100 protein-coding genes and 1 tRNA gene (2 of these 101 cut by a window edge) are annotated in these 115,343 nt (G+C 53.3%); 64 read left to right on the top strand and 37 right to left on the bottom strand.

Annotated elements, in window-relative coordinates; all coding sequences use genetic code 11:
* From nuoH to nuoN, 7 genes are all read left to right on the top strand, one after another.
* On the top strand, window positions 1-585 hold the 3' portion of the coding sequence (gene nuoH / locus RT644_RS08530; RefSeq protein ID WP_017458594.1) for an NADH-quinone oxidoreductase subunit NuoH. The gene continues 393 nt to the left of window position 1, outside the view; the window shows 585 of its 978 coding nt (coding positions 394-978); its start codon lies beyond the left edge, outside the window; it ends in the stop codon at window positions 583-585.
* A 14-nt stretch (window positions 586-599) separates the two neighbouring features.
* On the top strand, window positions 600-1,142 hold the full coding sequence (gene nuoI / locus RT644_RS08525; RefSeq protein ID WP_017458593.1) for an NADH-quinone oxidoreductase subunit NuoI: 543 nt from the start codon (window positions 600-602) through the stop codon (window positions 1,140-1,142).
* An 11-nt stretch (window positions 1,143-1,153) separates the two neighbouring features.
* Window positions 1,154-1,708, top strand: coding sequence for an NADH-quinone oxidoreductase subunit J (gene nuoJ / locus RT644_RS08520; protein WP_017458592.1), 555 nt, complete (start codon window positions 1,154-1,156; stop codon window positions 1,706-1,708).
* Window positions 1,705-2,007, top strand: coding sequence for an NADH-quinone oxidoreductase subunit NuoK (gene nuoK / locus RT644_RS08515; RefSeq protein ID WP_002463445.1), 303 nt, complete (start codon window positions 1,705-1,707; stop codon window positions 2,005-2,007). Before nuoJ ends, nuoK begins: the two co-directional genes overlap by 4 nt.
* Window positions 2,004-3,845 carry an NADH-quinone oxidoreductase subunit L gene (gene nuoL, locus RT644_RS08510; RefSeq protein WP_313626374.1) on the top strand — a complete coding sequence of 614 codons (1,842 nt, stop codon included), beginning with the start codon at window positions 2,004-2,006 and terminating at the stop codon, window positions 3,843-3,845. Before nuoK ends, nuoL begins: the two co-directional genes overlap by 4 nt.
* 234 nt (window positions 3,846-4,079) lie before the next feature.
* Window positions 4,080-5,609: an NADH-quinone oxidoreductase subunit M gene (nuoM, locus tag RT644_RS08505; protein ID WP_020454522.1), complete on the top strand. Its 1,530-nt coding sequence runs from the start codon at window positions 4,080-4,082 to the stop codon at window positions 5,607-5,609.
* Between the two features lie 6 nt (window positions 5,610-5,615).
* Window positions 5,616-7,073: an NADH-quinone oxidoreductase subunit NuoN gene (gene nuoN, locus RT644_RS08500; RefSeq protein WP_020454521.1), complete on the top strand. Its 1,458-nt coding sequence runs from the start codon at window positions 5,616-5,618 to the stop codon at window positions 7,071-7,073.
* Window positions 7,074-7,147: 74 nt separating this feature from the next.
* Here the strand turns inward: nuoN and RT644_RS08495 are convergent, their stop codons facing one another.
* Entirely contained in the window at window positions 7,148-8,173 is a 1,026-nt protein-coding gene (locus RT644_RS08495) for a chemotaxis protein (RefSeq protein WP_044489694.1), read from the bottom strand.
* Window positions 8,174-8,250: 77 nt separating this feature from the next.
* On the bottom strand, window positions 8,251-9,168 hold the full coding sequence (rnz, locus tag RT644_RS08490; RefSeq protein WP_045514220.1) for a ribonuclease Z: 918 nt from the start codon (window positions 9,166-9,168) through the stop codon (window positions 8,251-8,253).
* Window positions 9,169-9,230: 62 nt separating this feature from the next.
* Between rnz and RT644_RS08485 the strand changes: the two genes are divergently transcribed.
* The 8 genes from RT644_RS08485 (at window position 9,231) to menE (ending at window position 17,126) form a co-directional block, all read left to right on the top strand.
* Window positions 9,231-9,692, top strand: coding sequence for a GNAT family N-acetyltransferase (locus RT644_RS08485; RefSeq protein WP_020454518.1), 462 nt, complete (start codon window positions 9,231-9,233; stop codon window positions 9,690-9,692).
* A gap of 53 nt (window positions 9,693-9,745) precedes the next feature.
* On the top strand, window positions 9,746-10,051 hold the full coding sequence (elaB, locus tag RT644_RS08480) for a stress response protein ElaB (RefSeq protein WP_020454517.1): 306 nt from the start codon (window positions 9,746-9,748) through the stop codon (window positions 10,049-10,051).
* An 87-nt stretch (window positions 10,052-10,138) separates the two neighbouring features.
* Window positions 10,139-11,434 carry an isochorismate synthase MenF gene (menF, locus tag RT644_RS08475; RefSeq protein ID WP_313626373.1) on the top strand — a complete coding sequence of 432 codons (1,296 nt, stop codon included), beginning with the start codon at window positions 10,139-10,141 and terminating at the stop codon, window positions 11,432-11,434.
* A 71-nt stretch (window positions 11,435-11,505) separates the two neighbouring features.
* Entirely contained in the window at window positions 11,506-13,176 is a 1,671-nt protein-coding gene (menD, locus tag RT644_RS08470) for a 2-succinyl-5-enolpyruvyl-6-hydroxy-3-cyclohexene-1-carboxylic-acid synthase (RefSeq protein WP_313626372.1), read from the top strand.
* The gene (menH, locus tag RT644_RS08465) at window positions 13,173-13,949 is read left to right on the top strand and encodes a 2-succinyl-6-hydroxy-2,4-cyclohexadiene-1-carboxylate synthase (protein WP_313626371.1); all 777 of its coding nucleotides are present in this window, start codon (window positions 13,173-13,175) and stop codon (window positions 13,947-13,949) included. The genes menD and menH overlap by 4 nt, the downstream gene beginning before the upstream one ends.
* Window positions 13,946-14,803: a 1,4-dihydroxy-2-naphthoyl-CoA synthase gene (menB, locus tag RT644_RS08460; protein WP_313626370.1), complete on the top strand. Its 858-nt coding sequence runs from the start codon at window positions 13,946-13,948 to the stop codon at window positions 14,801-14,803. The genes menH and menB overlap by 4 nt, the downstream gene beginning before the upstream one ends.
* Window positions 14,803-15,768, top strand: coding sequence for an o-succinylbenzoate synthase (gene menC, locus RT644_RS08455; RefSeq protein ID WP_313626369.1), 966 nt, complete (start codon window positions 14,803-14,805; stop codon window positions 15,766-15,768). The genes menB and menC overlap by 1 nt, the downstream gene beginning before the upstream one ends.
* Window positions 15,765-17,126: an o-succinylbenzoate--CoA ligase gene (gene menE / locus RT644_RS08450; protein WP_313626368.1), complete on the top strand. Its 1,362-nt coding sequence runs from the start codon at window positions 15,765-15,767 to the stop codon at window positions 17,124-17,126. Before menC ends, menE begins: the two co-directional genes overlap by 4 nt.
* Here menE and nudI read toward each other — a convergent pair.
* Window positions 17,123-17,548: a nucleoside triphosphatase NudI gene (nudI, locus tag RT644_RS08445; protein ID WP_313626367.1), complete on the bottom strand. Its 426-nt coding sequence runs from the start codon at window positions 17,546-17,548 to the stop codon at window positions 17,123-17,125. The genes menE and nudI overlap by 4 nt on opposite strands.
* Window positions 17,549-17,720: 172 nt before the next feature.
* Between nudI and RT644_RS08440 the strand changes: the two genes are divergently transcribed.
* Together RT644_RS08440 and RT644_RS08435 are read left to right on the top strand one after the other, a co-directional pair.
* Entirely contained in the window at window positions 17,721-18,263 is a 543-nt protein-coding gene (locus RT644_RS08440) for a YfaZ family outer membrane protein (protein WP_097407112.1), read from the top strand.
* 93 nt (window positions 18,264-18,356) lie between these two features.
* Window positions 18,357-19,556 (top strand): nicotinamide mononucleotide deamidase-related protein YfaY, encoded by a 1,200-nt coding sequence (locus RT644_RS08435; RefSeq protein WP_313626366.1) that lies wholly within the window; start codon window positions 18,357-18,359, stop codon window positions 19,554-19,556.
* A gap of 23 nt (window positions 19,557-19,579) precedes the next feature.
* On the opposite strand, the gene glpC is transcribed toward RT644_RS08435, so the two are convergent.
* Genes glpC through glpA form a run of 3 tightly spaced genes read right to left on the bottom strand, consistent with a single transcriptional unit; the run spans window position 19,580 to window position 23,635 of the window.
* Complete coding sequence (gene glpC / locus RT644_RS08430; protein ID WP_313626365.1) at window positions 19,580-20,770, bottom strand: anaerobic glycerol-3-phosphate dehydrogenase subunit GlpC; 1,191 nt, start codon at window positions 20,768-20,770, stop codon at window positions 19,580-19,582.
* The gene (gene glpB / locus RT644_RS08425; protein WP_313626364.1) at window positions 20,767-22,023 is read right to left on the bottom strand and encodes a glycerol-3-phosphate dehydrogenase subunit GlpB; all 1,257 of its coding nucleotides are present in this window, start codon (window positions 22,021-22,023) and stop codon (window positions 20,767-20,769) included. The genes glpC and glpB overlap by 4 nt, the downstream gene beginning before the upstream one ends.
* On the bottom strand, window positions 22,013-23,635 hold the full coding sequence (gene glpA / locus RT644_RS08420) for an anaerobic glycerol-3-phosphate dehydrogenase subunit A (protein ID WP_020454505.1): 1,623 nt from the start codon (window positions 23,633-23,635) through the stop codon (window positions 22,013-22,015). Before glpA ends, glpB begins: the two co-directional genes overlap by 11 nt.
* Window positions 23,636-23,907: 272 nt before the next feature.
* Between glpA and glpT the strand changes: the two genes are divergently transcribed.
* Window positions 23,908-25,260 carry a glycerol-3-phosphate transporter gene (gene glpT / locus RT644_RS08415; RefSeq protein WP_045514192.1) on the top strand — a complete coding sequence of 451 codons (1,353 nt, stop codon included), beginning with the start codon at window positions 23,908-23,910 and terminating at the stop codon, window positions 25,258-25,260.
* A gap of 12 nt (window positions 25,261-25,272) precedes the next feature.
* Window positions 25,273-26,337 (top strand): glycerophosphodiester phosphodiesterase, encoded by a 1,065-nt coding sequence (glpQ, locus tag RT644_RS08410; protein WP_097407115.1) that lies wholly within the window; start codon window positions 25,273-25,275, stop codon window positions 26,335-26,337.
* 27 nt (window positions 26,338-26,364) lie between these two features.
* Here glpQ and yfaE read toward each other — a convergent pair whose 3' ends face one another.
* The 4 genes from yfaE to ubiG all read right to left on the bottom strand — a co-directional run bounded on the left by yfaE (window position 26,365) and on the right by ubiG (window position 31,162).
* Window positions 26,365-26,619 carry a class I ribonucleotide reductase maintenance protein YfaE gene (gene yfaE / locus RT644_RS08405; protein ID WP_017458569.1) on the bottom strand — a complete coding sequence of 85 codons (255 nt, stop codon included), beginning with the start codon at window positions 26,617-26,619 and terminating at the stop codon, window positions 26,365-26,367.
* Window positions 26,619-27,749: a class Ia ribonucleoside-diphosphate reductase subunit beta gene (gene nrdB / locus RT644_RS08400; RefSeq protein ID WP_017458568.1), complete on the bottom strand. Its 1,131-nt coding sequence runs from the start codon at window positions 27,747-27,749 to the stop codon at window positions 26,619-26,621. Before nrdB ends, yfaE begins: the two co-directional genes overlap by 1 nt.
* 53 nt (window positions 27,750-27,802) lie before the next feature.
* Entirely contained in the window at window positions 27,803-30,088 is a 2,286-nt protein-coding gene (gene nrdA / locus RT644_RS08395) for a class 1a ribonucleoside-diphosphate reductase subunit alpha (RefSeq protein ID WP_020454502.1), read from the bottom strand.
* Between the two features lie 345 nt (window positions 30,089-30,433).
* Window positions 30,434-31,162 (bottom strand): bifunctional 2-polyprenyl-6-hydroxyphenol methylase/3-demethylubiquinol 3-O-methyltransferase UbiG, encoded by a 729-nt coding sequence (ubiG, locus tag RT644_RS08390; protein ID WP_313626363.1) that lies wholly within the window; start codon window positions 31,160-31,162, stop codon window positions 30,434-30,436.
* Window positions 31,163-31,320: 158 nt separating this feature from the next.
* On the opposite strand from ubiG, the gene gyrA reads away from it, so the two are divergent.
* Window positions 31,321-33,963, top strand: a complete 2,643-nt coding sequence (gene gyrA / locus RT644_RS08385) for a DNA topoisomerase (ATP-hydrolyzing) subunit A (protein ID WP_020454500.1) — start codon at window positions 31,321-31,323, stop codon at window positions 33,961-33,963.
* 113 nt (window positions 33,964-34,076) lie between these two features.
* On the top strand, window positions 34,077-36,923 hold the full coding sequence (rcsC, locus tag RT644_RS08380; protein WP_097407117.1) for a two-component system sensor histidine kinase RcsC: 2,847 nt from the start codon (window positions 34,077-34,079) through the stop codon (window positions 36,921-36,923).
* A gap of 33 nt (window positions 36,924-36,956) precedes the next feature.
* Here rcsC and rcsB read toward each other — a convergent pair whose 3' ends face one another.
* Both rcsB and rcsD read right to left on the bottom strand, forming a co-directional pair.
* A complete protein-coding gene (rcsB, locus tag RT644_RS08375; RefSeq protein WP_017458563.1) occupies window positions 36,957-37,607 on the bottom strand; it encodes a response regulator transcription factor RcsB in 651 nt (216 codons plus the stop codon).
* Between the two features lie 16 nt (window positions 37,608-37,623).
* A complete protein-coding gene (gene rcsD / locus RT644_RS08370) occupies window positions 37,624-40,293 on the bottom strand; it encodes a phosphotransferase RcsD (RefSeq protein ID WP_313626362.1) in 2,670 nt (889 codons plus the stop codon).
* An 838-nt stretch (window positions 40,294-41,131) separates the two neighbouring features.
* Here rcsD and RT644_RS08365 point away from each other — a divergent pair.
* The 6 genes from RT644_RS08365 to mgtE all read left to right on the top strand — a co-directional run bounded on the left by RT644_RS08365 (window position 41,132) and on the right by mgtE (window position 48,533).
* A complete protein-coding gene (locus tag RT644_RS08365) occupies window positions 41,132-42,298 on the top strand; it encodes a porin OmpC (RefSeq protein ID WP_313626361.1) in 1,167 nt (388 codons plus the stop codon).
* Between the two features lie 115 nt (window positions 42,299-42,413).
* Window positions 42,414-43,445 carry an FAD:protein FMN transferase ApbE gene (gene apbE, locus RT644_RS08360; protein ID WP_313626360.1) on the top strand — a complete coding sequence of 344 codons (1,032 nt, stop codon included), beginning with the start codon at window positions 42,414-42,416 and terminating at the stop codon, window positions 43,443-43,445.
* 72 nt (window positions 43,446-43,517) lie between these two features.
* Window positions 43,518-44,579, top strand: a complete 1,062-nt coding sequence (gene ada, locus RT644_RS08355; RefSeq protein ID WP_313626359.1) for a bifunctional DNA-binding transcriptional regulator/O6-methylguanine-DNA methyltransferase Ada — start codon at window positions 43,518-43,520, stop codon at window positions 44,577-44,579.
* On the top strand, window positions 44,579-45,229 hold the full coding sequence (gene alkB, locus RT644_RS08350) for a DNA oxidative demethylase AlkB (protein WP_097407122.1): 651 nt from the start codon (window positions 44,579-44,581) through the stop codon (window positions 45,227-45,229). The genes ada and alkB overlap by 1 nt, the downstream gene beginning before the upstream one ends.
* 73 nt (window positions 45,230-45,302) lie before the next feature.
* The gene (locus RT644_RS08345) at window positions 45,303-46,946 is read left to right on the top strand and encodes a multidrug ABC transporter permease/ATP-binding protein (RefSeq protein WP_313626358.1); all 1,644 of its coding nucleotides are present in this window, start codon (window positions 45,303-45,305) and stop codon (window positions 46,944-46,946) included.
* Between the two features lie 150 nt (window positions 46,947-47,096).
* Entirely contained in the window at window positions 47,097-48,533 is a 1,437-nt protein-coding gene (gene mgtE, locus RT644_RS08340) for a magnesium transporter (protein ID WP_160269402.1), read from the top strand.
* Here mgtE and RT644_RS08335 read toward each other — a convergent pair.
* On the bottom strand, window positions 48,496-49,731 hold the full coding sequence (locus tag RT644_RS08335; RefSeq protein WP_313626357.1) for a SulP family inorganic anion transporter: 1,236 nt from the start codon (window positions 49,729-49,731) through the stop codon (window positions 48,496-48,498). The genes mgtE and RT644_RS08335 overlap by 38 nt on opposite strands.
* 274 nt (window positions 49,732-50,005) lie before the next feature.
* Here RT644_RS08335 and mqo point away from each other — a divergent pair, with 274 nt between their 5' ends.
* Window positions 50,006-51,661 (top strand): malate dehydrogenase (quinone), encoded by a 1,656-nt coding sequence (mqo, locus tag RT644_RS08330; protein ID WP_313626356.1) that lies wholly within the window; start codon window positions 50,006-50,008, stop codon window positions 51,659-51,661.
* Window positions 51,662-52,317: 656 nt separating this feature from the next.
* Here the strand turns inward: mqo and RT644_RS08325 are convergent.
* A complete protein-coding gene (locus RT644_RS08325; protein WP_313626355.1) occupies window positions 52,318-52,563 on the bottom strand; it encodes a hypothetical protein in 246 nt (81 codons plus the stop codon).
* A 189-nt stretch (window positions 52,564-52,752) separates the two neighbouring features.
* Here RT644_RS08325 and RT644_RS08320 point away from each other — a divergent pair, with 189 nt between their 5' ends.
* From RT644_RS08320 to RT644_RS08275, 10 genes are read left to right on the top strand one after another with little or no spacing between them, the layout of a single operon-like run.
* A complete protein-coding gene (locus RT644_RS08320) occupies window positions 52,753-52,923 on the top strand; it encodes a hypothetical protein (protein WP_020454487.1) in 171 nt (56 codons plus the stop codon).
* Between the two features lie 58 nt (window positions 52,924-52,981).
* Window positions 52,982-54,139, top strand: coding sequence for an efflux RND transporter periplasmic adaptor subunit (locus tag RT644_RS08315; protein WP_020454486.1), 1,158 nt, complete (start codon window positions 52,982-52,984; stop codon window positions 54,137-54,139).
* Entirely contained in the window at window positions 54,140-56,080 is a 1,941-nt protein-coding gene (locus tag RT644_RS08310) for an ATP-binding cassette domain-containing protein (protein WP_313626354.1), read from the top strand. It begins immediately after the preceding gene.
* The gene (locus RT644_RS08305; RefSeq protein ID WP_313626353.1) at window positions 56,077-57,465 is read left to right on the top strand and encodes an efflux transporter outer membrane subunit; all 1,389 of its coding nucleotides are present in this window, start codon (window positions 56,077-56,079) and stop codon (window positions 57,463-57,465) included. Before RT644_RS08310 ends, RT644_RS08305 begins: the two co-directional genes overlap by 4 nt.
* Before the next feature lies 1 nt (window position 57,466).
* A complete protein-coding gene (locus RT644_RS08300; RefSeq protein ID WP_313626352.1) occupies window positions 57,467-58,708 on the top strand; it encodes a beta-ketoacyl-[acyl-carrier-protein] synthase family protein in 1,242 nt (413 codons plus the stop codon).
* Complete coding sequence (locus RT644_RS08295; protein ID WP_313626351.1) at window positions 58,705-59,502, top strand: MaoC/PaaZ C-terminal domain-containing protein; 798 nt, start codon at window positions 58,705-58,707, stop codon at window positions 59,500-59,502. Before RT644_RS08300 ends, RT644_RS08295 begins: the two co-directional genes overlap by 4 nt.
* Before the next feature lie 2 nt (window positions 59,503-59,504).
* Window positions 59,505-59,741, top strand: a complete 237-nt coding sequence (locus tag RT644_RS08290; protein WP_313626350.1) for an acyl carrier protein — start codon at window positions 59,505-59,507, stop codon at window positions 59,739-59,741.
* Window positions 59,742-59,759: 18 nt separating this feature from the next.
* Complete coding sequence (locus tag RT644_RS08285; protein WP_020454480.1) at window positions 59,760-60,485, top strand: SDR family oxidoreductase; 726 nt, start codon at window positions 59,760-59,762, stop codon at window positions 60,483-60,485.
* 42 nt (window positions 60,486-60,527) lie between these two features.
* Window positions 60,528-61,469, top strand: a complete 942-nt coding sequence (locus tag RT644_RS08280; RefSeq protein ID WP_313626349.1) for a hypothetical protein — start codon at window positions 60,528-60,530, stop codon at window positions 61,467-61,469.
* A gap of 15 nt (window positions 61,470-61,484) precedes the next feature.
* Entirely contained in the window at window positions 61,485-63,530 is a 2,046-nt protein-coding gene (locus RT644_RS08275; protein WP_313626348.1) for an ATP-binding cassette domain-containing protein, read from the top strand.
* A 543-nt stretch (window positions 63,531-64,073) separates the two neighbouring features.
* On the opposite strand, the gene RT644_RS08270 is transcribed toward RT644_RS08275, so the two are convergent.
* From RT644_RS08270 to RT644_RS08260, 3 genes are all read right to left on the bottom strand, one after another.
* Window positions 64,074-64,150: transfer RNA gene (locus RT644_RS08270), tRNA-Pro, on the bottom strand.
* Between the two features lie 76 nt (window positions 64,151-64,226).
* Window positions 64,227-65,987, bottom strand: coding sequence for an LPS biosynthesis-modulating metalloenzyme YejM (yejM, locus tag RT644_RS08265; RefSeq protein ID WP_313626347.1), 1,761 nt, complete (start codon window positions 65,985-65,987; stop codon window positions 64,227-64,229).
* Window positions 65,988-66,005: 18 nt separating this feature from the next.
* Window positions 66,006-66,233 (bottom strand): YejL family protein, encoded by a 228-nt coding sequence (locus RT644_RS08260; RefSeq protein ID WP_017458551.1) that lies wholly within the window; start codon window positions 66,231-66,233, stop codon window positions 66,006-66,008.
* A gap of 133 nt (window positions 66,234-66,366) precedes the next feature.
* Between RT644_RS08260 and yejK the strand changes: the two genes are divergently transcribed.
* Entirely contained in the window at window positions 66,367-67,374 is a 1,008-nt protein-coding gene (gene yejK, locus RT644_RS08255) for a nucleoid-associated protein YejK (protein WP_020454417.1), read from the top strand.
* Between the two features lie 226 nt (window positions 67,375-67,600).
* Here the strand turns inward: yejK and rplY are convergent, their stop codons facing one another.
* Together rplY and RT644_RS08245 are read right to left on the bottom strand one after the other, a co-directional pair.
* Entirely contained in the window at window positions 67,601-67,885 is a 285-nt protein-coding gene (gene rplY / locus RT644_RS08250) for a 50S ribosomal protein L25 (RefSeq protein ID WP_017458549.1), read from the bottom strand.
* Between the two features lie 123 nt (window positions 67,886-68,008).
* Window positions 68,009-69,769: a DEAD/DEAH box helicase gene (locus RT644_RS08245; RefSeq protein WP_097407137.1), complete on the bottom strand. Its 1,761-nt coding sequence runs from the start codon at window positions 69,767-69,769 to the stop codon at window positions 68,009-68,011.
* Between the two features lie 149 nt (window positions 69,770-69,918).
* Between RT644_RS08245 and rsuA the strand changes: the two genes are divergently transcribed.
* The 3 genes from rsuA to RT644_RS08230 all read left to right on the top strand — a co-directional run bounded on the left by rsuA (window position 69,919) and on the right by RT644_RS08230 (window position 72,514).
* Window positions 69,919-70,626, top strand: coding sequence for a 16S rRNA pseudouridine(516) synthase RsuA (rsuA, locus tag RT644_RS08240; RefSeq protein WP_160269436.1), 708 nt, complete (start codon window positions 69,919-69,921; stop codon window positions 70,624-70,626).
* A gap of 14 nt (window positions 70,627-70,640) precedes the next feature.
* Window positions 70,641-71,834: a Bcr/CflA family multidrug efflux MFS transporter gene (locus RT644_RS08235; RefSeq protein ID WP_313626346.1), complete on the top strand. Its 1,194-nt coding sequence runs from the start codon at window positions 70,641-70,643 to the stop codon at window positions 71,832-71,834.
* Window positions 71,835-72,169: 335 nt separating this feature from the next.
* Window positions 72,170-72,514, top strand: a complete 345-nt coding sequence (locus RT644_RS08230; RefSeq protein WP_020454413.1) for a YejG family protein — start codon at window positions 72,170-72,172, stop codon at window positions 72,512-72,514.
* A gap of 1 nt (window position 72,515) precedes the next feature.
* Here the strand turns inward: RT644_RS08230 and yejF are convergent, their stop codons facing one another.
* From yejF to RT644_RS08185, 9 genes are all read right to left on the bottom strand, one after another.
* Window positions 72,516-74,105 (bottom strand): microcin C ABC transporter ATP-binding protein YejF, encoded by a 1,590-nt coding sequence (gene yejF / locus RT644_RS08225; protein ID WP_313626345.1) that lies wholly within the window; start codon window positions 74,103-74,105, stop codon window positions 72,516-72,518.
* A gap of 1 nt (window position 74,106) precedes the next feature.
* Window positions 74,107-75,132, bottom strand: a complete 1,026-nt coding sequence (locus RT644_RS08220) for an ABC transporter permease (protein WP_097407140.1) — start codon at window positions 75,130-75,132, stop codon at window positions 74,107-74,109.
* Window positions 75,132-76,232, bottom strand: a complete 1,101-nt coding sequence (locus RT644_RS08215) for a microcin C ABC transporter permease YejB (protein ID WP_017458542.1) — start codon at window positions 76,230-76,232, stop codon at window positions 75,132-75,134. Before RT644_RS08215 ends, RT644_RS08220 begins: the two co-directional genes overlap by 1 nt.
* 9 nt (window positions 76,233-76,241) lie before the next feature.
* On the bottom strand, window positions 76,242-78,050 hold the full coding sequence (locus tag RT644_RS08210) for an extracellular solute-binding protein (protein WP_313626344.1): 1,809 nt from the start codon (window positions 78,048-78,050) through the stop codon (window positions 76,242-76,244).
* 94 nt (window positions 78,051-78,144) lie between these two features.
* Window positions 78,145-79,701: a cyclic di-GMP phosphodiesterase gene (locus RT644_RS08205; protein ID WP_097407143.1), complete on the bottom strand. Its 1,557-nt coding sequence runs from the start codon at window positions 79,699-79,701 to the stop codon at window positions 78,145-78,147.
* A gap of 158 nt (window positions 79,702-79,859) precedes the next feature.
* Window positions 79,860-80,423, bottom strand: a complete 564-nt coding sequence (gene mepS / locus RT644_RS08200) for a bifunctional murein DD-endopeptidase/murein LD-carboxypeptidase (protein ID WP_017458539.1) — start codon at window positions 80,421-80,423, stop codon at window positions 79,860-79,862.
* 423 nt (window positions 80,424-80,846) lie between these two features.
* The gene (locus RT644_RS08195) at window positions 80,847-81,548 is read right to left on the bottom strand and encodes a phosphatase PAP2 family protein (RefSeq protein ID WP_045514109.1); all 702 of its coding nucleotides are present in this window, start codon (window positions 81,546-81,548) and stop codon (window positions 80,847-80,849) included.
* 40 nt (window positions 81,549-81,588) lie between these two features.
* On the bottom strand, window positions 81,589-82,569 hold the full coding sequence (locus RT644_RS08190; RefSeq protein ID WP_020454405.1) for a CobW family GTP-binding protein: 981 nt from the start codon (window positions 82,567-82,569) through the stop codon (window positions 81,589-81,591).
* A 120-nt stretch (window positions 82,570-82,689) separates the two neighbouring features.
* Complete coding sequence (locus tag RT644_RS08185) at window positions 82,690-84,156, bottom strand: fructuronate reductase (protein WP_313626343.1); 1,467 nt, start codon at window positions 84,154-84,156, stop codon at window positions 82,690-82,692.
* Window positions 84,157-84,362: 206 nt separating this feature from the next.
* Between RT644_RS08185 and uxuA the strand changes: the two genes are divergently transcribed.
* The gene (uxuA, locus tag RT644_RS08180) at window positions 84,363-85,553 is read left to right on the top strand and encodes a mannonate dehydratase (protein WP_020454403.1); all 1,191 of its coding nucleotides are present in this window, start codon (window positions 84,363-84,365) and stop codon (window positions 85,551-85,553) included.
* A 66-nt stretch (window positions 85,554-85,619) separates the two neighbouring features.
* Here the strand turns inward: uxuA and yeiP are convergent, their stop codons facing one another.
* The gene (gene yeiP, locus RT644_RS08175; RefSeq protein ID WP_017458534.1) at window positions 85,620-86,192 is read right to left on the bottom strand and encodes an elongation factor P-like protein YeiP; all 573 of its coding nucleotides are present in this window, start codon (window positions 86,190-86,192) and stop codon (window positions 85,620-85,622) included.
* Window positions 86,193-86,355: 163 nt separating this feature from the next.
* Here yeiP and RT644_RS08170 point away from each other — a divergent pair, with 163 nt between their 5' ends.
* Window positions 86,356-86,610, top strand: coding sequence for a YkgJ family cysteine cluster protein (locus tag RT644_RS08170; protein ID WP_017458533.1), 255 nt, complete (start codon window positions 86,356-86,358; stop codon window positions 86,608-86,610).
* On the opposite strand, the gene setB is transcribed toward RT644_RS08170, so the two are convergent.
* Window positions 86,607-87,788 (bottom strand): sugar efflux transporter SetB, encoded by a 1,182-nt coding sequence (gene setB, locus RT644_RS08165; protein ID WP_313626342.1) that lies wholly within the window; start codon window positions 87,786-87,788, stop codon window positions 86,607-86,609. The two genes, RT644_RS08170 and setB, sit on opposite strands and share 4 nt — an antisense overlap.
* 364 nt (window positions 87,789-88,152) lie before the next feature.
* Between setB and fruB the strand changes: the two genes are divergently transcribed.
* Genes fruB through fruA form a run of 3 tightly spaced genes read left to right on the top strand, consistent with a single transcriptional unit; the run spans window position 88,153 to window position 91,930 of the window.
* Window positions 88,153-89,283, top strand: coding sequence for a fused PTS fructose transporter subunit IIA/HPr protein (gene fruB / locus RT644_RS08160; RefSeq protein WP_020454400.1), 1,131 nt, complete (start codon window positions 88,153-88,155; stop codon window positions 89,281-89,283).
* Window positions 89,284-90,222 carry a 1-phosphofructokinase gene (gene fruK / locus RT644_RS08155; RefSeq protein ID WP_045514123.1) on the top strand — a complete coding sequence of 313 codons (939 nt, stop codon included), beginning with the start codon at window positions 89,284-89,286 and terminating at the stop codon, window positions 90,220-90,222.
* Between the two features lie 16 nt (window positions 90,223-90,238).
* Complete coding sequence (gene fruA, locus RT644_RS08150; protein WP_017458529.1) at window positions 90,239-91,930, top strand: PTS fructose transporter subunit IIBC; 1,692 nt, start codon at window positions 90,239-90,241, stop codon at window positions 91,928-91,930.
* A gap of 50 nt (window positions 91,931-91,980) precedes the next feature.
* On the opposite strand, the gene nfo is transcribed toward fruA, so the two are convergent.
* A complete protein-coding gene (gene nfo, locus RT644_RS08145) occupies window positions 91,981-92,838 on the bottom strand; it encodes a deoxyribonuclease IV (protein ID WP_160269452.1) in 858 nt (285 codons plus the stop codon).
* Between the two features lie 71 nt (window positions 92,839-92,909).
* Window positions 92,910-93,959 (bottom strand): YeiH family putative sulfate export transporter, encoded by a 1,050-nt coding sequence (locus RT644_RS08140; protein WP_020454396.1) that lies wholly within the window; start codon window positions 93,957-93,959, stop codon window positions 92,910-92,912.
* 101 nt (window positions 93,960-94,060) lie between these two features.
* Here RT644_RS08140 and yieE point away from each other — a divergent pair, with 101 nt between their 5' ends.
* The 7 genes from yieE to cirA all read left to right on the top strand — a co-directional run bounded on the left by yieE (window position 94,061) and on the right by cirA (window position 101,839).
* Entirely contained in the window at window positions 94,061-94,927 is an 867-nt protein-coding gene (gene yieE / locus RT644_RS08135; protein ID WP_097407151.1) for a DNA-binding transcriptional regulator YeiE, read from the top strand.
* 176 nt (window positions 94,928-95,103) lie between these two features.
* The gene (locus RT644_RS08130; protein ID WP_044489688.1) at window positions 95,104-95,889 is read left to right on the top strand and encodes a transporter substrate-binding domain-containing protein; all 786 of its coding nucleotides are present in this window, start codon (window positions 95,104-95,106) and stop codon (window positions 95,887-95,889) included.
* A 3-nt stretch (window positions 95,890-95,892) separates the two neighbouring features.
* Window positions 95,893-96,558 (top strand): amino acid ABC transporter permease, encoded by a 666-nt coding sequence (locus RT644_RS08125; protein ID WP_313626341.1) that lies wholly within the window; start codon window positions 95,893-95,895, stop codon window positions 96,556-96,558.
* Window positions 96,558-97,214, top strand: a complete 657-nt coding sequence (locus RT644_RS08120; RefSeq protein WP_045514135.1) for an amino acid ABC transporter permease — start codon at window positions 96,558-96,560, stop codon at window positions 97,212-97,214. The genes RT644_RS08125 and RT644_RS08120 overlap by 1 nt, the downstream gene beginning before the upstream one ends.
* Window positions 97,195-97,932 carry an amino acid ABC transporter ATP-binding protein gene (locus RT644_RS08115; protein ID WP_313626340.1) on the top strand — a complete coding sequence of 246 codons (738 nt, stop codon included), beginning with the start codon at window positions 97,195-97,197 and terminating at the stop codon, window positions 97,930-97,932. Before RT644_RS08120 ends, RT644_RS08115 begins: the two co-directional genes overlap by 20 nt.
* Window positions 97,933-98,114: 182 nt before the next feature.
* Window positions 98,115-99,584 carry an amino acid permease gene (locus RT644_RS08110; RefSeq protein WP_020454390.1) on the top strand — a complete coding sequence of 490 codons (1,470 nt, stop codon included), beginning with the start codon at window positions 98,115-98,117 and terminating at the stop codon, window positions 99,582-99,584.
* A gap of 275 nt (window positions 99,585-99,859) precedes the next feature.
* Window positions 99,860-101,839 (top strand): catecholate siderophore receptor CirA, encoded by a 1,980-nt coding sequence (cirA, locus tag RT644_RS08105; RefSeq protein ID WP_313626339.1) that lies wholly within the window; start codon window positions 99,860-99,862, stop codon window positions 101,837-101,839.
* 39 nt (window positions 101,840-101,878) lie between these two features.
* Here cirA and fghA read toward each other — a convergent pair whose 3' ends face one another.
* Window positions 101,879-102,715 carry an S-formylglutathione hydrolase gene (fghA, locus tag RT644_RS08100; protein WP_160269460.1) on the bottom strand — a complete coding sequence of 279 codons (837 nt, stop codon included), beginning with the start codon at window positions 102,713-102,715 and terminating at the stop codon, window positions 101,879-101,881.
* A gap of 152 nt (window positions 102,716-102,867) precedes the next feature.
* Here fghA and RT644_RS08095 point away from each other — a divergent pair, with 152 nt between their 5' ends.
* The 9 genes from RT644_RS08095 (at window position 102,868) to RT644_RS08055 (ending at window position 112,035) form a co-directional block, all read left to right on the top strand.
* Window positions 102,868-103,995 carry a YbfB/YjiJ family MFS transporter gene (locus RT644_RS08095; RefSeq protein WP_045514143.1) on the top strand — a complete coding sequence of 376 codons (1,128 nt, stop codon included), beginning with the start codon at window positions 102,868-102,870 and terminating at the stop codon, window positions 103,993-103,995.
* A gap of 126 nt (window positions 103,996-104,121) precedes the next feature.
* Window positions 104,122-104,787 (top strand): GTP cyclohydrolase I FolE, encoded by a 666-nt coding sequence (gene folE / locus RT644_RS08090; RefSeq protein ID WP_017459784.1) that lies wholly within the window; start codon window positions 104,122-104,124, stop codon window positions 104,785-104,787.
* Between the two features lie 18 nt (window positions 104,788-104,805).
* Window positions 104,806-105,966, top strand: coding sequence for a DUF418 domain-containing protein YeiB (gene yeiB / locus RT644_RS08085; protein WP_020454386.1), 1,161 nt, complete (start codon window positions 104,806-104,808; stop codon window positions 105,964-105,966).
* Between the two features lie 155 nt (window positions 105,967-106,121).
* Window positions 106,122-107,147 carry an HTH-type transcriptional regulator GalS gene (gene galS, locus RT644_RS08080; protein WP_313626338.1) on the top strand — a complete coding sequence of 342 codons (1,026 nt, stop codon included), beginning with the start codon at window positions 106,122-106,124 and terminating at the stop codon, window positions 107,145-107,147.
* A gap of 294 nt (window positions 107,148-107,441) precedes the next feature.
* Window positions 107,442-108,440 carry a galactose/glucose ABC transporter substrate-binding protein MglB gene (mglB, locus tag RT644_RS08075; protein WP_020454384.1) on the top strand — a complete coding sequence of 333 codons (999 nt, stop codon included), beginning with the start codon at window positions 107,442-107,444 and terminating at the stop codon, window positions 108,438-108,440.
* Between the two features lie 81 nt (window positions 108,441-108,521).
* The gene (mglA, locus tag RT644_RS08070) at window positions 108,522-110,042 is read left to right on the top strand and encodes a galactose/methyl galactoside ABC transporter ATP-binding protein MglA (protein WP_020454383.1); all 1,521 of its coding nucleotides are present in this window, start codon (window positions 108,522-108,524) and stop codon (window positions 110,040-110,042) included.
* Between the two features lie 15 nt (window positions 110,043-110,057).
* Window positions 110,058-111,068 carry a galactose/methyl galactoside ABC transporter permease MglC gene (gene mglC, locus RT644_RS08065; RefSeq protein ID WP_020454382.1) on the top strand — a complete coding sequence of 337 codons (1,011 nt, stop codon included), beginning with the start codon at window positions 110,058-110,060 and terminating at the stop codon, window positions 111,066-111,068.
* Window positions 111,069-111,246: 178 nt separating this feature from the next.
* The gene (locus tag RT644_RS08060) at window positions 111,247-111,474 is read left to right on the top strand and encodes a hypothetical protein (protein ID WP_020454381.1); all 228 of its coding nucleotides are present in this window, start codon (window positions 111,247-111,249) and stop codon (window positions 111,472-111,474) included.
* A 135-nt stretch (window positions 111,475-111,609) separates the two neighbouring features.
* Window positions 111,610-112,035 (top strand): hypothetical protein, encoded by a 426-nt coding sequence (locus RT644_RS08055; RefSeq protein ID WP_269230683.1) that lies wholly within the window; start codon window positions 111,610-111,612, stop codon window positions 112,033-112,035.
* Between the two features lie 4 nt (window positions 112,036-112,039).
* Here the strand turns inward: RT644_RS08055 and sanA are convergent, their stop codons facing one another.
* The 4 genes from sanA to RT644_RS08035 all read right to left on the bottom strand — a co-directional run bounded on the left by sanA (window position 112,040) and on the right by RT644_RS08035 (window position 114,988).
* Window positions 112,040-112,759 (bottom strand): outer membrane permeability protein SanA, encoded by a 720-nt coding sequence (gene sanA / locus RT644_RS08050; protein WP_313626337.1) that lies wholly within the window; start codon window positions 112,757-112,759, stop codon window positions 112,040-112,042.
* Between the two features lie 121 nt (window positions 112,760-112,880).
* The gene (gene cdd / locus RT644_RS08045; RefSeq protein ID WP_313626336.1) at window positions 112,881-113,768 is read right to left on the bottom strand and encodes a cytidine deaminase; all 888 of its coding nucleotides are present in this window, start codon (window positions 113,766-113,768) and stop codon (window positions 112,881-112,883) included.
* A 129-nt stretch (window positions 113,769-113,897) separates the two neighbouring features.
* Window positions 113,898-114,593, bottom strand: a complete 696-nt coding sequence (locus RT644_RS08040; protein ID WP_020454377.1) for a CidB/LrgB family autolysis modulator — start codon at window positions 114,591-114,593, stop codon at window positions 113,898-113,900.
* A complete protein-coding gene (locus tag RT644_RS08035) occupies window positions 114,590-114,988 on the bottom strand; it encodes a CidA/LrgA family protein (protein ID WP_045510813.1) in 399 nt (132 codons plus the stop codon). The genes RT644_RS08040 and RT644_RS08035 overlap by 4 nt, the downstream gene beginning before the upstream one ends.
* A 220-nt stretch (window positions 114,989-115,208) precedes the next feature.
* On the opposite strand from RT644_RS08035, the gene dusC reads away from it, so the two are divergent.
* Window positions 115,209-115,343, top strand: partial view of a tRNA dihydrouridine(16) synthase DusC gene (gene dusC, locus RT644_RS08030; RefSeq protein WP_313626335.1) — the beginning only. Its footprint extends 816 nt past the window's final position; 135 of the gene's 951 nt are visible here — the first part of the coding sequence; the start codon lies at window positions 115,209-115,211; its stop codon lies off the right edge, out of view.

Below are 115,343 nucleotides of genomic sequence, written 5' to 3'. Positions count from 1 at the left end.
TTCGCTGGCTGGTCGAGTAACAACAAATACTCGTTGCTCGGTGCGATGCGTGCCTCCGCGCAGACTCTGAGCTATGAAGTGTTCCTCGGGCTTTCCCTGATGGGTGTGGTTGCGCAGGCCGGTTCATTCAACATGACCGACATCGTTAACAACCAGGCCGGTTTGTGGAACGTTATCCCGCAGTTCTTCGGTTTTGTGACTTTCGCGATCGCGGGCGTTGCGGTGTGTCACCGTCACCCGTTTGACCAGCCGGAAGCGGAGCAGGAGCTGGCGGATGGTTACCACATCGAATATTCCGGTATGAAGTTCGGCCTGTTCTTTGTCGGGGAGTACATCGGTATCGTCACCATTTCCGCGCTGATGGTCACGCTGTTCTTCGGTGGCTGGCAAGGACCGTTGTTACCGCCATTCATCTGGTTCGCGCTGAAAACCGCGTTCTTTATGATGATGTTCATTTTGATCCGCGCCGCGCTGCCGCGTCCGCGTTATGACCAGGTGATGTCCTTCGGCTGGAAAGTCTGCCTGCCATTGACGCTGATTAACTTGCTGGGAACGGCGGCTGTCATTCTCTGGCAAGCGCAATAAGGGGTGAAAAGACCATGACTTTAAAAGAATTACTCGTGGGCTTCGGCACCCAGGTTCGTAGTATCTGGATGATTGGCCTGCATGCGTTCGCCAAACGCGAAACGCGTATGTACCCGGAAGAGCCGGTCTATCTGCCACCGCGCTACCGTGGCCGTATCGTGCTGACGCGCGACCCGGACGGTTCCGAGCGCTGCGTTGCCTGTAACCTGTGTGCGGTAGCCTGCCCTGTCGGCTGTATCTCGCTGCAAAAAGCGGAGATGCAGGACGGCCGCTGGTATCCGGAATTTTTCCGTATCAACTTCTCGCGCTGCATTTTCTGCGGTCTGTGCGAAGAAGCGTGCCCGACAACGGCGATTCAGCTCACCCCGGATTTCGAGATGGGCGAATACAAACGTCAGGATCTGGTGTACGAAAAAGAGGATCTGCTGATCTCCGGTCCGGGCAAATACCCGGAATATAACTTCTACCGGATGGCAGGTATGGCAATCGACGGCAAAGATAAAGGCGAAGCGGAAAATGAAGCCAAGCCTATCGACGTCAAGGGCCTGTTACCGTAAGGAGAGGGGCAATGGAGTTCGCTTTTTATATCTGTGGCCTGGTCGCCATCCTGACGACGGTACGCGTGATTACGCATACCAACCCGGTACACGCGTTGCTGTATCTGATTGTGTCTCTGCTGGCGATTGCCGGGGTCTTCTTTTCACTCGGCGCATACTTCGCCGGGGCGCTGGAGATCATCGTCTACGCCGGGGCCATCATGGTGCTGTTTGTGTTTGTGGTGATGATGCTGAACCTCGGCAATACCGTGGTCGAGCAGGAGCGCAACTGGCTGTCGCCGCAAATCTGGATTGGCCCGGCGCTGCTCTCCGCAGTGCTGCTGGTGGTAATGATTTACGCCATCCTCGGCGTTAACGATCAGGGTATCGAGGGGACGGCGATTGGCGCGAAAGCGGTTGGCATTACGCTGTTTGGTCCTTACGTACTGGCGGTAGAACTGGCTTCGATGCTGCTGCTGGCGGGGCTGGTTGTTGCTTTCCATCTGGGACGCGAAGACCGCCCGGGCGAAGTGCTGAGCAATCGCACGGAAGACCGCGCGAAAAGAAAAACGGAGGAGCACGCATGATCCCGTTGCAACATGGATTGATCCTCGCTGCGATTTTGTTTGTTTTGGGGCTGACCGGTCTGGTTATCCGCCGCAACCTGCTGTTTATGCTGATTGGGCTGGAAATCATGATTAACGCCGCTGCGCTGGCCTTTGTGGTCGCGGGCAGCTACTGGGGTCAGACCGACGGACAGGTGATGTACATTCTCGCCATTAGCCTCGCGGCTGCCGAAGCGAGCATTGGCCTGGCGTTGCTGCTGCAACTCCATCGTCGCCGCCAGAATCTGAATATCGATTCAGTAAGTGAGATGCGTGGATGAACATGCTCGCCTTAACCATTATTTTTCCTTTTATTGGCTTTGTGCTGCTGGCGTTTTCCCGTGGCCGCTGGTCGGAAAATGTTTCCGCAACCGTAGGTGTCGGGTCGATTGGTCTGGCTGCGCTGGTTACCGCGTATGCGGGCGTTGATTTCTTCAATCACGGCCAGCAACCTTTCGCAAAACCGCTGTGGACGTGGATGGCGGTCGGTGATTTCAACATCGGCTTCAATCTGGTGCTGGATGGCCTCTCTCTGACCATGCTTTCCGTGGTTACCGGTGTTGGCTTCCTGATCCACATGTACGCCTCCTGGTATATGCGTGGTGAAGAGGGTTACTCCCGCTTCTTCGCCTACACCAACCTGTTTATCGCCAGCATGGTCGTTCTGGTGCTGGGTGATAACCTGCTGTTGATGTACCTCGGCTGGGAAGGTGTGGGTCTGTGCTCCTATCTGCTGATTGGTTTCTACTACACCGATCCGAAGAATGGCGCCGCGGCGATGAAAGCGTTCGTCGTTACCCGCGTGGGTGACGTGTTCCTCGCTTTCGCACTGTTCATTCTTTACAACGAACTGGGCACGCTGAACTTCCGCGAAATGGTTGAACTGGCACCGCAGCACTTCGCCAACGGCAATAACATGCTGATGTGGGCGACGCTGATGCTGCTGGGTGGTGCGGTGGGTAAATCCGCGCAGCTGCCGTTGCAGACCTGGCTTGCGGATGCGATGGCTGGCCCGACCCCGGTTTCTGCGCTGATCCACGCGGCGACGATGGTTACCGCCGGTGTCTACCTGATTGCACGTACGCACGGCTTGTTCCTGTTGACGCCGGAAGTGCTGCATCTGGTGGGTATTGTGGGTGCCGTAACGCTGCTGATGGCGGGTTTCGCCGCGCTGGTGCAGACCGATATCAAACGTGTGCTCGCATACTCCACCATGAGCCAGATTGGTTACATGTTCCTGGCGCTGGGCGTACAGGCGTGGGATGCGGCGATTTTCCACCTGATGACGCACGCGTTCTTTAAAGCGCTGCTGTTCCTCTCCTCCGGTTCGGTGATCCTCGCGTGTCATCACGAGCAGAACATCTTCAAAATGGGTGGCCTGCGTAAGTCGATTCCGCTGGTGTATGTTTGCTTCCTGGTCGGTGGTGCGGCGCTGTCCGCGTTGCCGATGATCACCGCAGGCTTCTTCAGTAAGGACGAAATCCTTGCTGGTGCGGTAGCAAATGGTCATATCAATCTGATGATTGCAGGCCTGGTCGGTGCCTTTATGACATCGCTCTACACCTTCCGTCTGATTTTCATTGTTTTCCACGGAAAAGAACAAATCCACGCGCATGCAGGGAAGGGGATTACCCATCATCTGCCGCTGATCGTGTTGCTGGTGCTGTCTACCTTTGTTGGCGCGATGATCGTGCCGCCGCTGAAAGGCGTGTTGCCGGAAACCACCGAGCTTGCGCACAGCAGTGTCGTGATGCTGGAAGTGGCATCCGGTGCGGTAGCGATTATCGGTATCCTGCTGGCAGCCTGGCTGTGGCTGGGTAACCGCACACTGGTGCATTCGATTGCCAACAGCGCAACGGGGCGTTTCTTCGGTACCTGGTGGTTCAATGCCTGGGGCTTCGACTGGCTTTACGATCGCGTCTTTGTGAAGCCATACCTCGGTATCGCATGGTTGCTGAAGAGCGATCCGCTCAATGCGCTGATGAACATCCCGGCGATCCTTTCCCGCTTCGCAGGCAAAGGTCTGCTGTTTAGCGAGAACGGCTACCTGCGCTGGTATGTGGCATCCATGAGCATTGGCGCGGTTGTCGTGCTGGCGCTGTTGATGGTATTGCGCTGAGTTTGTTGGCCGGCTGAGTGCGCTTAGCCGGCCTGCAAACGGAAAGAGAATTTTTAGAAATTCGTTGAAAATCTGGTCCGAATGGACAGGCGTTATCGGTGAAGTCAGAGTGGACACCGCCTGCGCAGAGCAACCGGAGCGTACAGATGTACGTGAGGATTGCGAGCACAGCCGGGGTTCGCTATGACGAGCAAGATAGCCTGAGACGGACTTAAACAAGGAACAAAAATCGCCATGTTACTACCCTGGCTAATTCTGATTCCCTTTATCGGCGGCTTCCTCTGCTGGCAGACCGAGCGCTTCGGCGTGAAGGTGCCGCGCTGGATCGCGCTGATCACCATGGGACTGACGCTGGCGCTTTCTCTGCAACTCTGGTTGCAGGGCGGCTATTCTCTGACGCAAGTCACCGGCCTTCCGCAGTGGCAGGAAACGTTCAAGCATGACTGGATCCCGCGCTTTGGCATTAGCATTCATCTGGCGATGGATGGTTTGTCGCTGCTGATGGTGGTGCTGACCGGCTTCCTCGGCGTGCTGGCGGTGCTCTGCTCCTGGCGTGAAATCGAGAAATATCAGGGCTTCTTCCACCTGAACCTGATGTGGATCCTCGGCGGCGTTATCGGCGTGTTCCTTGCCATCGACATGTTCCTGTTCTTCTTCTTCTGGGAAATGATGCTGGTGCCGATGTACTTCCTGATCGCGCTGTGGGGCCATAAAGCCTCCGACGGGAAGACGCGTATTACCGCGGCGACCAAGTTCTTCATTTATACCCAGGCGAGCGGCCTGGTCATGCTGATTGCCATCCTGGCGCTGGTGCTGGTGCACTACAACGCGACCGGCGTATGGACTTTCGCTTACGAAGATTTGCTGAAGACGCCGATGTCCGGCAATGTCGAATATCTGCTGATGCTCGGTTTCTTTATCGCCTTTGCGGTAAAAATGCCGGTGGTGCCGCTGCACGGCTGGCTGCCAGACGCGCACTCGCAGGCACCGACCGCCGGTTCCGTTGACCTCGCGGGCATCTTGCTGAAAACCGCCGCTTACGGTCTGCTGCGCTTCTCGCTGCCGCTGTTCCCGAACGCGTCGGCAGAGTTTGCGCCTATCGCCATGTGGCTTGGCGTGATCGGTATCTTCTACGGCGCGTGGATGGCCTTCACCCAGACCGATATCAAACGTCTGATCGCGTATACCTCTGTGTCTCACATGGGCTTTGTACTGATTGCTATCTACACCGGCAGCCAGCTTGCTTACCAGGGCGCGGTGATTCAGATGATTGCCCACGGTCTTTCCGCTGCGGGTCTGTTTATTCTGTGCGGCCAGTTGTACGAACGTCTGCATACGCGCGATATGCGTATGATGGGCGGCTTGTGGAGCAAAATTAAGTGGCTGCCGGCGCTGTCAATGTTCTTTGCCGTCGCAACGCTTGGGATGCCGGGTACCGGTAACTTCGTGGGTGAATTCATGATCCTGTTCGGCAGCTACCAGGTTGTGCCGACGATCACGGTGATTTCCACCTTCGGCCTGGTGTTCGCGTCGGTGTACTCGCTGGCGATGCTGCATCGTGCTTACTTCGGCAAGGCGAAAAGCGAACTCGCCAGCCAGGAACTGCGGGGTCTGTCGCTGCGCGAGCTGTTTATGATTCTGATCCTGGTTGTGCTTCTGGTACTGCTTGGCTTCTATCCGCAGCCGATTCTGGATACATCGCATGCCGCGATGGGCAATATCCAGCAGTGGTTTGTTAATTCTGTTACTACTACAAGGCCGTAAATCGCCATGACGATAACTCCACAACACCTGATTGCGCTGCTGCCGCTGCTAATCGTCGGATTGACGGTGGTGGTTGTGATGCTCTCCATTGCGTGGCGACGCAACCATTTTCTCAATGCCACGCTGTCGGTCATTGGCCTGAACGTCGCGCTGCTCTCTTTGTGGTTCGTCGGCCAGGCGGGGGCGATGGATGTCACCCCGCTGATGCGCGTCGATGGCTACGCCATGCTTTACACCGGCCTGGTGCTGCTGGCGAGCCTCGCCACTTGCACTTTTGCCTATCCGTGGCTGGAAGGGTATAGCGATAACAAAGAAGAGTTTTATCTGCTGGTACTGATTGCCGCGCTCGGCGGTATTCTGCTGGCGAACGCGAATCACATGGCGGCGCTGTTCCTCGGTATTGAGCTGATCTCTCTGCCGCTGTTCGGGCTGGTGGGCTACGCCTTCCGCCAGAAACGTTCGCTGGAAGCCAGTATCAAATACACCATTTTGTCCGCAGCCGCCTCCTCGTTCTTGCTGTTCGGTATCGCGCTGGTTTATGCGCAAACTGGCAACCTGTCGTTTGTCGCGATCGGTAAAAGCCTGGGCGAAGGGATGCTGCATGAACCGCTGCTGCTGGCGGGTCTGGGCATGATGATTGTCGGACTTGGCTTTAAACTCTCGCTGGTGCCGTTCCATCTGTGGACGCCAGATGTTTACCAGGGCGCGCCTGCGCCGGTGTCCACCTTCCTGGCCACCGCCAGCAAAATCGCCATTTTTGGCGTGGTGATGCGTCTGTTCCTTTACGCACCGGTGGGCGAAAGCGAAGCGGTTCGCGTGGTTCTGGGGATCATCGCCTTCGTCTCCATCATCTTCGGTAACCTGATGGCGCTGAGCCAGACCAACATTAAACGTCTACTGGGCTTCTCCTCTATTTCGCATCTGGGTTACCTGCTGGTGGCGCTGATTGCGCTGCAAGGCGGCCAGATGTCGATGGAAACCGTTGGTGTTTACCTGGCCGGTTATCTGTTCAGCAGCCTTGGCGCGTTCGGTGTGGTAAGCCTGATGTCCAGCCCGTATCGCGGCCCGGATGCAGAGTCGCTTTACTCCTACCGTGGCCTGTTCTGGCACCGCCCGATCCTGTCTGCGGTAATGACGGTAATGATGCTGTCGCTGGCGGGTATTCCGATGACGCTGGGCTTTATCGGTAAGTTCTACATTCTGGCGGTCGGTGTTGAAGCGCATCTGTGGTGGCTGACTGCCGCGGTGGTGCTTGGCTCGGCGATTGGTTTGTATTACTACCTGCGCGTGGCGGTGAGTCTCTACCTGAACGCACCGCAACAGTTGAACCGCGATGCACCGTCTAACTGGGCTTACAGCGCAGGCGGGATTGTGGTACTTATCTCCGCGTTACTGGTGCTGCTGTTAGGTATCTATCCGCAGCCGCTGATCAGCATCGTTCAACTGGCGATGCCGATGATGTAAGCCTGGAAACAGGTAAAGAAAAACCGCCGATATCGGCGGTTTTTTTATGGGCTAACCAGATAAATGCGGAACGATTACTTCGCCAGCAGCGGGGTAGACGTTACCTGGTGGTGGCTAATCAGCGGGCCGCGAATATTATTCGCAGCGCGATCCAGCACTTCCTGAATCACGGACGAGAGTTCGTTAATCTCGAACTTCGCCACGTAACCGTCTGCCTGCACTTTACGCACGTGATCTTCGTTAGCACTACCGGAGAGCGATGAGTGGATCACCACCGGGATGTTTTTCAGACGCGGATCGGTTTTGATAAGACGCGTTAAGGTAAACCCATCCATCTCCGGCATCTCAAGGTCGGTCAGGACCATGGAGATCTTATCGCTAACTGCAACACCTTCCGCATCGGCCTGCTGCGCCAGCAACTGGATTTTCTCCCACGCGTCTTTACCGGTGATATGCATCGCACTCGGGATCTGCATCGCGTTGAGGCCTTTTTCCAGCATGGCGCGCGCCACTTTGGAATCTTCGGCCACAATGGCAACAGAACCCGGTTTCAGGTTGAATTTCTTGTCCGGCACATGATCGCCATGTACGTCATGATCCGCAGGCACGATGTCATACAGGATCTGCTCAACGTCCAGCACCATCGCCAGGTTGTTGGTATCCTTATCGTCATCCAGGCAGGCAATACTGGTGATATAGCGACCATTGATCGCTTTTTCGGCCGTGTGCACCTGTTTCCAGTCCAGGCGAATAATATTTTCCACGGACTCAACGGCAAATGCCTGCACGCTACGGGCATATTCCGTAATCAGTAAGATGTTCAGACCGCTTGCAGGTTTACAACCCGCTACGGCGGCAAGGTCAATCACCGGGATCACCTGATCGCGAATGTTGACCATCCCCATCAGTGGAGCTTTCATCCCTGCGGGACGGGTAAAGGTGGGCATCGGTACGATTTCGCGTAGCTTAAATACGTTGATGCCAAATAACTCGGATTTGGTGGCATCTAACGATGTGCCAAGGCGAAACAGCAACAGCTCAAACCGGTTCGACAGAGTAAGATTCGCCCTGTCATCGATGTCTTTCTGGAAATTGTCCATCATGCCCTCAAATAGGAAATGCCTGCGTATATCTATTATCGGCATGGTGGAGAAAAAATAGAGTGCCTAAATTAAAATCAAATGTGAACTACCGCAAAATCTTCAGCCAATGTCGTTTGCGAAAAGTACGTTTTACACTCGGCGAGCATCGCCAGGCTGCCTTGTTCGTCATAACGTGAACTGAGATGGGTAATCACCAACTTTTTTGCACCGGCATCGGCAGCGAGTTGCGCCGCCTGGCGGGTTGAGCTGTGTCCCCGGCTGTTCGCTTTTTCCTCCATCGCCTGCTCAAGTGTGGCTTCATGTACCAGTAAATCCACGCCTTGCGCCAGTTCCAGCGCGGCCGGGCAGGGGGCAGTGTCGCCAAAAATCGCCAGTTTTTTTCCGCTTTCTGCCGGGGCGAGATAATCCGCGCCATTGATGATGCGCCCGTCAGGCAGCGTGACGGTTTTCCCCTCTTTTAATTGCTGGAACAGCGGCCCTGCCGGGATGCCTTGCGCTTTTAACGCCGCCGCATTCAGCGCGCCGGGTTTATCATGCTCTTCAATCCGGTAGCCGTAGCACTCCACCGGGTGCGACAGCGGGTAAGCGGTCACTTTGCGCAAACCATCATCAACCACCAGCCCAGGCGTCACTTCTTCAATCGTCAGCGGGTAATCGGTCCATGAACCGCTAAGCCGCAGCGTGGTTTCCACAAACTCATGAATCCCTTTCGGACCGTAAATCTGTAGCGGCTGAACATTGCCAGCCATTGAGCGGCTGCATAACAACCCAGGCAGCCCGAAAAGATGATCGCCATGCAGGTGAGTAATAAAAATTTTATCGAGTTTGCCAGGGTGAAAGGCGGTGCGCAGCATCTGGTGCTGGGTTCCTTCGCCGCAATCAAACAGCCAAAGCCCGGCGCGGGTTGGGTGTTGTAAATTGAGCAGCATCGCCGTGACATTACGCGCCCGTGTAGGTACGCCCGCAGAGGTGCCTAAGAAAATCAGTTCCACAATCTTTGCCCGAATGAAAAAGAATCTAGTATAACGAGGTCACTATAAATGAGGAGAACAACATGATCCGCTGGCAGGATGTGCACCATTCCGAACTGACCGTTCCTGAGCTGTACGCGTTACTGAAATTGCGCTGCGAAGTGTTTGTGGTTGAGCAGGCCTGCGCTTATCTGGATGTGGATGGTGATGACCTGGTGGGCGAGAACCGCCATATTCTCGGCTGGAAAGACGACGAACTGGTGGCGTATGCGAGGATTCTGAAAAGTGACGATGATCTCTCGCCGGTGGCTATCGGTCGGGTGATTGTCAGTGCGCAGGTTCGCGGCGAAAAACTGGGCTATCAGTTAATGGAACGCGCGGTGCTTTCCTGCGAGCAACACTGGCCGCAGCACGCGCTATATCTGGGCGCGCAGGCACATCTCCAATCTTTCTATGCCCATTTTGGTTTCCAGGCGGTGACGGATGTGTATGACGAAGATGGTATCGCGCATATCGGGATGGCGCGCGAGATCCGCCAGGCGTAACCGGCAGCCTTTGTCTATAGTTAGCGGACAGGTGCATAACATGGAGACAACAGATGGCATATCATTCTTATGAATCACATATTGATGACGACCTGACCCTGCTGAGCGAAACGCTGGAAGAAATTCTCCGCTCATCGGGCGATCCTGCCGATCAAAAGTACATTGAGTTGAAGGCCCGTGCCGAACAGGCGCTGCATGACGTGAAAAACCGCGTCAGCAGCGCATCGGATACGTATTACTACCGTGCGAAAAAAGCCGTCTATCGCGCAGACGACTACGTGCATGAAAAACCGTGGCAGGGCATTGGTGCCGGTGCCGCAGTGGGTCTGGTGCTCGGTCTGCTGTTAGCCCGCCGCTAACGTTTCACTTCCCCTCCCTGGAAGGGGGTACTGTTATTACGCTAAGTACCCCGTATACTATGTGGTTTTTAACAGGGAGGGGCTCGCGTGTACTCCATTTCCTCGGCGCTTTCACACTTACACCGCTGCCTGACCGGCGCCATTCCCCGGTCGTCAGGATTGTGCTTTTTTGATGCACCTTTCCCGTTAAACGACGCTTTTGATCCCCTGACGTGGCTCGCCAGCCAACACGTGTGGCCGCAATTTTACTGGCAGCAACGTAGCGGCGATGACGAAGCCGCCGCGCTTGGCGCATTGCGCCGTTTCTCTTCTTTATCCCTGGCGCAAGATTTTATGCAGCAATGCGCTGAAGATGTCCGCATCTGGGGGCTTAACGCCTTTGATCCCACGCAGGGCGAACTGTTTTTACCGCGCCTGGAGTGGCGTCGGGAAGGCGGTCACGCCTTTCTGCGCGTGTACATTTTCAGCGAGACTTCCCTCTGTGATGACGCACAGCGCGCAATCGCATTTCTTTCGGCGCTGGTGGAATCGACACCGCTGCAAAACGTGCAGCAAACGTGCCTTGAGCAGCATCACATCCCCGAGCGCGATGGCTGGCGAACGCTGATTGCGCAGGCGTTGCAAACGCTGGAAAGCGGCGAACTGGATAAAGTCGTGCTCGCCCGCGCAACGGATTACCATTTTGCCAGCGCGGTGGATGCCGCCGCATTGATGGCCGCCAGCCGTCGCCTCAATCATCACTGCTTTCATTTCATGATGGCGTTCGACGCGCAAACGGCATTTTTAGGCTCCTCGCCCGAGCGGCTCTGGCGGCGTCGCGGCACGGCTTTGCGCACCGAAGCGCTGGCCGGAACGGTGACCAATCATGAAGATGACCAGCAGGCGCAACAGCTTGCCGACTGGCTAATGGCCGATGATAAAAACCAGCGTGAAAATATGCTGGTAGTGGAGGATATCTGCCAGCGTTTACAACAGCAGACCGGTGCGCTGGAGGTGCTGCCGCCGAAGGTGGTCCGGCTGCGTAAAGTACAGCATCTTCGCCGCTGTATCTGGACCGATCTGCAAACGCCGGATGACGCGCTCTGCCTGCAAATGCTCCAGCCGACAGCGGCAGTTGCGGGATTACCCCGCCGTGAAGCGCGGGCATTTATTGCGCGTCATGAGCCTTTTCAGCGCGCGTGGTATGCCGGTTCGGCGGGCTATCTTTCGCGGCAACAGAGCGAGTTCTGCGTTGCCCTGCGTTCGGCAAAAATTGACGGCAATACCGTGCGTCTTTACGCCGGTGCGGGCATTGTTTCCGGTTCAGACCCGGAGCAAGAGTGGCAGGAAATTGAGAACAAAGCGGCGGGATTACGATCATTATTACAACTTAGTCACGCATAACCGACTCATATCAAAAATACATAGTTCCTGATTATTTATACTAAGCCGTAATATTGATACCGGACAAATTCATGTCGATAAGCTCATTTAACCGACGCTGGGCGGCGGTGATCCTCGAAGCTCTTACCCGTCACGGCGTCAGGCATGTATGCATTGCCCCGGGATCGCGTTCCACCCCATTAACGCTCGCCGCAGCGGAAAATCACGCCTTTATTCACCATACCCATTTTGATGAGCGTGGCTTAGGCCATCTTGCGCTGGGGCTGGCAAAGGCCAGCAATGAGCCGGTGGCGGTGATCGTGACATCCGGCACGGCGGTGGCGAACCTTTATCCCGCGCTGATTGAAGCAGGGCTGACCGGTGAAAAACTGGTGCTGCTGACGGCAGATCGACCGCCGGAGTTGATTGATTGCGGTGCCAACCAGGCAATTCGCCAGCCGGGCATGTTTGCCACGCATCCCGCTGAATCTCTCGCGCTGCCGCGACCCTCACAGGACATTCCTGCGCGCTGGCTGGTTTCCACCCTTGATAACCTGCTGGGTTCATTACAGGGCGGCGCGGTACACATTAACTGTCCGTTTGCCGAGCCGCTGTACGGTGAAATGGATGATACCGGCCTTGCCTGGCAGCAGGCGCTGGGTGACTGGTGGCAGTCAGACACGCCATGGCTGCGCGCACCGAACAGGGTGAACAGCGAAACGCAGCGCGACTGGTTTTTCTGGCGACAAAAACGCGGCGTGATCGTAGCTGGTCGCATGAGCGCGGCTGAAGGCCGTTTGCTTGCTGAATGGGCGAAAACGCTCGGCTGGCCGCTGATTGGCGATGCGCTTTCGCAGACCGGGCAACCGCTGCCATGTGCCGATCTCTGGCTCGGCAATGGCCAGGCAGTGGCGGAGCTGAATCAGGCGCAGATTGTGTTGCAGTTTGGCAGCAGTCTGACCGGCAAACGTCTGTTGCAGTGGCAGGCGACCTGCGAACCGGAAGAGTACTGGCTGATTGATCGCCTGCAAGGGCGGCTCGATCCGGCCCACCATCGCGGGCGTCGGCTGGTTTCCAGCGTTGCTGGCTGGCTGGAGCAGCATCCGGCTGAACCGCGCGCCCCCTGGTGCGAGGCGATCCCACGCCTTTCGGCGCAGGCCTGGGAAACCGTTTGTGCGAAGCGTGATATTTTTGGCGAGGCACAGCTGGCGCACCGCATCGCGGATTATTTGCCAGCCCAGGGCCAGCTTTTTCTTGGCAACAGCCTGGTCGTGCGGCTGGTCGATGCGCTGGGGCAACTCCCGGCGGGATATCCGGTTTACAGCAATCGCGGCGCCAGTGGTATTGACGGCTTGCTTTCAACGGCGGCGGGCGTTCAGCGCGCTACAGCGCGGCCTACGCTGGCGATTGTGGGCGATCTCTCCGCGCTTTACGACCTCAATGCGCTGGCGCTGCTGCGGCAGGCTTCTGCGCCATTCGTCCTGCTGGTGGTGAATAACAATGGCGGGCAAATTTTTTCGTTACTGCCCACGCCGCCCGCCGAGCGCGAGCAGTTTTATTTGATGCCACAGAATGTCCATTTTGCGCATGCGGCGGCGATGTTTAGCCTTGCTTACCATCAACCGGAGAATTGGGCTGAGCTTGAGCAGGCGCTGGAAGGCGCCTGGTGCAAGCCTGGTGCGACGGTGATTGAACTGGTGGTAAATGCAACTGACGGCGCGCAGACGTTACAAACGCTGCTGGCGCAGGTAAGCCATCTGTGATCCTGCACGGCCAGGCCATTAGTGGACACCAGCCGCAACCGTGGCTGGTGTTTCTGCATGGTTTTTCCGGCGATAACCGCGAATGGCAGCACGTTGGCGACGCGCTGAGTGATTTCCCGCGCTTGTACCTCGATCTGCCCGGACATGGTGGTTCAGCCCATACTGGCGTTGCTTCCTTTGATGCGCTGGACGCGCTGCTGCGCACCACCCTTGAGCACTACAACATACGCAACTACTGGCTGGTGGGGTATTCGCTTGGTGGGCGCGTGGCGATGTACCACGCCTGCCAGCATCCTGTCGGGCTGTGTGGCCTGGTGGTTGAAGGTGGTCATCCCGGGCTGACATCCGTGGATGATCGCGCACAGCGGCTGCGTAATGATCAGCAATGGGCTGCGCGTTTTCGCCAGCAGCCATTGAGTGAGGTATTTGACGCCTGGTACCGGCAGCCTGTTTTTGCCACGCTGAGTGAATCGCAACGGGCGGCGCTGGTGGCGACACGCTGCGAGAATAACGGTGCGACGCTGGCGGCGATGCTGGAGGCAACCTCGCTTGCCTGCCAGCCCGATTTACGCGCCGTACTTCAGACACTTTCTGTGCCAGTACATTATTTATACGGTGAACATGACAGCAAATTTCAGGCGCTGGCGACGCAAGTCTCGCGCCACTGTCACGCCATTCCTGCCGCCGGGCACAACGCGCACCGGGAAAATCCCGCTGCCGTTATTGCCGCCCTGGCGCGTATTCTGCGTCTTGAGACAAAGGACACACTATGATCCACCCAGATGAAAACATGCTTTATGCGCCGGTTGAATGGCGTGACTGTTCTGAAGGTTACACCGACATCCGTTATCAGAAATCGGCCGATGGTATTGCCAAAATCACCATTAACCGCCCGCAGGTGCGCAATGCGTTCCGTCCGCTGACGGTCAAAGAGATGATTCAGGCCATGGCTGACGCGCGCTATGACGACAGCGTGGGCGTGATTATTCTCACCGGCGAAGGGGAAAAAGCCTTCTGTTCCGGCGGTGATCAAAAAGTGCGCGGCGATTACGGCGGCTACCAGGATGACTCCGGTGTGCATCATCTCAACGTGCTGGATTTCCAGCGCCAGATCCGCACCTGCCCGAAACCGGTGGTGGCGATGGTGGCGGGTTACTCCATCGGCGGCGGCCACGTGCTGCACATGATGTGCGATCTGACTATCGCAGCGGAAAACGCCATTTTCGGCCAGACCGGCCCGAAAGTCGGCTCCTTCGATGGCGGCTGGGGCGCGTCTTACATGGCGCGCATCGTGGGGCAGAAAAAAGCCCGCGAAATCTGGTTCCTGTGCCGTCAGTACAACGCTCAGGAAGCGTTGGATATGGGCCTGGTCAACACCGTCGTGCCGGTTGCCGATCTTGAAAAAGAGACCGTGCGCTGGTGTCGCGAAATGCTGCAAAACAGCCCGATGGCGCTGCGCTGCCTGAAAGCCGCGCTGAACGCCGACTGCGATGGTCAGGCGGGGCTGCAGGAGCTGGCGGGTAACGCCACCATGCTGTTCTACATGACCGAAGAAGGGCAGGAAGGCCGCAATGCGTTTAACGAAAAACGCCAGCCTGATTTCAGCAAATTCAAACGGAATCCATAATGCGACAGGCGCAGGTTTATCGCTGGCAAATCCCGCTTGATGGGGGTGTGGTGCTGCGTGAGCGGCGCCTGAAAACACGTGACGGATTGTTCGTTCATCTCACCGAAGGCGAGCGCGAAGGCTGGGGGGAGATTTCCCCTCTGCCGGGGTTTAGCCTGGAAACGCTGGATGACGTTCAACCGGTTGTGATGGCGTGGGCGCGTAGCTGGTGCGATGGCGAACAGCCACCGTTGCCTGACGTACCTTCTGCGGCATTTGGTTTGAGTTGCGCGCTGGCAGAGCTTGGTGATGCGCTGCCGCAGGCGGCGGATTACCGCGCCGCGATGCTGTGTAGCGGTGATCCGGACGAGCTGTTCGCCGCGCTTGCTGCTTTGCCGGGTGAAAAGCTGGCGAAAGTGAAAGTGGGGCTGTATGAAGCGGTGCGTGACGGCATGGTGGTCAACTTGCTGCTGGAATCCATTCCCGATCTCCGGTTGAGGCTGGATGCTAACCGTGCCTGGACGCCGCTGAAAGCGCAACAGTTTGCGAAGTATGTCAACCCGGCTTACCGCTCGCGCATTGCGTTTCTCGAAGAGCCCTGCAAGACGCGCGAGGAGTCACTGGCGTTTGCCCGCGAGACCGGCATTACTCTCGCCTGGGATGAGAGCCTGCGTGACGCAGACTTTCGTTTTGAGCAGCAGCCAGGCGTCGGCGCCGTGGTGATTAAACCGATGTTGACCGGCAGCTTGCAGAAAGTCCAACAGCAGGTTGCAGCGGCGAAAGCGCTGGGGCTGACGACCGTTATCAGTTCGTCAATCGAATCGAGCCTTGGTCTGACGCAACTGGCGCGTATCGCCGCCTGGCTGACGCCGGGAACGGTGCCGGGTCTGGATACGCTGCAATTAATGCAAACGCAGTTGATCCGCCGCTGGCCTGAGAGTGATTTACCCTGCTTGCAGGTTGATGCGCTGGAACCATTGCTATGATTTTTCCCGACTGGCCCTGGCGTCACTGGCGCACGCTACAAGGCGCGCAGGTGGCGATTCGCCTTGAGCAGCAAAGCCTTAACTGGCATGAGCTCTGTGTGCGTATTGACAAGCTGGCCAGCGGGTTTGCCCGCCAGGGCGTGCAGTCGGGCGACGGCGTTATGCTGCGCGCGCGCAATCAGCCGGAAACGCTGCTGGCGTGGCTGGCGCTGTTGCAATGCGGCGCGCGGGTTTTGCCGCTGAACCCGCAGTTACCCGCCACGCAACTGGAGGCGCTGTTAGGGCAGTTGACGCTGCGTTTCGCGCTCGATCTGGAGTCGCATGCGGCGTATGCCGGTTTAACATCGCTGGCGTTAAGCGAGGTTGACGGCAATTATGCCGTTGACTGGCAGCCTCAACGGCTGGCCTCAATGACTCTGACTTCCGGCTCTACCGGCCTGCCGAAAGCCGCCGTGCATACCTGCGCGGCGCATCTTGCCAGTGCGCAGGGCGTACTGGCGCTGATCCCGTTTACCGCGCAAGACGACTGGTTTCTCTCGCTGCCGCTGTTTCATGTTTCCGGGCAGGGAATTTTGTGGCGCTGGCTGCTGGCCGGGGCGCGGATCACCGTGCGGCAAAAAGCACCGCTGGAGCAGGCGCTGGCCGGGTGCAGCCACGCCTCGCTGGTTCCAACGCAGCTGTGGCGCTTGTTAAATGACAACGTTCCGGTCTCGCTGAAAGCGGTGTTACTGGGCGGTGCCGCGATCCCTGTTGAACTCACGCAGCAGGCACGTGAGCGCGGTGTCCGCAGCTGGTGCGGCTACGGCTTAACCGAATTCGCTTCGACGGTGTGTGCGAAAGAGGCCGATGGCAAGCCTGATGTCGGCTACGCGCTGCCAGGGCGTGAAGTGAAAATTGTCGGCGAGGAAGTCTGGTTGCGTGCGGCCAGCATGGCGTCGGGTTACTGGTGCAACGGAGAGCTCCTCCCGCTGGTAAACAGTGAAGGCTGGTTTGCCACGCGCGATCGCGGCGAGCTGAGCGATGGTCGCCTGACCATTCACGGGCGTCTGGACAATCTTTTTTTCAGCGGCGGGGAAGGCATTCAGCCAGAAGAAGTTGAACGCGTTATTGCCCGCCACCCGCAGGTGCAGCAGGTGCTGGTGGTGCCTGTCGATGACGCCGAATTTGGTCAACGCCCGGTGGCGGTAGTGGAGTGCGCAGGCGATGTTGATGCCGATGCGCTGAGCCAGTGGGTCGCCGATAAACTGGCCCGTTTCCAGCAGCCGGTACGCTGGCTTATGATGCCCGCAGCGCTTAAAAATGGCGGCATTAAAATCTCCCGTAGTGCAGTGTCACAATGGGTCGCCAGCCACTCTTAGAGCAAGCCTTTCATCTTTAACGTAGTGCGGGTCGCGTCGTTCAGATCGTAGCGGTACAGATCCGCAGGTTTTACCCATGCGTAATCCTGGAATTCGTTATTAATACTGACGTCGCGATTGGCGCTGATGCAGTCAAAAATTAAGTAAATCATGTAGATCTGCTCTTTAATGCCGTCAGCATAGGTTTTCACCCGAATATCGTCGCGAAATGTCCATGGGGTGATTTCTCTCAGCTCCAGCTTGTCGCCCAGTTCCTCACGGATCTCCCGGCGCAGCGCCTCTTCAATCCGCTCGCCAGGCTCCACACCGCCGCCGGATAATGCCCATTGACCGGGGAAAACACCGCGATTGTCGGCCATCTTACACAGCAAATAGGCGCCGTCGTTTTGAATCAATGGGCACACAATCGTCCGTTGTCGCATGGTTAACTCCTTTAGCATGGTGAACATAACGCGCCATGTTAACGCAAGCGCTGGTGCAGAAAAATTGACCCCGTCTATAGTTACTGGCCTTTTTATTCATTCTGCTGACAGAAAAATAGGCGTACAATCAGAGGCTTTTGGGCATCAGGCCCGTTATGTGCGGAAATCAAAAATGAAGAAGGTTGCTTTATTAGGTTTAGCCAGCGTGTTGCTGGTCTCTGCTGGGGCGCAGGCCGTGAGTCTGAACGGCCAGATTGGGAAAGATTACACCAACTTTGGTTTCGGTTTGGGAACTGAAACCAGCGGGATCGCCGTGAGCGGTAACTGGGCACACAGTGAAGATGACGGCGATATCGCCGGCCTGGGGCTCGGTTACAACATCCCGCTTGGTCCGTTCCTTGCGACTGTCGGCGGTAAAGGCATTTATCTGAATCCGGATGTGGGCAGCGAAGGTTATGCCGTTGCTGTCGGAGGCGGGTTGCAGTGGAAAATTGCCAGCAGCTTCAGTATTTTCGGTGAATACTACTACTCGCCGGATTCACTCTCCAGCGGCGTGAAAGAGTATCAGGAAGCGAACGCCGGGGCGCGTTACACCATTATGCGCCCGCTGACGGTTGAGGCTGGTTACCGCTACATCGACATGACCGGTAAAGAAGGGCGTCGCGACAACGCGGTTGCCGATGGCCCGTATGTTGGCGTTAGCGCCAGTTTCTAATCCCCTGGCGCGGCATCTGTCCGCGCCCGTTTGTCTCCGTTTTTCCTCTGCGCATGCGCTATAGTGTTTCAACCTCGATTGCAGGAGCTAACGATGTTAAATGTGGAGATGTTATCGACCGGCGATGAAGTGCTGCATGGCCAGATTGTGGATACCAATGCGGCCTGGCTGGCTGACTTTTTCTTTAACCAGGGGTTGCCTCTCACGCGCCGTAACACCGTGGGCGATAACCTTGATGATTTGGTCGCTATCCTGCGTGAACGTAGTGAGCACGCGGATGTGCTGATTGTGAATGGCGGCCTGGGGCCGACCAGTGACGATCTCAGCGCGCTGGCGGCGGCGACCGCCAAAGGCGAAGCACTGGTGTTACACGAAGCGTGGCTGGCACAAATGGAACGCTTCTTTACCGAACGTGGCCGCGTGATGGCCCCGAGTAACCGCAAACAGGCCGAGATCCCGGCCAGCGCCGAACTGGTGGATAACCCGGTCGGTACCGCCTGTGGTTTTGCTCTGCAGCTCAACCGTTGCCTGATGTTCTTCACGCCGGGCGTACCATCGGAATTTAAAGTGATGGTGGAACAAGAAATTCTGCCGCGCCTGCGCGCACGCTTTACCTTGCCAGAGCCGCCGGTTTGCCTGCGTTTAACCACTTTCGGTCGCTCAGAGAGCGATCTGGCGCAGAGCCTGCAACACCTTCAACTGCCGCCAGGCGTAGTGATGGGCTACCGCTCTTCGATGCCGATTATCGAATTAAAACTGACCGGCCCGGCAGAGCATCGCGCCGCGATGGAAGCGCTGTGGCCGGAAGTAAAACGCGTCGCCGGTGAAAGTTTGATTTTTGAAGGCACCGAGGGTTTACCGGCAGCACTTGCCGCAACCCTGCGGGAACGTCAGCTCAGCCTGACACTGAGCGAACAGTTCACCGGCGGTCTGGTGGCCTTACAGCTTTCCCGCGCCGGTGCGCCGCTGCTGGCCAGCGAAGTGTTACCGTCGCAGGCGGAAGCGCTGGCGCAAAGCGCTCGCTGGACCACTGAGCTGCGCAATCGCCATCTCGCCGGACTGGCGCTGACGGTGACCGGTCTTGAAGAGGAGCATCTCAACTTCGCGCTGGCGACGCCGGAAGGCACCCGCGCGCTGCGGGTGAAATTCAACACCAACCGCCACGGGCTGGTGGTGCGCCAGGAAGTATGCGCCATGATGGCGCTGAACATTCTGCGCCGCTGGCTGGCGGGCAAAGACATTGCCAGCGATCACGGCTGGATCAACGTGGTGGAAACGCTGTCGGTAGAGTGATCGCTGAGGGTAACGGCATGCCGTTACCCCAATGCATTTGCCAGTAGCGTAATGGGATGTTCACAGCGTTTGCTGGTGGACATCTCAATTTGCCATTTGCAGGTTTCACAATCCGTCACCACCAGATCCGCGCCGCTGGCTTCAATTTGCTCGAACAACGGCGCGCCAATCGCCTGCGATGTCGGGTAGTTTTCGCTTTTAAAGCCGTAGGTGCCGGCAATCCCGCAGCAGCGCGAATCCAGCACCGTCAATTCAAGCCCGGGGATGCGACGCAGCAGCTCCAGCGTGTAGTGCGTCCAGCCCATTTTTTCCATATGACACGGTGTGTGGTAGACCACTTTCAGCGGCGTTTCTTTCAACGGCAACGTGCGACCTTCGTCGAGCATGCGCCAGATCCAGCGCGTGGCTAAATCGATATGCGAGCGCAAATGGCTGTTATCCACATCCAGCAGGTGAGGATATTCATCGCGCAGGGTGAAAGCGCAGGTGGACGAGGTGGCGATAACTGGCAGTCCCTCGGTTCCGATAGCCTGCTCCAGCGAGCGCACATTAAACTGCGCCTGTTTTTTCGCTTTATCGAAAAAACCATTCGCAATCAGTGGTACGCCACAGCACTTTTCCCGCTGCAATAACTGTACGCCGATGCCCATATGGTTCAGCACACGGATCAGATCTTTACCCAACTGGGGATGGTTGTAATTCACATAGCAACCATGGAAAAACGCCACCTGCTGCGCAAATGCCTGTTGCTGTGCGGCAATGCTGCGATACCAGCGGCGAAATGTACCGCTGGAATATTTTGGCAGCGTGCGGTGGTGATCGATTTTTAATGCGGTATCCAGCAACTGGCGCACGGGTTTTAGTGATGTTGCCGCATTCACCAGCGGTGCCATCGGTGTTGATAGCGTCCCCATCAGGTCGGTGTGGCTGAGAATGGCATTACGTATGGATAGCTTTTTCGGCGCGTACTGGGCGCGGGCGCGCTGAATAATATCGCCAATTTTCACCCCGGACGGGCAGGCAGTTTCGCAGCGTTTGCAGTTGGTGCAGTACTTCAGCGCATCATCATACAGCGCGGCGTCTTTTAACCGCAGACGCTCGCCATCAGGGCCTGCCTGCTTCGGGCCAGGGTAAGCGGGGTTGACGCGGCTGACCGGGCAGGCGGTGGTGCAAACGGTGCATTTAATGCAGCTTTCAAATTGCGTATTGTTCATTGTTCGCCTCCCTGTGCGCTAATTTGCTGTGCGGCATGCAGCGCGGTAACGACGCAAACGCCGCCGCCGCACCCCTGGGCGATGGCATCAAAACCGCCCAGCACGGAACCAACCACATAGAGATTGTTCACGGCGTCGCCCTCGCGCAGGCCGTGTAGTTGCGCGTCGGTCTGCACGCCAAACTGCTGCCACGGTTGGCTGTCAAACACATTATCGCGATACCACTCCTGACGCTGCGCGCTTTGCAGCACGTCGAGATCAAACACCGTTTCCCGCACGCGATCGCGCCCGGCAACCAGCCCGTTACTGAAAAAACTGCCGCTGGCGAGCACCACATTGCGCGCACGCAGCGGGATATCTTCATGTTTACGCGTCCACACTTGCGTTACGCGCTGATCGGCGATATCGGCACGCAGCACCTCGTCACCGGGCATCCAGTTACCGCCGCTGCGTATAAACGCCTGTTGCAGGAGTTGTTGCATGCGCATACCCGGTACAGATGGCGGCAGCGTAGGCAGCAGGCGCAGCGGGCAGGCCAGTTGCTGGTTAAGGCGCATAAAGACGCTGTTGTCCGTCAGACCAAAGCAGGCGGGCAGATAGAGCATCGCGTAGTGCTGGCTTAGCGGCAGCAGCGCTTCGTACAGGGCGTTGTAGTGCTCGGGTGCGTCCAGCAGGCGGGCGATATTCACCGCGCGAAATTCGCTGGGGTTATCACGCAGCCGATCCAGTAGCGGCAGATCTATCTCTTCTGCCTGCGCGTCAATACCGCGTTTACGCAGGGCACCAGCGGCAAGCTGCGGCTGGAAATCAAGAAAACCACTGATACCAACCACGCCAGTGTGCTGGTGGGTTTCTGTTTTTACCGGCACTTCCTGCGGGCTAAGCCAGGCGGTGCGGAATGTGCCAAGCGGTGTTACGCGCTGGTGCGGCGTATCAACATCGCCCTGTAATGCCAGCCCGCAATCTGCCAGCAGCGTTTGCGCCTGGTGTGCATAGTGGCGAACCTGGTCTGCGCCGAGTCGGGCATAAGGGTGACTGGCATGGTGCTGTTGGAGGTGCTCGATGGCGCTATCAAGCGTATCAATGGGCTGGCCGTCGGGTAAGTGTGAAAGCAAATCCAGCGAGCCGGAAGAGAAGCTCAGAGCACTCTGTCCGCGGCTGACAATGGCGCAGCGCTGGCCGCTCTGCGCAAGACGGATCCCGCAGACTAAACCGGCCAGCCCGCCCCCGATAATGACCGTATCAAATCTCATCTTCCGCCTCCTTTTCCAGACCGCACAACCCCTGATAAACCCAGCGCGTGAATTCGCTTTCACGCAGCGCATCGCCCCAGGCAACGGGTTTAACGCCTTTCCAGCGTTCATTAAGAAAACCGGCCAGTTGATGCAGAGATTCACTTTCTGTCGTGACATGCATGCGGTTAAGCAACCCGGCAGCGCGACAGGCGCATAGCTCGCCCTGGCAGGTGCCCATCCCGACGCGTGTGCGGCGGCGCAAATCCAGCAGCGAGTGGACATTGAGGTTTTCGACGGCGTACTGCACTTCCCCGGCGGTGACGGCTTCACATTCGCAAACCAGGCTGCGGTTATGTCTGTCACTACCAAGCCAGGCTGGCGTGCGATCGCCATGGCGATAGACCGCCGAACCGCGGAGCGGCGTCGGCAGAGAAATGATTTTTTTGAGCGCCTGTTCTGTCGGCTCACGTGAGCCAGGCAGCGGCGCGGTGGCGGTGGTGCAAGGAGCATGATGATTGAGCTTGCGACACACGGCATCCGTTGCCCATTCGGCCATCAGCCGGTAAGTCATCAGTTTGCCGCCGGTAATAGTGATAAACCCTTCCAGTCCGTCGCGCTGCGCGTGGTCCAGCAACACAATTCCCCGGCTGACGTTGCGCCCGCTCGGATCATCATCGCTGGCGACCAGCGGTCGCACACCGGCATAAGCACGCAGAATGCGCGTTTTCGCCATCACCGGTGCCAGTTTTTCCCCTTCACGCAGCAGAATATCCACTTCGTCAGGCGTGACGCGCAGGTTATCGATATCGGCGTAATCAATATGCGTAGAGGTGGTGCCAATCAGTGAAATCGTGTCGCCAGGCACCAGAATATCGGCGTCGGCGGGTTTGCGGCAGCGGTTGATGACGTGCTGGTTAATACGGTGATCGAGGATCAGCAGCGCGCCTTTCGCCGGAAACATGCGGATGCTCAGATCGGCATACTCAGCGATACGCTGGCCCCAAATCCCGGCGGCGTTGACCACTACAGGCGCATGTAACTCCTGTGTTTCGCCGCTGGCGGGATGATAAAGCCGCACACCGCTCACCGTATCGCCATGGCGGATCAGGCCACACACTTCATGTCCGGTGAGGATTTTGGCGCCGTGCTCGCGCGCGTCCAGCATATTGCTGGCGGTGAGGCGGAAAGGATCAACCGTGCCGTCCGGTACGCGCACCGCGCCGATCAGCGCCGGGTTGACGCTTGGCTCCATGCGCAGCGCTTCCTGCGGTGAGATGGCCTGCGCCGGGATCCCCGCTTGCAGACAGGCGTCAATAAACTGGCTTTGATAGACCAGATCATCTTCCGGCAGGGTGATAAACAGGCCGTCTGTCGGTTCGATACAGTGGCGGGCGATGCGTTTGAGGATCTGGTTTTCGGCAATACATTCACGCGCTGATTCGTTATCGGTCACCGCGTAACGCGCACCGCTGTGCAGTAAGCCATGGTTACGGCCGGTCGCGCCGGTGGCGATATCGTGGCGTTCAAGCAGCACCACGCGCAAGCCGCGCAGGGCGCAGTCGCGGGCGATGCCTGCGCCGGTCGCGCCGCCGCCGATAATAATCACATCGTAGTCACTGGAGTTGCGCATGTTCGCGTCCTTCTGTCGACGTTCCTTAGCAACCATTTAGCCATACTATGATTGTGGTTTGTTTGATATCGCGCATATTCGAGCAAAAAACGAAAGTGAAACGCGCTTTCTTGCGTGAAGTTAGATGTTTGTCATATTTCTGTAACAATATCTGCGACAACTCATTCTCTCTGGTTAAAACTTTCACTACAATCCGCCGCGAATAACTCTGGTTATGTTCGTTTTCACTCATTAATGAAAGATATGAGTCTTACCGCGCCACGGAGGCCGCTATGTTGAGTATTTTTAGACCTGCCCCCCATCAATCGCGTCTGCCCGATGCGCAAATCGACCCGCTGTACCGGCGGTTGCGCTGGCAGATTTTCCTCGGGATCTTCTTCGGTTATGCCGCCTACTATCTGGTGCGTAAGAACTTTGCGCTGGCGATGCCGTATTTAGTCGAACAGGGCTTTTCCCGTGGCGATCTGGGGTTTGCGCTGTCCGGGATCTCCATTGCCTACGGTTTTTCGAAATTTATTATGGGTTCGGTGTCGGATCGCTCGAATCCGCGCGTTTTCCTGCCCGCCGGGTTAATTCTGGCGGCAGCGGTGATGCTGGTTATGGGCTTCGTGCCGTGGGCCACATCCAGCATCATGGTCATGTTTGTGCTGCTGTTCCTGTGCGGCTGGTTCCAGGGGATGGGCTGGCCGCCGTGTGGGCGCACCATGGTGCACTGGTGGTCGCAAAAAGAGCGCGGCGGCATTGTGTCGGTGTGGAACTGTGCGCATAACGTCGGTGGTGGCATTCCTCCGCTGCTGTTCCTGTTGGGGATGGCGTGGTTTAACGACTGGCATGCGGCGTTATATATGCCCGCGTTTGGCGCGATTCTGGTGGCGATTCTTGCTTTCGCACTGATGCGCGATACGCCACAATCCTGCGGCTTACCGCCGATTGAAGAGTACAAAAACGACTACCCGGATGATTACAGCGACAAGCACGAAGAAGAGTTGTCCGCCAAACAGATTTTCATGCAGTACATCCTGCCGAACAAACTGTTGTGGTATATCGCGGTCGCGAACGTTTTTGTTTACCTGCTGCGCTACGGTATTCTCGACTGGTCGCCGACTTACCTGAAAGAGGTGAAACACTTCGCGCTGGATAAATCCTCGTGGGCCTATTTCTTCTATGAATATGCGGGTATTCCCGGCACGCTGCTGTGTGGCTGGATGTCGGATAAAGTCTTCCGCGGTAATCGCGGTGCAACGGGCGTGTTCTTTATGACGCTGGTGACCATTGCGACTATCGTTTACTGGTTGAACCCGGCGGGTAACCCGACCGTGGATATGGCTTGTATGATCATCATCGGCTTCCTGATTTATGGCCCGGTGATGTTGATTGGTCTGCATGCGCTGGAGCTGGCGCCGAAAAAAGCGGCGGGTACGGCGGCGGGCTTTACCGGCTTGTTTGGCTATCTTGGCGGTTCTGTCGCCGCCAGCGCCATTGTTGGCTATACCGTTGATTTCTTCGGCTGGGATGGCGGCTTTATGGTGATGATTGGCGGCAGCATTCTGGCGGTTTTACTGCTGGTTATCGTGATGATTGGCGAGAAACGTCACCATGCCGACGTGCTGGCGCGTCGCAGCTAACAGGGAGCACTGATGAAAACCACTTTCACCCGTATGACGTCAAGCCTGCTGCTGGCAGGCGCGTTAACCAGCCAGGCGCTGGCCGCCGATAAAATCGTTATCGCCCATCGTGGCGCCAGCGGTTATCTGCCGGAACATACCTTACCGGCGAAAGCGATGGCCTATGCGCAGGGCGCGGATTTCCTGGAACAGGATCTGGTGATGACCAAAGACGACCAGTTGGTCGTTCTGCATGATCACTATCTCGACCGCGTGACGGATGTCGCGGAGCGCTTCCCGCAGCGCGCGCGTAAAGACGGGCGTTACTACGCCATCGACTTTACGCTCGACGAGATCCGCTCGCTGAAGTTTACCGAAGGGTTCGAGCTGGAAAAGGGCAAAAAAGTGCAGGTCTATCCGGGGCGTTTCCCGATGGGCAAATCCGATTTCCGCATTCACACGTTTGAAGAGGAGATCGAGTTTGTGCAGGGGTTAAACCACTCCACTGGCAAAAACATCGGTATTTATCCGGAGATCAAAGCGCCCTGGTTCCACCATCAGGAGGGGAAAGACATTGCCGCAAAAACGCTGGAAGTGCTGAAAAAGTACGGTTACACCAGCAAGCAGGACAACGTGTACCTGCAATGTTTTGACGTCAATGAGCTCAAGCGCATTAAGAATGAGCTGGAACCGAAGATGGGGATGGATCTGAAACTGGTACAGCTGATTGCGTATACCAAATGGAATGAAACGCAGGAGCAGCAGCCGGATGGCAAATGGGTGAATTACAGTTACGACTGGATGTTCGAACCCGGCGCGATGAAGCAGATCGCCCGGTATGCCGACGGTATCGGCCCGGACTATCACATGCTGGTGGCGGACGGTTCAAAACCGGGTAACGTCAAGCTTACGGCAATGGTGAAAGAGGCGCATGCCAGCCATTTGCAGGTCCATCCGTTTACCGTACGCGCGGATCAGCTTCCGCCGTACGCCAGCGATGTGAATCAGCTCTATAAGGTGTTGTATCAGCAGGCGGGTGTCGATGGTTTGTTCACCGATTTCCCGGATAAAGCGGTGCAGTTTTTAAAGCACAAGTAAAACAAAAGGGCCTGTGAAGGCCCTTTTTTACATCTCGATTTCGATATCGCCTTTCGCCCGGCAGCAGCAGGGCAAAATTTCCCCTTCGTTGATAAAGGCCAGCGGCTCGGCAATCCAGTCCACCTGGCCTGCCACCAGGCGACAGCGGCAGGAGCCGCAGTAGCCTTCGCGGCACTGGTACTCAACTTCCACCTGGTGCGATTCGAGCGCCACCAGCAGGGAAGGGTGCTCATCCTGGCACTGGACGTGCGTGCCGGAAAGGCTAAGCGTAACGCGGCTCATCAGAGCTGGAAGCTGCTCAGATCGTCGGTGTCGACTTCAGAGTCGATCTGGCCGACCAGATAGGAACTCACTTCCACTTCCTGCGGTGCCACCTGGACGTTATCGGAAACCAGCCAGGTGTTGATCCACGGAATCGGGTTCGAACGGGTCTGGAACGGTAAGTCGAGACCGACTGCCTGCATACGGATGTTGGTGATGTACTCAACATACTGGCAGAGAATGTCTTTGTTCAGACCGATCATCGAGCCGCCCTGGAACAGGTATTCCGCCCACTCTTTTTCCTGCAATGCCGCCTGCACGAACAGGTCATAGCACTCCTGTTTGCACTCTTCGGCGATCTCGGCCATTTCCGGATCATCCGCGCCGGAACGCAGCAGGTTCAGCATATGCTGGGTGCCGGTCAGGTGCAGGGCTTCGTCGCGGGCAATCAGGCGAATGATTTTGGCGTTGCCTTCCATCAGCTCACGCTCGGCGAAAGCGAAGGAGCAAGCGAAGCTGACGTAGAAGCGAATCGCTTCCAGCGCGTTCACGCTCATCAGGCACAGGTAGAGTTTTTTCTTCAACTCGCGCAGGCTGACGGTCACGGTTTTGCCGTTGACGTTGTGCGTGCCTTCCCCCAGCAGGTGCCAGTAGCTGGTCATTTCGATCAGCTCGTCGTAGAAGTGCGAGATGCCTTCCGCGCGCTTGAGGATCTGCTCGTTGGTGACGATATCGTCAAACACCACCGCCGGATCGTTAACGATGTTGCGGATGATGTGGGTGTAAGAGCGTGAATGGATCGTTTCTGAAAACGCCCAGGTTTCTACCCAGGTTTCCAGTTCCGGGATAGAGATCAGCGGCAGCAGCGCAACATTCGGGCTACGACCCTGAATGGAATCCAGCAGCGTCTGGTATTTCAGGTTGCTGATAAAAATGTGCTTTTCGTGTTCCGGTAGCGCCTGGAAATCGATACGGTCGCGGGAAACGTCAACTTCTTCCGGACGCCAGAAGAAGGAGAGTTGTTTCTCAATCAGCTTTTCGAAAATGTCATATTTTTGCTGATCGTAGCGCGCCACGTTAACCGGCTGGCCGAAGAACATCGGCTCCAGCAACTGATCGTTTTTCGTCTGTGAAAAAGTGGTGTATGCCATGAAATGTGAGTCCTGTCTTGCGAAAAAAAAGGGCGGGTTTCCCCGCCCCTTAGTTAGATCTTACATGCGCCGCTTTCGCAGCCATCGTCCTGGATGGAAGGTGCCAGGTCATCCTGCGCATCTTCCGCGCCATCGCGGGTGTTTTGATAGTACAGCGTTTTCACACCAAATTTGTAGGCGGTCAGCAAGTCTTTCAACAATTGTTGCATCGGCACTTTGCCCGACGGGAAGCGTGACGGGTCGTAGTTGGTGTTCGCCGAAATCGACTGATCGATAAATTTCTGCATGATGCCGACCAGTTGCAGGTAGCCGTCGTTATTCGGCATTTCCCACAGCAGCTCGTAGGCATTACTCAGTTTTTCATAATCCGGCACTACCTGACGCAGGATGCCATCTTTCGACGCTTTGATGCTCACATGACCGCGCGGCGGTTCAATGCCGTTGGTGGCGTTGGAGATCTGCGACGACGTTTCAGACGGCATCAGCGCGGAGAGCGTGGAGTTACGCAGGCCGTGCGTTTTGATCGATTCACGCAACGCTTCCCAGTCGTAATGCAGCGGCTCGTTGGTAATACCGTCGAGATCTTTCTTGTAGGTATCGATCGGCAAAATACCCTTCGAGTAGGTGGTTTCGTTGAACCACGGGCACGCGCCTTGCTCTTTCGCCAGCTCGTTAGAGGCTTTCAGCAGCCAGTACTGAATGGCTTCGAAAGTCTGATGCGTCAGGTTGTTCGCGCTGCCGTCCGAGTAACGTTTGCCGTTCTTCGCCAGCCAGTAAGCAAAGTTGATGACGCCAATACCCAGCGTACGGCGGCCCATCGCGCCACGTTTAGCGGCCGGAATCGGGTAATCCTGATAATCCAGCAGGGCATCAAGCGCACGCACCGCAAGCGTGGCCAGCTCTTCCAGCTCGTCGAGGTTTTTAATCGCGCCGAGGTTAAACGCAGAGAGCGTACAGAGCGCGATTTCACCGTTTTCGTCGTTCACATCATCCAGCGGCTTGGTCGGCAGGGCGATTTCCAGGCACAGGTTGGACTGGCGTACCGGGGCAACCACCGGGTCAAACGGGCTGTGGGTGTTGCAGTGATCGACGTTCTGAATGTAGATACGGCCCGTTGACGCGCGTTCCTGCATCATCAGAGAGAACAGCTCCACCGCTTTGATGCGCTGTTTGCGGATGCTGTCGTCTTTTTCATATTTGGTGTACAGGCGTTCGAACTCGTCCTGATCGGCGAAGAACGCATCGTACAGACCCGGCACGTCGGACGGGCTGAACAGGGTGATCTCTTCACCTTTCAGCAGACGGGTGTACATCAGTTTGTTGATCTGTACGCCGTAGTCCATGTGACGTACGCGGTTACCTTCCACGCCACGGTTGTTTTTCAGTACCAGCAGGCTTTCGACTTCCAGATGCCACATCGGGTAGAACAGGGTTGCTGCGCCGCCGCGTACACCGCCCTGCGAGCAGGATTTCACTGCCGTCTGGAAGTGTTTGTAGAACGGGATACAACCGGTGTGGAACGCTTCACCACCGCGGATCGGGCTACCCAGCGCACGAATGCGGCCGGCGTTGATACCGATACCGGCGCGCTGGGAAACGTATTTTACAATCGCGCTGGAAGTGGCGTTGATGGAGTCCAGGCTGTCACCACACTCGATCAGTACGCAGGAGCTGAACTGACGGGTCGGCGTACGCACGCCGGACATGATCGGCGTCGGCAGCGAAATTTTGAACGTGGAAACGGCATCGTAGAAGCGCTTCACGTAGTCCAGACGGGTTTCACGCGGATAGTTGGAGAACAGGCACGCGGCAACCAGGATATACAGGAACTGCGCGCTCTCGTAGATCTCGCCGGTCACGCGGTTCTGCACCAGGTATTTACCTTCCAGCTGCTTCACCGCCGCATAGGAGAAGTTCATATCGCGCCAGTGGTCGATAAAACCGTCCATCTGCTTGAACTCTTCTTCCGTGTAGTCTTCCAGCAGATGATGATCGTATTTGCCAAGCTCAATCATTTTCTTCACGTGGTCAAACAGCGCAGGCGGCTCGAACTGGCCGTAGGCTTTTTTACGCAGGTGGAAAATGGCCAGGCGTGCGGCCAGGTACTGGTAGTCCGGCGCATCGCGGGAAATCAGATCCGCGGCGGCCTTAATGATGGTCTCGTGGATATCGGACGTTTTGATACCGTCGTAGAACTGAATGTGTGAGCGCAGTTCAACCTGAGAGATAGATACGTTACTTAGCCCCTCTGCCGCCCAATCCAGTACTCGATGAATTTTGTCGAGATTGATGCGCTCAGTGCCACCATCACGCTTTGTCACCAGCAGACTCTGATTCATGTGATTACCTGTCCGTGAAATAGAAAATATCCCCCCATTTATCCACAATTCGTTGCTGTGATTAACTCTGTGGATAAATACTACATATAGGGGGTTTGCGATAAGAGAAACGCTATATGGTGAGTATTCTAGTAAGGATTCTTTTCAGTACAAGAGTTGATTTTGAGGTTAAATTGAGGTTGCGAAAGGGTGATAATCGCTAAGTCCTCGTATCGTAAGGCCTGGCGGCGATGTCAATATTTCGCAAAAAAAAATGAATTTTTGATCGAGTGCTGATTTCTTCATCGGGAAAGGCAATTGCGCAACTTGATGCTGCGCAATCTTCTATCACTTTATCTGATGACCTTAGTCATTTTTTGCCGTTGTATGTAACATATAGTTCACATCCACACCCGGCCCTAACGTAAACTGGTTTAACAACGGGTTGTAATGTAACCCGGTAATGTGACGTTCCTGTAACACGGTGCCGTCAATCCAATGTAAGAGCTCCGCTGGCTTAATAAATTTCTTCACGTCGTGCGTCCCTTTCGGCACCATGCGCAGCACAAATTCCGCGCCGACTACCGCCATCAACCAGGCTTTGCCGTTGCGGTTAATAGTAGAGAAGAAGACATGACCGCCGGGTTTGACCAGTTGCGCACAAGCTTTCACCACCGATTGTGGATCCGGAACATGCTCCAGCATCTCCATGCAGGTGACGACGTCATACTGCTGCGCATGTTTTGCCGCATGTTCTTCTACGGTTTCCTGCACATAATTGACCTGAATGCCAGATTCCAGCGCATGCAAACGCGCCACCTGGAGCGGTTCAAAGCCCATATCGAGCCCGGTGACATCCGCGCCTTCCTGCGCCATGCTTTCCGCCAGAATCCCGCCGCCGCAGCCGACATCGAGCACTTTCTTACCGAACAGACCGGCAGCGTGTTCGCTGATATAACCCAGACGCAGCGGGTTGATGCGGTGCAGGGGTTTAAACTCACCTTCTTTATCCCACCAGCGCGAGGCGACAGCCTCAAATTTGGCGATTTCAGCATGATCAACGTTTTGAGCGACCGGCGTTTTTTCGGCATTCATGGGCGCAATAACTCCTCTATCAATAAGACCCGTGAGTATATCAGGCCAACGGGATGAATAAACCTTTGCACGGGTGTTATAGGTTTACCTGTATCAAAGCGGTTGTGTTATAATTTGCGACCTTTGAATCCGGGATACAGTAGAGGGATAGCGGTTAGATGAGCGACCTTGCGAGAGAAATTACACCGGTTAACATCGAGGAAGAGCTGAAGAGCTCCTATCTGGACTATGCGATGTCGGTCATTGTTGGCCGTGCGCTTCCGGATGTCCGAGATGGCCTGAAACCGGTTCACCGTCGCGTACTTTACGCCATGAACGTATTGGGCAATGACTGGAATAAAGCCTACAAAAAATCTGCCCGTGTCGTTGGTGACGTAATCGGTAAGTACCATCCCCATGGTGATTCCGCAGTGTACGACACCATTGTCCGTATGGCGCAGCCCTTCTCGCTTCGTTACATGCTGGTCGATGGTCAGGGGAACTTCGGTTCCATCGATGGCGACTCCGCGGCGGCGATGCGTTATACGGAAATCCGCCTGGCGAAGATTGCCCATGAATTGATGGCCGATCTGGAAAAAGAGACGGTTGATTACGTCGATAACTACGACGGCACCGAAAAAATTCCTGATGTGATGCCTACCAAGATCCCGAACCTGCTGGTGAACGGTTCTTCGGGTATTGCCGTCGGTATGGCAACCAACATTCCGCCACATAACCTGACGGAAGTGATCAATGGTTGCCTGGCTTACATTGATAACGAAGACATCAGCATTGAAGAGCTGATGGTGCATATTCCGGGGCCGGATTTCCCGACCGCGGCAATCATTAACGGTCGCCGTGGCATCGAAGAAGCCTATCGTACCGGTCGCGGCAAAATCTACATTCGCGCGCGCGCGGAAGTGGAAACCGACGCGAAAAGCGGCCGCGAAACTATCATCGTGCATGAAATTCCGTATCAGGTTAACAAAGCGCGCCTGATCGAGAAAATTGCCGAGCTGGTGAAAGATAAACGCGTTGAAGGCATCAGCGCGCTGCGTGACGAGTCCGATAAAGACGGTATGCGCATCGTTATCGAAATCAAACGTGACGCCGTGGGTGAAGTGGTGCTGAACAACCTCTACTCCCAGACGCAATTGCAGGTTTCTTTCGGTATCAACATGGTGGCGTTGCACCATGGTCAACCGAAGATCATGGCGCTGAAAGAAATTCTGGCCGCGTTTGTGCGCCACCGCCGTGAAGTCGTTACGCGTCGTACCATTTTCGAACTGCGTAAAGCCCGTGACCGTGCGCATATCCTTGAAGCGCTGGCCGTGGCGCTGGCGAACATCGATCCGATCATTGAACTGATCCGCCGCGCGCCGACGCCTGCTGAAGCAAAAGCGGGCCTGATCGCGCAGCCGTGGGATCTGGGCAATGTCTCTGCCATGCTGGAACGCGCGGGCGATGACGCGGCGCGTCCGGAGTGGCTGGAGCCGGAGTTCGGTATTCGCGATGGTAAATACTATCTGACCGAACAGCAGGCACAGGCGATTCTGGATCTGCGTTTGCAGAAACTGACCGGCCTTGAGCATGAAAAACTGCTCGACGAATATAAAGAGCTGCTGGAACAGATTGCCGAGCTGCTGCATATCCTTGGCAGCGCTGAACGCCTGATGGAAGTGATCCGCGAAGAGCTTGAGCTGGTTCGCGAACAGTTTGGCGACGAGCGTCGCACCGAAATTACCGCTAACACTGCTGATATCAACATCGAAGACCTGATCAATCAGGAAGATGTTGTGGTCACGCTGTCGCACCAGGGTTATGTGAAGTATCAGCCGCTGACCGACTACGAAGCCCAGCGTCGTGGTGGTAAAGGTAAATCGGCTGCACGTATTAAAGAAGAAGACTTTATTGACCGCCTGTTGGTGGCCAACACCCATGACACCATCCTCTGCTTCTCCAGCCGTGGACGGCTGTACTGGATGAAGGTCTATCAGTTGCCGGAAGCGAGCCGTGGCGCGCGTGGTCGCCCGATCGTCAACCTGCTGCCGCTGGAGCCGAACGAGCGTATTACCGCCATCCTGCCGGTGCGTGAATACGAAGAGGGCGTGAACGTCTTTATGGCGACCGCCAGCGGTACCGTGAAGAAAACCGCGCTTACCGAATTCAGCCGTCCGCGTTCTGCTGGTATCATTGCCGTCAATCTGAACGAAGGCGATGAGCTGATTGGCGTCGACCTGACGTCAGGTAGCGACGAAGTGATGCTCTTCTCTGCGGCGGGCAAAGTGGTGCGCTTTAAAGAAGGTGCTGTGCGTGCAATGGGTCGTACTGCGACCGGTGTTCGTGGCATCAAACTTGCGGAAAAAGACAGCGTTGTCTCGCTGATCGTACCGCGTGGCGAAGGCGCAATCCTGACGGTAACGCAGAACGGTTATGGTAAACGTACGGCGGAAACCGAGTACCCGACCAAATCGCGCGGTACTCAGGGCGTTATCTCCATCAAAGTCACCGAGCGTAATGGCGCAGTGGTCGGCGCGGTGCAGGTTGATGATTGCGACCAGATCATGATGATCACCGATGCCGGTACGCTGGTGCGTACACGCGTCTCGGAAATCAGCGTGGTAGGGCGTAACACCCAGGGCGTTATTCTGATCCGCACCGCGGAAGATGAAAACGTAGTGGGTCTGCAGCGTGTTGCTGAGCCGGTAGATGATGAAGAGTTAGACTCCATCGACGGTAGCGTGGCGGAAGGCGATGATGATATCGCGCCGGAAGTTGACACCGATACCGACGACGACGCGGCGGACGACGACGCCGAGTAATGCGTTATAAGGGCCGGTTTCCGGCCCTTTTTCATTGCCGTTGCGGCCTTTGCGATTTATCGCTACCTTAATCACACTCTTTTTTAACTTCCTTATGGCGGAGTTTCCCCAGGTTGAAATACCTCGTCTCGTTTCGCAGTACCCTGAAAGTCTCCCGCTATCTGTTCAGGGCGCTGGCGCTATTGCTTTGGCTGTTGATTGCCTTTTTTTCTGTCTTTTATATTGTTAACGCCTTGCATGACAAAGAGTCGGAAATTCGCCAGGAATTTAACCTCAGTTCCGATCAGGCGCAGCGTTACATCCAGCGCACGTCTGACGTGATGAAAGAGCTGAAGTACATCGCTGAAAACCGTCTGACGGCAGAAAACGGTATTCTGACCTCGCGCAACCGCGACGACAAAACCGAAGTCCCGACATTTTTACCGCTATTCCCGGATTCTGACTGCTCCGCCATGGGCAGCTCCTGGCGCGGCTCGCTGGAGTCGCTGGCGTGGTTTATGCGCTACTGGCGCGACAATTTCTCCGCCGCTTACGATCTCAACCGTGTGTTTTTGATCGGCAGCGACAATCTCTGTATGGCCGACTTCGGCCTGCGCGATCTTCCCGTTGAACGCGACGACACGCTGAAAAGTCTGCATGAGCGCATCGTTAAATACCGTAACGCCCCGCAGGATGAGCGCAGCAACAACGTCTACTGGATGAGCCAGGGGCCGCGTCCGGGGATCGGTTACTTCTATGCGCTGACGCCGGTTTACCTCGGCAACCGCCTGCAAGCGCTGCTGGGCACGGAACAGTCCATTCGCATGGAAAACTTTTTCACGCCGGGTAGCCTGCCGATGGGCGTGACCATTCTGGATGACAACGGCCATGCGCTGATTTCCCTTACCGGCCAGGATAGCGGCATTGTTGTCGATCCGCGCTGGATGCAGGAACGTTCATGGTTTGGTTATACCTCGGGTTTTCGCGAGCTGATCCTGAAAAAGAGCCTGCCACCGTCATCGCTGAGCGTGGTTTACTCCGTACCGGTCGATATGGTGCTGGAACGCATTCGCATGCTGATCCTCAACGCCGTATTGCTGAATGTGCTGGTCGGTGTGGCGCTGTTTACGCTTGCGCGCATGTACGAGCGTCGGATTTTTATTCCGGCGGAAAATGATGCCCAGCGGCTGGAAGAGCATGAGCAGTTCAACCGTAAAATCGTCGCCTCCGCGCCGGTGGGGATCTGCATTTTACGTACTCAGGACGGCACAAACATCCTCAGTAACGAGCTGGCGCACAACTATCTAAATATGCTGACGCATGAAGACAGGCAGCGGCTTACGCAAATTATCTGTGGTCAGCAGGTCAATTTCGTTGATGTGTTGACCAGCAATAATACCAATCTGCAAATTAGCTTTGTTCATTCACGTTATCGCAATGAAAACGTGGCGATTTGCGTGCTGGTGGATGTTTCCGCCCGCGTGAAAATGGAAGAGTCGTTGCAGGAGATGGCGCAAGCGGCGGAGCAGGCGAGCCAGTCGAAATCGATGTTCCTTGCGACAGTAAGCCATGAGTTGCGCACGCCGCTGTACGGTATTATCGGTAACCTCGATCTGCTGCAAACGAAAGAGCTGCCGAAAGGGGTCGACAGGCTGGTCACCGCGATGAACAACTCATCGAGTCTGTTGCTGAAAATTATCAGCGATATTCTCGATTTCTCGAAAATTGAATCGGAACAGTTGAAAATCGAGCCGCGCGAGTTTTCCCCGCGCGAAGTGATGAGCCATATCACCGCCAACTATTTACCGCTGGTAGTGCGCAAACAGCTGGGGCTGTACTGCTTTATTGAACCAGATGTGCCGATGGTGCTGAATGGCGATCCGATGCGTTTACAGCAGGTGATTTCCAACCTGCTCAGCAACGCGATTAAGTTTACTGATATCGGTTGTATCGTGTTGCATGTGCATCGCGATGCGGATTATCTCAGCATTCGCGTACGTGATACCGGCGTGGGAATTCCGGGTAAAGAAGTGGTGCGTCTGTTCGATCCCTTCTTCCAGGTGGGAACCGGCGTACAGCGTAACTTCCAGGGCACCGGGCTGGGGTTGGCGATTTGTGAAAAATTGATCAGCATGATGGATGGCGATATTTCCGTTGATACCGAGCCGGGCATGGGGAGCCAGTTCACCATCCGTATCCCGCTTTACAGCGCGGTCGCACCGGTTCGCGCCGATGTCGATGGCCTGGCGGATACGTGCTGTTGGCTGGCGGTGCGTAATGCCTGGCTGTCGGGTTATCTGCAGACATTACTGCAATGGAACGGTATTCAGGTTAAGCAGTACGACGGACGCGCGCTGGGCAACCAGGATACGTTAATCACCGATGATGAACTCTCCTCGTCGTGGACCGGACGCGCGGCCATTATTTTCTGCCGTCGCCATATCGGTATTCCCGTTGAGCGTGCTCCGGGCGAATGGTTGCACAGCGTGGCGTCGCCACACGATCTGCTGACGCTGCTTGGGCGTATTTACCGCGTGCAGGTTATTGAGCCGCAGGCGAGCAACGCGCTTCCTGCCGAGACCCGGGAAGCGGTGCGTAACGATGACATGATGATCCTGGTAGTAGATGATCATCCGATTAACCGACGCCTGCTGGCCGATCAGCTGGGATCGCTGGGATATCAGTGTAAAACGGCTAATGATGGCGTGGATGCGCTGAATGTTCTGAGCAAAAACCCTATCGATATTGTGCTCAGCGACGTCAACATGCCGAATATGGACGGTTACCGCCTGACACAGCGTATTCGTCAGTTAGGGCTGACGCTGCCGGTGATTGGTGTGACGGCTAACGCGCTGGCAGAAGAGAAGCAACGCTGTCTGGAATCGGGTATGGACAGCTGCCTGTCGAAGCCGGTAACGCTGGATATTCTCAAGCAAACGCTGGCAGCGTATGCCGCGCGGGTACGTAACAGCCGGGTATAAAAAAGAACCCCGGCGGGTGCCGGGGTTGTGGGATTACTCTTTTTCTGTCTGCGTCAGGGTGACGGAGGAGAGATAGTTCAGCAGTGCGATATCGTTATCGACACCCAGTTTCATCATTGCTGATTTTTTCTGGCTACTGATGGTTTTGATACTGCGGTTCAGCTTCTTGGCGATTTCCGTTACCAGGAAACCTTCGGCAAACAGGCGCAGCACTTCGCTCTCTTTCGGTGACAGGCGTTTGTCGCCGTAACCGCCAGCGCTGATTTTTTCCAGCAGGCGCGAAACGCTTTCCGGCGTGAATTTCTTCCCTTTTTGCAGTGCCGCCAGCGCTTTTGGCAGGTCTGTCGGCGCGCCTTGTTTCAGCACGATACCTTCAATATCCAGATCCAGCACTGCGCTCAGGATGGCCGGGTTATTGTTCATGGTAAGCACAATAATCGACAGCGTCGGGAAGTGACGTTTAATGTATTTGATAAGCGTGATGCCATCGCCGTATTTATCGCCCGGCATTGACAGGTCGGTTATCAATACGTTTGCCTCAAGTTTCGGCAGGTTGTTAATCAGCGCTGTAGAGTCTTCAAATTCACCGACAACGTTTACCCATTCGATTTGTTCGAGTGACTTGCGAATACCGAACAGTACAATCGGATGGTCATCGGCAATAATTACGTTCATATTGTTCATGTATTAGGCTACCTTGCTACAGCAAGCTCTTGACGTAAGCGTCAATGTCGCTGATGTAATTTTCTATGCCTGGAACATCGCTCTCGCGAATTAATTGCTCCAGCGTTTCGCACAACTGCTTACCAGGTACCAGATTAAGCATGGCAAACACGCCTTTCAGGCGGTGTGCCGTCTGCGCCAGCGCCGCGAAATCGCGCAACGCCGACTCAGTATACAACCTCTTAACATCATCGGGTACTGTGTCAACAAACAGCGCGTAATAGCCGCTGGCGTGGAGCTCGGCGTTTTCGTCACCCCCCAAAGGCGACTCCGGTACATCCTCCTGCGCCAGTTGCTCTTCAATGAGTTGCAATATTGCTCCCTGCATTGCATTACTCATATTAAAGTTCACGCGCAATTGGCCTGGGCCAATTTTCCGCACGCCTGCCTCATCATCGCTTAAAAGCAAGCCTGAGGCAGTAAGATTAGACGGATTATCTGTCAAAAAGAGATCATATTCTTGACTTGATAACCGCTCATCCGGGGAAATACAGCTTGCCCCCCAGTTTTCCAGCTGGCGAACCACAATATTACGGATTTCGTTAGAGGTAATATCAATCATCGCCACCACGTCATCGAGTAATTTTTCTTCGCTCTCAGCCTGTTGCGGACGAGCCGCCATCTTCACATGCAGCGAGTAGCGGGTGCCCAGATCCTCACGCGCTTTAATATTCAGATGCCCGCCAAGCTTACGCGCCAGCTGATCGCACAGCCAGAAGGTGAGGGCGTTCGCTTTTCCGTACTGGTCACCCTGCGTATCGTTAAGGAACGGGAAATGCAGATTATCGATTTCACTGGCGTTCACACCCACGCCGGTATCGAGAATCCGGAAGGTCAGGCGGTCTTCCGCCGATTCGTCCACATTCACTTCAAGCGTGATTTTGCCCATCTGCGTGGTCGTGACCGCGTACTGGATGAGCAGCAACAGGATCCGACGCAGAGCGTCACGGTCGCCGTGACGCTCTTCATTGGCCGGAAGCGGGTTATTAATTAAGAGTTGCAGACCCTTACGTTTGATAACCGGCAGGACTTCCGGCACCACTTCATCAATCAAATCCTGAATCGAGAACAGTGTAGACGAACCTTTCCAGCTGTCGCTCTCCAGCATATGTGCCAGCTGGATTTCATCGACCAGTTGTACCAGTCTGTCGGCGTGATCCGCGACAAGATTGCCCTCCTGGCTCTGCAACGCTGCAGCTTCGCTGGCCAGCGATTTCACCGGCTGTTTCAGCGACTCGGCAAGATTACTCATAAAGCTGGCGCGGCCTTGCTGGTTTTTCTCATAAAGCCGTTGCGCCTGCTTGAGCTTTTTATTAACCAGCACTTCTCTGTCCTGGTCGCGAATAATAAAGATCTGCGTACGCGAAGCGACCTGGCTGCGGAACTGACGAATTTCGTACAGTTCGTTATTAATGGTGGCCTGAATCACGCCCTGATGCTGATCGGCCATCGCCGTAATATTTTGCAGATTCAGGTGCGGTAATAAGTGATCGGCGATTTTATTGCTCAGGACGGTGCGGTTCGCTTCCTGATCGTGAACCAACAGCCCCAGCGGCAACAGTGAAACAATCTCTTCATTAAAAGCACGCAGCACACGCAGTTCGTTACTTGCACCAGGCGTTGCCAGACCGTCGGCTTTACGCCCTGGCATCTGACGAAAAGTGGTGTAACCGAACAATGCCAGTGCCAGCAGGCCGATATTCAGCAGTAACGGCAGAAGAATATTTTGCAGCGTATCCAGCAGCAGTGTCCCGAATGGCACCTGCCAGACCAGACGCAGCCCGGTGCCGTTCAACGCTGAGGAGATCTCAATGCGCGAACTGTTAAAATTGACGGCAACGCTGTCGGTTGTTTCTTTATCCTGGCCGCGAGTGTTGGTCTGCGTGGTATCCGGATCGAGACGGAAGCTATCCAGCGTCATGCCGGGTGGGATCAGATCATTAATCGGCAAATCGAATGCGACTACCGTGGCCAGATGGCCCGGCTGGTTGAATGTTGTACGCAGCGTGAAGTAATGGCCGTTTTGCCAGGCCAGATGGCGCAGAGATGAAAAGCTTTCGCGTTCATCAAGGGCATTCGCCTGCTGTAGCATTTCTGCGCGGCGGGAATCGACAATGTTACTGATCGTGGTGTCTTTGAAACCGGAAGAAAGATCCTTTAGCGGCAACGTCGACACCAGGATCATGCTGTTATCCTGGCCGTTGAGGTAGTACATCGACCATGGCACGGTTTCCGCGCCCCAGAGCGTATCGAGGTACGTTGAGATCCGCTGCGTCATCTCCAGCGTAGAACTGTCATGGGAACCAAAAATCAACGCTTCTGTTTTACGCCGTGGTTTTTCCAGGTAGTAAACGTCTTGCTTTAAGCGCGTTTCTTGCAGACCTTCACCAGACGTAGCGGCTGGCGCCGCAGCAATGTTGTCGTAGATTTGCCAGGTAGCGTAGCGCCAGGTATCGATACGCTTGTGAATAGCGTGGGTGATATCGACAATCTGATAGCTTTTATCTTTTAACCAGGCGTTGACCGCACTTTGGATCATCACCCCCATTGTCACCAACAGGACGATAATCAACAAAAGAAAGTAACGGGTGATGTTGCCCGGTATCAGGGAAAATTTGCCAGGGATCATTGTGTCCGATCGACTCATTCTTGTGTGGAACCCGTTATGACAACACTGCTGTAAATACTCAGCGCTCGCTGAGACAATGTTGCTGCCATGCCGTAATAACCGCCTGTAACATGCGGCGAACGTGTAGATGTTGTGTTGCAGAGCAGTGTACAGCAGGCAGTATATCGGTTAATGAGTGAATTTCCAGACTCTCTTTCCCGTTTCAGTCTCGAAAACATGGGGATAGGCATATTGACTAAACGCAGTGGCAAATATGTACAGCCAGGAAAAATTGTACATATATTTACCGTTTGGTTGCAAAAAGAACGCGATAAATAACAAACTATTAATTTCGTGAATGCGTCAATGAGAAATATCTGGCATGGTAATTGATTAATTAATAGTCGTTACAAATCGTTATTATATCTAAATAATTATTCAAGTTGCGTAAGGGAAGGTAAAAAAAAACCGAATGCGACGCATCCGGTTATAAGAGGGGTAAACAGACATTCAGATTCGAATGACGGTAATAAATAAAGTTAATGATGATAGCGTCAGTTATTTTAGTTGCGATTGAAGGTTATGGTTTTGCATTCAGTGCTATGATTTATGTTTTGCTTATTATTTTGTTTTTAAATAATTTTTTATTGGTTTTTGATTATTTGTGCGCATTTATTTAGCTATTTGTGCGAAAAAAAGTTCCCTCGAATTTACAAAATGAAACATCTATCATTACGTATGAAACATCTTCAAAGTTTTCGTATCATATTCTCGTTGGATTATTTTTCTATTTTAAGCACAATGATTTTGCCAGCTGATTAGAGGGTTAATCGGCAAGCAGTGGCAATAAAAATGCATATAACAGAGGGTTAATAAAATGAAAGTTAAAGTTCTGTCCCTCCTGGTACCGGCTCTGCTGGTAGCAGGCGCAGCAAATGCGGCTGAAGTTTACAACAAAGATGGCAACAAATTAGATCTTTACGGCAAAGTAGACGGTCTGCACTATTTCTCTGACGATAGCAGCGCTGATGGCGATCAGACCTATGTACGTTTTGGCTTCAAAGGCGAAACACAGGTAAATGACCAGGTGACGGGTTACGGTCAGTGGGAATACAACGTTCAGGCTAATAACACGGAAACCTCTACCGACCAGGCATGGACTCGTCTGGCTTTCGCCGGTATCCGCGTAGCTGATGCGGGTTCTTTCGACTATGGTCGTAACTATGGCGTAATTTACGACGTCACCTCCTGGACCGACGTTCTGCCAGAATTCGGCGGCGATACTTACGGTGCAGATAACTTCATGCAGTCCCGTGCTAATGGCGTTGCAACCTACCGTAACACCGATTTCTTCGGTCTGGTCGATGGCCTGAATTTTGCTCTGCAATACCAAGGTAAAAACGGTAGCGTAAGTGGTGAAGACTCTACTGGTCGCAGTGTTCTGAAACAGAATGGTGACGGTTATGGTGCCTCTGTAACTTACGATCTGGGTGCAGGCTTTAGCGTAGGTGGTGCAATGTCCTCCTCGAAACGTACCTACGATCAAAACAACCGTGTTTACACCACCACCGATTCTGCTGGTAACGTCATTGGCTCTTATCCGATCTATGGTGAAGGCGATCGCGCTGAGGTTTACTCCGGTGGTTTGAAATATGACGCCAATAACCTCTACCTGGCGGCACAATACTCTCAGACTTATAACGCGACTCGTTTTGGCGGCGCATCTGGTGCAAAAGCTTATGGTTTTGCCAACAAAGCGCAGAACTTTGAAGTGGTTGCTCAGTACCAGTTTGACTTCGGTCTGCGTCCGTCCATTGCTTACCTGCAGTCTAAAGGTAAAGATATTTCCGGTACGGGTGTTGAAAACTACGGCGACCAGGATCTGCTGAAATACATCGATGTTGGCGCGACCTACTACTTCAACAAAAACATGTCCACCTATGTTGATTACAAAATCAACCTGCTGGACGATAACGACTTCACCAAAGCCGCTGGCATTTCCACCGACAACGTTGTTGCTCTGGGCCTGGTTTACCAGTTCTAATCTAACAACCGTGATTATTAAGGGGCCGAAAGGCCCCTTTTTTATGTCCCGCGTCGGCCAAAGCTTGCGTTTTAGTGTAGGCTTGCCGCGGGTTAACAAATAACGAGAGACAGAGATGATTTTTCTTCGTGCCGGGGTTGTCGCGGCGTTGTTGTTACTGTCCGGTTGCGACACCGGTAGCAAGGCACAGCCCACCGTGCTGGAAGGCAAAACCATGGGCACTTTCTGGCGCGTGAGCGTGGTGGATATTAGCCCGCAACAGGCGCAAAGCCTGCGACAAAAAATTCAGACACAGCTGGATGCTGACGATCATCTGATGTCGACCTGGAAGGACGACTCCGCGCTGATGCGCTTTAACCATTCGACCAGCACGGCACCGTGGCCGGTCAGCGCCGCGATGGCGGATATCGTTACTACCTCGCTGCGTGTCGGTGAGAAAACCGAAGGCGCGATGGATATCACCGTCGGGCCGCTGGTTAATTTATGGGGATTTGGCCCGGATAAACAGCCGGTAAAAACACCGGGTCAGGCACAAATTGATGCGGCGAAAGCGCATACCGGCTTAGCGCATTTAACCGTGATCAACCGCGCCGGAGAGCAATTCCTGCAAAAAGATCTGCCGGATCTGTTTGTTGACCTTTCGACGGTAGGCGAGGGATACGCGGCGGATCACCTGGCAAGGTTAATGGAGCAGGAAGGGATCGCGCGTTATCTGGTTTCTGTGGGTGGCGCATTAGCCAGCCGGGGCATGAACGCGCAAGGCCAGCCGTGGCGCGTCGCGATCCAGAAACCGACCGATCGTGAGAATGTTGCCCAGGCGGTTGTCGATATTAACGGTCATGGCATCAGCACTTCCGGCAGCTACCGTAATTATTACGAGCTGGACGGCAAACGCATTTCACACATCATCGATCCGCGTAGCGGGCGGCCAATCCAGCATGCGCTGGTGTCGGTCACGGTTATCGCGCCCACCGCGCTGGAAGCGGACGCCTGGGACACCGGTTTAATGGTGCTCGGCACCGAACAGGCAAAAGAGGTGGTGACGCGGGAAGGGCTGGCGGTATTTATGATTATCAAAGACGGCGACGGTTTCCGCACCTGGATGTCACCGCAGTTTTCCGCATTTCTGCTCAGCGAAAAAAATTAAACCGCAAGATTGCGGGTGTCTGGAGCTGCGCATACGGGCACAGTGAGGCTAAGCTTACATAAGGAGCCTGACATGAACGACACCACATTATTAGATGAACAGCGCTGGCAAGCGGTGCTGGCCCGTAATGCGCAGGCCGATGGTCAGTTTGTTTTTGCCGTGCTGACCACCGGCATTTTTTGCCGTCCCTCTTGTACGGCGCGCCACGCCTTGCGTCAGAATGTCCGTTTTTATCCCGATGCGCAGAGCGCCCAGGACGCTGGTTTTCGCCCCTGTAAGCGCTGCCAGCCGGATAAAACCCACCCGCAGCAACAGCGGCTGGATAAAGTGACCAAAGCCTGCCGCTTACTGGAGCAGGATACGCCTATCACGCTGGAGCAGCTGGCCGCTGAAGTGGCGCTTAGCCCTTATCATTTTCACCGTTTATTTAAATCCGTTACCGGCATGACGCCAAAAGCCTGGCAACTGGCTTTTCGCGCTCGCCGCTTACGCAATACTCTTGCGGTGAGCGAAACCGTTACCGACGCTGTGCTGGCAGCGGGCTTTCCGGATAGCAGCAGTTATTACCGCCAGGCCGATGCATCGCTGGGGATGACGGCACAGCAGTTCCGTCGCGGCGGCGATGCAACTGATGTCTGGTATACCTTGAGCGACTGCGCACTGGGCCGCTGCCTGGTGGCGGAGAGCGAACGTGGAATTTGCGCCATTTTACTGGCCGACAGTGACGAGCAGCTTCTTGCCCAGTTGCAGGAAATCTTCCCGCGCGCTCAGCGTGCGCAGGCTAATGACGCGTTCAGTGCGCGGGTGGCACAGGTTATCAAGCGGCTCGACAATGCCGATGCCCCCTTTACGCTGCCGCTGGATCTTCGCGGCACCGCGTTCCAGTTACAGGTATGGCAAGCACTGCGCGAGATCCCCACTGGTGAGACGGTAAGTTACCAGGAACTGGCGAAAAAGCTGGGTAAACCAAACGCGGTACGAGCAGTTGCCAGCGCCTGCGGTGCGAACAAACTGGCGATTGTCATCCCTTGCCATCGCGTGGTGCGCAGCGATGGGGCGCTGTCCGGTTATCGCTGGGGGATGGCGCGCAAAGCTCAGTTGCTCCAGCGAGAACGTAACAAAGAGGAGACGTGATGCTCGATCTGTTTTCTGGAGAACAACCCTGGCAGGAGCCGCTGGCATCGGGCGCTGTCGTGCTGCGGCGCCTTGCATTAGCACCAGCCGACCAACTGTTACGCGGTATCGCACAAGTGGTCAGTCAGTCGCCGCTGCGTCATATGGTCACCCCTGGCGGTTATACCATGTCAGTGGCGATGACCAACTGTGGCAAACTCGGCTGGACCACCGATCATCGTGGTTACCTCTACGCGCCAGTCGATCCGCTAACTCAACAGCCGTGGCCGCCGATGCCTGCGGCTTTTTCTGCGCTGTGCCAGCAGGCGAGCGAGGCGGCTGGTTACCCGGATTTTCGTCCGGATGCCTGTCTTATCAACCGTTATGTGCCGGGGGCGAAATTGTCGCTGCATCAGGATAAGGACGAACCCGACCTGCGTGCGCCGATTGTATCTGTGTCGCTCGGTTTACCGGCCATTTTCCAGTTTGGCGGCCTCAAACGTAGCGATCCGCTGCAACGGCTGATGCTTGAACACGGCGATGTGGTCGTATGGGGCGGCGAGTCGCGGCTCTTTTACCACGGCATTGCGCCGCTGAAAGGCGGCTATCATCCGGCGACCGGCGAGTGCCGCTACAACCTGACGTTTCGCCAGGCAGGCAATGGCGAATAAAAATAAGAATTATTCTTGATGTAACCCGGTAGCCGTTTAAACTGCTGGCTGATTTTGTTGACCGGGTTTTGTTATGGAACTTCTCCTTCTTGTCTGGCGTCAGTATCGCTGGCCTTTTGTCGGTGTGCTCGTGCTTACCCTCGTGAGTGCCGCGTTTGGTATCGGCCTGATTGCTTTTATTAACCAGCGGCTGATTGAAACCGTGGATATGTCGCTGACTGTTTTACCGGAATTCCTCGGCCTGTTGCTGCTACTGATGGCGGTGACGCTGGGGTCGCAACTGGCGCTGACTACGCTCGGTCACCATTTTGTCTACCGCCTGCGTAGTGAATTTATTAAGCGCATCCTCGACACGCCTGTGGAACGTATCGAACAACTGGGTAGCGCCTCTTTGCTGGCCGGGCTAACCAGTGACGTGCGTAATATCACCATCGCCTTTGTGCGCCTGCCGGAACTGGTGCAGGGCATTATCCTGACTGTTGGTTCCTGTATCTATCTGGCGATGCTCTCCGGCAAGATGCTGCTGATCACTGTGCTATGGATGGCGCTGACCATCTGGGGCGGGTTCGTGCTGGTTTCCCGTGTGTACAAACATATGGCGAGGCTGCGTGAAACAGAAGACAAGCTGTACAACGATTTCCAGACCGTGCTGGAAGGGCGCAAAGAGCTGAACCTCAACCGCGAACGCGCGGAACACATTTTCGGACAGATGTACCTGCCGGATGCACGTGAATATCGCCATCACATTATTCGCGCCGACACGTTCCATTTAAGCGCGGTGAACTGGTCGAACATTATGATGCTGGGGGCAATCGGCCTGGTGTTCTGGATGGCAAACAGCCTCGGCTGGGCGGATACCAATGTCGCCGCAACGTATTCCCTGACCCTGCTGTTTTTGCGCACGCCGCTGCTGTCAGCAGTAGGTGCTTTGCCCACGCTGCTCAGTGCGCAGGTGGCTTTCAAAAAGCTAAAACAGTTTGCGCTGGCCCCCTATAAAGCCGGGTTTCCCCGCCCGCAGGCTTTCCCGAACTGGCAAACGCTGGAGCTGCGGGATGTCACCTTTAAATATCAGGACAACGACTTCGCGATTGGTCCCGTCAATATGATGCTCAAGCGCGGCGAGCTGGTGTTTTTGATTGGGGGTAACGGCAGCGGTAAGTCGACGCTGGCGATGCTGTTAACCGGGCTGTATCAGCCGGTTTCCGGTGAGATCCTGCTGGATGGCAAACAGATGGCGCAGGATAAACCGGAAGATTACCGCAAACTATTCTCGGCGGTCTTTACCGACGTCTGGCTGTTTGACGACTTGCTGGGACCGGAAGGTAGGCAGGCGGATCCGGCGCTGGTGGAAAAGTGGCTTGAGCAACTGAAAATGTCGCACAAGCTGGAGCTGAACAACGGCAAGATCCTCAATCTCAAGCTGTCGAAAGGGCAGAAAAAACGTGTCGCCTTGCTGCTGGCGCTGGCGGAAGAGCGCGATATTCTGCTGCTGGATGAATGGGCGGCGGATCAGGACCCGCATTTCCGCCGCGATTTCTACCAGGTCTTACTCCCGTTAATGCAGCAGATGGGCAAAACCATTTTTGCCATCAGCCATGACGATCACTACTTCGTGCATGCCGATCGCCTGCTGGAGATGCGCAACGGCCAGCTTACCGAGTTGGTGGGTGAAGAGCGTGCGCACGCTTCCCGCGACGCAGTGGCACGCACCGCCTGACAGAGCCGCCCCTTCTGGCGAGGGGGCGTTCGCTGGTTTTTTATCCAAACGCCTGCGCTGTTTATTATTTTTTACAAAACCTGCCGCTATGCTTAAGGCTACTCTGCTCTGGCTTCGGAGCGCTTTGCCACACTCAGGGACAACCGGCCAATGCCAGTTATCAAAAAAAACAGCGTCAAACTGCGCGATGAAGAGCGTGCGCGGCTGATTTGGCTGCTCACCACCCATAAGCCGCTCACCGCCGCGCTGCTTGGCGAAATCACGCTGGTCGAGCAGGTCGACAGTGCCGAGCTTGAGCACGATCTCGCCGAAGTGAAAGTGCTGGTTTCGCACCTGCCGCCACCGGATTTGGCTGACACCCTCGAAGCGCTGCCGGTGGTTGAACGTCACGCGTTATGGCGGCTCATCGATGATGATAAGCGCGGCAAAGTGCTGCTTGAAGCGTCCGAAAACGTCTGGGATGACCTGATCGATGAGATGAGCGACCGCGCGCTGCTGGATGCGCTCGAAACGCTGGATATTGATGAGCAAATCTGGCTGGTGCAGCATCTGCCGCGTAACCTCACCGGACGGCTGATGGCGACGTTGCCGCCGACAGAGCGCGCCCGCATGCGGCAGGTCATGCGTTATGGCAAAAATTGCGTCGGCGCAATTATGGCGTTTGAAGTTATCACCGTACGCTCAGAAGTCACGCTGGCGGCCGTCCAGCGCTATTTGCGACGTCTCGGTAAAATGCCGGAGAACACCGATAAACTGTTTGTTATCGGGCGTGATAACCGGCTGATGGGCGAACTTGGGCTGCAGACTATCCTGCTTAACGCCGCCGGACGGCGGGTGAGCGAGGTGATGGATGCCGATCCGGTGACCTTTTCCCCTGAAGACGAAGCGGAAAAAGTGGCGCGTACTTTTGAGCGTGATAACTTGCTCAGCGCGGCGGTAGTCGATGAAAACGGCATGCTGATGGGCCGTTTGACCATCGATGAGATCGTTGATGTGGTGTACGAAGAGACCGACAACGATATGCGCCAGATGGGGGGCTTAAGTACCGAGGAAGATGTTTTCGCGCCGGTAAGTAAAGCGGTGAAAAACCGCTGGGTATGGCTGGCAACCAACCTGTGTACCGCCTTTATCGCATCACGCGTCATTGATGGTTTTGAACACACTATCTCGCAACTGGTGGCGCTGGCGTCGCTGATGCCGATTGTCGCTGGTATCGGCGGCAATACCGGGAATCAAACCATTACCATGATTGTTCGCGCGTTAGCATTACAGAACATTCAGCCGGGCAACTTTACCTTTCTTATACTGCGTGAAATGGGCGTGGCGCTGATTAACGGTCTGGTGTGGGGCGGGATTATGGGCGGTGTCACCTGGTGGCTGTATGACGATGCGGCGCTGGGCGGCGTGATGACGCTGGCAATGGTGCTGAACCTGCTGATGGCGGCGCTAATGGGGGTATTAATCCCGATGGTGATGACCCGGCTGGGGCGCGACCCGGCGGTCGGCTCCAGCGTGATGATCACCGCGATTACCGATACCGGCGGTTTCTTTATTTTTCTTGGGCTGGCGACGATTTTTTTGCTGTAGACAGGCTCCTTTCCCGCAGCGCGGCTGGCGTAATCGCCAGCGTAACCAGCCCGGCAACAACGCCGATAGCCAGATTACCGGTGCTGACGGTGGCAACCACGGTGACCAGCATTACCAGCGTTTCGATAACTGGCGCTTGCGTCAGCGCCGTGGGTTGCACACTGCTCCAGTTAAAGGTTTTGAACGCGACAATCGCCATAATTCCGGCCAGTACCACCATCGGGATTTTCGCCATCACGTCGCTTAATGCCGTTACCAGCAGTAACAGCACCAGCGCAGCAGCAAGGGTCGAGATACGCGTGCGGCCTTTGCCCATTTCCACATTGACAATGGTCTGGCCGATCATGGCGCACCCGGCAATCCCGCCGTAGAAGCCAGCCAGAATGTTCGCGATCCCAAGCCCGGTGCTTTCCCGGCTTTTATTCGATGGCGAATGTGTCAGATCGTCGACCAATTTTGCGGTCAGCAGCGACTCCATCAAGCCGACAAACGCGATGCTCAGCGCACACGGCCAGACAATGCTCAGCGTATGCAGATTCAATGGTACCAGCCATTGCGTCAGGCCAGGCAAACCGCCCTGCATTGAACCTTCATCCCCCACGGTGGGTAGCAACTGACCGCTAAAAGCGGTGAACGCGGTGAGTACCACAATCGCTACCAGCGGCGCAGGAATGCTTTTTACCCAGCGCGGGAGCCACAGCACCATCAGTATGGTCAGGGTAAACAGTGCCAGAATCAGGGGATCTTTATGCCAGAAATGCGGCACCTGAGCGCAGAAAATCAATATCCCCAGCGCATTAACAAAGCCGGTCATTACAGCGTGTGGGATAAAGCGCATCAGCCGAGACATTCCGCTCAGACCGAAAATAATCTGCATCACACCCGCGAGTAAAACTGCTGGCAGGATGTATTCCACACCGTTTTCATGAACCATCGGACCGATAACCAACGCGACTGATCCCGCCGCCGCCGTGACCATTGCCGGACGCCCGCCGAGCAAAGACATGCTAAAACACAGCACTACTGAGGCTATCAGGCTTACTTTCGGGTCAACACCTGCGATAACAGAAAATGAGATAACTTCCGGGATGAGTGCCAGCGCGGTGATTACGCCTGCCAGAACTTCACGGGTAAAAAGCTGTGGTGAGCGCAGAAGATGGCTTACGCGCAGTACAGAATGGGTTGATTTTTCAGTCATAAAGATTCGCAGGTGGGATGCCAGAAAAGCAGTGACAAACGGTATCACTGCGTTCGGCAAAGCGGGGGATGATAGCAGATTTCCGGTCAGAGTGACCAGCAATAAGTGTTAAATATAATGCAAAAAATCAACTTATTAGTAACATTAATACAATGAATATTTAATGTTTAAACATTATTTAAATCTCACTTTTTAAGTGCTACGTTAGGGGTGCTAACTACTTTACCCTCAATAAATGCGAATAAAGCAGCACTAAAAGTAAGGCAATATCATCATGAAAAAAATGACTGCCAGGCTGTTTTCGATGGCTGTCGGGCTTAATGCTGTCTCAAAAGCAGCAAAAACGTCCGCATCGAAAGAGCAGGAAACAGATGTGCTTTTAATCGGTGGTGGGATCATGAGCGCCACGCTGGGAACCTGGTTGCAGGATCTCGAACCCACCTGGTCGATTACCATGGTGGAACGGCTGGATGCCCTGGCGGAAGAGAGCTCGAACGGCTGGAACAATGCCGGTACCGGGCATGCCGCCTTAATGGAACTGAATTACACCCCACGCAGCGCGGACGGCTCTGTCAGTATTAAAAAAGCGATTGAAATCAACGAAGCATTTCGTATTTCTCGCCAGTTCTGGGCGCATCAGGTGAAAACCGGCGTATTGCGCGAACCGCGTTCATTTATCAATACCGTGCCGCATATGAGCCTCGTCTGGGGCGACGACAATGTGAACTTCCTGCGCGCGCGCTACAAAGCGCTGCAGCAATGTTCCCTGTTCCGCGGTATGCGCTATTCCGAAGATGCCGAACAGATCAAACAGTGGGCGCCGCTGGTGATGGAAGGGCGTGATGCCGGGCAAAAAATTGCCGCCACCCGTACCGAAATCGGCACCGATGTGAATTTTGGCGAACTGACGCGCCAGATGATTGGTTCGTTGCAGAAAAAAGAGAACTTCGCTTTGCAACTGGGCACTGAAGTGCGCGGACTCAAACGCAATGCCGACAACAGCTGGAATGTGACGCTGCATAACCTGCAAACTGGCGCGGAGCAGATCATCAAGGCGAAGTTTATTTTTATTGGCGCCGGTGGTGCAGCGCTGAAGCTGTTGCAGGCATCCGGTATTCCGGAAGCGGCAGACTATGCGGGCTTTCCGGTTGGCGGGCAGTTCCTCGTGGCGGAAAACCCGGCAGTGGTCAATCACCATCTGGCGAAAGTCTACGGCCAGGCCACCGTGGGCGCGCCGCCCATGTCGGTACCGCATATTGATACGCGCATTATCGATGGCAAACGCGTGCTGCTGTTTGGACCATTCGCTACGTTTTCGACGCGTTTTCTGAAAAATGGTTCTCTGTGGGATCTGCTGCGTTCGACTAACTCGTCGAACATTCTGCCGATGCTGACTGTGGGGATGACCAACTTCAGCCTGGTGAAATATCTGGTTAACCAGGTGCTGCAAAATGAGGACGACCGCTTCGATGCGCTGCGCGAGTACTATCCGCTGGCGCAGAAAGAGGACTGGCGTTTGTGGCAGGCGGGTCAGCGCGTGCAGATTATTAAGCGCGAGCCGGGCAAGGGCGGCGTGTTGCGCCTCGGAACCGAAGTCGTGAGCGATAAAGAGGGCACCATTGCCGCGCTGCTTGGCGCGTCACCGGGCGCCTCGACCGCAGCGCCAATCATGCTGGAGTTGATGGAGAAAGTGTTCGCTGAGCGCTTCGCTTCTGATGCCTGGCAGGCAAAACTGAAAGAGATCATTCCTTCTTTCGGTACCGAGCTGAATGGCAATATTGAAGCCGCCGACCAGGAATTGCGCTACACCAGCGAGATCCTCGGCCTGAAATGCGACGAGTCGCTGGTAGCAGATATCACGCCACCGGTGCAAAAACCGACAACACAGCCGCACAATGACGGCGAGCAGGTTGCGGATATCGCGCTGTAATCGTTTTTTACTGCAACATAAAAACCGTGACGAATGCGTTACGGTTTTTATTACATTCCCACGCTGATGGATTAGTGAGTTTTTGTTGGCCGCAGTATCGCCAACGATGGGGGAGGGCATTTATCTCGGGCTGTTTGTTCTCTTGCGCATAGCGCAGACATGACAAAATCAACCGCAATGGATTGGTTTCTTATAGGTTTTTGGGGCGGCACGAGAAGATTAAATATATTAATACAACATTATGATTTATATAATTTCATCAAAGCTGTGAGCCTCTCCATTGACAGACTCTTTACTGGAAATCCCTTTCATATAACAGCTTTCATCACGTATACCGCATCCGGTAATTCATTTACGTTGACGTGATTTCGTTTGAATGTCTTCACGAACGGTTCTGCGACCCCGTTACTTTGCGGGCTGCGTACTGGCGTTGCTCACACTAAAAACCCCCGGTGAACTGGCGAACGTGCGTGTTGCATCGGCCAGGTGGCAACTGTCCTTATCGGGCAGTTATTCAATATGAGGCGGAGCCTTCAGCACGTTACCTAACCTCTTTTCCAGATTTTCAGTATCGATTAAGTGCGCGATTGAAACGGCGGCTACGGCAAAACCTATATAATCATCGACTGCATGATAGCACCTCATTATCAGCTGCTTCACATAATTGCTACATTTACAATGACGTGCAAAGAAATGTTTAAAAAAACAGCACTTATACCTTTCACGAATGCTTTATAATTTTCAAAAAGCACTTTAAAACCTTCAAATAAACGTACTAAAACTTCAAAAAGCGTTTTAAAACCTTCAAGTAAACACACTGAAACTTCAAAAAGCGCTTTAAAACCTTCAAGTAAACGCATTAAAACTTCAAAAAGCGCTTTAAAAACTTCAAATAAGCGCATTAAAGCTTCAAAAAGGGTTTTAAAAACTTCAAAAAAAATTTAAAAGTTTCAAAAAAGCGCTTTAAATTTTTAAAGATGCTTTTGATTTTTTATTGATTAAAAGATCTTGGGGTAATGCGATATATTTCATCCTGTTCAGAAATGAACGATTTGCAAATAATTGAAGCACTATTACACAAGGGAATTAAAATGTTTAAAGCAACAGTATTAGAATCCAAAGAAAGTAAAGCAGTTGTGGGCGGAATGGTTGGCCCATACGGTGAATGTTATTTTGTTGATAACCGTCCTAACGGCGTGTATGGCTGGTTCCGTCGTGAATCAGGTAAAAATGGTTTAGAAAAACGTTGTGACGAGAAGTAATTCTCAACATTAATTAAGCAGTAAAATTAAAACAAAGGCCAGTTTCTGGCCTTTTATAATGGTCATCAGTGTGAAGATAAAACCTTTTTTTCTGACTTTATTAGTAGCTATAGTTCCTGCTGTATATGCGGTTAATAGCGTATTTCTTTCGGAAAGTGACGTTACTGAAAATACGAAGAAAGAAAGTTCTCACGTCACCTACTCTGATATCGACCGACTGATTACCACGACCGGCGTTCTAAAACCTAACGAGCAAGTTAGTGTCGGGGCGCAGGTTAATGGACGGCTCAATAAGCTGCATGTGAAGGAAGGTGATGCAGTTAAAAAAGGCCAGTTGCTGGCTGAGATCGATCCGACGCTTGCACAAAATGATGTCGATAGTGCTAAATCTGAGCTGGATAATGCATTAGCGCAAAAAAAGATCACGTTACTGTCGCTTAAACAGTCTAAGAGCGATTATAACCGACAAAAGAAAATGTCACTGGATGACGCCACAACGCTGAGCGACCTCGAGACGGCGAAAACAAAATATGAAAGTGATAAAGAACAGCTAGATATAAATGAAATTCAAATAGCTCAGGCCAGAGTCAAGTTAAATACTGCTCAGGCAAACTTAGCGTACACGCGCATTACGTCGCCCATAGATGGCGTCGTCTTGGGTATATTAACGCAGGAAGGGCAGACTATTGTTTCATCACAGAGTGCGCCGACAATTCTGGTGGTGGCTAATCTGGATATCATGACTGTAAATATAAAAATATCAGAAATGGATATTTTGAAAACCAGGGTTGGTATGCCTTTATGGTTTACTGTCACGGCTTCTCCTGACACCCGTTATAAAGGGATGCTAAACAGGATACAGCAAATACCAGAAGAAATGCTTTACGATATGAAGAGCAGTTCAGGTGATTCTGCCGGGAGTAAGAAAACTGCTACCTATTACAATGGAAGTTTTGACGTAGTAAATGATCAGCATGTTTTAAAGCCAGCTATGTCGGTACAGGTTTATTTAGTTGTTGAAGAGAAAAAAAACGTTAAAGCCGTTCCGACAAACTACCTGGGTGAAATGGTTAGCAAAGATCATTATATCGTCAATGTACTTCACAATAATAAAATAGAAAAAAGACGCGTACAAACCGGGATTAAGAACGCAAAAATTACTGAGATCGTTAAAGGATTAGAAATAGGCGATATTATAATAAAGGGTGGCGACTAAATGAGCCGCACCGATGAATATATTATTTTATCAGACGTTTATAAACGATATGAGAGTGGTGGAGAAATCGTTTCTGCACTGAAAGGCGTATCGCTAACCATTAAAAAAGGCGAGTTTATCGCTATCGTCGGGCCATCAGGCTCGGGTAAAACCACGCTGATGAATACCATTGGCTGCTTAGATGATATTAGCGCTGGGCAGATGTCATTCTACGGCATTGACGTATCGGTGTTAACTGCCGACTCAGTTGCTGAGTTACGAAATAAATATATTGGTTTTGTATTCCAGAAATACAATCTTTTGCCTTACTTAACCGCGAAAGAGAATGTCGCTTTACCCGCACAATACACCTCAAAAAACTATAAAAATAGAAATGAACGTGCGGAAAAAATACTTGAGTCGGTCGGCTTAAGCGATCGCGTTGATTTTAACCCAAACCAACTTTCTGGTGGGCAGCAGCAGCGCGTCAGCATTGCCAGAGCGCTAATGAATGATGCCGACATTATTCTGGCAGATGAACCGACGGGTGCTCTGGATAGTGTGACGGGTTGCCAGGTTATGGACATATTCAAGACGCTTAACCGAAAGGGCAAAACGATTATCCTTGTTACGCATGATAGCAATATTGCGTCACAGGCCGACCGAATCATACACATGAATGATGGCCGGATCGTGAAAGACGAAAGCAGCGTATCAACCAGTGACCTCCAGGCAGCATGCAGCAGGGTACTTGAAAAGGATCCGCTTGGCATGATGTTTGGGATAGTCGAAGCATTCAGAACTGCGTTTAGGGCACTGAACGGCCACCGGATACGAGCGTTTCTGTCAATGCTGGGTGTCATTATTGGGGTTTTTGCAGTGCTTATGTCTATTGCCATAAGCGAAGGCGCACACCATCGTGTTATGAAAGAAATGAATTTATTAGCCACCAACACCATTGAAATCAGGCCAGGCACCAGCTGGAAGTCAATGCCAGATCCCGGCAATAAGCTTCTTGAAAAAGATGATGTTGATATGCTTACCGAGCTATTACCGGAAAGTAAAATTTCACCGGTCATAACTTCAACAGCGACGATAAATAGTGGTGATAGTGATATTGACGCTGCGCTTACCGGTATCAGTAAGGAATACTTCGATGCCGATAAAGTGTTAGCTGGTCATTTGTTTGAAACTGACAATATAACCGCCAGTGATGCTGTTGCCGTTATTGACTCAAGGCTTGCAGAAACCGCATTCGGTTCCTCGAATGAAGCAGTAGGAAAATATTTGCAGATTTCCGGCTACCCATTTGAGGTGGTCGGGGTGATCAAAGATATCTCGACGGCATCGGAAAAGACGACATTAAAAGCCTGGATACCCTGGACCTCGTACATAAACCGGATTACGGGTCTGATACCTTTTGAAGCCATCCAGGTTCGGGCCAAAGATCCGGCTCAGGTTGAGCTTATAAGAGAGAAAATAGAGCAAGCGCTCACGTTTTCACACGGTAAAAAGGACTTCTTTACTGTCACGAATGAGTCAGTGGCAGAAATGATCGAGAATGTTTCTACCTCAATGAAACTGCTCACGGTAGCTATTTCAACCATCTCGCTGTTGGTTGGTGGAGTGGGCGTTATGAACATTATGTTTGTTTCAGTGACAGAGCGCATTCATGAAATTGGCATTCGTCTTTCTGTAGGCGCGAGTCCTGCTGATATTAAAAGGCAATTTTTAATCGAGTCTGTATTTATCTGTTTTTTAGGGGGAGCCGTCGGCGTGGCTTTAACGAGTTTAGCCAGAATTATATTCCCTCTAGTGACGAACCAATTTGACATGGTTTTGACAATAACACCGATTGTTATTGCCTGTGCGTTTTCATGTTTCATCGGCATCGTATTCGGTTACGTTCCGGCGAAGAAAGCATCATCTTATACGCCTGCTAAAGCATTAGGTTACAAATGAAGTTCAAACAAACATCATTATTTTTGCTTTGCTTATTATGCACAGGTTGCGGCAGCATGTTGAAAACTGAATATCATACGCCAGAGATAAAATTTCCAACGGCGGGGCAAAGCGAGAAAACAGGTTATAAAAATGCTGTCACCAATGAAGCATGGTGGAGTGTATTCAATGACCTCCTGTTATCATCGATCATTAATGATACGCTGAGGAATAACAACGATTTGCATGCGGCCGCGTTGAATCTGTTAAAAAGCAAGCTGGATTCAGGCGAAATAAATACGAATCTTTTTCCTGATTTTAATATGTCAGCGAGTGCAAGTAATAACCGCACTTTATTGCAAGGTACGCCTTCAACAGAGAGTTACAGCTCTTCTTTGTCAATGAGCTATGAACTTGATTTATGGGGTAAGTTAGCGAGGACGAGAGAGCAGGGTAAATGGAACATTGATGCCAGTGAACAAGATTTGCAAAACACTGTGTTGGTTATTATTGATTCAATTGCCAAAAGTTACTGGAACATTGCTAAATTCAATGAGCAAATTGAGTTTTACAAACAACGGCTTGAGATCGCCAGGTCTACATATCTGGTCGTTAATGCTAAATATAAAAGCGGAGCAGGCGCGAGATCTGATGTCTTATTAGCAAAGCAAGCTATTTATTCAAGCGAGTTACAACTGCGGAATGTTATTAGCCAAAGGGAAAATGAGCGTAACGCCATGGCCATTGTCTATAACAAAAACAGTATTGATCGTCCGAAAGAAAAAAAAGGACTTGGTGAATACCAGGATATCAAACTGCCGTTGTTTAAACCGGTGGACATAATATCGCTACGCCCGGATATACGCGCCGCAGAATCCAGAATAAAAATAGCAATTACCGGTTATGATCTGGCTAAGATTAACTTCTTTCCCTCTATCTCACTGGGCGCGACGATCGGGGCGGGGAGCACCATTTTCACACAATGGTTTAGCGAGCAAACCTTATTACAATCTATCTCGGCCGCTTTCCCACCGCTTCAGTGGAGAAAGTTGAGTTTTGAATTAGAAAAAGAAAAGATTGCTGTCGCGTTATCAGTTAATGACTTCAGAAAAGTCGTGCTCAATGCATTATCTGAAGTAGAGAACGCTTTAGATGCCAGAAAAAAAGCTGAATATGGTCTTGAGATGCAAAAAAAGACACTCTTAATTTCTCAGAATCTGATGCGAATAAATACAGTCAAGTACAGGTCTGGTTATATATCGCTTCAGACCTTACTGGACTCTCAGGACAATGTTCTTAACCAGAAAATTTCATACGCCGATTGTCAGTACGATTATCTAACTTCTACGATGAAGTTTTTATTATCAATCGGTGGTGGTGAATTTAACAGCAAGGTAAAAAGTTAAAATGGAACATAGACGCGTTGTTATCACCGGCTACGGTGCGATTACGCCGTTGGGAAGCTCAGCGGAAGAAAGCTGGAAATCTATTATGGATTACCACACAGGCTATCAGTACGTTGATAAAACGGATGCGAGTATTAACTCGAAATTTTATGGCTTGATTGCGCATGAACCTAAGTTAACGGGGGTTCCTGCTTCTATTCGACGGAAATTACCTCGTTTTGCACGGCTTGGTCTTGCGGCTGCGCAGGAAGCTGTTGCAATGGCATTTAACCAGTCTCTACCTGCCGATATCTACGACCCCCTGAAATGCGGCACGATTGTCGGCACCGGCTGGGGGGGAATTGATGACGCCTACCATAATTATGATGATTATAAACTTGTTGGTGTTGGCTCGCCGTTTAGCTGCTTTCATGCAATGCCAAGCGTCGCAACGGCCGCCTGCAGCATCATGTGGGGATTGAGGGGGTATCAAAATACCCCGATAGCAGCATGTGCCACGGGGAGCATGGCTATTGGCGAGGCTTATGAATTAATTAAAAATGGGCACATGACCATGATGCTTGCCGGTGGAAGTGAATCACTGACATCAAATGCATCGGTGTGGATGATTGATGTGCTTCAGGCGTTAACGCATGAACAACATGATATCCACAAAGCCTCTTGCCCATTCAGTCTTGACCGCTCGGGGTTCGTTTTATCTGAAGGCGCGGCTATCCTGTGTCTGGAGGAGCGCGAATCAGCGCTGGCAAGAGGGGCGACCATACTCGGTGAAATTAAAGGATACGGGAATTTTTCCGATGGAGTTGATTTTACCGCTCCTGCACAGGATAAGCTTTCACGCGTTTCTACTATCAAGAAAGCGTTAGCTGATTCGGGGCTAAGCGCTAATGAAATTGGTTATATAAATGCGCATGGAACATCAACCATGCTCAACGATCTCAATGAAACACAGTCTATTAAAGATGTCTTCGGGCGGTATGCATATGAGATCCCCGTTTCGAGTACAAAATCATACAGCGGGCATCTGATTGCTGCAGCAGGTAGCTTCGAAAGCATTGTCTGTCTGAAGGTGCTGGAAAACAATATCCTGCCGGCAACACGTAATCTGAACCGCCCCGATCCAGAATGTGATCTTGATTTCATTCCAAACCAGCATCGTCAGACTGTTGTAGATAATGTACTGAATCTCAGTTTTGGGTTCGGGGGGACAAATGCTGCTCTGGTCATAGGTCGCTCGTTATGACAGACATGACATATGATGACTTTCACGCAAAGCATTGGGCCAATTTTTCTGGTGATTACAACCCGATACACTTTGATCTACTTGCTGTCGCTAAACTGAATCAAACAGCATTGGTTGCGCATGGCATGCGTGTACTGGCAGATGTACAAAATGAGCTGATTAATCATTCCGGTATTTTTAGCGCAACATATTCTGCTCCGGTAAAGTTCTCAGCCAAATTTGAAAAACCGGTGTCGTGTGGCACGACGTACTCTTTACGCCATAATGATGGAGAAATAAAGACAACCTTCAAATTGATTGATCCCTCTACCGGTATCACACATATTCGTGGATCTATTTCTCAGGCAAATTATCCAACCATCAACGATGTTATCGTTGAAAGGGTTTTGTCGAAGGAATATCAGGATGAGGTTGTTGCACTGTGGCCTGCTGACATAGAACAAAATTATGCCGTTTTTTTATCCTCAGTAATGTTCAGAGAACTATTCAGGGCTAAGGATTTATTTCCTGCTGACTTTTTAAATAAATGTACTCCCGTGCATTCGCTATCAGCACTGTTGTCGCAGGAATACGTATTACAAACGCATTATGATTTCTATTGCCATTCTTCCTTGTTTTACAGAGAGGGACAAAAAATTGAAGGTTTGTGTCTCTCTATTGCAAGGCCATTGATAACCGGTGATGCAGATTACGGCTGGTTAATTCAAGTTCAGGTGGCGGCAAAAGAAAAAGAAAATACACTCATGCAAATGTCGGTGACACTGAAAGTTGCCATTAACTCACAGGGGAAATGAATATGTACACAGAGCTTTATAACGCTATTGCAAGCACTATTGCCGATGCAAAAGATCTTCCTTTAGAAGAGATAAACGAGCAAACGACTATTTCAGAATTAGGTTTAGATAGCCTGGACTATGTAGAGCTGATGGTAATGGTTAAAAAGCAATTTAATATAACTATAAATTTCGAAGCAGCAATGAAATCAACTGACATTACTCTTAAAGAGTTTTGTACATCCGTTTTATCAGCTTAGCATTTCAGGTGATTAATAATGAGTGACTCATGGATCCTTGTTACAGGTGGAAATCGCGGGATTGGTTCAGCCATTGTCAATGAATTACGTAGTGACAATAATATTGTATTCACTTCTCGGTCGACAAAATCCAGCCCGGATGAAAATAATCAGTCCAGTAAGACCTTCATTGAGCATGTGGTTTGCGATAACTGTGATGTTGTGCAGGTGGAAACGGTCGCGAAGGATTTGTTAAATCGATATGGGCCGCCTAAAGCCGTCATACATAATGCCGGGGTCACTCAGGATGAACTGCATATTCGTCAATCGATTGAGCAATGGCGGAATGTGATTGATACAAACCTCAATGCCATTTTTTATTGGAATCAGTATCTCCTGCCTGAAATGATGGCGAATGGCGATGGTGTCATTTTGCTTGTGAGTTCGGTAACGGGAATAAAAGGCAATATTGGTCAAACGGCTTATGGTGCAAGCAAAGCGGCTCATTTTGGGCTGGCCCGGTCACTGGCACTTGAAGTTGCTCGATTTGGTATTCGCGTTAACTGCCTGGCTCCGGGGGTCATAGACAGTGATATGACGCACAACTTATCGCCAGATGCCTTGAAAAAATTACGTTCACAAATCCCGCTGCGCCGGTTTGGCTCTGTGGAAGAGGTGGCAAAGGTTGCACGATTTATGATTAGTGAACCTTGTCAATATATGACAGGCCAAACAATTGTGCTTGATGGCGGAATGACCGCTTAACATTCAGGTATAATTCAAAAATATAGACCAGTTGAGAGCGTGATGCCAGGCTTTGAATTTCTTAGTTTGTTATTGTCAGGTTATGTTCGTGTTTATTACAAGAAAATAACCATTTTTAGAACAATAAAAAGCAAGCTGATAGCTTTATTTTTTAAACATATAGATTATCGATTTTTACTCTGTATTTCGGAAAAATATTGTTTTCTATTTGGTAAGAGTTATGGACTGAATAATAGTTTCAGGCAAACGCATTACAACGTTCTTGGTTTGCAAAGCACCACAACACATTTTTTTTGTGTGATGCGACAAAAAATATTAAAGAATGCGCTGGTTAATGAGAATAAACAACTGCTGGAGCAGTTGGAAGCCTGTGCAGCAAAAATAAGGAGCTATATTGATGCAAATAATATATCTTCTCATCTGATATTTGCGCCATTGCACACCGTCTCGGATATTTTACAGACGGTGATTGCCGCGCAGGTTACGGGAAAGCCGGTGGTCGTTGTCTCTGTGCACAATTCAATGCAAAGTCTCCATGAAAAGCAAAATAATAACTCGCAGGGTATCTCTATTGAACAATTCAACCCTGAAGCAATGGAGGGTAATGAAGGTAATAGTTTGCAGGATATTATTTTTTCCCTGGTAGAGAATCAAAAAAACCTTGTTATCTTTCCTGATGCACTTCCGGAATGTACAACCAGGCTTACAAAGAAAAAAATGAAAACGTTTCCAGTTAGATTGCTGGAGCGAAGTTGTGAGTTGCACTCTGGTCTTCCTGTTTTTAGCCGCCTGCTAAAACAGTCGACGTTATTTTACTGTATCAAGCTGGATGATAAAAATAATTTAAATATAGATATTTTAGATTGCGTTGACCATCGCAAGATCGAAAAGAAAATGCCTGAGTTAGTTGAGCAGGGTATCTGCAGATATAACAATGAATGGACTTTGTGGCACTACACGTCCTTCTTTAGTTATAATTTTTAGGTTTTATTTAATATTATGAAAGACAAATATTATTCTTCTCCTGAAATGGTTTATCAAGGAGAAATATCCGAGTGTGGGCTTGCATGTGCTTGCATGATGCTCAATACCTTAGGTGAAAATACTACATTAAATGACTTACGTGATAAATGGGGTGGCGGTGATGGTACGTCCCTCGATTTATTAGTTACTATACTTAAATCATACGGGTATGAGGCCTTACCGGTTAAATTTGATGTTAGTAGCATTCAATATTTACCCGTTCCATGTATATTGCATTATGGCGGAAATCATTATGTTTATGTATATAGTCATCACGGTGCCTTCTTTCAGGTTTTAAACCCTGCTACTGGCAGGCTAATGATCTCGGCCGAAGAACTTGAATTATCGGCAACGGGGTTTGGCTTGATCATTGATGAATCATTATATAAGGATAAAAAAAGCTCGGGTAAAATTAGAAGTGAAAGTGGGTGGCTAGAAAAACTCTCTTTCCCGGGGATCATGAAAAGATGTTTACTGGCAATATTTTTGTCGCTCTTTTCTTTGATTACGCCGATGCTGTTCTCATTTATATCGAAAGATCAACATTTCTTTGTAGATGAACAGATCAATATTATGTTTATGGGAATGATTCTGCTGTTTTGTCTTATATCATTCCTGCAATACATTAGTAACAAATATGGTTTAAATGCAGCGATAAATGCAGCAACCAAATATAAACCTTCATTGTTTAAGAGGTTATTGAAGAAAGATATTTCTTACTTTGAACGACGATCTTCTGCTGATATTAATCAGCGGATTAATTCCATTGGAATGGCTATTCTGAACAGGGAAAAAATTCTTAATGATAAATATAAGGCACTGACTATAACAGTTATAACTCTATGTATAATGTTATGGCTAAATGTTGTTTTGTCGATCCTTTCAATCGGAACTATGGCAATTTTTGGTTGCGTTAGTTATTACTTTGCAGGTATCAAAAAGTCATTTGCAAAAAGTTTTGAGGAAAGTGTTTCGGATATTGAAACATTTAACCTTGAAACAATAAATGGAATCCAGGCTATTAGATCTGGTGAGCTAAGCACTGGCATTCTTGGAAGGTATAATCATTTACTTGAAGTGTTGTTTCATCGATACAAAAAGGTAAGCTCTACCGATATTAGACAGAATGCAATATTTTCATTTCTGAGTAACATTGATTCAATGTTGTTTTTGTGGATCTCATTCTATAGCATAAGTGAATTACATATATCTTACGGAAATGTGATTGCCTTTTGGTTTTTCAGACGGATTGCGATGGATAGCATCAATCAATTCTATCAATGTTGCGTTGCACAGAAACTGCAAAAGGTTTCTGATGAGCGATTAAAAGATATGTTATCTTACAAAGAAATCGACATTACTCGTCAGCATTCTACAATTAAAGAATCAGTTTGTGTCCAGAATCTACAATTTGGTTATGGACCCGATAGTGCAATTATTAAAAATTTAACTATTGAAATACCGTTGCATTCCAGGACCGCTGTAATAGGAACTTCCGGTGCCGGGAAAAGCACCTTATTGAAATTATTGGCTGGATTATATAAGCCAGAAAACGGTGATTTCATTATAGATGGTCAAAAAATAAATAAAGATGACCTGCATCTTTTTTATTCCAATGTGTATTATCTTCCACAAGGCTCTATCGTATTTAACGGCACGATTTATGATAATATCGTCTGGTATAGTGGTGGAGAGGCTAATGAACGTGATTGCCGCGAAATGTTGAGGAAATTTGGTTTATTGGAGGTAATTACATCTTTGCCTGCAGGGTTGTACACTAAAATATCGCCAGGTAATCCCGTTCTCTCTTCCGGTCAATTACAACGATTGATGCTTTGCAGGGCATTACTTTCATCTAAATCTATTATTTTGCTCGATGAGCCGACCGCTAATCTCGATGAAAAAAGTGCTATGCTGGCATTAGACTCTTTAATGACCAGTGATAAAACGATTGTATTATCTACCCATGACGTTAAAACGTTATCCCTGTTTGATAATGTTATTGACCTGGATAATCATTGACCGTTATGCATGCGGTAACTATCTGAAAAGAAGCTGGCTTATGGCCAGCTTCTTTTTAACTTTTAGGTATTTCAAAAACGGTAATACTTTTCAAGATGTATTATTGGCAAGGAATTAGACCATAGACCAGAGTCAATTGCGGGCCTACAAAAACGCAGGGTTTGTGCTATACAGGGTCTTAGTGTGAGTACCTGGCATAATTGACCCATTCATTTTCAGAAAGCTTCCTGCATACTCATTCTGCCAACGAAGGCGCGCGCTATGCGTAAAGCCCGTTTTACTGAGCATCAGATCATCACTGTGTCCAGGATGGTTGAAGCCGGATGAACAGTGAAAGATGTCTGCCGTGAGGCTGGTCTCTTTGAAACGACGCACTACAGCTCATTGCTATTTCGTGGATATATAACAAAACGGATAACTAAAATACCTGGCTGTAAATGTATCAGACTGAACTGCTATGAATGAAAAAAAACCGCAAACACAGTGTGAATGCGGTTTTTATCGAGGTCTATGGTCTGAAATGAACCACACCATATTGTAATTTGGTCGGCACGAGAGGATTTGAACCTCCGACCCCTGACACCCCATGACAGTGCGCTACCAGGCTGCGCTACGTGCCGACATGTGGCGCTAATACTACCCTTTTCATGGCTGAATGCAAGCTAAGGGCAGACTGAGTGATTCATAATTAATCAATCAGTTAGCGATAAAACGTTTTTCATCCGTCAGAACCTGCAGCAGCAAACTGAGTTGCGGTTTCTGATCGCGAATTTTCTCACCCTGCGCATTCCAGGTCTGGTAATTCCCATTCTGATTCAGCACCAGCGTTATTTCCGGTGTGGTAATCGCCAGCTCGTCGCTATCCGCAGCGGTTACCCAGTTATGACGACGCGTGGCGGTAAACAGATCCTGACCTTGTGAATACTCGCTTGCCGGCGTGCTGACATGCAGCAGACGCTGCATCAGCGTGGTCATAATGTCTTTATGATCCGTTAACTTGCTAACACGTTGCGCAGGCGTTCCCGGCCAGTGCACGACCAGCGGTACATGCAACCGGCTACGTGACCAGTCAAAATGGTTGCCATCTTTGCTTTCCGGAACGCCGTGTCCGGCGGTAATGATCACCACCGTGTTATCAAGCTTACCGGAGGCGCGCAGGGCATCCAGCACCCGTGCAATCTGATCATCGACACTGGCAGCGGCTTTGCCATATTTACGGGCAAAGCCGGGCTGCGACATATCAACAGACGCGGTGCCGTTTAGCGAAATCCACGAGAACCAGCGGTTATCTTCCTGCGCATAATGCCCCAGCCAGCTAATCCACTGGTCGGCGGTTTGCTCATCGCTCTGCACTTTTGCCGCGGGCAACGAAAAATCAGATAACAGTGCCTGGCGATAGAGCGGGCTGCTAAAACCGTCGGAAGAGAACAACCCCAGTTGGTAACCCTGCTGGTTCAAAGCGGTAATAAGCGCCGCCGGAATACGCGCTGACAGCACGCCATCCTGGTAACTTGGCGATATGCCATAAAACAGACCGAAATAGCCGCCATCAGCGCTATTGCCAGAGCTCATATGCTGCGTAAACGTGACGTTTTGCTGGGCGAAGCTCGCCAGTTGCGGCATCTGTTTCTCATAACGTGAGTAGTTGAGACCGTCGACGGTAATCAGCAATACGTTCTGGCCGGACCCCATATCCTGGTAACGCAAATCACTTAGCGGATACTGTACCGATACCGCTTCCGGGTTGCCTTGCTCCACCAGGCGTCGCTGATAATCCTGCGCATCCAATAACCCGTGTTTTTCCAGAAAACGACGTGCGGTCATTGGGTAGGAGAGTGGCAGATTCGCCCGCTGCATGGTGATGGGGCGATAGAAATTGGCGTCGGCCCAAATGTACATCACGTGAGTGGCAATAAAGGCGACGAAGAAAAAAGCGGCCAACGGTTTGGCAAAGTGGCGACGCCGGGTAAGGCTGCGCAGTTTCTGCCAACTCCAGGTCGCAAATAACATCTCAATCAGCAGGATCACCGGCACGCTGATAAACATTAATTGCCAGTCACGCGCGGTTTCATTCTGGTCAGGGTTAATGACCAGTTCCCAGACGATCGGATTGAGATGCAGGTGAAAACGGGTAAAGACTTCGCTGTCTATCAGCAACAGCGTCATGCCGGCGGTCGCCAGCAGCGCTGACAATACGCGCATCAGCCGCTGGGACATCACAATAAATGTCAGTGGAAACAGCACCAGCAGGTAAGTGGCGAAAACCAAAAAACTAAAATGCCCGACCACGCTCAGGTAGGAGTAAATACGTCCGGAGAGGGTGGTCGGCCAGTCGGCAACAAACAGATAACGGCTACCGAGCACGATGGACAACAGAATGTTGAACAACGCGAACCAGTGCCCCCAGCTTACCATCTGGGAGACTTTTTCACGGTAGCGCTGACGATTGGTCACCATAAACTGTCGCTATTTCCCTTAATGCGCCTGGTCGTCGCCGATGGACGATTGTAACGCCTGCGCGAAAGACTTCGCGATAGCCTGACGCTGTGCGGGGGCGACGCTGGTGTTAATCAGGTTCGTCACCATATTGCCCAACACCATCAGGGAGAGATCGGTCGGTGCTTTGTGTTTTTCCAGTACGTTAGCCAGCTCACTCAGAAGCTTTTCAACGTGTTCATCACTGTAGCGGGAGATTTGTGGCATAAATCGAAATCAGTCTGTTCATGAAAGGGCAACATATTACCGTAGCAACAGCTTTTTTTCTGCTTTTTTATCAGCAGTTGCACAGTCGCGTTGGTGGTGGTTGAATACCGCCGGTCTAAAAGGAGAGTTTATCATGAGTCTGGACATCAACCAGATTGCCCTGCACCAGCTTATCAAACGTGATGAGCAAACCCTCGAACTGGTGCTGCGCGATTCTTTGCTGGAACCAACCGCGCCTGTCGAAGAGATGGTCGCTGAGTTGCACCGGGTTTACAGTGCGAAAAATAAAGCCTACGGCCTGTTTAACGATGAGAGCGAGCTGGCGCAAGCGCTGCGTCTGCAGCGCCAGGGCGAAGAGGAATTTCTGGCCTTCAGCCGTGCGGCAACCGGGCGCTTACGTGATGAACTGGCAAAATATCCGTTCGCCGATGGCGGTATTGTGCTTTTCTGCCACTACCGATACCTGGCGGTGGAGTATCTGCTGATCGCCGTGCTGAACAACTTAAGCAGCATGCGCGTTAATGAACATCTGGATATCAGCTCTACACACTATCTGGATATTAATCATGCGGATATCGTTGCACGTATCGATCTCACGGAGTGGGAAACCAATCCAGAGTCGACCCGCTATCTGACATTCCTGAAGGGCCGGGTAGGGCGAAAAGTCGCCGACTTCTTTATGGATTTCCTCGGCGCCAGTGAAGGGCTGAACGCCAAAGCGCAAAACCGCGGGTTGTTGCAAGCGGTGGACGATTTTACCGCTCAGGCGGAGCTGGATAAATCAGAACGCCAGACGGTACGCCAGCAGGTTTACACCTACTGTAATGAGCAGTTGCAGGCGGGCGAAGAGATTGAACTGGCGTCGCTCTCCAAAGAGCTGGCAGGGGTGAGTGAAGTCAGTTTCGAGGAGTTCACCGCAGGTCAGGGCTACGAGCTGGAAGAGAGTTTCCCGGCGGATCGCAGCACGCTGCGTCAGCTGACTAAATATGCCGGTAGCGGCGGTGGCCTGACCATCAATTTCGATGCGTTACTTCTTGGCGAGCGCATTTTCTGGGATCCGGCGACCGATACGCTGACCATTAAAGGCACGCCGCCGAATTTGCGTGACCAGCTGCAACGCCGCTTGACCGGCGGGAAGTGATCCTCTGAACCTGCCCGTGTGGGCAGGTTTTCTGCCATGCGCCCCACGGGAGCCGTTAACCCGGGTATCGATTTCACATGACTGCGCGCGAGCATTGCTCAACCAGCTTAAATGCGAGCTGGCAGTGAAAGAGGATTATTCGCGTATGGGCGGGCCAGCCGCTTATCGATAGCGAGCAGGCATAAAAAAACCCCGCCGGAGCGGGGTTTCTTCAACTTGTCGGCGATTAAGCGCGAACGAAGTCGATGTGAGTCAGTTTGGCTTTGTACGGGTGACGTTGTACAGCCTGAACTTTCACTTTTACTTCTTTGCCATCAACAGCGATGGTCAGAACTTCGCTATAGAACTCAGCTTTCGCCTGCATGTTCCACAGTTTGTCGTGATCCAGTTCGATAGCGATTGGCGCTTCAGTTCCACCGTAAACGATAGCCGGGAACTTGTTCGCTGTGCGCAGGCGGCGGCTCGCACCCTTACCCTGCTCTTTACGTACTTCTGCGTTAATAGTAAACATTTGAATCTCTCTTAAATAATCCTGTTACAGGCGACCCAGCAACAGGCAGATGATCGGCTTTGCGGATGCAAAAGCGGGCGGTATTCTATCCCTGAATGTTCGATACATCAATCAAAAGCGCGTTTATCCCCGTAATTCATGTGCCCGCCGGAAACGGCCTTCATAATCGAACACTTTTTCCCGCACTTGCCAGTACTGGCCTTTCATCCGCGCGACGACGAAATCAGGGTGGCGTAACAACGCCTGCTGCGCCACGATATCCGCCGCGACAATCCAGCGCAGTGGCACGCCTGGCGTGCGAGTGTGGGGGCGAATAAAGAGTTGTTCAAAGGCGGTGCGTTGTGCGGCGGTTTGCAGGCGGAAGCGCTCACTGACATCCGCACCATCTTCATCGTAATAGGTGATTTTCAGCCATTCGCCTTTATCATCCGTGCCCTGTTGCAACGTCATACCACTACAGCGCAGCACCAGCGCATCCTTCAGTTTCAGCGCCGCTTTTAGCATATCGTCCGGGTCGACCAGCACTGTATCGCAGGTGCGACAGCGCCGGGCGGCGATATCATTTTCTGCGTTGCATTGCGGGCAGTTTTTAAAGCGAAAACGAAAATCGCACTGCTCGCGGTGGCCGTCATCATCTTCCAGCCAGCCCTGGCAGCGGCGACCAAAATGTTCAATCAGCGTGCCGTCGGCGGTGGTTTTTCCCCAAAAGGTATTGGCAAAACCGCACGCCGGGCAGAACACTTGCACCGGCACATTATCGCTTTTACCTTTTGGCGCACCGATTTCCGGAGCGTAGAGATCGTGCGGGTTGCCCGCGTAGTCCAGGATCAGGCAGTCGGTTTTTCCTGGCGCGAGGCGCAGGCCGCGGCCAACAATTTGCTGATACAGGCTGACGGATTCGGTCGGGCGCAGAATAGCTATCAAATCCACATGCGGTGCATCAAAGCCGGTTGTCAGTACCGCTACGTTTACCAGAAAGCGAAATTGCTGATTTTTGAAGGCTTCGATTAAGGCATCACGCTGTGGACCGGGAGTTTCACCGGTGATCAGCGCCGCATCATCGGCAGGTAACAAGCCGGTTATCTCGCGCGCGTGTTCGACCGTAGCGGCAAAAATCATCACCCCTTTGCGCGTCTGTGCAAATTCGACAATCTGGCTAACAATGTGCGGCGTAATGCGCTGCTGTTTTTTCAGTTCGCGGTTCAAATCCGCTTCGCTAAAAAGGCCATTACTTTGCGTCTGCAAACGGCTGAAATCGTACTGCACTACCGGCATATCCAGCCGTTCCGGCGGTGTCAGGTAGCCGTGCTTAATCATGTAGCGCAGCGGCAGTTCATAAATGCAGTCGCGAAACAGCGCTTTTTCATCACCGCGCACCATGCCGTGATAATGAAAGCGGTAAATCCAGCCTTTACCGAGGCGAAAAGGTGTCGCCGTCAGGCCCAGCAAACGCAGGTGAGGGTTCACTTCGCGCAAATGGCTGAGGATTTGCTGATACTGGCTGTCATCGTCGTCGCCGATGCGGTGGCACTCATCGACCACCAGCAGGGAAAATTCGCCCTGAAACTGCGCCAGATTACGCGCAACGGACTGAACGCTGCCAAACACCACTTTGCCGTGGCTCTGCTTGCTTTTAAGCCCGGCGGCGAAAATATCGGCCTCCAGCCCAAGCGCGACATATTTCGCGTGGTTTTGCGCTACCAGCTCTTTAACGTGTGCCAGCACCAATACACGCCCGCGCGCCAGCCGCGCCAGTTCGGCGATAACCAGGCTTTTTCCTGCACCGGTGGGCAGCACAATGACCGCAGGTTCGGCATGTTGACGGAAGTGGGCGAGGGTGGCGTCCACGGCTTCGCGTTGATAGGGGCGTAAGGTAAAAGTCATTATCTCGCAGGGGTTACACATTCACACTGCACAGTATGCCACGAATCTTTCCTTTGAGCGGTCTGTGATGCTCGTTATACTGTTTGGGTACTCATTTCTGTTTTCGGGCGCATTGCCCGCACCCAGCACCATACAGGCAAAAAAATTTCATGCGACTTGATAAGTTTATCGCTCAGCAACTCGGCGTCAGCCGCGCTATTGCCGGGCGTGAAATCCGCGGCCAGCGCGTTACGGTCAATGGTGAGATCGTCAGAGATACCGCCTTTAAACTGCAACCCGAACACGAGGTTGAATACGACGGCAATTCCCTCGTTCAGCAAAATGGCCCGCGCTACTTTATGCTGCACAAGCCAGAAGGTTACGTCTGCTCGACGGACGATCCGGATCACCCGACGGTGCTCTATTTCCTCGATGAGCCGGTGGCGCATAAGCTGCATGCGGCGGGGCGCCTGGATATTGATACCACCGGTCTGGTATTGATGACCGACGATGGTCAATGGTCGCACCGCATTACTTCGCCGCGCCATCACTGCGAAAAAACCTATCTGGTGACGCTTGAATCGCCGGTCGCAGATGACACCGCTGAGCAGTTTGCCCGTGGCGTACAGTTGCATAATGAAAAAGATCTCACCAAACCAGCGGTGCTGGAAGTTATCACGCCGACACAAGTGCGTCTGACCATCAGCGAGGGGCGTTACCATCAGGTAAAACGGATGTTCGCTGCCGTTGGCAACCATGTTGTGGGCCTGCACCGTGAACGCATTGGTGCGATTGCGCTTGATGCGGATCTCGAACCGGGCGAATACCGGCCATTAACCGAAGATGAAATTGCCAGCGTTGGCATGCCACCCCGCTAATTCAGGAGATTTACGTGACCCGCAGGCCACACTCATCACTGAGCATTGTGTTTATCCTTGGTCTGTTGGCCATGCTGATGCCGTTATCCATCGATATGTATCTGCCTGCGCTGCCGGTGATTGCCGAACAGTTTGGCGTTCCGGCGGGCAGCGCGCAGATGACGCTGAGTACCTATATTCTGGGCTTTGCGGTCGGTCAGTTGTTATACGGGCCGATGGCCGACAGCATCGGGCGTAAGCCGGTTATTCTCGGCGGCACGCTGGTTTTTGCCGCCGCTGCCGTTGCCTGTGCCCTGGCACAGAGCATTGAGCAGTTGATTACCATGCGCTTTTTTCATGGTCTTGCGGCGGCAGCGGCAAGCGTGGTGATTAACGCGCTGATGCGCGATATTTACCCACGCGAAGAGTTCTCCCGCATGATGTCGTTTGTCATGCTGGTGACCACCATTGCGCCGCTGCTGGCCCCGATGATTGGCGGCGCGGTATTGGTCTGGTTCAACTGGCACGCCATTTTCTGGATCCTGGCGATTGCCGCATTGCTGGTCTCGGCAATGATTGTCTTTTTTATCCGCGAAACGCTTCCGGTTGAAAAACGGCAAAAATTCCATTTCCGCACCACGCTTGGCAACTTCGCGTCGCTGTTTCGCCATAGACGCGTACTGAGCTATATGCTGGCGAGCGGTTTCAGCTTTGCCGGTATGTTCTCTTTTCTCAGCGCCGGGCCGTTTGTCTATATTGAAATTAACCATATCTCACCGCAGGACTTTGGTTACTACTTTGCGCTGAACATTGTGTTCCTGTTTGTGACGACGATGATTAATGGTCGCATCGTTCGCCGTGTTGGTGCCTTAAACATGTTCCGCAGCGGGCTGTGGGTGCAATTTGCCATGGCGTTGTGGATGGTGGTGACGGCGCTGCTGGATGTCGGTTTCTGGTCGCTGGTGCTGGGCGTTGCGGCGTTTGTCGGCTGCGTTGCGCTGGTGGCTTCAAACGCGATGGCGGTGATCCTGGATGAGTTTCCGCACATGGCGGGAACGGCATCATCACTGGCGGGGACGTTCCGTTTTGGCATTGGCGCCATTGTGGGGGCGCTGCTGTCGATGGCGACCTTTAACACCGCCTGGCCGATGATTTGGTCAATTACCTTCTGCGCTACCTGCTCGATTCTCTTCTATCTCTACGCCAGCCGGGCGAAAAAATCGGCATAACCCGCCTGAACAGGGAGCAAAAACGCTCCCTTTTTTGATACATGTCAACCAGAAACAACTTACCTTTACACGCATTTGTTTATTTTATGTAAAATCTATTCGTGTAAAAAGTCACATCATTGTAGTGAAAAAGGTTGAGTTAGATCGCAGAAACGGGTACATATACCCCGAAACCGGGCCTGTCGCTTACCCATAAAATCCTGATAAATGAGTGACTACCCCACACGCCACGCGGGATGCGTTCATTTCTGTGTGGTCGACATGATGAATTGTCAATAGTGTGTTAATATAAGTGTGAAATATTTGTGAAGTAAAAGTACTTCCGGGGAAAGAACGTGAATACATTACAGCTCTCCATCATCCACCGTCTGCCCCAGTCCTATCGCTGGTTAGATGGTTTTGCAGGTGCCAAAGTTGAACCGATTCCGCAAAATGGTCAGGCAGCGGACGACACGCTTGTCGCCTTAAAACTGTTGAGTCCGGATGGCGACAACGCATGGCCCGTCATGCACAAGCTCAGCCAGGCGCTGAGCGATATCGAAGTGAATTGCTCCGTGCTTGAGTGCGAAGGGGAACCGTGCCTGTTCGTCAACTGCGAGGATGAGTTCGCCGCGACGTGCCGCCTGAAAAATTTCGGTGTTGCCATCGCGGAACCCTTCTCAGGACAAAATCCTTTCTGATTTAGCTTAATGCCAGAAGCTGGCGTGTATACGCCTGTGCAGGCGCATCAAACACACGTCGGCACTCTCCTTGTTCCACCACTTCACCCTCTTTCAGCACAATCACTTGATGGCACAAGGTGCGCACAACCTGCAGGTCGTGGCTGATGAAGATGTACGCCAGCCGGTAGGTTTCCTGTAAGGCTTTCAGCAGTGCGAGGATTTGCGCCTGCACCGTGCGATCCAGCGACGATGTCGGCTCATCGAGAATAATCAGCTCAGGCTTGAGGATCAGCGCACGGGCGATAGCGATACGCTGGCGCTGGCCGCCGGAAAACTCACCCGGGAAGCGGTGCCGCGTTTCGGCATCCAGCCCGACTTCACGCATCACCTCGATCACACGTTGTTCGCGTTGTTCACGTGAGAGCTCCGGGTGATGCACCCGCAGCCCCTCTTCGATAATTTGCTGCACATTGAGCCTGGGATTCAGGGCCGAGTTCGGATCCTGAAAGACCACCTGAATACGATGGCGTACCGGCAGCATCTGCTTGCGGTTCCATTGATGCAGCGGTTTATTATCAAACAGGATCGTCCCGCGCGAGGCCACCAGACGCAGCAACGCTAAGCCGGTGGTACTTTTCCCCGAACCGGATTCCCCCACCAGACCGAGCGTTTCACCGGGGCGCAACGTAAAGCTAATGTCCTTCACCACCGTGTTGTTATCCACCACGCGCTTAAAAATCCCTTTGCGGACTGGGAAGCTAACGGCGAGATTTTCAACCCGTAACAAGGGCTGTGCATCAGGATGAAGGGCGACGGGCTCGCCGCTGGGCTCGCTATTGAGCAGCTTTTGCGTATAAGGATGCGCCGGTGCGCTGAACAAGGTCTGTGCACTGTTTTGCTCGACACAGCGGCCGTTTTGCATCACCGCCACATTGTCCGCCAGCTTACGCACAATGCTTAAATCGTGGGTGATAAACAGCAGCCCCATGTTCAGCTCATCGCGCAGCTCGCGCAATAACGTCAGGATTTGCGCCTGCACGGAGACATCAAGTGCGGTCGTCGGCTCATCGGCAATCAGCAGTTCGGGACGCGTGAGCAGCGCCATTGCGATCATCACGCGCTGGCGCTCACCACCGGAAAGCTGATGCGGGAAATCGCTCAATCGTGCGCGGGCGTTGCGGATGCCCACGCGATCCAGGCAATCAAGCATTTCTGCCCGCGCCGCTTCACGCCGCATACCACGATGCAACGAGAGCACTTCATAGAGCTGTTTTTCCAGCGTATGCAGCGGGTTCAGGGAAACCATCGGCTCCTGGAAAATCATGGCGATTTTATTGCCGCGCACGCCGCGCAGGGTTCTTTCGCTGGCATGCAACAACGAGTCGCCATGAAACAGGATATCGCCGGAAGGGTAAACCACCGGCGGTGAGGGAAGCAGGCGCAGGATCGATAACGCGCTAACGCTTTTACCGGAACCGGATTCGCCCACCAGCGCCAGCGTTTCGCCCGCCTCAATCCGCAAGGAGAGGTCATTAACGACAGTATGCAGCGTATCACGCTGGCGAAAGGCAATACTCAGCGCATCGACAGAGAGCAGGGGAGTCGCCATTTTACACCGCCTTATTGGGGTCAAACGCGTCGCGTACGGCTTCGCCAATAAAAATCAGCAGCGAAAGCAGCAGCGCGGTAGAAACAAACGCGGCGATACCCAGCCACGGTGCCTGTAAATTATTTTTGCCCTGCAATAGCAATTCGCCGAGCGACGGTGAACCGAGCGGCAGACCAAAGCCGAGGAAATCGAGCGAGGTGAGCGTGCCGATCGAGCCACAAAGGATAAACGGCAGGAATGTCAGGGTGGCAACCATTGCATTGGGCAGCATATGACGCAGGATAATGCCGCGATCGCCAACACCCATGGCCTGCGCGGCGCGGATATAGTCGAAATTACGCGTACGCAGAAATTCGGCCCGCACGACGCTCACCAGCGTCATCCAGCCGAACACCACCGTGATGCCGAGAAGCCACCAGAAGCCAGGTTGGATCACACTCGAAAGTAAGATGATTAAAAACAGCGTCGGTAATCCTGACCAGACTTCAATAAAGCGCTGTCCGAGTAGATCGATTTTACCGCCGTAATAACCCTGTACCGCACCGGCCAGAATACCGATAACGCTGGAAAAGAGAGTCAGCATTAAACCGAACAGTAGCGAGATGCGCGTGCCGTAAAGGAGTCGCGCCAGCACATCTCCGCCGTTCGCATCGGTACCGAGCCAGTTTTGCGCCGAAGGCGGGGAAGGGAAGGGCTGCGTGGTGGCGTAGTTGATGCTGCGCGCCCCAAAACGCACCGGTGCCCACAGCACCCAGCCGTGCTCTTCAAGCTGCTTTTGCAGCCACGGATCCTGATAATCAGCAGGTGTAGCCAGGGGGCCGCCAAAATCGCTTTCGCTGTAATCTCTCACCACGGGCGCGAACCACTGTCCCTGATAGCGCACCAGCAGAGGCTTATCGTTAGCCACCAGTTCGGCGCACAGACTCAGAATAAAAATCACCAGGAAAATCCACAGCGACCAGTAGCCGCGGCGGTTATGGCGAAAACGCGCCCAGCGCGCCCGATTGATGTAGCTTAATTGAACCATCAGCGCCCCTCGAAATCGATGCGCGGATCCACCAGCGTATAGGTGATATCACTGAGGATATTCAGCAGCAGGCCGATCAAAGAGAAAATATAGAGTGTGCCAAACATTACCGGGTAATCCCGTGAGACGGTGGCTTCATAACCCAACAACCCCAGCCCGTTCAGGGAAAAAATCACCTCAATCAGCAACGAACTGGTAAAAAACATGCTGATAAATGTCGCCGGAAAACCGGCAATAACCAGAAGCATGGCGTTACGAAACACATGTTTGCGCATAATATTGCGCTCACTGACACCTTTGGCGCGCGCGGTTACCACATATTGCTTACGGATCTCATCAAGGAAGGAGTTTTTGGTCAGCATGGTCAGCGCGGCGAAACCACCAATCACTGTTGCCAGCACCGGTAGCGCGATGTGCCACAAGTAGTCGGTGATTTGCTTATACCACGGCAACGTGTCGAAATTGGTCGACACCAGCCCGCGCAGCGGGAAGAAGTCGTAATAGCTGCCTCCCGCGAAGAAAATAATCAACAAGATGGCAAACAGAAACGGTGGAATCGCGTAGCCGACAATAATCAGCGCACTGCTCCAGCTATCAAAGCGGCTACCGTTATAGACCGCTTTGCGAATGCCAAGAGGAATCGACACCAGATAGATAATTAGCGTGCCCCACAGGCCAATGGTCACCGAAACCGGCAGGCTGTCTTTAATCAGTTGCAACACCGACGCGCTGCGAAACAGGCTGTCGCCAAAGTCGAAACGCGCATAATCCCACAGCATTTTGAAATAGCGCTGGTACATCGGTTTATCAAAACCGTAGCGCTTTTTGATCTCTTCAATGACTTGCGGATCAAGGCCGCGACCACCGCGATAGTGGCTGTTATTGCTCAACGCATCGCCGACGCCTGTGCGTGCATGTGTGGCACCCATTCCGCCACCGCCGCTACCGGGGAGGTTGCTTTGGTCGCCATACTCAATAGCCGCAATAGCCTGATCGACCGGGCCGCCGGGAGCAATCTGCACGATAAAAAAGTTAATGGTGATAATTGCCCAAATCGTAGGGATGATCAGCAATAACCGGCGAATGAGATACGCGCCCATCTCTTCTCCTTAACGTCTGGCAGCGGGCAGTTTCGCCGCCTTGTTTACGTCATACCACCAGGTGTCAAACCCAAGGGAGTAGACGGGGCGAATGCCAGGCATGGAAAACTTATCCCAATAGGCGACGCGATCGGCTGCCATGTACCACATTGGCAGCATGTAATAGTTCCAGGTCAGCACGCGATCCAGCGCGCGTCCAAGCGGAAGTAACTTCTCTTTGTTTCCCTGCCAGCGGTTGATCTGCTCGATCAGGTTATCGACCGCCGGGTTTTTGACACCGGCAGCATTATACGAAGAGTCAATGTATTGCGAGCTCCAGGAGATTTGCAAATCGCCGCTCGGCCACGGCTGCGCGCGCCACAGACTCGGCATCATGTCATAGTCGCGGCGGCGCAGACGATTGGTGGCCTGCGAGTTATCGACCTGGCGCACATCCATATTGATGCCAAGCCGCGCGAGGTTGTGCTGAAACGGCAAAACCCACTGCGTATTGCCGCCGGAGGGCAGCAGCAGTTCAAAGGTTAAAGGCTGGCCGGTTTTGGCATTAACGCGCTGCTGATTTTTCAGTATCCAGCCGGATTCAGTGAGCAATCTATCGGCTTTCAACAGGTTTTCGCGATCATAGCCGTCCGCGTTGGATTTCGCGGGCGAATAAATGGAGGTAAATACTTCCGGCGGCACCTGTGCTTTAAGCGGCGCCAGAAGCGTCAGTTCCTCGGCGTCAGGATAATTACGCGCAGCATATTCGGTGTTCTGAAAATAACTGTTGGCGCGGCTGTATGCCCCGTAGAACAGCGCTTTGTTCATCCATTCAAAATCAAAGGCCAGCGACACCGCTTCGCGCACGCGGCGATCGCTAAATACCGGCCGCGTGGTGTTGAATGCCAGCCAGCGCGTATCCTGCGCGGAGATATTTGGCTGCTCATCTTTAACGATATACCCCCGGCTGAAATTGCTGCCGATATAGCGCGTCGCCCAGTTTTTCGCATCGCCTTCGCTGCGCAGGTCGTAAGCGCCTGCTTTGAACGCCTCGAATGCCACATTGTCATCGAGGTAGTAGTCATAACGAATGTTGTCGAAATTCCAGCGCCCCCGATTTACCGGTAAATTTGCCGCCCAGTAATCGCGAACGCGGGTATAGGCAATGTATTGCCCCATGCGCCAGGTGCTGATGCGATAGGGGCCGCTGCCCAGCGGCGGGCGGGCGAGCGGATCGCTCAGCTTATGATCTTTCCAGAATTTCTCCGGCATAACGGGCAGCGTTAACAGGCTGAGCATGTCCTCTTTACCCGGTTTGGCCAGCACAATACGCACGGTAAGCGGCGAGATAGCTTTGACGGTCGTGCCTTTGTAGACCAGGCGGAACTGCGGCACACCTTCGGTCATAAATTTCTGAAAGGTAAAGGCGACGTCGCTGGCGCGGATCGGTGAACCGTCATGAAATATTGCCCGCGGATTGATGCTGATCTCCATCCACGAATAATCATCGGCGTAGCGCGCCATTTCCGCGACCAGCGGGTAATAGCTCCCGGGCTCATCGTCCGAGGTGGTAAACAGGGCGTCGTAGAGCGCTTCAGTGCGCACCGCTGGGTTCCCGCGTAATGCGTAGCGGTTGAAGTTATCAAACGTGCCAATGACGGACAGCGTGACGTTACCGCCTTTAGGCGCGGCGGGATTGACGTAATCAAAATGGGAAAAATTAATCGCGTATTTGGGTTCGCCAATAACGGCAAATGAGTAGCTCTCTTTTATGGTTTGCGCCTGACATGTCAGGCCGACAAAAGCCAGCAATAAAGCTGAAATGCGCACAAACTTCATCCGGTGTGTTCCTTTAACCTGCAACGCGACAGGCTCGCTAACTACTTATCGTTGAATAATAAGGGAGGCCTGGTCTGATGTGAAATTATTCACGCTAAAGCATGGTGGTGAACTCTGGCGGATGCCACGCGACAAATTGCTCCAGCGTCAGTGGGCGGCTGAAGAAATAGCCCTGCATGTAATGAATGCCATGTTCGCGTAGCCACCTGGCTTGTTCTGGCGTTTCGACACCTTCGGCAACCGTAAGCATATTTAACCGCTTCGCCAGCGTAAGGACGGCGTCGAGCACCGGCGATGTCACGGTTTCTGTGCCGATGGCGTTAACGAAACCACGGTCGATTTTCAGATAATCAAGCGTAAAGCGTTCCAGATAAATCAGTGCGCTGTGCCCGGTACCGAAATCGTCAATAGCGATTTCATAACCTTCGTCGCGCAGCGAATCAAACAGTTTGGTCACTTCCGTATAGCGCAGCATATCCCGCTCGGTAATTTCCAGCACGATACTGAAATGGTGCGGGGGCAGGGAGTGGGCGAAGTTGCGGATATCGTCAAGGAAATTGGCAGCGTGCAAATGGCCTGGCGCGATATTAACGCCCATTTTTGCGCCCGGCGGAAGCAGCGTTTGTAACACTGGCGCATCACGAGCTATCAGGTCAAACAGATGCAATGTCAGCGGCACAATAAGCTGCTGCGCTTCGGCAAAGTGAATAAAAGCGTCAGGCGATATTTCTCCTGCGGTGGGATGCCGCCAGCGCATCAGCACTTCGATACCCGTCACTTTCAGATCTTTCGCGCCGATAACGGGCTGATAAACGACATAAAACTGGTCGCGCTTAATGGCCGTGAGGATTTCTCTGCCGGGGCGCAATTGCGTATTAAGGATGAAAGCGCTCAGCAATGCTGCCAGCATGCCGAAGGTTGCTCCCAGCAGTGCGGCGAATTGTATATCTTCCGGACGCCACTTTTCTGCGTAGAGATAAAGCGTGACTGGCGAATCTTCAATTTGGGTAGTCAGAAAAGGGGACTCTGGCATATTGCTCAGGTTAATAAGCCCGCTGGAAAACGTGGAGACAGCCCGATCGCCAATACCAAGGGCGATGCCGGTTAAATCCGGTTGCTGCGAGGTGTAAAGCCGGTAGGGAGTCAGATTGATGTTCAGTGTAGCGAATATGCCCCGATGATCCAGTAATGGGCTGCGAAACCAGAGCGCAATGGCGGGTTTATCCGGCATCATCGGTGTTCCGGGTAAAAACACCATATCGCTGGTTTTATCGAGATCGATTTCCGGAACCAGATCTTTCATCGCAAGACTCATCTCGCCGGTGGCCGAGGAGCAAAAGGCGTAGCGATCTTTTACCAGTAAAAAAGCACGCACGTTCATGCTGAATGCGGCGCGGGAAGTGAGTTCGCCAGCGACGGCGTGGCAATCATTCAGTGTGAGCGGCTGGAGCGATTCGGCCGTGGCGCGGATATCGTTGAGATAGTCCGAAAGCCAGGACTGCATATTCGTAAGCAGCATATCGTATCTGGCTTCCCGCCGTTGTTGTTCGAACCAAAACTGACAGCCACTCGCGATTAATGCTGAGAACAGACCGATAAGCAGGCTGGTCAGCAAAATTTTTCGATTAACTGAAAAATGGCGGGTGAACATGGCGTTGGGCCCATTGTAGGTGCTCGGGGCGGCGTGGTGTTAGAGTCGGACTATAACCTGAAAAGATTTTTATAGCATAATGCAGACATAAAAAAACACTGCCGGAGCAGTGTTTTTTTATACTTAACGCCAGCCAAGGGAAAACCGGCATTAAGCGATTAGCTGCGTGTCAGGATGCGTCGCGCTTCGTTATAGCGCTTCTTCCAGTACGGCTCATCCATGCTTGAAATCATGACGCCGTTGCTGGTGGAGGCATGAACAAACTGGTTATTACCAATATAAATGCCAACGTGTCGGCCGGTAGAGCCCGCGCGGAACAGAACTAAGTCGCCTGTGCGCAAACTGGTACGCGAGATGGACTTGCCTGTTTCCTGCTGTTCCCAGGTGGAACGCGGCAGTTCTAAACCAAACTGTTCACGGAAAGTGCGCTGCACAAAGCCGGAACAATCGATGCCTTTTTTGGTGTCGCCGCCCAAACGGTAGCGAACGCCTTTCCAGTCAGCATACTGATCCATAATGCGGCCTTTTACGTCCAGATTACGAACCATATTTTCAAATTCATCCTGAGAGGCTTGCAGTGAAGAGTTGTCTTCGCCCACAGCAAGCGTCTCAGAATGCACGTTCTTTGCGGTATTTGTAGAACAAGCTGAAAGCAGAACCGCTACTGCAATCGCGGGTATCGCCCGCACGATATATCTCAAAATCGGCTGAGATTTGACCATGTTGCTTATTTTCCCTTGAAGTCCTTAACGATAAATATCGTTATAAAAAATGCCAACGCAGCGAGATTAATTATCTGAATGCATCGAGACAAATGCTCTGACGTAATTTTGTGGAAGAACGCACAAATTTACGCGCAATGAGAATAAGAGCACTCTTTGCGACAAGACGAACCGAGGTTACCTGAACATCTTCGGCATGGCGAGCGGTTTTCTTTAATTTTTTATAAGAAATTATGATACAGAAAGTGAATTCTCAGGATTGAATAAAAAACAACCAATTTAGCTTAAATAACGTGCAAATTGCTCTTTTATAGGCAGATTGCCGTGACGAAAAAATGACAAAATTAGGAAAAAGCCGGGATTACGCATCAGGGATCGAAAACGATCCCTGATGAATGCGCGTTATTGATAATCGGAAGTTGTTTAAATTTTGTTATTTCCGGGCAGGAAATGATCAAAGGCAGAAATAATTTTGTCGCTAAGTGGTGTTAGCAAACACCACGGCAGACCGATAAAAACAGCCGAGAGAGAACCGACTGCAATATCAGTAAACCAGTGTGCGCCAATCATCACGCGCGGGAAGGCGAAAACCACAAAAATAATAAGGGCAACACCAAACGCTTTTCGGCCAAAATATCGCCACATTACGCCAGCGAAAATAAGTAGCATCATGCCGTGATCGCCAGGGAAACTGTCTTTCGAGGCATCTTTGGTGGGGAAGTCGAGCAAATCGCTAACCCGGTGAATATCGGTAAAGAACAGCGACGGGCTGGCGCGTTTGACGGGCATCAGATGTTGCGCCAGTTGATTGATTACCACGGCTATCAGCAGCATCGTCAGGCCAATCATCAGGATACGGCGTCGTCCACTTGCATCCTCTTTTACCCAGAACGAGAGCATTAAACAGCCCATCGCCACCAGCGAGCAGGCGTCAAAAGCGCGGTTATTGGTTAGCGCCACCAGCCACAAATAAGCGCGGTTTTCCACCAGACCCTGGTTGAAAAAATGGAACATCGCGGCGTCCAGCGGAAACCAAAAACCGTGGTTAGCGGGTAAGTACCAGGAAATAAATAGCGCCAGTCCTGCGGCGTTCAACAGTAAAATTAACGGTAAACGAGTTTTCATAACGAGTCTGTCTTCAATTAACACGGCGGCAACGTTAGTGTTACTCACTTAAACGAAGCTTCAACAAGGCGGACTGCAGGGTGTTCCAGTCTGCCTCCGAGGCGGTAATCAGCTCGATACGGCTGTCCGGCGGCGCGACGTTTTGCGTTTCGATATGCAGATCCTGCCCCTGGCGGTTAACGCGCAGCAATCCTTCCGGAATGCGCATCACCCCTTTCACCCGCTCGACCGGCGCAAGCCGCGCCCACTCCAGCAAACCGATAGTGTCAAATACCGTCTCTTCATCAAAAATCCAGCCGCAGGCGTGATGGCCCTGGCCGCTGTTAAGGCTGCGACGCCAGCGCTGGTGTGCCGGCAAACTTAATGCCGCGAGACCTTTCTTCTCGTCGTGAGCATGGTTATGCGCGGCACTTGAAGGCAGCTCACGCAGGTTACGGCGAGGAAGATCAAGCAGTGCGCCGTCAATAGCGCCCCGGGTCGCGCTAACCTGTAAACGATCGCCACCAAACTCAGCCCACCATGTCTCCAGCGCCTGCTGGCTCTGTGGTGTGGCGCGATCCTGTTTATTGGCGACAACGACATCCGCCGCCGCTAACTGGTCGCGAAAGTTTTCGTTGGTGAGTGCTTTTTCATCCAGTAACTGGCGGGGATCGAGCAAGCAGAGCGTTGCGCGCAGGTCTATCCACGGCTCATACACCGGCGCGGTGAGCATATCGAGGATCTGTTTTGGGTGGCCCAGGCCTGTCGGTTCAATCAACAAGCGGTCAGGTTTCCCCTGGCGCAGCAATGTATTGAGACCCACCTGCATCGGCAGGCCATTCACGCAGCACATACAGCCGCCCGGGATCTCTTTAAGCAGCGCACCGCTGTCAGCCAGCAGCGCGCCATCAATGCCGACTTCACCAAATTCATTCACCAGCACGGCCCATTTTTCCTGCGGGTCTTTATTGGCCAGCAAATGCAAAATCGACGTGGTTTTGCCGCTTCCGAGAAAGCCGGTGATGAGGTTGGTTTTGGTCACAAGTGCTCCAGGCGTCAACGAAATGTAAGGGTGACTGACGATCCTGGCGAAAAAAGTGCGAAAAGAGAAGGGCGCGGACGGCGTAAAAGCACTAACCGTCCGCTTAAGTAGCAGAAATTGTTAATTATCGAGTGCGCGCTTCACCGCTGCATGCGCACCTTCGGTGCTGAGCGTCTGCCATGCGCGATTAATGGCATTAACAAACGTCGGGTTGTGCGGCAGGTCGCTACCGAAAATCTCTTTCAGTGTCAGCAGGGCCGTTACGCGTTCATCGACGCTGCTGGTTTCAACAATCGCGTGAATTTTATCCGCCAGCGGATCGCGAATATCAATGCAGTTACCGAGGTCATCCACGCCGCTGACATAGCGCATCCAGCCCGCAATGCCCAGCGCTAACAGCGGCCACGGCGTTTCGCGTTGCAAATGCACCCGAATACCATCCAGCATACGCTGCGGCAGCTTCTGGCTGCCATCCATGGCGATTTGCCAGGTACGGTGCTTTAGTGCCGGGTTAGAAAAACGGTCGATCAGGCTATCGGCATAAGCGGTGAGATCAACGCCGGTAATGCGCAGCGTCGGGGCTTGTTCCTGGAGCATCAGGCGGCGCACCGCCGTGCGGAAGACCTCATCCTGCATGCAATCATTAATATGCGCGAAGCCTGCCAGGTAGCCGAGATACGCCAGAAAAGAGTGGCTGCCATTAAGCATGCGTAACTTCATCTGCTCCCACGGCTGTACATCCTGAACCAGTTGTACGCCAGCCACTTCCCATTCGGGACGTCCGGCGACGAAATTATCCTCAATTACCCACTGAATGAACGGCTCACAACTGATGGCGCACGGATCAAATACGCCCAGCGCTTCGCCAATTTCCGCCAGTGATTCATCTGTTGCCGCCGGAACAATGCGATCCACCATGGTGGCCGGAAAGCTCACATTCTCCTCTATCCACTGCGCCAGTTCCGGTGAGCGGGTTTGCGCCATTCCGAGTACGGCATTTTTAACAATATGACCATTATCGGGAATATTATCGCAGGAGAGCACGGTAAAGGGCGGCAGCCCGCGTTCACGGCGACGGGAGAGTGCTTCAACCAGAATCCCTGGCGCTGAATGCGGTTCGCCCGGATGCTGGAGATCGTGTGCGATGCGCGGCTGCTGCAGATCCAGTTTGCCGCTGGCAGGATCGATGCAATAGCCTTTTTCGGTAATCGTCAGGGAAACAATCGCCACTTGCGGTTCGCAAAATTTTTCAATAATGGCGGGCAGAGAATCAAGTTTCGCGTTCAGACATTCGTTCACCGCACCAATGATTATCGGCTGGTTCCCCTCCGCCCCTTTTTCCAGCACGGTGTATAAATGATCCTGCTCGCGTAACTGGGACATGAGCACATCGCCGCTGAACAGGCTGATTTCACAGATCCCCCAATCGCCACCTTGCGCGTTCAGCACCCGGTTGGTCAGCAGCGCCTGATGCGCGCGATGAAATGCGCCAAAACCAAAGTGCACAATTCGCGAGCGCAGTTGTGTGCGGTCATACTGGGGTTGCTGCACGCTGGCGGGCAGCGTTACGGAGGCGATTGTCTTCATCTATATACACCTGATTAACCAATAATTAACAATGTGCAGTGTAAAGTTATATGACAGCAAAAAGAATTGGTATGCCGTAATTATCCGGGGAATGTGAGCTGGATCAATCATTGCTGTGGGAAGATTTGACCGCTGCAATTAAGCATGTATGGTAGTCGTCATATGTTTGTGTGTATTGGTATAACAACTTTGTAGAGGGTAAGGCAATGGAACAAACCTGGCGTTGGTATGGACCGAACGATCCGGTGTCGCTTGATGATGTGCGTCAGGCAGGCGCGACGGGCGTCGTGACCGCACTGCACCATATCCCGAACGGCCAGGTCTGGCCGGTAGACGAGATCAAAGCGCGTCAGGCGCTGCTGGCGGAAAAAGGACTGGTCTGGTCGGTGGTCGAAAGTATTCCGGTGCATGAAGATATTAAAACTCATACCGGGCAGTACGATACCTGGATTGCCAACTATCAGCAGAGTATCCGCAACCTGGCAGCCTGCGGTATTGATACCGTGTGCTACAACTTTATGCCAATCCTCGACTGGACGCGTACCGATCTGGAATATGAACTGCCGGATGGCTCCAAAGCGCTGCGTTTTGACCAGATTGCTTTTGCCGCGTTCGAGCTGCATATCCTGAAGCGCAAAGGCGCCGAAGCTGATTACAGCGAAGAAGAGCAGCGTCAGGCGCAGGCTTACTTTAACGCCATGACTGAAGCGGAAGTGGAAAAGCTGACGCGCAATATCATTGCTGGTCTGCCGGGCGCTGAAGAGGGGTATACCCTGGAACAGTTCCATGCACGCCTTGCCGAATATGACGGCATCGACAAAGCACAGTTGCGTGAAAATATGGCCTATTTCCTGCGCGCTATCGTGCCGGTTGCGCAGGAAGTGGGCGTACGTATGGCGGTTCACCCGGACGATCCGCCGCGCCCGATCCTCGGCCTGCCGCGTATCGTTTCTACTATTGAAGATATGCAGTGGCTGAAAGAAGCGGTAGACAGCATCAATAACGGTTTCACGATGTGCACAGGTTCATACGGCGTGCGTGCGGATAACGACTTAGTGCGGATGATCGAGACGTTTGGCGATCGCATTCACTTTACGCACCTGCGTTCAACCTGCCGTGAAGATAACCCGAAAACGTTCCATGAAGCCGCGCATTTGCAGGGTGATGTGGATATGGTGTCGGTGGTTGCCGCCATTCTTACCGAAGAGCAGCGCCGCAAGAAAGCCGGTGATTTGCGCCCGATCCCGTTCCGCCCGGATCATGGCCATCAGATGCTTGACGATCTGCGTAAGAAAACCAACCCAGGTTATTCGGCGATTGGTCGACTGAAAGGGATGGCGGAAGTGCGCGGCGTTGAGCTGGCGCTGAAGAAAACGTTGTTCCGCGATCTGCTGTAAGCCGGTTTACCGTCGGAAAATAAAAAGCCACTTCAATGAAGTGGCTTTTTTCATGCATCACGCTTATCAGTCGGCGCGGCCCATATAGCGGCGCTCTTCGATATGAATACGGATTTTCTCGCCGGTGGTCAGGTATTCCGGTACCTGGACAACCAGACCGGTGGTCAGGGTGGCCGGTTTAGTGCGTGAGCTGGCGGAAGCACCTTTGATACCTGGTGCGGTTTCCACAATTTCCAGATCCACCGTCTGCGGCAGTTCGAGCGCCAGCAACTGGCCATCCCACAGCAGAACCTGCATATCCGGCATACCGCCTTCCGGAATAAACAGCAGCTCTTCTTCAATCTGCTCTTTATTGAAGGTGTACGGCGTGTAATCTTCTTTATCCATAAACACGTATTCATTGCCGTCAACATAAGAGAAGTCGACAAAACGACGGTTCAGGGTCACGGTATCAAGAATATCATCGCCTTTAAAACGCTCTTCCACTTTCAGCCCGGTACGGACATCGGAAAAACGCATTTTGTAGAGCGTTGCTGCGCCACGGGCGCTCGGTGACTGAATGTCAATATCTTTCACAATCAGCAGCTTGCCGTTGTAATTCAGCACCATACCTTTTTTAATTTCGTTCGCTCTTGGCATTGCAAGGGTCCTGTAAATTGAAAATAACGAAAATATCGCGACAAACTACTCGCGAGGGACTTTTCAGGCAAGTGGAATCGGAGAGTTTTGCGTTCAGAGGGCAAAAGATGGTAGCTTGCGCCCTGCACGCGCAGCCCCGCGCGCCTGATAATAGAGAACGTTTATGGAATGCCGCCCGGACTGTGGAGCCTGCTGTACCGCCCCGTCCATCAGTAGCCCGATACCCGGCATGCCTGACGGGAAGCCCGCTAATACGCCCTGCGTTCAGCTCGACGCGCAAAAGCGCTGCAAAATCTTCGGCTCGCCGCTGCGCCCAAAGGTGTGCGCCGGTCTGCAACCGAGCCGCGACATGTGCGGCGCAAACCGCGAACAGGCGATGGTTTATCTGCTCGATCTTGAGCAACAAACCGCGCCTTAAATATCTTTTATCCGGCTCAGGCACACCTGCGTAACCAGCGTCATCACCAGCGCAATCCAGAACACCGCGTGATAACTCCAGATCTCTGCCACCACGCCAGCCAGCGAACCGGCGATAATCCAGCCGACACGCGTGGTATTAGTATAAAGGGTGGTGGCTGAACCCGCCTGGCCAGGCATCAAATCCTGAAAATAGAGCATGCCAATCCCGGCGAGAATGCCGATATAAATCGCGTTCAGCAGTTGCAAAGCAAGCAGTACCACGGGCGTATGCACCGTCAGCATTCCGGCATAAAAGAAGATGCCCGCCACGGCGCTGACGCGCATCAGGAAGCGTTTGCCGAAGCGCTTTGCGTAATACCCGGCAATCAGCATGGTGGGGATTTCCAGCCCGGCCGCAGTGCCCATCATCACGCCCGCCAGTTTTTCCGGCAGATGCAGCTCATCAATAATAAACAGCGGCATATTAATAATATAAAGGCTGTTGGTGCCCCACATCAGCGTACAAATCACGAACAACAGCAGCGCATCGCGGCGGTGCGTGCGTGGTGCTTCCATCACCGCTGATTTCAGCTTTGGCTCTTTACGCATGGTTGGCAGGAACAGCCACACCATTGCGCCGCAGACGATAAAGGCTGCCGCCGCGCACAAATACATGGTGGAAAAACCAAAGCCCATCGCCAGCGCGTAGGCCAGCGGTGGGCCAATCACCCACGCCAGGGATACTTGCGCACGGAGTATCGAGCTGAACATCACGGCTTCACGCCCGGTGCGATCCGCATGTTCACGCGCAAGGGCAAACATTTGCGGGTTCGCTGTTGAACCGAAACTGCTGAGGAACACGCCGACAAACAGCAAAATAAAGTAGTTACGGTTCCAGGCGAACAGCACACAGGCCAGCACGCCGAGCAGGCAACAAAAGACAATCAGCGTCTTGCGATCGCCTTTGCGGTCAGAGCGTCCGGCAAGAAACTGGCTCACCAGAATGCCAATCACCGCGCTGCCGGTGAAAAAGAAGCCCACCATCGCCGGGCGAACGTGCACTTCATTGGTTAAAAACAGGCTCAGCGTCGGTGTTTGTAACGCACCGGCAATCCCCGTTAAAAAGGCGACGATCAGGAATGCCGTTGAGGTGAAATCAAATGCGCCGGGACGGGCAGCGGCGGGAGAATTTTGCATGTTAAATGAGATCCAATAGCGAGACGCGGAGTGTACGCCGCTGCATGAAAAAAACACAGCCTGCTAAGCAAAATTTGCGACAAAAAATCCAAACCTTTTCCCTGGGTTTTAATTAAGGCTGACGAAAGCTGAAAGTGGATTGCTGAACAGAAAGTCTGCTTCAGCAAATTTGCCTTACGCGTGGCCGAAATGTGCTGAACCTCAAAATTCTGCAACGCCAAATAAGAGAATTCTTGCTTACGGAACAAAAAAAGTGAATGCTCCTTGAAACGTTTCAGCGTCATCGCGTTATGACTGAACAACGGCGGTGACGCACTATTTCTCAACCTAGCTGAAACGATTCAAGTCAGCGAGAGAGGGTCACATGTTCCAGTTATCCGTTCAGGACATCCATCCAGGCCAGCAGGCTAGCAATAAAGAAGACGCTATCCGCCAGATTGCGGCGGCACTGGCAGCAGCAGGCAACGTCGCCGACGGTTATGTCGATGGCATGCTGGCGCGCGAAGGGCAAACGTCCACCTACCTTGGCAATGGTATTGCTATTCCACACGGCACCACCGACACGCGCGATCAGGTGCTGAAAACCGGTGTGAAAGTCTTCCAGTTCCCGCAGGGCATCCTCTGGAGCGAAGGGCAGGTGGCGTATGTCGCCATCGGTATTGCCGCCAGCTCCGATGAACATCTTGGCCTGCTGCGTCAGCTGACACATGTGCTGAGCGATGATTCTGTCGCCGCACAGTTGCAGTCCGCCACCTCTGCTGAAGAGCTGCGCGCACTGCTGATGGGCGAAAAACTGAGCGCATCACTCAAGCTGGATAATGAAACCTTAACGCTCGATGTTGCCGCCAGCGATCTGACGACGCTGCAAGCGCTGAACGCCGCGCGCCTGAAAGAGGCCGGTGCGGTTGACGCCGCGTATGTTACCCGCGCCATTAACGAGAAACCGCTGAACCTGGGTCAGGGCATCTGGCTGAACGACAGTGCTGAAGGCAACGTGCTGAGTGCGGTTGCGGTGAGCCGTGCAGCCACCCCGTTTGAGGTGGAAGGTGAGCGTGCGGCGCTGCTGGTTAGTGTTGCGATGGCCGACGAACAGCCTGTTGCGGTGCTCAAGCGTCTTAGCGATCTGCTGCTTAACAATAAAGCCAACCTGTTGCTGAATGCCGACGCCGCCACGCTGCTGGCGTTGCTGAGCAGTGACGATGCGGTGGCTGAAGATCTGCTGAGCGAGGAGTTTGTCGTGCGTAACGAACACGGTTTGCACGCACGTCCGGGCACCATGCTAGTCAACACTATCAAGCAATTTAACAGTGAAATTACCGTCGCCAACCTTGACGGTACTGGCAAACCCGCAAATGGACGTAGTCTGATGAAAGTTGTTGCACTTGGCGTGAAAAAAGGACACCGCCTGCGTTTCACCGCGCAGGGTGATGATGCTGAACAGGCGCTGAAAGCGATTGGCGAAGCCATTGCTGCTGGTCTGGGAGAGGGCGCATAAATGAGCAGACGTGTCGCTACGATCACCCTGAATCCGGCCTATGATCTGGTGGGTTTCACCCCGGAAATTGAACGCGGTGAAGTCAACCTTGTGCGCACCACTGGCCTGCATGCCGCAGGTAAAGGGATCAACGTCGCAAAAGTGCTGAAAGACCTTGGCATTGATGTCACCGTGGGTGGCTTCCTCGGTAAAGATAACCAGGACGGTTTTCAGCAACTGTTCAGCGAGCTGGGCATTGCTAACCGTTTCCAGGTGGTGCAGGGGCGTACCCGCATCAATGTGAAGCTGACGGAAAAAGATGGCGAAGTGACCGACTTTAACTTCTCCGGTTTTGAAGTCACCCCGGCTGACTGGGAACGCTTTGTTAACGATTCGCTGACCTGGCTTGGTCAGTTCGACATGGTTTGCGTGAGCGGCAGCCTGCCGTCGGGCGTCAGCCCGGAAGCCTTTACGGACTGGATGACGCGCCTGCGTAGCCAGTGCCCGTGCATTATCTTCGACAGCAGCCGCGACGCGCTGGTAGCCGGTCTGAAAGCCGCGCCGTGGCTGGTGAAACCGAACCGCCGTGAGCTGGAAATCTGGGCGGGCCGTAAATTACCAGAATTGAAGGACGTTATTGAAGCTGCTCATGCGCTTCGCGAACAGGGGATCGCCCATGTGGTGATTTCACTGGGCGCAGAAGGCGCGCTGTGGGTTAACGCTTCGGGCGAATGGATCGCCAAACCGCCGTCAATGGAAGTGGTAAGCACCGTTGGCGCAGGGGATTCAATGGTCGGTGGGCTGATTTATGGTCTGCTGATGCGTGAATCCAGTGAACATACATTACGCCTGGCCACCGCTGTTGCTGCACTGGCGGTAAGTCAGAGTAACGTAGGTATTACCGATCGTACCCAGTTAGCCGCGATGATGGCGCGAGTTGACTTAAAACCCTTCAACTAACAGCAGGAGAGGCATAATGAAAACGCTGCTGATAATCGACTCCGAACTCGGGCAGGCCCGCGCCTATATGGCGAAGACCTTGCTGGGCGCGGCGGCGCAGAAAGCAAATCTGCAATTTATTGATAACCCAGGCGAAGCGGAACTGGCTATCGTGCTGGGTAGCAAGCTGCCAGGCGACAGTGCGCTGGACGGGAAAAAGGTCTGGCTGGGCGATATCAATCGCGCAGTCGCCCACCCGGAACTGTTCCTGAGCGAAGCGAAAAACCACGCGTCGGTGTATGTCGCGCCTGCTGCAGCGGCGACAGCCGTGACCAGCAGTGGCCCGAAACGCATTGTTGCGGTCACTGCCTGCCCGACAGGTGTGGCACACACCTTTATGGCGGCGGAAGCTATCGAAACCGAAGCGAAAAAACGCGGCTGGTGGGTGAAAGTGGAAACCCGTGGCTCCGTGGGTGCGGGCAATGCCATCACTCCGGAAGAGGTTGCGCAGGCGGATCTGGTGGTGGTTGCCGCTGACATCGAAGTAGACCTGGCGAAATTTGCCGGTAAGCCGATGTACCGCACGACAACAGGCCTGGCGCTGAAGAAAACGGCACAGGAACTGGATAAAGCCGTCGCGGAAGCGAAGCCTTATCAGCCGTCGGGTAAACCCTCTGCTGATGCTGCTGAAGGTAAGACTGAGAGTGCGGGCGCATACCGTCACCTGTTGACGGGCGTTTCCTACATGCTGCCGATGGTAGTAGCGGGTGGTCTGTTAATTGCGCTCTCGTTCGCATTCGGTATTACCGCGTTTAAAGAAGAAGGCACACTGGCGGCCGCACTGATGAAAATCGGTGGTGGTTCAGCCTTTGCTCTGATGGTGCCGGTGCTGGCGGGCTTTATCGCGTTCTCCATCGCCGACCGTCCGGGTCTGACCCCGGGTCTTATCGGCGGTATGCTGGCGGTAAGCACTGGTTCGGGTTTTATCGGCGGTATCATTGCCGGTTTCCTCGCGGGCTACCTGGCGAAAGGCATCAGTAAAGGCCTGAAGCTGCCGCCGAGTATGGAAGCGCTGAAACCGATTCTGATCATTCCGCTGGTTTCCAGCCTGATTGTCGGCCTGGCAATGATTTACCTGATCGGTACGCCGGTGGCGAAAATCCTCGCTAGCCTGACTTCCTGGCTGCAGACCATGGGCACGGCTAACGCTGTCCTGCTGGGTGCAATCCTCGGTGGCATGATGTGTACCGACATGGGTGGCCCGGTCAACAAAGCGGCATACGCCTTTGGTGTGGGTCTGCTGAGTACGCAAACTTACGCACCGATGGCGGCGATTATGGCTGCCGGTATGGTGCCGCCGCTGGCGATGGGTCTGGCGACCATTGTTGCCCGCAACAAGTTCGACAAAGGTCAACGTGAAGGTGGTAAAGCGGCGCTGGTACTGGGTCTGTGCTTTATCTCCGAAGGGGCTATCCCGTTCGCCGCCCGCGACCCGATGCGTGTTTTGCCGTGCTGTATCGCCGGCGGTGCGCTGACCGGTGCTATCTCCATGGCGATTGGCGCGAAACTGATGGCACCGCACGGTGGTCTGTTTGTGCTGCTGATCCCAGGCGCTATCACGCCGGTACTGGGCTACCTGCTCTCTATCGTCGCGGGTACGCTGCTGGCGGGTCTGGTGTATGCCTTCCTGAAACGGCCAGAAACAGAAGCCGTAGCGAAAGTAGCATAAGAAATTGCCGACATCCGGGAAATGAGAAGGGCCGCTTAGCGGCCCTTTTTTTATGCGGTGGCTTCAGCGGTTTGCTGCGCCTTCAGCCAGGCAATCTCTTCGGCCCAGATATCCGGATTAATGGTTTCCAGAATCATAGGAATGCCATCGAAACGTGCGTCGCGCATGATCCAGCGAAACGCGTCATGCCCGATATTACCTTCGCCGAGGCTGTGGTGGCGGTCGACACGGCTACCAAAAGCACTTTTGGCGTCGTTCAGATGCATACCGCGCAGATACTGGAAACCAACCACACGATCGAATTCCGCAAAGGTGTCTGCCGTGGCTTGTTCAGTGCGTAGATCATAGCCTGCGGCAAACGCATGGCAGGTATCAATGCAGACACCAACGCGGGATTTGTCTTCCACACCGTCAATAATCGCCGCCAGATGCTCGAACTTAAACCCCAGATTGCTGCCCTGACCGGCGGTGTTTTCAATCACGGCGGTGACGCCTTCGGTTTGCGCCAGCGCAATGTTGATGGACTCGGCAATACGCGCCAGACATTCATCCTCGGGGATCTGCATTAAATGGCTGCCGGGGTGGAAGTTAAGCAGGCTCAGCCCCAGTTGCTGACAACGGCTCAGCTCATCAATAAACGCGTCGCGGGATTTTTCCAGCGCCTCGGCCACCGGGTGGCCCAGGTTAATCAGGTAGCTGTCGTGCGGCAGGATCTGATTGGGTGTGAAGTGGTATTTTTCGCAGGCGGCTTTGAATTCGTCGATAGTTTCCGGACTCAGCGGCGCGGCCCGCCACTGGCGCTGGTTTTTGGTAAACAGCGCAAAGGCGGTCGCGCCAATCTCAGCCGCGCGAATGGCGGCATTTGCCACGCCGCCGGAGGCGCTCACATGCGCACCAATATATTTCATAAAAACTCCTGTTAAACCCGCCAGGGGAAAACGCTCATCATAGCGGGTCAACAGGGAGGAGATGTAGTGGTTTATGCCATCAGGTGATGAACTGCCAGGTTAATGGCGCCCCCGCCGACAATCAGCCAGACAAACAGAATCAGCCCCATGACCAGCGGTTTTGCCCCGGCATTCTTCAGCGCACTGACGTGTGTGGTCAATCCCAGCGCCGCCATCGCCATCGCCAGCAGCAGCGTATCCAGCGTATTCAACATGTTCACCATCGATGCCGGCAACAGATGGAACGAGTTAAACACCGCGACAGCCACAAAGCCCAGCGCAAACCACGGAATGGTCAGCTTGCTTTTTTCTGCCCCTTGCTGCGGGCTGAGCTGTTTAACGCGTGCGGCCAGCAGCAGTAAAAACGGTGCCAGCATCATCACACGCAGCATTTTGGCAATCACGGCGGCATTTTCCGTTTCCGGGCTGATGGCATGACCGGCGGCAACTACTTGCGCCACTTCATGTACCGTTGAACCTACCCAGATGCCATAGGTTTCCGGGCTAAACCAGTGACCAACCAGCGGGTAGAGCGCCGGGTAAATAAAGATTGCCAGCGTGCCGAAAATCACGACAGTGGCGACCGCGACCGTCACTTTACTGGCTTCCGCTTTGACCACCGGTTCGGTTGCCAGCACGGCTGCCGCGCCACAGATACTGCTGCCTGCGCCAATCAGCCAGCTGGTTTTTTTATCCAGCCCGAATACTTTTTGCCCAAGAAAACAGGCCAGCAAAAAAGTACTCGATAGCGTCAGCACATCGATGGCGATACCGCTGACCCCCACGTCGGCAATTTGCGAAAATGTCAGGCGAAAACCATAAAGAATGATCCCCAGTCGTAACAGGTGCTGTTTAGCGAACAGTACGCCGCCGTCGCAACGATGGTGCCAGGCGGGGTAGAGCGTGTTGCCAAGCAGCATGCCGATAAGAATAGCCAGTGTTAAGGCGCTCAGCCCAAGGCCTGCGACCGACGGGATAGCGCCAAGCCATAATGCGGCGGCGGTAATCAGGCCGGTCAACAACAAGCCGGGAACAAAATGCCATGCCGGATGGCGTCGAGTCTGTAACGTGATTTCTGTCATAACCTTCTCCTCTCAATGGAGAAAAGGTTAAGGCGAACTGGTTTAAAGGTAAAATTGATTATATATTTATAATTAATCTTTATAAGTGGTAAGTGACCTTTATGCATATAACGTTACGTCAGCTTGAAGTCTTTGCTGAAGTGCTGAAAAGCGGCTCCACCACCCAGGCTTCGCAGCAGTTAGCGCTCTCGCAATCTGCGGTTAGCGCGGCACTGACCGATCTTGAAGGCCAGCTGGGCGTGCAATTGTTTGACCGCGTGGGTAAACGGCTGGTGGTGAATGAACACGGGCGTTTGCTCTATCCCCGCGCGCTGGCAGCGCTCGAACAGGCGACGGAAATCGAGCAACTGTTTCGCGAAGATAACGGTGCCATCCGCGTATTCGCCAGTAGCACGATTGGTAATTACATCCTGCCGGAGGTGATCGCCCACTACCGCCGCGATTTCCCCGATCTGCCGCTGGAACTGAGCGTGGGTAACAGCCAGGACGTGATCAATGCGGTAGCGGATTTCCGCGTTGATATCGGTTTAATCGAAGGCCCGTGCCACACCGCGGAAATTATCGCCGAGCCGTGGATGGAAGATGAGCTGGTGGTGTTTGCACCGCCGTCATCCCCGCTGCTGCAAGGGCGCGTAACGCTGGAGCAACTCGCCGCTGCGCCGTGGATCCTGCGCGAGCGCGGCTCCGGCACACGCGAAATCGTCGACTATTTACTCCTCTCGCATTTGCCGCAGTTTCACCTGGGCATGGAGCTTGGCAACTCAGAAGCCATTAAGCACGCGGTGCGCCACGGGTTGGGCATTAGCTGCCTGTCGCGGCGCGTCATTGCTGAACAGCTTGAAACCGGTAGCTTAGTGGAAGTGCCGATTCCGCTGCCCCGTCTGGTGCGTACGCTGTGGCGTATCCACCATCGACAGAAACACCTTTCCAGCGCATTAAACCGCTTTATTCGCTACTGCGAGATTTGATTGCACCATCAGCAGGCGTCTGCACCGTTTTGGTGGTGCAGACGCAGCGCTGCAACCTTCGATTCATCCCTGAACTCCCCGCATGCCGCGCTCCGCCAGAATATATCGTATTGGCACATTAGTTGCAGAAAGTGATTCAAAGAATCTTTTGTTTCATGGGCGATGAGGTGTTGATGATGAAAACGTGGATAAAGGCCGCAGCGATGGCGACAGTGATGATGGCTTGCGCCTCGCAGGCGATGGCGGATCAATTACAGGATATTCAGCAGCGCGGCGTATTGCGTGTGGCAGTACCGCAGGATTTCCCGCCGTTTGGCTCTGTTGGCACCGATCTCAAACCGCAGGGTTACGACATTGATATGGCCGAATATCTGGCAAAAGGCATGAAGGTGAAACTGCAACTGGTGCCTGTAACCAGCGCCAACCGCGTGCCGTATCTGCAAACGCATAAAGTTGACCTGGTGATTTCCAGCCTTGGCAAAAATGCGGAGCGCGAAAAAGTGATCGACTTCAGCCGTGCCTATGCCCCGTTCTTCCTTGGCGTGTTTGGCCCGAAAGAGGCCACGGTGACCGATGCGAAAGCGTTAAGCGGCAAATCTATCGGCGTTACCCGCGGTGCCGTGGAAGACATGGTGCTGAGCGATATCGCGCCGAAAGATGCCGACGTGAAGCGCTACGAAGATAACAACACCACGCTTTCTGCTTATATGTCCGGCCAGGTGCAGTATCTCGCCACCGGTAACGTTGTTGTGGCGGCAATTGCGCGGCAGAACCCGCAAAAAGCGCCGGTCAGCCAGTTTATGCTGAAAGATTCGCCGTGCTATATCGGGCTAATGAAAAACGAACCAGCGCTGAAAGCGGAAGTCGACAAGCTGGTTGAGCAGGCGCTGAAAGAGGGCGAGCTCAACAACTTGTCACAGAAATGGATGCAGGCGCCGTTACCGGCCAACTTTGGCGCGTAACGCATGACGACATCGCTTGATTTCGCCGCGCTCTGGCCGTTCTGGCCGGAGCTGCTGGCTGGGCTCTGGACCACGGTGACCTTAACCACGCTGGCGACGGTTGGTGGTGTGACGATAGGCATCGTCGGTGCGGCGCTGCGTAGCGGTAAACCCGGCGTGATAAGTGCCATCTGGGGCGCGTACGTTGAGCTTATCCGCAACACGCCATTTGTGGTGCAGCTGTTCTTTATTGTGTTTGGTTTGCCGGGCCTCGGGCTGAAACTCACCGCCGGTGAAGCGGCGCTGATCGCCATGCTGGTTAACCTCGGTGCCTACAGCACGGAAATTATCCGCGCCGGGATCCAGGTGGCGCCGAAAGGGCAGTGGGAAGCTGCACGCGTACTGGGGCTTAGCAAATCGCAAACCTTTTTACGGGTGATTTTGCCTCCCGCGCTGAAACGCATTTATCCGGCGCTGGTGAGTCAGTGCATTATCGTCATGCTGGGCTCGGCGGTGGTGTCGCAAGTCTCTTATGAAGAGTTGACCTTTATGGCCAACCTGATTCAGTCGCGCACGTTTTTAAGTTTTGAAGTCTATTTTGTCACCACGTTGCTGTATCTGATGCTGTCGCTGTTGATGCGCCAGCTGCTGCTGGCAATCGGGCGCAAATGGCTGGGGAGCGAGAGCTGATGAGTACGTTTACCGACTGGGATATTCTGCGCAACCTGCTGCTGGCGGCGCGCTGGACGGTGCTGTTGTCGCTGATCGCCTTCGTCTGCGGCACGCTGGTAACGCTGCCGCTACTGGTGTTGCGCATTAGCCGCTGGCGCTTACCAAAACGGTTTATCAGCGCCTATGCCGCATTATTTCAGGGCACACCGCTATTGATGCAACTGTTCCTCGCTTTTTTTGGCCTTGCGCTGTTTGGTATTGATGTCAGCGCGTGGACGGCAGCGACGCTGGCGCTAACGCTGTTTACCAGCGCCTTCCTGCTAGATATCTGGTACGGCAGCATCAACGCGCTGCCAAAAGGGCAGTGGGAAGCCTGCCGCTGTCTGGGGCTGAGTTTTGGTCAAACGCTGTTTCGCGTGATTGCGCCGCAAGCCATTCGAATCGCCATTGCGCCGACGGTGGGCTTTTCCGTGCAGGTCATTAAAGGCACCGCGCTGGCGTCGATTATCGGTTTTGTCGAACTCACCAAAGCCGGCACCATGCTTAACAACGTCACCTTTGCCCCATTCAAAGTGTTCGGGCTGGTGGCGTTGGGCTATTTCCTGCTGTGTTATCCGCTGTCGCGCTACAGCCGCTATCTGGAGAAGAAATTCCATGCCGCTCATCACCATTAATGAAGTGCAGAAATATTATGGCGACAACCATGTGCTGAAGGGCGTAAGCCTCGACATTGAAATGGGCGAAGTGGTGTCGATTATTGGCCGCAGCGGGTCGGGCAAAAGCACCTTACTGCGCTGCATGAACGGGCTGGAAGGCTACCAGGATGGCAGCATCAAACTGGGTGGTATGACGGTAACCGACCGGGAATCGCAGGCGCGTGAGATCAGCCGCTCAGTGGGAATGGTATTCCAGAGCTTTAATCTGTTTCCGCATATGACGGCGCTGGAAAACGTGATGCTGGCACCGCGCCGGGTGCTGAAATTGCCTGCTGACGAGTGCCGTCGCCTTGCCATTGAGATGCTGGAGAAAGTGGGGCTTGGCGAGCGTATCGACTACTATCCGGCCAATCTTTCCGGCGGTCAGCAGCAGCGCGTGGCGATTGCCCGTGCGCTGGCGATGAAACCGAAAGTGCTGCTGTGTGATGAAATCACCTCGGCACTGGACCCGGAACTGGTCGGTGAGGTGCTGCGCGTGCTGGAGCAGCTTGCTCGTGAAGGGATGACGCTGATTCTGGTGACTCATGAAATGAACTTTGCCCGCGAAGTGGGTGACCGCGTCGTGTTTATGCATCAGGGAAAAGTCTGGGAGCAGGGTGACAGCAAGGACTTTTTCACGCAGCCGAAAACACCGGAACTGCAGCAGTTTATCGCCTCGGTACGCGGTCTGAATTGATCTTTCTGCTCCCGTATCCGCGCGGGAGCTTATTTACCGCCTCGCAACATCGTCCATTCACTGCTTTACTTATAATCCGTTGCCGATCATGAAGGTCTCTAATAAGAGGCGTTTTATGCCGGAAGGCCTGCGTTTCGTTTGCTACAATCGCGCCTCATTTTTTGGATGGATAGCATTTTCTTATGGTTTCCGAAACTAAAACCACAGAAGCGCCCACGCTTCGTCGAGAACTCAAAGCGCGTCATCTGACGATGATCGCCATTGGCGGTTCCATCGGTACAGGTTTGTTTGTCGCATCAGGGGCGACCATTTCTTCAGCGGGCCCCGGCGGCGCGTTGTTCTCCTATATTCTGATTGGCCTGATGGTCTATTTCCTGATGACCAGCCTCGGTGAACTGGCGGCGTTTATGCCGGTTTCCGGTTCGTTCTCCACCTATGGTCAAAAATATGTTGAAGAGGGTTTCGGCTTCGCGCTGGGCTGGAACTACTGGTACAACTGGGCGGTGACCATCGCCGTTGACCTTGTGGCGTCGCAATTAGTCATGACCTGGTGGTTCCCGGACACGCCAGGCTGGATCTGGAGCGCGCTGTTCCTCGCGGTGATTTTCCTGCTTAACTACATCTCAGTGAAAGGCTTTGGTGAAGCGGAGTATTGGTTCTCGCTGATCAAAGTCGCCACCGTCATTATCTTCATCATTGTTGGTGTGATGATGATTGTCGGTATTTTCCAGGGGGAAAAACCGGCGGGCTGGAGCAACTGGACGATTGGCGATGCGCCATTTGCCGGTGGTTTTTCCGCCATGATCGGTGTGGCAATGATTGTCGGTTTCTCTTTCCAGGGGACTGAGCTGATTGGTATCGCGGCGGGGGAATCGGAAGATCCGGAGAAGAACATTCCGCGCGCGGTGCGCCAGGTGTTCTGGCGTATTCTGCTGTTCTATGTGTTTGCGATTTTAATTATCAGCCTGATTATTCCGTACACCGATCCGAGCCTGCTGCGCAACGACGTGAAAGATATCAGCGTCAGCCCGTTCACGCTGGTATTCGAGCATGCGGGTCTGCTCTCGGCGGCGGCGGTGATGAACGCGGTGATCCTGACGGCGGTGCTGTCGGCGGGGAACTCGGGCATGTACGCTTCCACACGTATGCTCTACACGCTGGCGTGTGACGGCAAAGCGCCGCGCATTTTCGCGAAATTATCGAAAGGCGGCGTGCCGCGTAACGCGCTGTATGCCACCACGGTGATTGCCGCGCTGTGCTTCCTGACCTCAATGTTTGGCAACCAGACCGTGTATTTATGGTTGCTGAACACCTCCGGTATGACTGGTTTTATTGCCTGGCTGGGGATTGCCATTAGCCACTACCGTTTTCGCCGGGGCTATGTGGCGCAGGGGCATTCGCTGGATAACCTGCCGTACCGTTCAGGTTTCTTCCCGCTGGGGCCGATTTTCGCCTTCGCTTTGTGCCTCATCATCACGCTTGGGCAGAACTATCAGGCTTTCCTGGCCGACAGCATTGACTGGGGCGCCGTTGCGGCGACGTATATCGGTATCCCGCTGTTCCTTATTATCTGGTTAGGCTATAAATTTTCCAAAGGAACCCGTTTCGTGCGTTATAGTGAAATGGAGTTCCCGGAACGTTTCACGAAATAAATTCACTCTTTAGCCCTCTGTATGGAGGGCTTTTTTTTTGCCCCTGCCAACATTCCCTCCCGCTGCGATAATTTACATAACTTTAATTTAACGCAATTGATAATCATTATCACTTAAATTAATGTAAGTGCCTGAATAAAAAGGGTGTCTGCCCGGGCTTTCTGCGCCCGAAGGCCAATAATTTCCTTGTCAGGGTCAATGTAACGCTGACGTGTTTGGCAGTATGTGAGCACTATTCCTCGCAATTTTTTGTTTTTACCTCATGGAGTTATGGAATGTTTACCTTGAATCCCATCGTCCGGGGAGGCCTCTGCGCGTCCGCACTTTCTTTAGCGCTGCCGGTAATGGCCGTAGAGAATGGCGAAACGCTGGTGGTTACCGCGTCGGCAACGGAACAGAACCTGAAAGACGCACCCGCCAGTATCAGCGTGATCACCCAGGACGATTTGCAGCGCAAGCCGGTGCAAAATCTGAAAGATGTACTGAAAGAGGTGCCTGGCGTTCAGCTCACCAACGAAGGGGACAACCGTAAAGGCGTCAGCCTGCGTGGCCTCAACAGTAGCTACACGCTGATCCTGATTGACGGTAAGCGCGTCAACTCCCGTAATGCGGTTTTCCGCCATAACGATTTTGACCTTAACTGGATCCCGGTCGATGCCATTGAGCGCATTGAAGTGGTGCGCGGCCCGATGTCTTCCCTGTACGGTTCGGACGCCCTGGGTGGCGTGGTGAACATCATCACTAAAAAAATCGGCCAGCGCTGGACGGGCACGATTACTGCGGATAGCACGGTTCAGCAGCATCGCGATCGCGGCGATACCTGGAACGGTCAGTTCTACACCAGCGGCCCGCTGATAGATGGGGTGCTTGGGCTGAAAGCCTTTGGTAGCGTGGCGAAACGCGAAAAAGATGGCCAGCAGAGTTCTAAAACGGATGCCAGCGGCCAATCGCCGCGTATTGAAGGTTTCACCAGCCGTGATGGCAACGTTGAGTTTGCCTGGACGCCAACCGACGATCACGATTTTACCGCCGGATATGGCTACGACCGCCAGGACAGGAACTCTGATTCACTGGATAAAAACCGCCTTGACCGGCAAAACTACTCGCTGGCGCACAATGGCCGCTGGGGTGAGGTAAATAGTGAACTACGTTTCTACGGTGAACAGATCGATAACAAAAACCCGGGTAACAGCAGCACAATTCGTTCGGAAAGCAACACGCTCGACGGCAAAGTGGTGCTGCCGCTGGGGCAATATAATCAGCTCGTTACGCTGGGTGGCGAGTGGCGCCACGACAAGTTAAAAGATCCTGTTAACCTGACCGGCGGCGACAGCAGCAAAACCTCGACCAGCCAGTACGCGCTGTTTGTTGAAGATGAGTGGCGTATTTTCGAGCCGTTGGCGCTGACCACCGGTGTCCGTATGGATGACCACGACACCTATGGCGATCACTGGAGTCCGCGTGCTTACCTGGTTTACAGCGCCACCGATACGCTGACCGTGAAAGGCGGTTGGGCGACGGCATTTAAAGCGCCTTCTCTGTTGCAGCTCAGCCCGGACTGGGCCACCAACTCCTGCCGGGGCGGCTGCCGCATTGTTGGCAGCCCGGAGCTAAAACCAGAGACCAGCGAAAGTTTTGAACTGGGGCTTTATTACAGCGGGGAAGAGGGCTGGCTGGAAGGCGTGCAGGGCAGCGTAACGGCGTTCCAGAACAATATTGACGACATGATCAATATCAGCCGTACGTCGAGCCTGAGCGAAGCACCGGGTTACGCTAACTTCGTCGGTTTTGAGCGTAATGCCAGCGGCGTACTGGTGCCGGTATTCCGTTACTACAACGTTGATAAAGCGCGGATTCAGGGTGTGGAAACCGAGGTGAAAATCCCGTTTGATGAAGCGTGGAAGCTGACGCTGAATTACACCTATAACGATGGACGCAACCTGAGCGGTGGCGGTAACAAACCGTTGCAGGATCTGCCGTTCCATACCGCCAACGGCACGCTGGACTGGCAAGCCACGCAGGACTGGTCATTCTATGTTTCTGCCAACTACAGCGGGGAAAAACGCGCCGTATCACAGGGCGTAACACCGGGTGGCTACGTTATCTGGAATGCGGGCGGCGCATGGCAGGCGACAAAAAATGTCAAGCTGCGCGCGGGTGTGCTTAACCTTGGCGATAAAGATCTCAGCCGCGACGATTACAGCTACAACGAAGATGGCCGCCGCTACTTTATGGCGCTGGATTACCGCTTCTGATATGGAAAGCCCGGCAGCAGGACGCCGCCGGGACTCCCGCTATTTCAGCAGATGCTGCGCATGGAAGCGCAGATGATCTTCAATAAACGCAGCAATAAAAAAGTAACTGTGATCGTAGCCGGACTGGATGCGCAGCGTCAGCGGCCAGGATTTTTGCCGTGCCACTTCCGCAAGCCGCGCGGGCTGGAGTTGATCGGCCAGGAACTGATCATTATCCCCCTGATCGATAAGTGTTGGGATCGCGTCAGTTTCGTTGCTTTCCAGCATCAGCGCGCAGCTATCCCATTCACGCCATTGTTGCGCATCCTCGCCCAGATAAGCGCGAAACGCTTTTTGCCCCCACGGCACCTGCATCGGGTTCACTATCGGTGCAAAGGCGGAAACGCTGGTATAACGGCCGGGGTTTTTCAGCGCCATGATCAACGCGCCGTGGCCGCCCATCGAATGACCACTGATAGCGCAGCGGTCGCTGACGTTAAATTGCGACTGGATAAGCGTCGGTAATTCATCGCGCAGGTAATCATACATACGATAATGCGCCGCCCACGGCTGCTCGGTGGCGTTGAGGTAAAAACCTGCGCCTTTGCCGAGGTCATAGCTCTCTGCATCTGCGACATCGTCACCGCGTGGGCTGGTATCCGGCATCACCAGCACAATGCCTAACTCTGCGGCTACGCGTTGCGCACCGGCTTTGGTGGTGAAGTTTTCGTCATTACAGGTGAGACCGGAGAGCCAGTACAGCACCGGCGGCGGTGTTGCGCTGTATTGCGGCGGTAAGAAGATGCTAAAGGTCATCGTGCAGTTCAGTACGGCGGAGTCGTGGCGCCAGCGCTGTTGCCAGCCTTCAAAACAGCGGTGCTCTTCAAGCATTTCCATGCGGGGCTCCTTAGAATTTTTTACAGACAAAGTAAGGTGACTTCTTGTCATCATACAGGCTATTCCCTTTGCTGCGAGTAACTTTCACTTCCGCATAAACGCAACATACTGCATCATAAACATAACTTTACGTTAACATTTGGGGGGCGCTAATGGCGCAACGTGTGGCGCTTTGTGGATTTATTGTGCTGGTTGTCGCGATGGGGATCGGGCGTTTTGCCTTCACGCCGCAGGTGCCGTTGATGATCCGCGACGAGCAACTGACCCTGACCAGTGCCGGGTTGGTAGCGGCGATTAACTACCTTGGTTATCTGCTAGGTGCCTGGGACGCAATGCGCGCGCAGCGACATATCGAAGTCCGTCTTTACCTGGGTATTGGCGGCGCGGTGGCACTCACTTTTCTCTCTTCACTTGCCGATAACGCGTTGCTTCACGGCGCGTTGCGCCTGGTGATTGGCGCAATGAGCGGCTGGGCGATGGTGCTGATTGCCGCCTGGACCAACGATCGGCTGGCACATGCCGGCAAGCCAGGACTGAGTGCCGCGGTATTCGCCGGGCCGGGTGCGGGCATTGCATTAAGCGGCCTGCTGGCGGTGGCGATCCAGGCAAAAGGCTTAAGCGCTGCATCCGCCTGGCAGGTGTATGGTGTGCTGGCGCTGCTGCTGGTGGCGTTGATTGCTCGCTATTTACCGCGTCCTGGCGAGTGGCATCGACCGGGCGAAAAGCCGCAGCCGCTACAGTTAACCACCGATCTTAAACGGCTGGTCTGGAGCTACAGCCTGGCCGGATTTGGCTATATCTTACCGGCGACGTTTCTGTCGCAAATGGCGGCGCTGCGCTTTCCTGGCAGCCTGTTTGCCCAGTTTGTCTGGCCGGTGTTCGGTGCCGCAGCGGTAGTGGGGATTGCGCTAAGTATTTTGCTGCGCCACGTTGGTCACAGCCATCAGCGGCTGGCGGTGGTGCTGTGGCTGCAGGGTGCGGGCGTACTGGCGGCATGGTTGCTGCCGGGGATGAGCGGGCTGGTGTGCGGTGCGTTGCTGGTGGGCGGCGGATTTCTTTGCGCCGTGCAGCTCTCATTGCTGTATGGACGCGAGCTCGCGCCCAATCACACACGTTATATGGCCGGGTTATTGACCACCGGCTATGCGATGGGGCAACTGGTTGGCCCTATGACTTCCGCGCTTTCCACCTGGCTTACGCAGCAGCTTGAACCGGCGCTAGGCGTGGCGGCAATTGCCCTGGTCATTGGCGGGCTTTTAGTCTGGAAACGCACGGCCTGAAAGGCGGCAGCGATTTCAATAATTATCGCCGCCAGGGCTGGATTATGTGCGCGACCTCACGCACAATGTTCGCTCACTTTGCGTTAACAACGCGAAGTTCGCCACACCTGCAGGAGAATAAAAAACATGTCATCACTCAGTAAAGAAGCGGCGCTCGTTCACGAGGCTCTGGTTGCCCGTGGTCTGGAAACGCCGCTGCGCCCACCGGTGCAAATGGATAACGAATCCCGTAAACGCCTTATCGCCGGGCATATGACCGAGATTATGCAACTGCTGAATCTCGATCTGAATGATGACAGCCTGATGGAAACGCCGCATCGCATCGCCAAAATGTATGTTGATGAGATCTTCTCCGGCCTCGATTACGCTAACTTCCCGAAGATCACCGTCATTGAAAACAAAATGAAAGTCGATGAGATGGTGACGGTGCGCGATATCACGCTGACCAGCACCTGTGAGCACCATTTTGTCACTATCGACGGCAAAGCCACCGTTGCCTATATTCCGAAGGATTCGGTGATTGGCCTGTCGAAAATCAACCGTATCGTGCAGTTTTTTGCGCAGCGCCCGCAGGTGCAGGAGCGACTGACGCAGCAGATCCTGACCGCGCTGCAAACGCTGCTCGGCACTAACAATGTCGCGGTTTCTATTGATGCGGTGCATTATTGCGTGAAAGCGCGCGGCATCCGCGACGCGACCAGCGCGACGACGACCACTTCGCTCGGTGGCTTGTTCAAGTCGAGCCAGAATACCCGCCAGGAGTTCCTGCGCGCAGTCCGCCACACTAACTAATTCGCTGGAGCCGCCGACATGGAGAGGAATGTCACGCTGGATTTTATTCGTGGCATCGCCATTCTCGGTATTCTTTTGCTGAATATTACCGCCTTTGGTTTGCCAAAGGCGGCCTACCTTAACCCTGCCTGGTACGGCGACATCACGGCGTCGGATGCCTGGACCTGGGCGCTGCTCGATCTCTTCGCGCAGGTGAAATTCCTCTCGCTGTTTGCCATTTTGTTCGGTGCGGGTCTGCAAATGTTGCTGCCGCGCGGTAAGCGCTGGATCCAGTCGCGCCTGACGCTGCTGGTGCTGCTCGGTTTCATTCATGGTCTCTTTTTCTGGGATGGCGATATTCTGCTGGCTTATGGGCTGGTGGGGTTGATTGCCTGGCGCATGGTGCGAGATGCGCAGAACGTGAAGACGATGTTTAACACTGGTGTGGTGCTGTACCTGATTGGCATTGCGGTTTTGTTGTTGCTGGGGGGAATTTCCGGTTCGCAACCGAACCGCTCCTGGTTGCCGGATGCGGCGAATGTGCAGTACGAGACCTGGTGGCGAGTCAGCGGCAGTATCGGGGAGGCCATCAGTAATCGTGCGGATATGCTCTCTAACGCGCTTCTGGCGCTGGGGGCGCAATATGGCTGGCAACTAGCGGGCATGATGCTGACAGGCGCGGCTCTGATGCGCAGCGGCTGGCTGAAAGGGCAATTCAGCCTGCGCCATTACCGCCGGACGGGGGCGCTGCTGATTGGCTTAGGGTTACTGATCAACATCCCGGCGATTATTGCCCAGTGGCAGCTTGGCTGGTCATATCGCTGGTGCGCTTTTCTTCTGCAGGCTCCGCGCGAACTTGGCGCGCCGTTACAGGCGGTGGGTTACGCGGCGCTGGCGTGGGGGTTCTGGCCGCAGATCTGCGGTTACAAACTGGTCAATGCTATTGCCTGCGTTGGACGCATGGCGCTCACTAACTACCTGTTGCAAACGCTAATCTGTATCACTTTATTCAATCGTTTCGGGCTGTTTATGCAGTTCGACCGCCTGCAACTGCTGGCCTTTGTGCCGGCGGTGTGGGCCGTAAATATCCTCTTCTCTCTGTTCTGGCTCAGGCGTTTTCGTCAGGGGCCAATGGAATGGCTATGGCGGCAATTGACCGCACGTGCTGCAGGGACATCATTAGCTCGCACATCCAGATAACGATCTGGATCACAATCATTAACAAAACGGATGTAACCGTTTCCATTCATGTGATGCCACTCACGTAGCAATCGCCTGCTCGCTGCCAGAATAGCCTCCTTACTTAACACAGGGGGTGGCTGTGAACTGCCGCAATCCAGAAAAGGTGGGTAAAAATGATCACCATTCGTGACGTTGCCCGGCATGCGGGCGTCTCTGTCGCGACGGTGTCCCGCGTGCTTAATAACAGCGCGCTGGTCAGCCCGGAAACGCGCGAAACGGTGATGAAAGCCGTCGCCCAGCTGGGTTATCGCCCGAATGCCAACGCTCAGGCGCTGGCGACGCAGGTTAGCGACACCATTGGCGTGGTGGTGATGGACGTCTCTGATGCCTTTTTCGGTGCGCTGGTGAAAGCGGTGGATACGGTTGCGCAGCAGCACGAAAAATATGTGCTGATTGGCAACAGTTATCACGAGGCGGAAAAAGAGCGTCACGCCATCGAAGTCCTGATTCGCCAGCGTTGTAACGCCCTGATTGTTCACTCAAAAGCGCTAAGCGATGAAGAGCTGACAGGCTTTATGGAGCAGATCCCCGGCATGGTGCTGATCAACCGGCTGGTGCCAGGCTATGCGCACCGCTGCGTCTGCCTTGATAACGTCAGCGGGGCGGTGATGGCCACGCGCATGCTGCTCAATAACGGCCATCAGCGCATCGGTTATCTGGCCTCCAGCCACCAGATTGAAGACAACGATATGCGCCGCGAAGGGTGGTTCCGCGCGCTGGAAGAGCAGGGGATTAACGCCCCGGATAGCTGGGTTGGCACCGGTTCGCCGGACATGCAGGGCGGTGAAGCGGCGATGGTTGAGCTGCTGGGGCGCAACCTGCAACTTACCGCGGTCTTTGCCTATAACGACAGCATGGCGGCGGGGGCGCTGACGGCGCTGAAAGACAACGGCATTGCGGTGCCACAGCATTTATCACTGATTGGTTTCGATGATATTCCCATTGCGCGTTACACTGACCCGCAACTGACCACGGTGCGTTACCCGATCGCTTCAATGGCACGCCTGGCGACCGAGCTGGCGTTGCAGGGGGCCGCAGGTAAGCTGGATCCAGAGGCTGCGCACTGCTTTATGCCGACGCTGGTACGCCGCCATTCCGTGACCGCACGACAAACTGTGGCACCGATCACTAACTTATAAACTTCGATGATGTAACCGTTTTCAATCTGTGAGTAAATTCACAGTATCTTAACAAGGCGCTGACTATGATGTCAGCGTTTTAGAAGCTGAAACACGATGTAACGGTGATTAATCACTTTCACTACAAGTGAGCGCTTTGAAACATCGAAGAAAGCGAACTTCTGGAGCGTTACCCGGACACGGACGAATGGAATTTTAGAGTGAACTTCGGTCGGCAGTAACGTCTTCGTAACAACTGACCCGCCGAGCATTATTCACAAGAACTACCCTGCATATAAAAAAACCGGAGATACCATGAATAAGAAGGTGTTGACTCTGTCTGCTGTTATGGCAAGCATGCTTTTTGGCGCAGCCGCACACGCAGCGGATACCCGCATTGGTGTGACCATCTATAAATATGACGACAACTTTATGTCGGTTGTCCGTAAGGCTATTGAGAAAGACGCCAAAGCAGCGCCAGATGTTCAGCTGCTGATGAACGACTCGCAGAATGACCAATCTAAACAGAACGACCAGATCGACGTGCTGCTGGCGAAAGGCGTAAAAGCACTGGCGATCAACCTGGTTGACCCGGCAGCGGCAGGTACGGTGATTGAGAAAGCGCGTGGTCAAAACGTTCCGGTTGTTTTCTTCAACAAAGAACCTTCCCGCAAAGCGCTGGATAGCTACGATAAAGCCTATTACGTGGGTACCGATTCCAAAGAATCCGGCGTGATTCAGGGCGACCTGATTGCTAAACACTGGGCGGCGAACCAGGGCTGGGATCTGAACAAAGACGGCCAGATCCAGTATGTGCTGCTGAAAGGCGAGCCGGGTCATCCGGATGCTGAAGCACGTACCACTTACGTTATCAAAGAGCTGAATGATAAGGGCATCAAAACTCAGCAGCTGGCTCTGGATACCGCAATGTGGGATACCGCTCAGGCGAAAGACAAAATGGACGCCTGGCTCTCTGGCCCGAACGCTAACAAAATTGAAGTGGTTATCGCGAACAACGACGCGATGGCAATGGGCGCGGTTGAAGCCCTGAAAGCACACAACAAATCGTCTATCCCGGTCTTCGGTGTCGATGCGCTGCCAGAAGCGCTGGCGCTGGTGAAATCCGGTGCAATGGCCGGTACCGTGCTGAACGATGCTAACAACCAGGCGAAAGCGAGCTTCGAGCTGGCGAAAAACCTGGCCGAAGGCAAAGGCGCGGCAGATGGCACTAACTGGAAAATCGAAAATAAAGTCGTTCGTATTCCTTACGTTGGTGTAGATAAAGACAACCTGGCTGAAATCGCCGGTAAATAATATTAAGAAAGCATGTTCTCATTGGGCGCAACGACTGTTGCGCCCTTATAACACGATATGCCAGGCCAACAAGGTATAATTATGGTCAGCAATAATACTCAGTCGTCAGGTGAATTCTTGTTGGAAATGAGCAATATCAACAAGTCTTTTCCAGGCGTAAAGGCACTCGATAATGTCAATTTGAAAGTCCGTCCGCACTCTATCCATGCATTAATGGGCGAGAACGGTGCGGGGAAATCAACATTATTAAAATGTCTTTTTGGGATCTATCAAAAAGATTCCGGTAGCATTCTTTTTCAGGGGAAAGAGATCGACTTCCATTCCGCGAAAGAAGCGCTGGAAAATGGTATTTCGATGGTTCACCAGGAACTCAACCTGGTGTTGCAACGTTCCGTGATGGACAATATGTGGCTGGGTCGTTATCCAACCAAAGGTATGTTTGTCGATCAGGATAAAATGTTCCACGATACCAAAGCCATTTTTGATGAGCTGGATATTGATATCGACCCTAAAGCACGCGTGGGAACATTATCTGTATCGCAAATGCAGATGATTGAAATTGCCAAAGCGTTCTCTTATGACGCCAAAATTGTCATTATGGATGAGCCGACTTCTTCGCTGACGGAAAAAGAAGTCAATCATCTGTTTAAAATTATCCGTAAATTGAAAGATCGTGGCTGTGGAATTGTTTATATCTCCCATAAAATGGAAGAGATATTCCAGCTGTGCGATGAAATTACGATTCTGCGTGACGGTCAGTGGATTGCCACCCAGCCGCTGGAAGGGCTGGATATGGACAAGATCATCGCCATGATGGTTGGTCGTTCGCTGAACCAGCGCTTCCCGGACAAGCACAACGTGCCGGGCGAAACCATTCTTGAAGTGCGTAATCTCACCTCGTTGCGCCAGCCCTCTATTCGCGATATCTCCTTTGATTTGCGCAAAGGCGAAATACTCGGTATCGCAGGTCTGGTCGGGGCGAAACGTACAGATATCGTTGAAACGTTATTTGGTATTCGTGAAAAATCCTCTGGCACCATTAAATTGCATGGCAAAGTGATTAATAACCACAACGCCAATGAAGCGATTAATAATGGCTTTGCCCTGGTGACCGAAGAACGTCGTTCCACCGGTATTTACGCCTATCTTGATATCGGATTTAACTCACTTATTTCCAATATTCAGAATTACAAAAACAAAGTGGGCTTGTTGGATAATAGCCGCATGAAGAGTGATACCCAGTGGGTCATCGACTCGATGCGTGTAAAAACACCAGGCCACCGCACGCAAATTGGTTCTCTTTCCGGTGGTAACCAACAAAAGGTTATTATTGGTCGTTGGTTATTAACTCAGCCAGAAATTTTAATGCTCGATGAGCCGACCCGTGGTATTGACGTTGGTGCGAAATTTGAAATTTACCAATTGATTGCCGAGCTGGCGAAAAAGAATAAGGGGATTATTATTATTTCCTCTGAAATGCCTGAGTTGTTAGGCATCACTGACCGTATTCTGGTAATGAGCAATGGCCTCGTTTCCGGAATTGTTGATACTAAAACGACAACGCAAAACGAAATTCTCCGTCTTGCGTCTTTGCACCTTTAAGATCAGGGGCTCCTCATGAGTGCGTTAAATAAGAAAACTTTTCTCACTTATCTGAAAGACGGCGGTATTTACGTTGTTCTTTTAGTGTTACTGGCCATTATCATTTTTCAGGATCCCACTTTCTTAAGTCTGCTGAACTTAAGTAACATTCTGACCCAATCCTCCGTGCGTATTATTATCGCGCTGGGCGTAGCGGGGCTGATTGTGACCCAGGGTACCGACCTTTCCGCCGGGCGCCAGGTTGGCCTCGCGGCGGTGGTTGCCGCTACGCTGCTGCAATCAATGGAAAACGCCAACAAAGTATTCCCGGATATGGCTACCATGCCGATTCCGGTGGTGATCCTGATTGTCTGCGCCATCGGCGCGGTTATCGGCCTGGTGAACGGCCTTGTCATCGCTTACCTGAACGTGACTCCGTTTATCACCACGCTGGGTACGATGATCATCGTTTACGGTATCAACTCCCTGTACTACGACTTTGTTGGTGCATCGCCGATTTCCGGCTTTGACAGCGGCTTCTCGACCTTTACGCAGGGCTTTATTGCGCTGGGCAGTTTCCGTTTGTCCTATATCACTTTCTACGCCTTGATTGCGGTGGCGTTCGTCTGGGTGCTGTGGAATAAAACTCGCTTTGGCAAAAACATTTTTGCTATCGGCGGTAACCCGGAAGCGGCGAAAGTCTCCGGCGTTAACGTAGCGCTGAACCTGCTGATGATTTACGCGCTGTCCGGTGTGTTCTATGCCTTCGGCGGGATGCTGGAAGCGGGCCGTATCGGTTCTGCGACCAACAACCTCGGCTTTATGTATGAACTGGATGCCATCGCAGCTTGCGTAGTGGGCGGGGTTTCCTTCAGCGGCGGTGTGGGTACGGTTCTGGGTGTGGTGACCGGTGTGATTATCTTCACCGTCATCAACTACGGCCTGACCTATATCGGTATTAACCCGTACTGGCAGTACATCATCAAGGGCGGCATCATTATCTTCGCCGTGGCGCTGGACTCGCTGAAATACGCACGTAAAAAATAATCCCATCGTCTGTACCTGGCCCGCTCAACGAGCGGGCTTTTTTATTTCTGTTTGCCGCCTTCTGCCATGGAGTAAGCCCACGCCTTTCCCTCAAAAAAGTTCTCTCGCAGTGAGTTGTTAAATTTTTTGCTTCGGTGCTACGCTCAATAAAGTTGCAATATTAATAAGGAGATTAAGGATGAACAGTGAGGGCGCGTTTCCGGCACTTCCCGTGATTGGCTGGCAGGTGGGGGTGGTTGAGGATTTGGATGGTGTAGTCGTGAAGTTTGGTTGCAGCACAGGGCCTTGCGGCGCGGGAGCAACGACGTTTGATTCGCCCTTTTTTAATTTAACGCCTGATATGGTGAGAAGCCTGATCTACGATCTTCAGCGTAGCCTGCAACAGCATGAGAGCAAAGTGGCCTGACGCTTCGCTTGCACGTCGGGTACATCCCATGTGCCCGATATTTAAGTCAATTCTGAATGCCTGTATGCCCATAGCTACTTACGCTTGAAAGAATGAATCTGTGAATGATGTTGTATCCGCAGCTCAGGGGCGCTTATGAATTTTGTTTATTTTACTGTTGATAATTTACCGCATGAAAAAAACTCACCCGTTAACTTCTCTTTGAAAAATGTCGAACTGTTGCGCGATGGCGACGTGATTGCCTCACTTGGCGATATCAAAATCACCGCATTGCCGTTTTTTTACTTTTGCCCGGTACCGACCGGCTTTCGCAAAATCGAGTTCAGAATGAAGAACAGCCCGCCTGCGCGAATCGTGTGTAGCGCAGGGTACTTAAAAAGCGGGGAATACCTGGTTAATACGCCGGACGGGGAGAAAGCATTGTCCTTCAACGCGTTAAATGGCCACTGGACGCTCGATAAAGCCAGCCGTGCGGTTATCGATCATCGCCATTTTGTTGAGCGTGGTTTTACGCTTGTCCGTCCAGTAAAAACCAACAGCCGCAACGCATCCATTAACTGATGCTTCAGTTTTTTTCTTTCTTTTGCATATCGATAAGCTGCTCGGCGGTGACGGCCGGGTAGCCTTGCGCATCGTCCGGCACTTCCTGCATTGACGGAATCGGCACCAGCGGGCCGAGGAAGCGCGGCTCCCGCTTGAACATGTAAAGATCGGCAATTGTGCCCAACCGCGCACCAAACTCGCGTACGCGTACGCTCCACATATCTTTCGGCGACGGCACGGCGTAACACTGCGCCTGGATGCCCATATGCCGGGCGATAAATAACGCGCGTTCGCAGTGGAAACGCTGGGTAATGATGATGAAATCGTTCGTGTCGAAGACTTTGCGGGTGCGCACAATTGAATCCAGCGTGCGGAAACCGGCGTAATCGAGCACGATGTCGGCAGGATCGACACCGGCGGCAATCAAATCTTTACGCATGGTCATCGGTTCATTGTAACTTTGCAGCGCGTTATCGCCGCTCAGCAACAGGTAGTTAACCTTGCCGCTGTTATATGCATTAAGCGCGCCCTGAATCCGGTAGCGGTAATATTGATTGATAACGCCAGTGCGGTAGTACTTCGCGGTGCCGAGGACAACGCCGACCTGGCGCCAGGGGAGATCCTGCAGGTCGTCGTAAATATAGGGGGCGGTTTTCCAGCTCATCCAGCGGTCTAAGCCAAGCGCAGTTAACAGCAGTAAGCCGATAAGGACTAACAGGCTGTAAGTAAAACGCTTTAACATGCAGCAGACTCGAACAGGATTAGAATGTCCCTCAGGCTACTTTACCCGTACGGCAAGCGCAAGAAACGGTAGTTCAATTGCGGGGTTTTTCATCACTGCGGGCGCGAACCCGCAGCGAGGATCATTTACTCAGCAAAACGCGTTCGACCTTCTCACATCCCAGCGCGCGCAGCGTGGCGGCGGTGGCATCCCATTGGGTGAGCGGCGCATCGGCGCGTTCCGCCAGTACGGCGCGTTGAATATCCGCGTAATCAAAACCGCTGAGGCTAAGCAGATTCAGCGCGCCCTGCAATGGCGGCAGCGTTGGGTTGAAGGCGGCGTTTTCCGCGTAGCTACCGCTGAAGATGCGCCCGTCGCGACAACGAATTGCCACGCCTGACGGCGAAGTCGTGTAGGGCGAGTGGCTTTTATTGGCCGCGTGAATAGCTGCCTGCGTGACGTCATCCCCGCGCAGTGAAAAACCGTGATCCTGTTGATCCATTAACAACGTTTTGATGTCGAGATCTTTTGGACCAAACGCGTCCGGCAGGTAATCGCCCAGCGTATGCGGCGCGCGACCCGGCAGGTTAATGCGCAGATTCAGACCGCTGTTCAGTTCATTCATAAACTGGCGGCAGTGGCCGCACGGCGTGTAGTTGACGGTGATGGAAGAGAGCGCTTTTTCACCGCGCAGCCAGGCGTGGCTGATAGCGCTCTGTTCGGCATGCACGGTTTGCTGCATTGTCGCGCCAGAAAACTCCATATTGGCACCGAAGTACCATGTTCCGCTGACGCCACGCGCAATCGCGCCCACGTTAAAGTGGGAAAGGTCGGTGCGGGCGCAGGCGGCGGCGAGCGGCAGCAACGCAAACGCCAGCGCGTCCTCGTCCAGCCCCGTCGCGCTTTGCAATGTTGCCACCTGCTCTGCGCTCAGCATGGCGGGGAAGTGCTCATCCGCCAGCAGAGGAGCCAGTGCGGTCTGTAAATTCTCCGCAAGCCCGGAAAAAGCAGTGTGAAAACGTGAATGCATAGCGGTGCCTCATAGCAGTGTATTGGAATCGTAGTTTACGGGGCTGCCTGGCCTCTATGTGTGATTCACTTCACACTGTATGTGCAACTTATGAAACTCAAACGAAAAATGCGCGACGTATCGCAAATTTTAGCCCAGCAGCGCGAGGATAACCGGGAACAGAAACGGGGCGACCAGCGAAGTGATAATCCCGCAAATCACCAGCGCCAGCGAACTGAACGCCCCTTCCTGATAATCCAGCTCGGCGCAGCGCGCGGTGCCCAGCGCATGTGAGGCGGTGCCCATTGCCAGTCCGCGTGCCGATTTCGTGGTGATACGCATCAGGTTCAGCAAGGTATGGCCGAACACTGCGCCCAATACGCCAACAAAGATCACGCAGACCGCACTGATTGCCGGGATACCGCCAATGCTGCCGCCAACCGCCATCGCGATCGGTGTGGTGACGGATTTGGGTAATATCGACGCTGCAATTTCCGGTGTCGCGCCCATCAGCAGCGCCACGGCGGTACCGGAAAACATCGCCACCATGCTGCCGATAAAGCAGATAGTAATGATCGATTTCCAGCGGGCGCGAATCTGATGTAACTGCTCATAGAGCGGAAACGCCAGCGCAACAACGGCGGGTTGCAGCAGATCGTTAAGAATTTTACTGCCCTGGAAATAGTGGTCATACGGAATGCCCGTCACCAGCAGGATCGGGATAATCACCACCATCGCCACCAGCAGCGGGTTGAGCAGCGGTAGCTTGAAACGCGTGGCGAGTTTACGCGCGGCGAAAAACACCGCCAGTGTCAGCGGTAACGACCACCAGATATACGCCATCATTCTTTCTGCCCTTTTTGTCCTGCCACCTTACGCTCGCCGTGCACCAGATGGGTGCTCCAGCTCACCACCAAAAAGACGATAATTGTGCTCACCGCACAGGAAACAACAATCGGGCCGAACTGCGCGCGCAACAGGTCGTAATATTGCATTACGCCAACGCCGATGGGCACGAACAGCAGCGCCATGTAACGGATCAAAATAAAGCAGCCGGGATTTACCCATTTGGCGGGCAGAATTTGCAGCGCCAGCAGCACGAACATAATCAGCATGCCGATAATGCTGCCCGGAATAGCAATAGGCAGCAGCGATGAAACAAAAATGCCTGCGTAGAGACAAGCGTAAATAAGCACAAACGCACGAAGGTACTGCCAGATAATATTCAGTGAGTTACTCATGGTGAAAGCCCTTGTCGAAACGCATTCATCATACAATTAAAGCGAAAAACGTGCTACTGATCACATCATGAATTGTGAGCATACCAAACATTCCATTCAGGAACGTTATGCATTCCCACAAGATTTACCGCGCGATATAGCCAAAAGTGTAGTGAAGAAAGGCACTTTCCACGCCTGAACAGAGACGCTACTATGGCGCCTCTTTTTTATGGGGCGAGATATGCGTGTATTACTGGCGCCGATGGAAGGCGTGCTCGATTCGCTGGTGCGCGAGCTGCTGACCGAGGTTAACGATTATGATTTATGCATCACCGAATTCTTGCGCGTGGTGGATCAACGCCTGCCGGTAAAATCC

The organism is Kosakonia sp., from assembly GCF_032104925.1.
Lineage (GTDB): Bacteria > Pseudomonadota > Gammaproteobacteria > Enterobacterales > Enterobacteriaceae > Kosakonia.
Note: the sequence above shows the minus strand (reverse complement) of the source record. Positions and strands in the feature narration are given on the sequence as shown.

Coding starts and splice junctions, on each gene's coding strand:
- galS (WP_313626338.1), top strand. CDS start 106,122: ATGATCACCATTCGTGACGTTGCCCGGCATGCGGGCGTCTCTGTCGCG.
- RT644_RS08095 (WP_045514143.1), top strand. CDS start 102,868: ATGGCGCAACGTGTGGCGCTTTGTGGATTTATTGTGCTGGTTGTCGCG.
- mglA (WP_020454383.1), top strand. CDS start 108,522: ATGGTCAGCAATAATACTCAGTCGTCAGGTGAATTCTTGTTGGAAATG.
- RT644_RS08120 (WP_045514135.1), top strand. CDS start 96,558: ATGAGTACGTTTACCGACTGGGATATTCTGCGCAACCTGCTGCTGGCG.
- mglC (WP_020454382.1), top strand. CDS start 110,058: ATGAGTGCGTTAAATAAGAAAACTTTTCTCACTTATCTGAAAGACGGC.
- RT644_RS08195 (WP_045514109.1), bottom strand. CDS start 81,548: ATGAAAACTCGTTTACCGTTAATTTTACTGTTGAACGCCGCAGGACTG.
- yejM (WP_313626347.1), bottom strand. CDS start 65,987: ATGGTGACCAATCGTCAGCGCTACCGTGAAAAAGTCTCCCAGATGGTA.
- RT644_RS08245 (WP_097407137.1), bottom strand. CDS start 69,769: ATGACTTTTACCTTACGCCCCTATCAACGCGAAGCCGTGGACGCCACC.
- mepS (WP_017458539.1), bottom strand. CDS start 80,423: ATGGTCAAATCTCAGCCGATTTTGAGATATATCGTGCGGGCGATACCC.
- gyrA (WP_020454500.1), top strand. CDS start 31,321: ATGAGCGACCTTGCGAGAGAAATTACACCGGTTAACATCGAGGAAGAG.
- menD (WP_313626372.1), top strand. CDS start 11,506: ATGTCGATAAGCTCATTTAACCGACGCTGGGCGGCGGTGATCCTCGAA.
- mgtE (WP_160269402.1), top strand. CDS start 47,097: ATGCCAGTTATCAAAAAAAACAGCGTCAAACTGCGCGATGAAGAGCGT.
- sanA (WP_313626337.1), bottom strand. CDS start 112,759: ATGTTAAAGCGTTTTACTTACAGCCTGTTAGTCCTTATCGGCTTACTG.
- RT644_RS08130 (WP_044489688.1), top strand. CDS start 95,104: ATGAAAACGTGGATAAAGGCCGCAGCGATGGCGACAGTGATGATGGCT.
- RT644_RS08305 (WP_313626353.1), top strand. CDS start 56,077: ATGAAGTTCAAACAAACATCATTATTTTTGCTTTGCTTATTATGCACA.
- setB (WP_313626342.1), bottom strand. CDS start 87,788: ATGCAAAATTCTCCCGCCGCTGCCCGTCCCGGCGCATTTGATTTCACC.
- nuoI (WP_017458593.1), top strand. CDS start 600: ATGACTTTAAAAGAATTACTCGTGGGCTTCGGCACCCAGGTTCGTAGT.
- RT644_RS08495 (WP_044489694.1), bottom strand. CDS start 8,173: ATGGACAATTTCCAGAAAGACATCGATGACAGGGCGAATCTTACTCTG.
- nrdA (WP_020454502.1), bottom strand. CDS start 30,088: ATGAATCAGAGTCTGCTGGTGACAAAGCGTGATGGTGGCACTGAGCGC.
- ada (WP_313626359.1), top strand. CDS start 43,518: ATGAACGACACCACATTATTAGATGAACAGCGCTGGCAAGCGGTGCTG.
- RT644_RS08210 (WP_313626344.1), bottom strand. CDS start 78,050: ATGAAGTTTGTGCGCATTTCAGCTTTATTGCTGGCTTTTGTCGGCCTG.
- RT644_RS08295 (WP_313626351.1), top strand. CDS start 58,705: ATGACAGACATGACATATGATGACTTTCACGCAAAGCATTGGGCCAAT.
- alkB (WP_097407122.1), top strand. CDS start 44,579: ATGCTCGATCTGTTTTCTGGAGAACAACCCTGGCAGGAGCCGCTGGCA.
- rplY (WP_017458549.1), bottom strand. CDS start 67,885: ATGTTTACTATTAACGCAGAAGTACGTAAAGAGCAGGGTAAGGGTGCG.
- nuoK (WP_002463445.1), top strand. CDS start 1,705: ATGATCCCGTTGCAACATGGATTGATCCTCGCTGCGATTTTGTTTGTT.
- RT644_RS08040 (WP_020454377.1), bottom strand. CDS start 114,593: ATGATGGCGTATATCTGGTGGTCGTTACCGCTGACACTGGCGGTGTTT.
- yejF (WP_313626345.1), bottom strand. CDS start 74,105: ATGGCGACTCCCCTGCTCTCTGTCGATGCGCTGAGTATTGCCTTTCGC.
- RT644_RS08320 (WP_020454487.1), top strand. CDS start 52,753: ATGTTTAAAGCAACAGTATTAGAATCCAAAGAAAGTAAAGCAGTTGTG.
- nuoL (WP_313626374.1), top strand. CDS start 2,004: ATGAACATGCTCGCCTTAACCATTATTTTTCCTTTTATTGGCTTTGTG.
- fruK (WP_045514123.1), top strand. CDS start 89,284: ATGAGCAGACGTGTCGCTACGATCACCCTGAATCCGGCCTATGATCTG.
- rcsB (WP_017458563.1), bottom strand. CDS start 37,607: ATGAACAATATGAACGTAATTATTGCCGATGACCATCCGATTGTACTG.
- RT644_RS08060 (WP_020454381.1), top strand. CDS start 111,247: ATGAACAGTGAGGGCGCGTTTCCGGCACTTCCCGTGATTGGCTGGCAG.
- fruB (WP_020454400.1), top strand. CDS start 88,153: ATGTTCCAGTTATCCGTTCAGGACATCCATCCAGGCCAGCAGGCTAGC.
- glpT (WP_045514192.1), top strand. CDS start 23,908: ATGTTGAGTATTTTTAGACCTGCCCCCCATCAATCGCGTCTGCCCGAT.
- RT644_RS08285 (WP_020454480.1), top strand. CDS start 59,760: ATGAGTGACTCATGGATCCTTGTTACAGGTGGAAATCGCGGGATTGGT.
- yeiB (WP_020454386.1), top strand. CDS start 104,806: ATGGAGAGGAATGTCACGCTGGATTTTATTCGTGGCATCGCCATTCTC.
- RT644_RS08435 (WP_313626366.1), top strand. CDS start 18,357: ATGTTAAATGTGGAGATGTTATCGACCGGCGATGAAGTGCTGCATGGC.
- uxuA (WP_020454403.1), top strand. CDS start 84,363: ATGGAACAAACCTGGCGTTGGTATGGACCGAACGATCCGGTGTCGCTT.
- rcsD (WP_313626362.1), bottom strand. CDS start 40,293: ATGAGTCGATCGGACACAATGATCCCTGGCAAATTTTCCCTGATACCG.
- apbE (WP_313626360.1), top strand. CDS start 42,414: ATGATTTTTCTTCGTGCCGGGGTTGTCGCGGCGTTGTTGTTACTGTCC.
- yejK (WP_020454417.1), top strand. CDS start 66,367: ATGAGTCTGGACATCAACCAGATTGCCCTGCACCAGCTTATCAAACGT.
- menE (WP_313626368.1), top strand. CDS start 15,765: ATGATTTTTCCCGACTGGCCCTGGCGTCACTGGCGCACGCTACAAGGC.
- nudI (WP_313626367.1), bottom strand. CDS start 17,548: ATGCGACAACGGACGATTGTGTGCCCATTGATTCAAAACGACGGCGCC.
- folE (WP_017459784.1), top strand. CDS start 104,122: ATGTCATCACTCAGTAAAGAAGCGGCGCTCGTTCACGAGGCTCTGGTT.
- elaB (WP_020454517.1), top strand. CDS start 9,746: ATGGCATATCATTCTTATGAATCACATATTGATGACGACCTGACCCTG.
- RT644_RS08325 (WP_313626355.1), bottom strand. CDS start 52,563: ATGCGCTTATTTGAAGTTTTTAAAGCGCTTTTTGAAGTTTTAATGCGT.
- cdd (WP_313626336.1), bottom strand. CDS start 113,768: ATGCATTCACGTTTTCACACTGCTTTTTCCGGGCTTGCGGAGAATTTA.
- mglB (WP_020454384.1), top strand. CDS start 107,442: ATGAATAAGAAGGTGTTGACTCTGTCTGCTGTTATGGCAAGCATGCTT.
- RT644_RS08485 (WP_020454518.1), top strand. CDS start 9,231: ATGATCCGCTGGCAGGATGTGCACCATTCCGAACTGACCGTTCCTGAG.
- glpA (WP_020454505.1), bottom strand. CDS start 23,635: ATGCGCAACTCCAGTGACTACGATGTGATTATTATCGGCGGCGGCGCG.
- glpQ (WP_097407115.1), top strand. CDS start 25,273: ATGAAAACCACTTTCACCCGTATGACGTCAAGCCTGCTGCTGGCAGGC.
- nfo (WP_160269452.1), bottom strand. CDS start 92,838: ATGAAATATATTGGTGCGCATGTGAGCGCCTCCGGCGGCGTGGCAAAT.
- rsuA (WP_160269436.1), top strand. CDS start 69,919: ATGCGACTTGATAAGTTTATCGCTCAGCAACTCGGCGTCAGCCGCGCT.
- glpC (WP_313626365.1), bottom strand. CDS start 20,770: ATGAACAATACGCAATTTGAAAGCTGCATTAAATGCACCGTTTGCACC.
- mqo (WP_313626356.1), top strand. CDS start 50,006: ATGAAAAAAATGACTGCCAGGCTGTTTTCGATGGCTGTCGGGCTTAAT.
- nuoM (WP_020454522.1), top strand. CDS start 4,080: ATGTTACTACCCTGGCTAATTCTGATTCCCTTTATCGGCGGCTTCCTC.
- fghA (WP_160269460.1), bottom strand. CDS start 102,715: ATGGAAATGCTTGAAGAGCACCGCTGTTTTGAAGGCTGGCAACAGCGC.
- cirA (WP_313626339.1), top strand. CDS start 99,860: ATGTTTACCTTGAATCCCATCGTCCGGGGAGGCCTCTGCGCGTCCGCA.
- yieE (WP_097407151.1), top strand. CDS start 94,061: ATGCATATAACGTTACGTCAGCTTGAAGTCTTTGCTGAAGTGCTGAAA.
- nuoJ (WP_017458592.1), top strand. CDS start 1,154: ATGGAGTTCGCTTTTTATATCTGTGGCCTGGTCGCCATCCTGACGACG.
- RT644_RS08365 (WP_313626361.1), top strand. CDS start 41,132: ATGAAAGTTAAAGTTCTGTCCCTCCTGGTACCGGCTCTGCTGGTAGCA.
- menC (WP_313626369.1), top strand. CDS start 14,803: ATGCGACAGGCGCAGGTTTATCGCTGGCAAATCCCGCTTGATGGGGGT.
- RT644_RS08185 (WP_313626343.1), bottom strand. CDS start 84,156: ATGAAGACAATCGCCTCCGTAACGCTGCCCGCCAGCGTGCAGCAACCC.
- ubiG (WP_313626363.1), bottom strand. CDS start 31,162: ATGAATGCCGAAAAAACGCCGGTCGCTCAAAACGTTGATCATGCTGAA.
- nuoN (WP_020454521.1), top strand. CDS start 5,616: ATGACGATAACTCCACAACACCTGATTGCGCTGCTGCCGCTGCTAATC.
- RT644_RS08260 (WP_017458551.1), bottom strand. CDS start 66,233: ATGCCACAAATCTCCCGCTACAGTGATGAACACGTTGAAAAGCTTCTG.
- nrdB (WP_017458568.1), bottom strand. CDS start 27,749: ATGGCATACACCACTTTTTCACAGACGAAAAACGATCAGTTGCTGGAG.
- RT644_RS08300 (WP_313626352.1), top strand. CDS start 57,467: ATGGAACATAGACGCGTTGTTATCACCGGCTACGGTGCGATTACGCCG.
- RT644_RS08140 (WP_020454396.1), bottom strand. CDS start 93,959: ATGACAGAAATCACGTTACAGACTCGACGCCATCCGGCATGGCATTTT.
- yfaE (WP_017458569.1), bottom strand. CDS start 26,619: ATGAGCCGCGTTACGCTTAGCCTTTCCGGCACGCACGTCCAGTGCCAG.
- RT644_RS08205 (WP_097407143.1), bottom strand. CDS start 79,701: ATGTTCACCCGCCATTTTTCAGTTAATCGAAAAATTTTGCTGACCAGC.
- RT644_RS08115 (WP_313626340.1), top strand. CDS start 97,195: ATGCCGCTCATCACCATTAATGAAGTGCAGAAATATTATGGCGACAAC.
- menB (WP_313626370.1), top strand. CDS start 13,946: ATGATCCACCCAGATGAAAACATGCTTTATGCGCCGGTTGAATGGCGT.
- RT644_RS08035 (WP_045510813.1), bottom strand. CDS start 114,988: ATGAGTAACTCACTGAATATTATCTGGCAGTACCTTCGTGCGTTTGTG.
- RT644_RS08215 (WP_017458542.1), bottom strand. CDS start 76,232: ATGGGCGCGTATCTCATTCGCCGGTTATTGCTGATCATCCCTACGATT.
- RT644_RS08055 (WP_269230683.1), top strand. CDS start 111,610: ATGAATTTTGTTTATTTTACTGTTGATAATTTACCGCATGAAAAAAAC.
- RT644_RS08310 (WP_313626354.1), top strand. CDS start 54,140: ATGAGCCGCACCGATGAATATATTATTTTATCAGACGTTTATAAACGA.
- RT644_RS08335 (WP_313626357.1), bottom strand. CDS start 49,731: ATGACTGAAAAATCAACCCATTCTGTACTGCGCGTAAGCCATCTTCTG.
- RT644_RS08345 (WP_313626358.1), top strand. CDS start 45,303: ATGGAACTTCTCCTTCTTGTCTGGCGTCAGTATCGCTGGCCTTTTGTC.
- yeiP (WP_017458534.1), bottom strand. CDS start 86,192: ATGCCAAGAGCGAACGAAATTAAAAAAGGTATGGTGCTGAATTACAAC.
- RT644_RS08220 (WP_097407140.1), bottom strand. CDS start 75,132: ATGGTTCAATTAAGCTACATCAATCGGGCGCGCTGGGCGCGTTTTCGC.
- RT644_RS08275 (WP_313626348.1), top strand. CDS start 61,485: ATGAAAGACAAATATTATTCTTCTCCTGAAATGGTTTATCAAGGAGAA.
- RT644_RS08315 (WP_020454486.1), top strand. CDS start 52,982: ATGGTCATCAGTGTGAAGATAAAACCTTTTTTTCTGACTTTATTAGTA.
- fruA (WP_017458529.1), top strand. CDS start 90,239: ATGAAAACGCTGCTGATAATCGACTCCGAACTCGGGCAGGCCCGCGCC.
- RT644_RS08125 (WP_313626341.1), top strand. CDS start 95,893: ATGACGACATCGCTTGATTTCGCCGCGCTCTGGCCGTTCTGGCCGGAG.
- RT644_RS08440 (WP_097407112.1), top strand. CDS start 17,721: ATGAAGAAGGTTGCTTTATTAGGTTTAGCCAGCGTGTTGCTGGTCTCT.
- glpB (WP_313626364.1), bottom strand. CDS start 22,023: ATGAGATTTGATACGGTCATTATCGGGGGCGGGCTGGCCGGTTTAGTC.
- RT644_RS08110 (WP_020454390.1), top strand. CDS start 98,115: ATGGTTTCCGAAACTAAAACCACAGAAGCGCCCACGCTTCGTCGAGAA.
- RT644_RS08290 (WP_313626350.1), top strand. CDS start 59,505: ATGTACACAGAGCTTTATAACGCTATTGCAAGCACTATTGCCGATGCA.
- RT644_RS08170 (WP_017458533.1), top strand. CDS start 86,356: ATGGAATGCCGCCCGGACTGTGGAGCCTGCTGTACCGCCCCGTCCATC.
- RT644_RS08280 (WP_313626349.1), top strand. CDS start 60,528: ATGCCAGGCTTTGAATTTCTTAGTTTGTTATTGTCAGGTTATGTTCGT.